The organism is Streptosporangium pseudovulgare (assembly GCF_014648055.1).
Classification (GTDB): Bacteria; Actinomycetota; Actinomycetes; order Streptosporangiales; family Streptosporangiaceae; genus Streptosporangium; species Streptosporangium pseudovulgare.
Genome location: NZ_BMQJ01000002.1, coordinates 573,835 through 655,204, shown reverse-complemented (window position 1 = coordinate 655,204; position 81,370 = coordinate 573,835). Strand labels below are relative to the sequence as shown.

Genomic DNA, 81,370 nt, shown 5'->3' with positions numbered 1-81,370 from the left:
CTGGCCAAGCGCTACACCGGCCGCGGCATGCTGTTCCTGGACCTCATCCAGGAGGGCAACCTCGGCCTGATCCGCGCGGTGGAGAAGTTCGACTACACCAAGGGCTACAAGTTCTCCACGTACGCCACCTGGTGGATCCGGCAGGCGATCACCCGGGCCATGGCCGACCAGGCGCGGACCATCCGCATCCCGGTCCACATGGTCGAAGTGATCAACAAGCTGGCCCGCGTGCAGCGGCAGATGCTGCAGGACCTCGGCCGTGAGCCCACGCCCGAGGAGCTGGCCCGCGAGCTCGACATGACCCCCGAGAAGGTCGTCGAGGTCCAGAAGTACGGCCGCGAGCCGATCTCCCTGCACACCCCCCTGGGTGAGGAGGGCGACAGCGAGTTCGGTGACCTCATCGAGGACTCCGAGGCGATCGTCCCGGCCGACGCGGTCAGCTTCACGCTCCTGCAGGAGCAGCTGCACTCGGTGCTCGACACGCTGTCGGAGCGCGAGGCGGGCGTGGTGTCCATGCGGTTCGGCCTGACCGACGGCCAGCCCAAGACGCTCGACGAGATCGGCAAGGTCTACGGCGTGACGCGCGAGCGCATCCGGCAGATCGAGTCCAAGACCATGTCGAAGCTGCGCCACCCGTCCCGGTCGCAGGTCCTGCGCGACTACCTCGACTGACCCGGCCGGAAGACCGACGCGAGGGGGCCCACGCCGTACGGCGTGGGCCCCCTCGTCGTGTCGGAACCTGCCGGAACCTGCCGGAACCTGCCGGAACCTGCTGGAATCTGTCGGAACGGTCGTCTCGTGGAATGGCCGTACGGCGGACCGGCGCGGGTGTGAGTGCGTCAGGACTCTCGTGCCGCGAGCCTCCTCGCCGTGTCACGGGCCCGTCGTCTCGTGGGACAGCGGACAGCGGACAGCGGACAGCGGACAGCGGATGGCGGATGGCGCGGGTGTGAGTGCGTCAGGCCCCGTCGTGTGCGGCGACGTCGAGGACCCACGGCCGTCCGGCGGCCGGTTCGGGGCCGAGCACCACGTCGTGGCCCATGCCGTCCAGCACCTTCACCAGCTCCTCCGGCGTCCCCGGGTCGTCGCCCGACTCCAGCAGCGAGCGGGCGACCGCGCCCCGGGTGGCCTTCGCCATGTGGCTGATGACCCTGCCGTTCCTGAGCACCCGCACCGCGACCGCCCGGCCACCCGGACGCCAGGCCGGCGCGTAGGTGCCGGAGCGGAGGTCGACGACCAGGCCGGGTTCGGCGTCGAGGAGCGGGGTCACCGGGCGGCGCCACCAGGCCGCGAGGCCGCCGAGCGGCGGCAGTCGCACGCCCATGGACAGCCGGTAGGACGGGATCCGGTCGGCGGGCCGCAGCAGGCCCCACAGGCCGGAGAAGATCACCAGGCTCCGGGCCGCCCGGTCCGCGGCCCCGGGGGACAACGTGGCGAGGCCGAGATTGTCGTAGAGCACGCCGGTGTAGAGCTCGGCGGCCGGCAGCGTGGGCGCGGTCCGCAGCAGGAGATTCTTGCCGATCTCGCCGAGCAGTCCCGGCGACAGACCCAGTACCGCCTGCGCCCGGGGACCCTCGCACAGGGTGACGAGCGCGGACAGGACGGCCTCCCGCGACGGGTTCAGCGACGGGAAGCTCAGCCGGGACGGGTCGAGGGCGGGGCCGTCGGCGGGCTCGGCCTTCCCCTCCGACGGCGGCAGCAGAATCAGCACAGACGCCGAGCGTAGTGGGCCGGACGCCTATGGGTGTGAGGGGTGGGTCACCGTATGGCCGTGACATCACGTGCGTGATGCCACGGCCATGGACGGGTGAGAGCGCGTTCCCCGCCCCGGTGGGGCCGGGGGAGGGCGGCGCGGTGGATATATCGGATCAAGCCAGAGCCGGACGCCTGACCCGGCCGCCGGGCGGGCGGTGGGAGGGCGCCGTGGTGGGGCGATATCACTACCGGCTCCCGTCGGCTTCTAGCGTTCGTCGTCTTTCGCGGTCGCAGAGGTGTCGCTGAGGCGCGCCGACTCGTCCTGGATGTCGGCGCCCTTGTCGCGCAGCACGGCCACGTGCTGACGCCCGTGGTGGGCGCAGAACAGCAGCTCTCCGCCCGCGGGCAGGGTCGCGCGGATGTAGGCCTGTGCGCCGCACCGGTCGCAACGGTCCGCGGCCGTCAGCTGCTTGGTGGGGGCGAGAATTCCAGTCACGTATCGCCTTTCAGGTCATCCCCGAGTGGAGGGATCTGGCGTCAGTCACTTGAGAGAACATCTAACCCGATGCGAACGTTCCCAACCGGCCCCCCGCTACGCCCAGAGCGGAAAGCGCCCCGAGGTAAGAGAGATCACACCGGAGGTAACGCCGGAGCCTTCTCGATGGCAAGCTTGTACCCGGCGCGGCGGGAAGGACGGTAGGCTGCGCACACGTGTTCGAGCGAAGTGGAGTGGGTGTGACCGCGGTCAGTACGGAGACGGCTTATACCGCTCGTCATCTGTCGGTGCTCGAGGGCCTTGAGGCCGTCCGCAAGCGCCCGGGCATGTACATCGGGTCCACCGACAGCCGCGGCCTCATGCACTGTCTCTGGGAGATCGTCGACAACGGCGTGGACGAGGCCCTGGCGGGACACTGCACCCGCATCGAGGTCGAGCTCCACCCCGACGGGTCGATCGAGGTCCGCGACAACGGCCGCGGCATCCCGGTGGACATCGAGCCCAAGACCGGCCTCGCCGGAGTCGAGCTGGTCTACACCAAGCTGCACGCCGGCGGGAAGTTCGGCGGCGGCTCCTACGCCGCGTCGGGCGGTCTGCACGGCGTCGGCGCCTCCGTGGTCAACGCCCTGTCCTCCCGGCTCGACATCGAGGTCGACCGGTACGGCACGACCCACGCGATCAGCTTCCGCCGCGGCGTCCCCGGCGTCTTCGACGGCGACGGGCCCACCGCCAAGTTCAAGAAGAAGTCCGGCCTGCGCGAGACCGGCACGGTCGCCCGCAAGGTCACCGGCACGCGCGTCCGCTTCTGGGCCGACCGCCAGATCTTCCTGCCCGAGGCCGAGGTCTCCCTCGACGAGATCCACGTCCGCCTCCGCCAGACCGCCTTCCTGGTCCCCGGCCTGACCCTGTCCGTGCGCGACAGCCGCGGCGAGGAGCCGGCCGAGGAGGAGTTCCGCTTCGACGGCGGCATCTCGGAGTTCACCGAGTTCCTCGCCCGCGACGAGGCGATCTGCGAGGTGCTGCGGGTTCAGGGCGTCGGCCACTTCCACGAGACCGTGCCGGTCCTCGACGACCTGGGCCACATGACCCCCACCGAGATCCAGCGCGAGCTGACCGTGGACGTGGCGCTGCGCTGGGGCAAGGGCTACGACAACACCGTCCGGTCGTTCGTCAACGTGATCGCCACCCCCAAGGGCGGCACCCACGTCAACGGGTTCGAGCGGGCGCTGGTCCGCACGCTCAACGAGCAGCTCCGCGAGACCCGCCTGCTGAAGAACGGCGACGCACCGGTCACCCGCGAGGACATCATGGAGGGTCTCACCGCCGTGGTGACCGTCCGGGTGCCCGAGCCCCAGTTCGAGGGGCAGACCAAGGAGGTCCTCGGCACCGCCGCGGCCTCCCGGATCGTCGCGCACGTCGTCTCCCGTGAGCTCAAGGAGCTGTTCGGCGACCCGCCGCGCCGCGCCAAGCAGCAGATGCGGGCGGTCCTGGAGAAGATCGTCGCGGCCGCCAAGGCGCGCATCGCCGCCCGCGAGCACCGCGACAACCAGCGGCGCAAGACCGCCCTGGAGAACTCGGCGCTCCCCGCCAAGCTGGTCGACTGCCGCAGTGACGACGTCGACCGCACCGAGCTGTTCATCGTCGAGGGCGACTCGGCGCTGGGCACCGCCCGTGCCGCCCGCGACTCGGAGTTCCAGGCGCTGCTGCCGATCCGCGGCAAGATCCTGAACGTGCAGAAGGCGTCCGTCGCCGACATGCTGAAGAACGCCGAGTGCGCCGCGATCATCCAGGTCATCGGCGCGGGCTCGGGCCGTTCGTTCGACATCGAGGCCGCACGGTACGGCAAGGTCATCCTCATGGCCGACGCCGACGTCGACGGCGCCCACATCCGCTGCCTGCTGCTGACCCTGTTCCACCGCTACATGCGGCCGATGGTCGAGGCCGGCCGGGTCTTCGCGGCCGTCCCGCCGCTGCACCGGATCGAGATCACCAACCCCGGCCGGGGGCAGAGCAAGTACGTCTACTGCTACTCCGACGCCGAGCTGCAGAAGGTCCTGCGCGACCTGGAGCGCCGCGGCAAGCGCTGGAAGGACCCGGTGCAGCGCTACAAGGGCCTCGGTGAGATGGACGCCGACCAGCTCGCCGAGACCACCATGGAGCCCCGCCACCGCACCCTGCGCCGGGTGCGGATCGAGCACGTCGAGGAGGCCGAGCGCATCTTCGCCCTCCTGATGGGCAGCGACGTGGCTCCGCGCCGGGAGTTCATCGTGGGCAGCGCCGCCGAGGTCGACCGCGACCACATCGACGCCTGAGGCGCCTGAGGCGTCTGAGACGCTCCGAACGCTTCGGGCGCCCCGAACGCCCGAAGACGTCAGAGGCGCCCGGGACACGCCCGGGCGTGTCGTTTTTCTTTCCGCCCCGTCGGCCGGAAGGAGCCGCCGCGCGCCGCCACCGGGCCCCATGTCCGGTGCGTGCCGTCATCCGGCTCCGGTACGGCCCGCGGGCCGTACCGGAGCGTCACGGGCCGCTCCGCGCCGACGGCGGCGGCCGCCTCAGGCGGGCGAATCTCCTCAGGGGGTGACGTCCGCGACGGGCGCGAGCTTCCCGGTGCGCACGTCGTAGATGGCGCCCCCGACGGCAAGGTCCGCCGGAAGGAACGGGCTGGTCCTGATCCGGGTCAGGTCGTGGCGCAGGGCGGCGTCCTGGTCGGGGACGGTGTGGAACTCCAGGCTCCTGGTGTCGACGCCCTGCCGGGCGGCGAGCTGGTGCACGTCCTCGTCGGTCGCCTTGGCCATGCCGCAGTCGGTGTGCGGCATGACGAGCACCCGGTTCACCCCGAGCAGGTAGACGGCCAGCACCAGCGTGCGCAGGACGTCGTCGGTGACCCGCGCCCCGGCGTTACGCAGGATCTTGGCGTCACCGGGCTTGAGCCCGAAGACCCCCAGCGGGTCGATACGGGAGTCCATGCAGGTGACCACCGCCAGCCCGCGGGCGGCCCTGCCGGTCAGCTCGGAGTCCGTGAACGTGGCCGAGAACCTCTCGTTGGCCGCCAGTAGATCGTCGAAGACGCCCCCGGAAAACCCGTGCGGCATTGAACCCCCTCTGGTCGTCGGTCGATGAGCCAATGATCCTGCATGTCCTTTTCATCGAAGTTTCCGGGGTGGCGTCCGCGCCGACTTCATGGAGATCCCACAGGCATGGTTGACTGTGCGTGATTGTTCTGTGACATCGCGTGCGGAAGGCTGGAGCTGTTCATGAGCAGGATCGAGTCCCTGGCCGACTATCTGCGTGCCGAGGGCAGGCGGAAACTGGACCGGGTGGAGGTCCGCGACGGGGGGCGTAACGCGCGCTCGGCGCTCGCGCTGCTCGACGCCGCGGTCCACACCCGGTCGCTCGGTGACGACGACCCCCTGATCGCCGTCCTCGTCGGCGCGGGCTGCTTCGGTCCGTCGGGGCGGGAGGAGTTCCGGCCCGGTGAGCGGGTCGCCCGGATCGTGCGCTCCTGGGAGTCGGGCGACCCGCAGGAGCTGCTGACGAGAATCGGTCTGGCCCTGCAGGAGGCACCGGTCTGAGCGGCTCCACGGTCCGCCGCCGCGCCCGGCGGGGTTTGCGCCGTCACCGCGGGGAAGCGGGGGAGGCAGCGGCGGCCGTGCCCCGGGCATCGCGCCCCAGGCCGACATTCCCTGTTAGGAGAGCTCATGGCGATAGCGAGAATGCGGTCGGTGGTCATCGACTGCCCCGACCCGAAGGGTCTCGCCGACTTCTACGGCGCGCTTCTGGACTGGAAGATCACCAATGTGGAGGACGACTGGGTGACGCTCACCGACGGGGAGTCGGGCGGGCGCCTCTGCTTCCAGCTGGCCCCCGACCACCGGCCGCCCAGCTGGCCCGATTCCGAGCTTCCCCAGCAATTCCATCTGGACCTGGCCGTGGACGACCTGGACGAGGCCGAGGCCAGGACGCTCGCGCTGGGCGCGGTCAAGCACTCCCACCAGCCCGACGCCGAGGACGACGACTTCCGGGTGTTCCTCGATCCCGCCGGGCACCCCTTCTGCCTCTGCCTGGTCTGACGCCGCCGTCAGCCCTCCCGCCCGGCGCGGTCGCGCCGCGGGGCCCGGCTGGGCCGTGACGCCCGCCGTACGCCCCGCCGACGACCGCGGCGGTACCTACGGCGGAGCCCTCCTCCCCGGGCGGGGAGGAGGGCTCTACGCGGCATCGGCGTCCCGGACCGGCGGGCGCGGAGTCCTGGGTCCCGCGCCCGGCCGTACGGTGGCCTTCGGGCGGACGTCAGTCCCGCGCGGGCGTCGGCGCGGGGACCTGCCCGGCGCCGGAGGTCCCACCCGGCGGGTCGTCCGGCGTGTCGTCCGGCGCGCCGGACGTGGGGCCGAGCGGTCCGCCCACGGCCGCCACCGTGTGGGTGAGGCGCAGCCCCGAGCCGTCGCGGCGGCCCAGCTCCTCGGGCAGCGGGACGGGCTTGCCGACGGCCGAGGCCGCGCGGACCGGCGCCGGGCCCGCCCAGGCGAGCAGCAGCACGTCCTCGCCCTTCAGGAAGCGCTGCGCCCGGACGCCTCCGGTGGCGCGGCCCTTGGCCGGGTATTCGGCGTAGTCGGAGATCTTGGCGCCGCCGACCTGGGTGCCGGGCAGGGCGGTCGAGGACCCCGCGATCGTCACCACCCTGGACTCGCGCGCGGGGTCGACCACACCGAACCAGATCACCGAGGCGCCGCCGTCCAGCCGGATGCCCGCCATGCCGCCGGCCGGGCGGCCCTGCGGGCGGACGCTGGTCGCCGGGTAGCGCAGCAGCTGCGCGTCGGAGGTGATGAACACCAGGTCGTGGTCCTCGGAGGTCAGCTCCGCGGCGCCCACCACCCGGTCACCCTCCTTGAGCCCGATCACCTCGAACTCGTCGCGGTTGGCCGGATAGTCGGGGACGACCCGCTTGACCACTCCCTGCACGGTGCCCAGCGCCAGGCCGGGGCCGTCGGGGTCGAGCGAGCCGATGCCGACGACCGTCTCCCCGGGGGAGAGGCTGACGTACTCCGAAACCGGGTGGCCGCCGGACAACGAGGGCGGGTCGGCCGTCGGGGGCAGCGTCGGCAGGTCGACGACCTGGACGCGGATCAACCGGCCCTCGCTGGTGACCGCTCCGACCTCGCCCCTGACCGTGCTGCGCACCACCGACACCAGCACGTCGTGCGCCGACCGCTCGCCGCCGGCCGGCAGCGGGGAGGCGTCGGTCGTGCGGGCCAGCAGGCCGGTGGAGGAGAACAGGACCAGGCACGGGTCATCGGCGACCTCCAGGGTCACCGCGGCGTTCCTGGTGACGCCGGAGGACTCCAGCAGGACCGTGCGGCGCGGCGTGCCGAAGGTCTTGGCGACCTGGGCCAGCTCGTCGGAGACGACCTTGCGCAGCCGGGTGTCGGAGGACAGGATCTCGGTCAGCTCGGCGATCTCCGCCTGCAGCGTCTCCTTCTCCCGGTCGAGCTCCAGCTTGTCGTAGCGGGTCAGCCGGCGCAGCGGGGTGTCGAGGATGTAGGCGGCCTGGATCTCCGACAGGTCGAAGATCTCCATCAGCCGGGCGCGGGCCTGGGCCGAGTCGTCGGAGGAACGGATGACCTGGATGACCTCGTCGATGCTGAGCAGCGCGACGATGAGGCCGTCGACGAGGTGCAGGCGCTCCTCGCGCTTGCGGCGGCGGTGGGCCGAGCGGCGGCGGACCACGTCGAGGCGGTGGTCGACGTACACCTGGAGCAGCTCGCGCAGGCCCAGCGTACGCGGCTGGCCGTCGACCAGCGCCACGTTGTTGATGCCGAAGCTCTCCTCCATCGGGGTGAGGCGGTAGAGCTCCTCCAGCACGGCCTCGGGGATGAAGCCGTTCTTGATCTCGATGATCAGCCTCAGGCCCTTGTGGCGGTCGCTGAGGTCCTTCAGGTCGGAGATGCCCTGGAGCTTCTTGGCCGTCACCAGCTCCCGGATCTTGGTGACGACCCGCTCGGGGCCGACGTTGAACGGCAGCTCGGTGACGACGATGCCCTTGCGGCGGGGGCTGACCTGCTCGACGACGCACTTGGCGCGCATCCGGAAGGTGCCGCGCCCGCGGGCGTAGGCGTCGCGGACGCCGTCCAGGCCGATGATGATGCCGCCGGTCGGCAGGTCGGGGCCCGGGACGAACCGCATCAGGTCGTCGAGCGTGGCGTCCGGCTTCTTGATCAGGTGCCGGGCGGCGGCGACGACCTCGACGAGGTTGTGCGGCGCCATGTTGGTCGCCATGCCGACCGCGATGCCGGTGGCGCCGTTGACCAGGAGGTTCGGGAACGCCGACGGCATGACCGTGGGCTCGGTCTCCTGGCCGTCGTAGTTGGGCTTGAAGTCGACGGTGTCCTCGTCGATCGACTGCACCATGGCCATGGCCGCGGAGGCCAGGCGGGCCTCGGTGTAGCGCATCGCGGCGGGCAGGTCGTCGGGGGAGCCGAAGTTGCCGTGCCCGTCGACCAGCGGCAGCCGCATGGAGAACGGCTGCGCCATGCGGACCAGCGCGTCGTAGATGGCCGTGTCGCCGTGCGGGTGCAGCTTGCCCATCACGTCGCCGACGACCCGCGACGACTTGACGTGTCCCCGGTCGGGCCGCAGGCCCATCTCGCTCATCGAGTAGAGGATGCGCCGCTGGACGGGCTTGAGGCCGTCCCTGGCGTCGGGCAGCGCGCGCTGGTAGATGACCGAGTACGCGTATTCGAGGAAGCTGGTGCGCATCTCGGCGGACACGTCGATGTCGACGATCCGCTCCTCGAAATCCTCAGTCGGGGGTGTGGTCGTCCGTCGGGCCATCAGATTCTCCTCGCGCGGGCACCTCGGCCCGGGGGCCGAGAGGGAAGCGCGTCCTCCTTGTCGTCTTCCTCGTCTTCGTGGTGTCACAACCGCCGGCCCCGGCGCGCCCGGGAAGGGCTCGGGCGGTGCGCGGGGCGTGCGGACGGCGCCGGTGGCCGTTCCGCGTCTCGTTACCATACTCACGCCCGGTGACACTTCCGGACGCCCGTGCGCGCCGCCGGGCGCGGCGGGCGCGCCGGTCGCGGCCGGAAACGTCCGGGAGCGGCCCCGGCACCCCGTCCGCGGCCCGGAGCGCCCCGTGGGCCCGCCCTCCCCGTCCAGGGGGCGGCAGGGTCCTACCCGTGCTCCGGGGCGGCCTCCGAGCCTCCGTACGGCCGCGCCCCCGCCCCGGGCCACACGCCGGCCGGCGGGCCGTCGTAGGCGTCCTCCGGGACGTTGACCTTCGTGTCGTAGACCCGGAACCCCCGCGCCTGATAGTTGGGCAGCGCGGCGGAGCCGTCGAGGGAGCAGGTGTGCAGCCACACCCGCCGGGTCGGCGCGAGACTCGGCCTGCGGTCGGCGATGTCCCAGGCGCGGGCCGTGCCGACCTCCAGCAGGCGCCCGCCGGCGCCCCTGCCGATCGCCCACGGCAGCAGGCCGAAGGAGGTGATCTCCACCGCCCCGTCGTCGCAGGGCAGGAGCTCCACGTAGCCCGCCGGGGTGCCGCGGTGGTAGGCCACCCAGGTCTCCACCCCGCCCGCCAGCCAGTCGGCCCACTGCTGCCAGGTCCACGGGAGCCGTTCGCTCCAGTGCCAGTCGCCGCCCACCGCCGTGTACAGGAACCGGCTGAACTCGGGGGAGGGCACCTCGGCGAGTGCGATGTCCAGCCCGATCGCCGGGGGCCGGGCCGGGATCAGGTCGGAGGGGGAGGTCTGTTCGAGGTACCAGGTGGTCACGTCCATGATGCCTGAATCCAACCACGCCGCGGGGGTCGCCGGTCCGCCGCAGGAGGAACCCGGGAGATCCCGGTGATGCGGAAAACAGTCCGCCGGAACTGGTAGCAATGAGCCGTGAGCGAAGAGCAGATGCTGCGCGAAGAGGCCGAGGAACGGCTGCGGGCGCTGGCCGGTGAGCACGCCCGGCTGCGCGAGGACCAGTGGTCGGCCATAAAGACGCTGGTGATGGACCGCGGCCGGGCGCTCGTGGTGCAGCGCACCGGCTGGGGCAAGTCGGCGGTCTACTTCGTCGCCACCGCCCTGCTGCGCGAGCTGGGCGAGGGGCCGACCGTCATCGTCTCGCCGCTGCTGGCCCTGATGCGCAACCAGATCGCCGCCGCCGAGCGCGCCGGGATCCACGCCGTCACCGTCAACTCCGCCAACCCCGAGGAGTGGGAGCAGGTCTACGGCCAGGTCGCCGAGGGCATGGTCGACGTGCTGCTGGTCAGCCCCGAGCGGCTCAACAACCCCGAGTTCCGCGACCAGGTCCTGCCCGAGCTGGCCGAGAGCGCCGGCCTGGTCGTGGTGGACGAGGCGCACTGCATCTCCGACTGGGGACACGACTTCCGCCCCGACTACCGCAGGCTGCGCACGCTGTTCGAGGGGCTGCCGGAGGGCGTGCCGGTCCTGGCCACCACCGCCACCGCCAACGCCCGCGTCACCCGCGACGTCGCCGAGCAGCTCGGCGAGGAGACCCTCGTCCTGCGCGGCCCGCTGGAGCGCGAGAGCCTCCACCTGAGCGTCGTACGGCTGCGCGGCGCCGAGGAGCGCATGGCCTGGCTCGCGCAGACGCTGCACGAGCTGCCGGGCTCGGGCATCGTCTACACCCTCACCGTGGCCGCGGCCCAGGAGATCGCCGCCTACCTCCGCGGGCAGGGCCACGAGGTGATCGCCTACTCCGGGCAGACCGAGCAGGCCGAGCGGCTGGCCGCCGAGCAGGCCCTGCTGGACAACAAGGTCAAGGCGCTGGTCGCCACCTCCGCGCTCGGCATGGGATACGACAAGCCCGACCTCGGCTTCGTCGTCCACGTCGGAGCGCCCCAGTCGCCCGTCGCCTACTACCAGCAGGTCGGCCGGGCCGGCCGCGGGGTCGAGCGGGCCGAGGTGATCCTGCTGCCCGGCCCCGAGGACCGTGAGATCTGGGCCTACTTCGCCTCCCTGGCGTTCCCCCCGGAGCCGGTCGTTCGGGCCGTGCTGGCGGCCCTGGAAGAGGGCGGCGTGCTGTCCACGGCCGCGCTGGAGAACCGCGTCGACCTCAGCCGCAGCCGCCTGGAGACCATGCTCAAGGTCCTCGACGTGGACGGCGCGGTGCGCCGGGTCAGGGGCGGATGGGAGGCCACCGGCGAGCCGTGGCACTACGACGCCGACCGCTACGCCCGGGTGGCCGCGGCCCGCGAGGCCGAGCAGAAGGCCATGCTCGAATACCTCGGCACCACCGAGTGCCGCGAGGTGTTCCTGCGCCGCTGCCTGGACGACGACACCGCCGCGCCCTGCGGCCGCTGCGACAACTGCACCGGCGCGCACCGCTCGCCCGAGGTGGCCGCGGAGGCGGTGGAGCGGGCGGCGGAGACCCTGCACCGGCCCGGCGTGGAGATCGAGCCGCGCAGGCAGTGGCCGACCGGGCTCACCGACCTCAAGGGCCGGATCAAGCCGGAGCTGGGCGCCGGGACCGGCCGGGCGCTGGGCCGGCTGACCGACATCGGCTGGGGCAACCGCCTGCGCGGCATGCTGGCCGAGAACGCCCCCGACGGCCCGGTGCCCGACGACGTCTTCGCCGCGGTGGTGAAGGTGCTGTCGTCGTGGGAGTGGGCCGAGCGGCCGACGGCGGTGGTCGCGATGCCCTCGGCGAGCAGGCCGCTGCTCGTCCGCAGCCTGGCCGAGCGGCTGGCCCAGGTCGGCAGGCTGACCTTCCTGGGCGAGCTGGGCTACCGCTCCGGCCCGCCGGGACGGCAGTTCAACAGCGCCCAGCGGGTCCAGGCGGTCCGCGCCACCCTGGCCATGCCCTCGGCGCTCGGCGCGGCCGTGGCCCAGGCGGGCGGCCCGGTCCTGCTGGTCGACGACCGCGTCGACACGGGCTGGAGCATGACCCTCGGCGCCGCGATGATCCGCCACGCCGGGGCCCCGGCCGTGCTGCCGCTGGCCCTCGCCGTGACGAGCTGACCCCGCCCGCGGCCGGCCCGCGCGTACGGCGGAGCCGGCCGCGGCCGGCGCGAGCCGTACCGGGCCACCGGACCGGGAGCCCGGCCGTACGGGCCGGTCGCGGGGCGGGCCGTGCGGGAAAGGTCAGAGGCGGGGGCGGGCGCCGAGGTGCGAGATCGCCTTGGCGGCCAGCCGGCAGCCGGCGGCGAGCGCCTCCGCCGGAGGCTTCTTGTCCAGCCAGGAGGGCAGGAACCCGGCGACGAAGGCGTCGCCCGCGCCGGTGCCGTCCACCACGCGGTCCACCGTCTCGGCCGGGCACCTCACCGGCTCACCGCGGCCGTTGGCGTACCACAGGGCGCCCTCGTCGGCGAGCTTGACGACGACCTGGGGGAACCACGCGGTGAGCACCTTGGCCGCCGCGGCGGGGTCGTCGCGGCCGGTCAGCACCTTGGCCTGGTCGGCGTTGGCGAACAGCAGCTTGGCGTCCTCGGTCCACTCCAGGAACGGCTCGGCGCCGGTCCGCTCCAGGGGAGCGGAGGAGGAGCAGTCGACCGAGACGGTCATCCCGGCGCGGCCGGCCAGCTTCAGGGCGGCGAGCCCCGCCTCGCGGGAGCCCTCGTTGATCAGGGTGTAACCCGACAGGTGCAGGTGGCCGCCCTGGACGAACAGGTCGCGCGGCAGGTCCTCGGGCGACAGGGCGGCGTTGGCCCCGGGGTCGGACAGCATGGTGCGCTCACCCTTGTGGGTGATGAGCACCACGCACGTGCCGGTCGGCCGCTCGGGGTCCATGACCAGGCGGGCGTCGACGCCGTAGCCCATCAGCTCCATGTCGCGGTTGCGGCCGGTGATGTCGGCCCCGCGGCGCCCGATGAAGGCGACCTCGGCGCCCTCGACGGCGAGCCAGGAGGAGATGTTGGCGCCCGAACCGCCGCCGTGCATGGTGACGATCGCCGGTGTGTCGCTGGCCCGGGCCAGCGGGTAGCGAGCCCGCGCGACGGCGTCGGTCATGAGATCGCCCACCACGACCACCCGCGTCATGATGTCACCACCTTGCTGCCTTCGATACTGAAGTGCCTCTAGCCGCGAAAAACTTAACAGCTTCCGGGCCGCGTATGGGGTCGGGAGCGGAGAGCGGGACGCAGTCGATGCACAAGCGTTGCGGGAATCCGCCCGGCAGGTCCGGCTTGTGTGATTCACGTTTACTCTCGGGACTGTGGAGGCTGCTCAGTACCCCGCCCACTGGGAGGCGGACGTCGTCCTGTCGGACGGCGGGACCGCCCATGTCCGCCCGATCCATCCGGCCGACGCCGACCTGCTGCGCGCGTTCTACTCGCGGCTGTCGGAGGAGTCGATCTACTTCCGCTTCTTCGGCCCCAGACCCCGCCTCTCGGACCGGGAGATCGCCTGGTTCACCAACGTCGACTACACCGACCGGGTGGCGCTGATCGCCACGATCGGCACGGAGATGGTGGCGGTCATCCGCTACGACCGGATCGACCCGGCCGAGGCCGAGGTGGCCTTCCTCGTCGAGGACGCCCACCAGGGCCGCGGGGTCGCCTCGGTGCTGCTGGAGCACCTGGCCGCGACGGCCCTGGAGCGGGGGATCTCCCGGTTCGTCGCCGACGTGCTGCCGGCCAACCAGAAGATGATGGCCGTCCTCAAGCAGGCCGGCTACACCGCGCAGAGCCGCTTCGCCGACGGCGTGGTCCGGATGACCCTCGACCTCACCCCCACCGAGACCTCCCAGGAGGTGACCGCCGCCCGCGAGCACCGGGCCGAGGCGCGCTCGATCGAGCGGCTGCTGTCCCCGGGATCGGTGGCGGTCGTCGGCGCCGGCCGCGAACCCGGCGGGGTCGGGCAGACCGTGCTGCGCAACCTGCTCGCCGCCGACTTCGCCGGACCGGTGTACCCGGTGCACCGCGAGGCCCGGGCGGTCGCCGGGGTGCGGGCCTACCCCAGCGTGACGGCCATCGACGGCGAGGTGGACCTCGCGGTGCTGGCCGTACCCGCCGATGGGGTGATCGAGCTGGTCAAGGAGTGCGCGGAGAAGGGCGTGCGCGGGCTGATCGTGGTCTCCTCCGGGTTCGGCGAGACCGGCCCCGAGGGGCGGGCCAGACAGGACGAGCTGGTCCGCATCGCCCGCGCGTACGGCCTGCGCGTCGTCGGCCCCAACTGCCTCGGCGTCGCCAACACCGATCCGGCGGTCCGGCTGAACGCCACGCTCGCCGCGACCGTCCCCGGCCGGGGACGGGTCGGCTTCTTCAGCCAGTCCGGTGCGCTGGGCACCGCCCTGCTGCAGCGGGTGGCCCAGCGCGGCATGGGCATCTCCTCCTTCGTGTCGGCGGGCAACCGGGCCGACGTCTCGGGCAACGACCTGCTGCAGTACTGGGAGGAGGACCCGGCCACCGACGTGATCCTGCTCTACCTGGAGTCGCTGGGGAACCCCCGCAAGTTCGCCCGCCTCACCCGGCGGATCTCCCGGCGCAAGCCGATCGTGGTGGTCAAGAGCGGCGGCGCCACCCAGAACGTGCCGACCGGCCACGCCGCGCCGGTGCTCGGCCTGCCCGACACCGCGCTCAGCTCGCTGTTCGAGCAGGCGGGGGTGATCCGGGTGGACGACCTGGTCCAGCAGTTCGACGTGGCGCAGTTGCTGGCCCACCAGCCGCTGCCGGCCGGGCCCCGGGTGGGCCTGGTCAGCAACTCCGACGCGATGGCGCTGCTCGCGGCGGACGCCTGCGTGCGGGCCGGGCTGGAGCCCCGGCCGCCGGTCAACCTCGGCGCGGCCGCGGGGGCGGCCGAGTTCGGCGGGGCCCTCGCGTCGGTGCTGCCGGACGTGGACGCGGTCGTCGTGATCTACATGCCGCCGATCCCCGGCCCGGCCGCGGAGGTCGCCGCCGAGTTGCTTCGGGTCTCGCGCGACCAGGGCAAGCCGGTGCTGGCCACGTTCGAGGGCCGGACGGGCATGCCGCCGGAGCTGCGGACGGACCCGGTGCCCGGGTGGGGGTCCATCCCGTCGTACCCGGCGCCGGAGGAGGCGGTCCGCGCGCTGTCCCACGCCGTGCGGTACGCCCGCTGGCGGGAGCGGCCCGCCGGGGTCCCGGAGGAGCCGGACGGCGTGGACACCGCCGCCGCGCGGCGGCTGGTGCGGGCCGGGCTGCGGGGAGAGGCCGCCGAGACCGACGCCGCCGGGCTGCTCGCCTGCTACGGGGTACGGGTGTGGCCGGCCGAGCGGGTGGACTCCGCGGAGCACGCCGTGGCGGCGGCGGAGCGGCTGGGCTGGCCGGTGGCGCTCAAGGCCGCCGACCCCGAGGCGGCCAAGCGCGCCGGGACCGTACGGCTCGGCCTGACCGGCCCCGACGGGGTGCGTGAGGCGTTCGAGGGGCTGTCCCGGCAGCTCGGCCCGGACGCCGCCCTCGCGGTGCAGCGGATGGTCCCGCAGCCCGCGGTGCCGACGGTGATCGGCGTCGTCGAGGACGCCGCGTTCGGCGCGGTCGTGTCGTTCGGGCTGGGCGAGGTCACCGCCCGGCTGCTGCGCGACGAGGCGTACGGGCTCGCCCCGCTCAGCAGGGAGGACGCCGCGGACCTGGTGCGGGCGCCGCGCACGGCGCCCCTGCTGCTGGGCGGGTACGGCTACCCGCCGGTCGCGGTGGAGGCCCTCACGGACCTGCTGGTCCGGGTCGGGCGGCTGGCCGACGACCTGCCCGAGGTGGTCAGGCTCGACCTCGACCCGGTGCTGGTGGGGGAGTCGGAGGCGATCGTCCTGGGGGCGCGCGCCGTACTGCGCGAGCCGCCCGGGCCGCGGATCGACGGCGGCCCGCGCCGCCTGGGCGGGTTCCCGGCGTGAGGTGAAAGCGCTGCCCCGGACAGGGCAGGATGGACCCATGAGGGATACCCGACTCTCGGCAACCGGGCTGCGCGACGCCATCGACCGCAGCGGCTACTACCCCGACCTGGTCACCGACGCGGTCGAATCCGCCCTGGGCAAGGAACAGGTGACGGCGTACGTGGTGCACCACGAGGCCACCTTCGACCCGGCGATGGAGGTGCGCAGGCACGTCACCGTCCTGGTGCTCACTCCCACCCGGCTGCTCGTCTGCCACACCGACGAGCACCCCGCGGTGGAGGGGGTCTCGGCGTCGCACGCCTCCACGACCACCGAGGCGGTGCGTCTCAGCCGGATCCAATCGGTCTCCGTCACCCGGGTGGTCCCCGACCCCGCCTCCTACGTGCCGGGTGTGCCGCCCACGGAGGTGACGCTCACCATCGGCTGGGGGGCCATCTCCCACGTCGACCTGGAGCCCGCCACCTGCGGCGACGAGAACTGCGAGGCCGATCACGGCTACACCGGCGCCGTCACGGCCGACGACCTGTCGCTGCGCGTGAGCGAGGCGGCCGACGGCCCCGAGGCGGTCTCCCACGTGCTGACCTTCGCCAAGGCGCTGTCGGAGGCCACCGCCCGCGCCGCCTCGTAGCCGTCTCCACGGCCCGGGCACGGCGCGCGTGCCCACCGCCCGCGCCGCCTCGTGGCCGTCGCCCCGGATCCCGAACTCCTTGCGAAGGTGAGCACCTGATGAGCCCGCTGATCACCCCGGCCGAGCTGGCGGCCCTGGACGGCCCGGCCGTCCTGGACGTGCGCTGGAAGCTCGGAGGCCCGCCCGGGGCCGACGCCTACCGCGAGGGCCACATTCCCGGCGCGGTCTTCTGCGATCTCAACGCCGACCTCGCGGCGCGGCCCGGACCGGAGGGCCGCCACCCGCTGCCCGCGGCCGGGGCGTTCCAGGAGGCGATGCGCCGCCTGGGCGTGTCCGGCTCCCGCCCGGTCGTCGTCTACGACGAGGCCGACGCCACCGCCGCCGCGCGGGCGTGGTGGACGCTGCGCTACTTCGGCCACCCCGACGTCCGCGTCCTCGACGGCGGCCTGCGCGCCTGGGTCGCCGAGGGGCGGCCCGTCGCGGCGGGTGACGAGTCCGCGCGGCCCGGTGACTTCGTCGCGCGGCCGGGCGGGATGCCCGTCCTCGACGCGGGCCAGGCACTGGAGCTGGCCACCGAAGGGGTGCTGCTGGACGCCCGCGCCGCCGAACGCTACCGGGGCGAGGTCGAGCCGATCGATCCGGTCGCCGGGCACATCCCCGGCGCGGTGAGCGCCCCCACCTTCGAGAACGTCGATCCCGCGGGGCGCTTCCATCGGCCGGAGTTCCTGCGCGAGCGGTTCAACACCCTGGGCGCCCTGCCGGGCGTCGCGGTCGGCGCCTACTGCGGCTCGGGCGTGACGGCGGCGCACCAGGTGCTCGCGCTGGACGTGGCGGGCGTCCCCGCCGCCCTCTACGTCGGCTCCTGGTCCAACTGGGTGGCCGACCCCTCCCGGCCGGTCGCCACCGGCTGACCCGGTCCCGGCAGGCTCCCGGCGGTCGTCCGTCATGGACGGCTCGGGTCCGGCAGGCTCCCGGCGGCCGTCCGTCATGGACGGTTCAGGTCCGGCAGGCTCCCGGCGGTCGTCCGTCATGGACGGTTCGGGTCCGGCCGGCTCCCGGCGGCCGTCCGTCACGGACGGTTCGGGTCCGGCCGGAGCCGGTTCCGGTCCGATGAGGCGGCCGGCGCCCTACGGCCGGGCGGCCGGGACCGGCCGGTCGCCGTACCCGAAGCAGGCGAACCCCGCCACCCCGGTCTTCGCGCTCGCCGCGGCCAGCGCCCGGGCCGGTGGATGCCCGGTGGCCAGCAGCTCGTGGAAGACCTCCATCAGCGCCAGCGCCGGCTCGTCGCGTACCGGCACCAGGCTGGCCACCACGCACCGCGACCCCACCGACAGGAAGGCCCCGGCCAGCCCCAGCGGCGCCCCGTCGGCGGGCACCCGCGCCATGCCCGCGTCGCACGCCGACAGCACCGCCAGCGCGGGCGGCCGGCGCAGCCGCAGCAGGTCGTAGGCCATCAACGGCCCGTCGTCGAGATGGATGCTGGACAACAGCGGGCTGCCCGGGGAGAACACCCCGTGCGCGGCCAGGTGCGCCACCTCGGCGCCCTCCAGCGCCGCCAGCACCTCGGCCCGCCGCGCCGCCACCCGCTCGGTGCCGGGACGGCGGGCGGCGACCATGGCCGCCTCGGCGCCGGCGCAGCGCAGCGCGGGACCGGCGACCGCCACGGTCCTTCCACCCGGTACGGCGGGCGCCCGGTGCCCGGCCAGCCAGGCCGCCGCGGCGGACGCCACGGTGACGGGACGACCGGCGTTCAGCGGCAGCACCGGCCAGGGCAGGGTGTGCAGCGAACCGGTCGGCACGACGACCAGCGGCCGGTCGCCGAGCGACCGGCGCAGTGCGCCGAACAGCAGCCGCTCCAGCAGCGCCGCGTCGCCGTCCAGTCCCGGGATCCGGCCGTCGCGCAGGTGCGACCGGCGCAGGCCGTACCGGAGCCGTACGGTGGCCTCGGCGACGGCGGTGAAGGGGCCGAGCCGGCGCAGCGCGACGCGCTCGGGGGTGACGGCGACGGCCACCAGCCCGTCGCCGTCGCGGACGAACTCCACCAGCGCCGCCTCCCCCAGGGCGGCCCGCAGCTCCTCGACATCGGGCGCCACGGGCCGCCCGGCGCCCCCGGCGACCGCCCGCCACCGTTCGGCCCAGGCGAGGACCGCGCGGCCCCGCCCCGTTTCCAGTGCGAGCGCCAGCCCGAAGCGGGCCAGCGGCTCGCCGGCGCCGACGGCGTACGCCCGGATCGCGGGATCGTCGAGGGCCGACGCGGCGGAGCCCGCCTCGGTCAGCCCGGCGCGGACGGCCGCGAACGCGCCGCGCCGGTCGCCGGACAGCGCCCGGTGCAGCGCGGCGGCCCGGTGGCGCAGCAGCCCCGGGGCGCGGCGGGCGAGGACGGCGAGCTGCTCGCGGGCACCCGCCCGGTCGCCCAGCCGCAGGGCGGTCTCGGCCGCGGCGAACCGCAGCTCACGGGACAGGTCGGGGCGGCCCGCGCCGTCGAGGTCGGCCGCGCACGAGAGCAGCTCGGCGGCCAGTTCCCGGGACGGTGGACCGGACGCCAGGCGGGCCCGCAGCAGCACCTCGGCGGCGAGCGGCACCAGCGCCGTCCTGCCCTGCGCGGCCAGGGCGGCCGCGGCCGGCTCGGCGTGCTCGGCGGCGCGGCGCGGGTCGCCGGTGCGCAGCTCCACCCGGGCGAGCAGCAGCCGGGCGTCGGCCAGCGCCACCTCCGCCCCCGCCGCCGAGAGCTCCGGCACCGCCAGGTCGAGCAGCGCCCGAGCCTCACCCGGCAGGTGGGCGTCGACCAGCGCCTCCGCCAGGTCACAGCGCATCGTCGCAAGCCGCTCCGGAAAACCGAACAGGCTGTTCTCGGCGCGCCGGTAGGCGGTGAACGCGGCGGGCAGGTCGCCGCGCCGGGCGGCCAGGAACGGCAGGTTGCCCTCGGCGAGGGCGAGCACGTGGTCCAGGCCCGCGCCCCGTGCCAGCTCCGCGCAGCGGCGCAGGTCGGCCTCGGCCTCCCCGAAGCACCCCAGGAACACCCTGATCAGCCCTCGGTTCAGCAGGGCCCCGGCGAGATAGTGGGCGTCGCCGTCCAGGGCGCCCACGGCCCGGTCGCACTGGGCGAGGGCCTCGGCGTAGCGGCCCAGGCGGGTCAGCGCCCCGGCTCGGTGTACGGCGAGCCTGGCCGTCTCGGCGGGCGGCAGGCAGGGTTCGGCCGCCGTCGCGACGGCCAGCGCCCGCCGGGGGTGGCCCAGCTCGGTGAGGACGTGCACCAGCGACAGCCGTGCCTGCGCCGCCCGGTACGGCAGGCCCGCCCGCAGCGCCACGCGCACCGCGCGCCGCAGGTGTTCCTCGGCCAGCGGCAGGTCGCCCAGCTCCCGCGCGGCCACCGCCAGCGCCCGGTGGGCGACCGCCGCGGCCTCCGCGGGGAGGGCGGCCCGGATCCCGTCATCGGCGGCAGGGCTTCCGTCGTGGGCGGCAGGGCTTCCGTCGTGGGCGGCGGCCGGAGCCCGGTCCTGCGGGACGGCCACGGCCCCGCCCCGGGAGGCGGCCGTGTCTCCGTCCCAGGTATCCGCGGAGCTCCAAGGGTCCGCGGAGCTGCCGGTAGCCGCGGAGCTCCAAGGGTCCGCGGGACTCCAGGGGGCCGCGGAGCCCTGGGAGTCCGCGGAGCTCCAGGGGCCCACGGAGCGGAGCACGTCGCGCGCCAGCTCCCGTGCGGCGGCCGGGTCGCTGCCGGACAGCTCCAGTGCCCGCTCGGCGGCGGCGAGCGCTTCGTCGGTGGTCACCTACGGGCGGATCCTGGTCCAGCTGGTGACGACGGGGACCTGCCCCGGCCGGTGGCACACCACGCTGAACCAGCCCGGGGGCAGGCCCGTCACGGCGAACTGACCGGTCGCCGACAGCTCCCGCGCCTCGGTGAGGTGCGGGGTGCGGACCTCGACCCGCGTGCCCTCCTCCGGGCAGGGGGAGACCTGCCCGGCCAGATCGACCAGGCCGTCCATCGAGGTGACCTCCAGGTCGACGGTGAGCCCGGCCGTGGTGAAGCGGAGCAGCCGCTCCTCGCCGCCGTCACGGACGTCCCGCGGTGCCGGCGCCGCCACGGGCAGGGCCGTGGCGGCGCCGGGCAGCCGCAGGCCGAAGGCCGCGCGCGCGGTCGCCGGGACGTGGCCGGGCACGGGATCCCGGCCGGCCGCCAGGCGGAGCGCGGCGATCAGGGACTCGTCGTCGATCGCGGCGGGACGTCGGGTCAAGATGCGGCCTCCTGGGCGGTGAGCATGGTGCGTAGTCGGTTCAGGCACCGGCCCCGGGTGGGGCCGTAGCTGCCGCTGGGCATGCCCAGGCGTCCGGCGAGCTGGTGGACGCCCGCGTCGGGCGCCGTCGCCATCAGCCGGAACAGCGATCGGCACGGCTCCTGCATCGCCTCGACGGCCAGCCAGAGACGGCGGCCCTCGTCGGCGCTGAGCACGAGCAGGGCCGGGTCGGGGGCGTCCTCGGCCGGCGACGAGCCGGGGCGGAACCCGCCGGCGTCGGCCGGGTCGGCGACCGGCCGCTCGCCACGGCTTCGCCTGCCGATCAGGGACGCCTCCCGCCGGACCGTGGTGAACAGCCACGAGCCGAGCCGGCCGGGGTCGCGGATGGTGTGCAGGCTCTCCAGCAGTCGCAGCCAGGTGCCCTGCACCGCGTCCGCGGCGTCCGCCGCGCTCAGCCCGTAGGCGCGGGCCACCGACCACAGGGGGCCGGAGAACCGGTTCACCAGCGTGTCCCATGCCGCCTGGTCGCCCGCCAGCGCGGCGTCGATCGTGTGCTGGTCGCTCACCGGCGCCTCCGAAGCCGTCCCGGACACTCTTCGTGTCTCAGTGGTGACTTTGGGTGAGACTTTACCTTGGTCCGGCCACGGCGACGCCGAGATCTGAGATTTTGCGGTTCCGTTCCGGGTCGAGAACGTGCGCGGCGGCCTCGGCGGGTGTCCGCCCCCGGGCCGCGGCGGCGATCGCGCCGCTGACCACGGCGGCGGCGAAGGAGGTGCCGCTCCAGCGCGCGTAACCGTGGAACGCCCCGTGCTCCAGGAAGGAGCTGGTCAGCCACTCGCCGGGGGCGCAGGCGTCGACCCAGGGGCCGTGGGCCGAGAACGGCGCCCGCTCCCGCCCGGCCGCGTCCAGCGCGCCGACGGCGATCACCCCGGGCAGCGCGGCCGGCCAGAACGGCCGGTCGGAGGCCGTGTTGCCCGCGCAGGCCACCGCGACGGTGCCCGGCAGAGCGGCCAGGGCGGCCTCCAGCAGGGGAGAGGGCCGGTCGTCGTAGGTGTGTCCGCCCAGGGAGATGTTGAGCACCTGGGGCGGCTCGTCCCGCAGCAGCGCCAGCGCCCGCAGCAGTCCGGCCTCGTCCCCGACGCCGCGGCCGTCCAGCACCCGCAGCGGGCGCACCCGCGCCTCCGGGGCCGACCGCAGGATCAGCCCGGTGACGAACGTGCCGTGCCCGGCCTGGGCGTCCAGCCGCCCGTCGCCGTCGGCGTCGGGCACCTCGGCGGCCTCGCGCCGCCGTTCGAGGAACCATGGGAGGTCCCGCCACCAGGGGTGCGCGGCCAGGCCGGTGTCGGCTACCGCGACGGTCACCGGCCCGCCCGATCCACCTGGCCCGCCCGGTCCACCCGGCTCGCCCGGGCCGCCCGGCCCGCTGGGCCCGCCGCCCGGGGCATCACCGGGCACCCCGCCGTTCCCGCCGTCTCCGGCATCCCCCGGGCCGCCCGGGGGATGCGGCCCGTCCCCCGGCGCGGCGCCGGGCGGCGGAGGAGGCGGCGCGGGGAAGGGGCGGGAGGCCGGGCCGCCGAAGAAGAGGGGCTGGCCCACCAGGATGTGGTTGGGCGAGGCCGCGTGCCCGCGGTCGCGGACCGCGGCGGCCAGATCGCAGACGTCGACGCCGGGCAGGAGCCGTATCCGGAAGACCCCGTCGGCCTCGGCCGCCGCGGCGGTCCACCGGGCGACGGCCGCCATGCCGGCGGCGTCCGTGAGCAACTGGTCGCGCCTGATCAGAGCCGGTGCTCCCGGGACGGGCTCCACCCGTTCGATGTCGGCGTCCATGTGGCTCTCCGGAGGGTCGGGCGGCGGGTCGCGGGATCGTCCTCCTCCGAGGATGCCCCAGCCGGAGGACGGTCGCACAGCATCTCGGTATGACCCCCCTCTGGTGCGGCGTCACAACCGACGGTAGTCTCTCCTACAGTCACTTGTGATCATCCTGGGCGAGGCCGTTGGGGAAGGCGCACCTCGTACGAAACGGGAGGTCCGGTGTCTGCTCGTGGCGTGCTTTACGTCCACTCGGCTCAGCCTGCGCTGTGCCCGCATATCGAATGGGCGGTCGCGGGTGTCCTTGGCGTGCCCGTTGACCTGAACTGGACCCCGCAACCGGCCGCGCCCGGCCACGTGCGCGCGCAGGCCGAATGGGTCGGCCGCCCGGGGACGGCGGCGGCCATCACCTCGTCCCTGATGGGCTGGCAGCGCATCCGGTTCGAGATCACCGAGGACCCCTCACCGGGTGCCGACGGGTCCCGGCACGCCTACACGCCGTCCCTCGGCGCCTTCACGGCGGTGATCGGCGCCTCGGGTGACATCCTGGTGCCCGAGGACCGCCTGCGTTCGGTCATGCTCATGGCGCGGCAGGGCCGGGTGGTGCTGGAGGAGGAGCTCGACAAGCTGCTCGGCAAGCAGTGGGACGCCGAGCTGGAGTCGTTCCGGTACGCCGGCGAGGGCGCGCCGGTCCGCTGGCTGCACGCCGCCGTCTGACGGCGCGCGGATCCCCCCGTCCCGCGCAGCCGCCCGGCGGCGCGCGGCACAGCCGTCTGACGGCGCGCGCCCCCTCCCTACAGCCGTCCGGCGGCGCCGACCTCCCCGCGCAGCCGCATGACGGCGCGCCGGTTCCTCCCCCGTACACCGCCTGACGGCGCGCGGCCTCTCCTCACGCCGCCGCCCGACGGCGCGCCGATCTCTCCTCCGTACAAGCAGGACGCCCCCGCCGGCATCGGCCGGCGGGGGCGTCGCGTATTACGCGGGTCCTCCGGAACCCGCGGGCCGCGGGTTCCGGAAGGGGGCTAGAGCGGGATGTTGCCGTGGGCGCCGCGCGCCGGGGTGGCCTGGGCGAGGACCTTGGCGATGGCGCCGCGGGTCTCCTCCGGCTTGATCACCTCGTCCACCACGCCGATCTCGACCGCCCGGTCCAGGCCGCCCGCCACGACCTCGTGCTCCTCGGCGAGCCGGGCCTCCAGCGCCGCCCGCTCCGACTCGGGGGCGGCCGCGAGCTCCCTCCGCTTGAGGATGCGCACCGCGGCCACCGAGCCCATCACCGCGATCTGCGTGGTGGGCCAGCCGAACACCTTGGTCGCGCCCAGGGCGCGGGAGTTCATCGCGATGTAGGCGCCGCCGTACGCCTTGCGGGTGACCAGCGTGACGCGCGGCACCGACGCCTCGGCGAAGGCGTGCAGCAGCTTGGCGCCGCGGCGCACCACGCCGTCGTGTTCCTGGCCGACGCCCGGGAGGTAGCCGGGGACGTCCACCACCACGACCAGCGGCACCCCGAAGGCGTCGCACATGCGGACGAACCGCGCCGCCTTCTCGGCGGAGGTCGAGTCCAGGCAGCCGCCCAGCCGCATCGGGTTGTTGGCGATGACCCCGACGGTCCGGCCGTCGAGGCGGCCCAGCGTGGTGACGATGTTCGGCGCCCACTTGGGCTGCAGCTCCACGCCCGGCTCGTCGAGCAGTCCCTTGACCAGCGGCTTGATGTCGTAGGCGCGGCGGGGGTTCTCCGGGAGCAGGCCGGAGAAGTCGACCTCCTCCGCCTCGCCGCGGAAACGGCCCTGGTGGCCGAGCAGCACGGCCAGGCGCCGGGCCTGGACGTACGCCTCGGTCTCGGTCTTGGTCACCACGTGCACCACGCCGCTGCGCTTGCTGTGCGGCTCCGGCCCGCCGAGGGCGGCCATGTCGATCTGCTCACCGGTGACGCTGCGCACCACGTCGGGGCCGGTGACGAAGATGCGTCCCTCGTCGGAGAGGATCACGATGTCGGTCAGCGCCGGGCCGTAGGCGGCGCCGCCGGCCGCGGGGCCCACCACGACCGACAGCTGCGGCACCACGCCGGAGGCCCTGGTCATCGCGGCGAAGACGCGGCCGACCGCGTGCAGCGACTCCACGCCCTCGGCCAGTCGCGCGCCGCCGGAGTGCCACACCCCGATGATCGGGACCCGCTCGCGGACCGCCACGTCGTAGGCGTGCACGATGTGCTCGCATCCCGCCGAGCCCATCGCGCCGCCCTGGACCCGGGCGTCGCTGACGAAGACCACGACCGGCACGCCCTCGACGCGGCCCATGGCCGCCAGGGCGCCGCTGCGGTCGACCGGGGTGATCAGCCGGATCGAGCCCTCGTCGAGCAGCGCCGCCATCCGCACCTGGGGGTCGCGGGGATCGGCCGCCTCCCCGTCGGGGGAGCCGCTCACCACCCTGTTGTCGAGCACGGTCATCTCGGGGCTCCTGTCAGACGCTGGTGAAGGCCACGGCGACGTCGTGGCCGCCGAACCCGAACGAGTTGTTGATCGCGGAGATTCGTCCGCCGGGGAGCTCGCGCGGGTCGCGGCGCACGATGTCCACTTCGACGCCGTCGTCGAGGTCGTCCACGTTGATCGTGGCGGGGACGACCCGCTCCTGCAGGGCGAGGACGGTGAAGACCGACTCGATGCCACCGGCGCCGCCGAGGAGGTGGCCGGTCATCGACTTGGTGGAGGTGACCAGCGGGTGACCGCCGACGACCTCCTTGATCGCCATGGTCTCCACCACGTCTCCGGCGGGGGTGGAGGTGGCGTGCGCGTTCACGTGCCTGATGTCCTCGGGGGCCAGGCGCGCGTCCTGCAGGGCGCGGCGCATGGCGAGCATCACCCCCGCGCCGGTCGGCTCGGGCTGGGCGATGTGGTGGGCGTCGGCGGAGTAGCCGACACCCGCGGCCACCGCGTAGACGTGGGCGCCGCGGGCACGGGCGTGCTCCTCGGACTCCAGGACGACGATGCCCGAGCCCTCGCCGAGCACGAATCCGTCGCGGTTCTTGTCCCACGGCCGGGACGCCCGCTCCGGCTCGTCGTTGCGCAGCGACATCGCGCGCATGGCGGCGAAGGAGCCGATGTTCAGCGGGTGGATGGCCGCCTCGGTGCCGCCGGCCACGACAACGTCGGCGCGGCCGGAGCGGATCATCTCGATGGCGTAGCCGATCGACTCGGCGCCGGTGGCGCAGGCGCTGACCGTGGCGTGCACGCCGGCCCGGGCGCCGACCTCGATGCCGATCCACCCGGCGGCGCCGTTCGGCATCAGCATCGGCACGGTGTACGGCGAGAGCCGCTGCCAGCCCCGCTCCTTGAAGGTGTCGTAGGCGGCGAGGATGGTGGTGATGCCGCCGATGCCGCTGCCCACGACCACGCCGAGCCGCTCGGGGTCGACCTTCTCGATCCCGGAGTCCTTCCAGGCCTCGCGGGCCGCGACCAGCGCGAACTGCTCGGCCCGGTCCAGCCGCCGTGCCTCCGGCCGGGGCAGCACCTCGGTCGGGTCCACGGCGGCGACGGCGGCGAACTTCACCGGGACGGAGTCGACCCAGTCCGTGGTGAGGTCGCGGACCCCGCTCCGACCGGCGAGGAGCGCCGACCAGGTCGAGGCGACGTCTCCGCCGAGGGGCGTCGTCGCGCCGAGCCCGGTGACGACGACACGTACCTGGTCTGTACTCACGTTCTTGCTCCTTGCGAATCGCTGGTCAGGGCCGGGAGGCGTCGGGACGTCTCAGCTCTGGATGAAGTTGATGACGTCCTTGACGGTCTTGAGGTGCTTGAGCTGGTCGTCGGGGATCTCGACGCCGAACTCGTCCTGGGCGGCGACGGCGATCTCGACCATGGACAGCGAGTCGATGTCGAGGTCGTCCACGAAGTTCTTCTCCGGGGTGACCTCGGAGGCCGGCACACCGGTGATCTCGTTGACGATCTTGCCGATGCCGGCGAGGATCTCCTGCTCGGTCATCTGAGCCATGTCGCGTGTTCTCCTTGGGAATCGGGTGTTGTTGCGGTTTTCCGTACGGCGGGGCCGTACAGGCTTTTCAGGGGATCTCGACGACCTGGCCGGCGTAGGTCAGCCCGGCGCCGAAGCCCAGCAGCAGGACGAGCCCGCCCGACTGGACCTCGCCGCGTTCGACCATCCGGGACAGGGCCAGCGGGATCGACGCGGCCGAGGTGTTGCCCGCCAGGACGATGTCCTTGGCGATGACGGCCTTGTCGGCGCCGAGCCGGCGGGCGATCGCCTCGATGATCCGCAGGTTCGCCTGGTGGGGCACGAAGGCCGCGAGGTCGGCCGGGTCCACCCCGGCGCGCTCGCAGATCTCCTTGGCCACCGGGTGGAGCGCGGTGGTCGCCCAGCGGAAGACGGTCTGCCCCTCCTGCCGGAGGAACGAGCCGCGGTCCTTGATCATGATGGCGTCGGCCTTGTCGCCGGCGCTGCCCCACACCACCGGGCCGATTCGCGGGGTGTCGGACGGGCCGACGACCGCGGCGCCCGCGCCGTCGGCGAAGATCACCGCCGTGCTGCGGTCGGTCCAGTCGATCCACTGGGAGAGCTTCTCGGTGCCGATGACCAGCACGTTGACGGCCGAGCCGGCGCGGACGGCGTCGTTGGCCAGGGCGAGGGCGTAGCAGAAGCCGGAGCAGGCGGTGTTGACGTCGAACGCGCCGGGGGCCTCGATGCCGAGGCGGGTGGCGACCCGGGCGGCGGCGTTGGGGATCTGCGCCTCCAGCGTGCAGGTGGCGACGATCACCAGGTCGATGTCACCGGCCGACAGGCCGCTGGCGGCCAGGGCCTTGCCGCCGGCCTGCACGGCCAGGTCGATCTCCGACTCGCCGGCCGTGGCGATCCGCCGCTCCCTGATGCCGACCCGGCTCTGGATCCACTCGTCGTTGGTGTCCATGGTCGCCGACAGATCGGCGTTGGTGACCACCTTGGACGGCTGGTAGTGGCCGAAGGCCAGGATCTTCGCGCCCGGAGCGCCCTGGATCGTCTTCATCTCAGAGAACCTCTCGAGCGGCGTTCAGGTCGTCGGGGGTCTTCAGCGCGACGGTGGTGACCCCGCGCATCCCGCGCCGGGCCAGGCCGGTGAGGGTGCCGCCGGGGACCAGCTCGATCATCGTGGTGACGCCGAGGTCGGTCATGGTGGCCATGCAGGCGTCCCATCGGACCGGGCCGGCGACCTGGGCGACGAGGCGGCCGAGGAACTCGGCGCCGCCGGTGACGGCCGTGCCGTCGGCGTTGGACAGCAGGGTGACCCGCGGGTCGGCGGGGGTGAGGCCGGCCGCGGCCTGGCGCAGGTGCTCCGAGGCCGGGGCCATGTGGACGGTGTGGAAGGCTCCGGCGACCTTCAGCGGGATCAGCCGGGCCCGCGCGGGCGGGTCGGCGGCGAAGGCCGCCAGCTGCTCCAGGGTGCCGCCGGCGACGATCTGGCCGGAGCCGTTCATGTTGGCCGGGGTCAGGCCGTGCCGCTCGATGGCGGCCAGGACCTCGGCCTCGTCTCCGCCGATGACGGCGGTCATGCCGGTGGCGGTGACGGCGGCGGCCTTGGCCATGGCCTGCCCGCGCTCGCGGACCAGCGTCAGGGCCTCCTCGGGGGTGAGCACCCCGGCCAGGGCGGCGGCGGCCAGTTCGCCGACGCTGTGCCCGGCCACGACGTCGGGGGTCACGCCGAGGGCTTCGGCGGCGGCCAGGGAGGCGGCCACCAGCAGCGGCTGGGCGACCGCGGTGTCGCGGATCTCCTCGGCGTCGGCGGTGGTGCCGTAGGCGATCAGGTCGAGGCCGACCAGGTCGGACCAGGCGGACAGCCGGTCCGCCAGGCCCGGGACCTCAAGCCATGGAGTCAGGAAACCTGGGGTCTGGGCGCCTTGGCCCGGAGCGACGATGGCGAGCACGAAATCCAGCCTGCCCTGTAGGGGTTCGATATCCGGGTAAGGATCCGGACGAAGTTCGTCCGTAAAATTTTGTAGGAACCCTACAGTGGGAGTTTCCCGGACGTTAAGTAAAGACAGCTATGTCACGGACGTTTCGGACAGACGCCCGAGGATGAGCCCGACCTGCAGGGTGAAGGCCGACCGCCCCTCCGTGGGTTGGTACCCGGTCAACTCGGTGATCTTACGCAGCCGATAGCGGACCGTGTTGGGGTGGACGAACAACAGCCGGGCCGTCGCCTCCAGGGACGTGCCCTGCTCCAGGTAGGTGGCGAGCGTGTCGAGCAGCGGTGTGCCCGTCAACGGCCGGTAGACGTTCTCGATGAGCTGGGCGCGGGCGTCGGCGTCGCCGTCGATGGCCCGCTCGGCCAGCAGGTCCTCGGCGTGGACCGGCCGGGGGGCGTCCGGCCAGGCGGGCGCGGCGCGCAGACCGGCCATCGCCGCCCGCGCCGAGCTCGCGGCCGCGTGCAGGTCGCCGACCTCCGGGCCGATCACGATCGGGCCCGGGCCGAAGCGCGGCACCACGTGCCGGGCCGCCGCCCCGACGCTGTCGGCCCCGCCGACGATCACGATCAGCCGGTCGCCCTGCACCCCCGCCAGCAGATCCAGCGCGGACCTGCGCCCGCGCTCGCGCAGCCCGTCGACCACCGCCTGCGGATCGTCGTCGGGCGCCTGCCCGGCCAGCACGACGACGGGGGAGGAGGTCCAGCCGAGCGCGGCGGCCCACGAGTGCAGGCCGTCGTCCACCTCGCCGCGGACCAGCGCGTCCACGATCAGCGCCTCCAGCCGCGCGTCCCAGGAACCGCGCGCCTCCGCCTCCCGGGCGTAGACCTGGGCGGCGGCGAAGGCGACGTCACGGGTGTACCGGAGCATCGCCTGCTGCAGCTGCTCCCGCCCGCCCGGCGCGGCCAGCTCCGCGGTCTGCGCCTCGACCACCTCGACCACGGTCCGGACGATGTCCACGGTCTGCTGCAACGAGATCGACCGCTTCAGCTCCCTGGGGGCGGTGCCGAAGAACTCGATGCTCGGGGTCGGCCGGTCCTCGCCGGCGTGCTGGAACCACTCCACGAACGCCGCGATCCCGGCCTGGGCGACCAGCCCGACCCACGAGCGGTCCTCGGCCGACAGCGCGCGGAACCACATGAGCCGGTCGTCCATCCGGGCCATGGCGGCCGTTCCCAGCGCGCCCATGGCCCGCTCCAGCCTGCGGGTGGTGTCCTGCCGTATCCGGTCCTGGTCCGGGCCTCCGTGGTCCGGGTCCAGGTCTTCCCCGTCGATCCTGACGGTGGTCCCACCGGCCCGGCCGTCGCCGCCGGCCTCCTCGATCCGCTCCCTCACGTCACTAAGAGTGCCAGGTCGGACGAGATGCGCCAGCCGCCGTACCCTGTGACGCGCCCGCCGGCCCGTCTCCCGGCGCCGCGGGAACGGGGCCGGAGCGGGCCGTACCGGGCCCGCTCCGCTCAGCTGACGGCGACGGCGGTGATCAGGCCGATCACCAGGTGGGTGATCGCCAGGAGCCGGGCGCTGGGCTGCGGGTCGCTCTCCCTGACCAGGTCGCGTACGGAGATCCCGACGACCTTGTCGAAGACGACCATCGCCACGGTCTGCATGGCGATGCCGACCAGGCCGAACACCAGCGTCATCAGCAGGCCCTCGTGCAGGGCGCCGTCGGAGGACCAGATGGAGGCCGCGACGATGAGCCCGACGGCGGTCAGGCCCGAGCCGGTGAGCAGGGTGGCGTTGGGATTGCGGTCCACCTTGATCAGCCGGCTGAGCTTGCCGGGGATGGCCAGGTCGATCACGAAGAAGCCGATGATCAACAGGATCAGGCCGAGGACGGCGTAGGCGACGATCGCGAGGGCGCCGCGGCCGAGGATCTCGCCGAGCGAGAGCGTCTGGGCGTCGGCCGCGGCCTGGAGCGCGACCGGCAGGGGGCTGGGGCTCATGGGTTTTCTCCGGAATTCGGGAGGATGCTTGTCGGGATCGGACGGGGAGTGCGGATCAGGGCTCGGGTCACGGCTCGATCCGGTGCGGGACGAACGACGAGGTGTCGTCGGTGATCAGCCCCGAGGTCTCGCGGATGCCGGCCCCGGCCGCCTCGTCGTGGACGACCCAGGCGCCGAGCACGGGACGCCAGCCGTCGAAGTCGGGCAGCGCCCGGAACTCCTGGTGGACGTGGCCCTCGGCGCCGTAGCCGCCGCCGGTCTCGACGCCGCCGCCGGGCGTGACGACCCGCATGCCCGCCCCCTCCCGGCCGAGGAGCGGCTTGACGATGTAGGACGTCAGGTCACGCGGTCCGTCGAGATAGGCGGGCAGCAGGTTCGGGTGCCCCGGGTACAGCTCCCACAGCAGCGCCAGCAGCGCCTTGTTGGACAGGAGCATCTTCCACAGCGGCTCGATCCAGGTCATCGACACCTGCTGGGCCACCGCCCGCGACCCGAACGCGTCGGCGACCGCCCACTCCCACGGATACAGCTTGCACAGGGAGCGGATCACCCGCCGTTCCATGTCCACGAACCGCAGGTTGAGGCCGTCCCAGCCGATGTCCTCCATGGCCACCGCGATGGTGTTCAGGCCGGCCTGGGCGGCGGTCTCCTGGAGGTAGGCGAGGGTCATCGCCTCCTCGCCGGTCTCGTCCATCTTCGTCCAGGCGAAGTGCGCGGGCCCCGTGGGCAGCACCTCCGCGAGCCCCCGCCACCGCTCGATCAGCCGCTCATGGATGGAGTTCCACTGGTCGCCGTCCGGGTGGCGGTCCTGCAGCCAGAACCACTGCACGACCGAGCTCTCCAAGAGGCTGGTCGGGGTGTCGGCGTTGTACTCCAGCAGCTTGGCGGGACCGGTGCCGTCGTAGCGCAGGTCGAACCGGCCGAACAGGTGGGGGTCGGCCCGTTCCCAGGACCGGGCGATCTCCGGCCGCACCCACTCGGGGATCGCGAAGTCGGCGTAGCGGTCGTGACGGACGACGTGGTCCACCACGGCCAGGCACATCCGGTGCAGCTCCTCGACCTGCTCCTCCAGGGCGAGGACCTCGTCCATCGAGAAGACGTACTGCACGGACTCGTCCCAGTAGGGACGGCCGAGGCCGCCGGGGTGGGCCGAGCGGTGGAAGGCCAGGCCCTGACCCTCGACGATCTCCTCCCAGCCGTCCCTGGGGACGGAGGTCTCACGTCTCATCCGCCCGCGCTCAGCTTCCGCTCCCACCGCGGAAGCCGAAGCCGCCGCGCTGGATCACGGTGCCCTGGCGGCTGACGATCCTGACGTCGGCCGGGCGCACGGTGGTGCCGTGCATGATGCGGCCGCCCGACCGCATGCCGCCGTAGTACCAGCGGTAGGCGCCGTACGAGCCGTGGTAGTGGGAGCCGCCGCCGTCGTCGTCGCAGTAGTCCTCGTCGACGACGGTGTAGGAGCCGTCGGGCTGCTGGCTGTCGAGGTCGACGCACTCGGCGTTGACCTCGTCGTAGTCGTCCTCCTGGGCGCTGCAGTAGCCGATGAGCAGGAGCGTGACGACGGCGACGCCGCCGAGCACGATGCCCTTGGACGCCTTCGAGCCCTTCAGGCCCTTCCCGGAGGTGGAGGGGGTGGGCGAGCGGTCGGGGTCCATGCCCATGGGGTGGTTCGGTCCTGCTGCCATCGAGCTCCAATGAGATGTGTCGGGACAGATTATCGGCGCCCTTTTGACCATTCAACCGCCGTAACTGGATCGATGCGCGTTTCGGCGGCCGTGGGCCGGCCGGCGCCTGGAGGATGTCGGAACCGGCGCGTAACGTCGCAGGTGTGAACCGCACCGATCGGCTTTGCGTCCTGGTCGAAGAGCTCCGCGCCGCCGCGCCCGGGTTCCTGCGGGTCCGCGAGCTGGCGGACCGGCTCGGGGTGGGGGAGCGCACCGTCGAGCGCGACCTCGCCGCGCTCCGGGAGTCCGGGGTCCCCGTGCGCGCCGAACCCGGCGGGCGGGGCGGCCACGCCCTCGACACATCCGCCGCCCCGTCCCCGGTCGCCTTCACCGCGGAGGAGGCGGCCGCGGTCGCCGTGGCGCTCGTCCGCGCCGCGGACACCCCGCTGGCCGGTCCCGCCCGCGACGCCCTGCGCCGGCTCGCCGCGGCGACGCCGTCTCCCGGAGAGGTCCGGCACGAGGACGCGGCCGGTGGCGGCAGGGGCGGGGGGGCGGAAGGCTCCGCCGGTGACGGCGAGGCCGGGCGGCCGGTCGGCGGCGGGGGGAACGGCGGGGCGGAGCGATCGGCCGGTGGCGGGGAGGGTGACGGGGCCGGGTGGCCGGTCGTCCCCGCGCGTGCCGCGGCCGAGCCCGAGCCCTACCCCCGGGTGGCGGCGGTGATCGAGGGGGCGCTGCTGCGCCGGAGGGTGCTGCGGCTGGGCTACGAGGACCGCAAGGGCCGGTCCACCGTCCGCGAGGTGGAGCCGGCGGTCTTCATGGGCGGGCGCGGCGGCCAGTGGTACCTCATGGGCATGGACCGGCTCCGCCAGGACGTCCGGGTTTTCAAGCTCGACCGCATCGCCTGGGCCGAGGAGACCGCCGAGGCCGCGCCCGAGCAGCCGCCGGAACGATACGCCGCCGGCCTCCCCGGCGTGCTGCGGGAGTCCGCCGGGCAGGAGTGAGCCCCCGCCCTCGGGACCCGGCCGTACGGACCGCCCGGCCGTAGGGAGCCGTGGGGCGGGTCATGCGGAGGGCCCGGCCGCGCGGGCCCGGCCGTACGGCGGGCGCGCCGGGCGGTCAGCTCCCTCCGGAGCCCAGTTCCCGCTGCATCAGGAGGGTGTCGATCCAGCGGCCGTGCTTGTGCCCCACCTTCGCCAGCAGTCCTGCGGCGGAGAAGCCGAACCGGCGGTGCAGGGCGGCGGACGCCTCGCTCCCGGTGCCCGCGATGACCGCGATCATCTGGCGCGCGCCGGCCCGCTCGCTCCGCTCCACCAGCGCCCCCAGCAGCGCGCCGCCCAGCCCCCGGCCGGTGTGGTCCGGGGCGAGATAGATCGAGTCCTCGACGGTGTGCCGGTAGGCCGGCTTCGGCCGCCAGGGCGCGGCGTAGGCGTATCCGGCCACCTCGCCGGCCACCTCGGCCACCAGGAACGGAAGCCCCCGGTCGGTGAGGTCGCCGAGCCTGCTCCGCCAGTCGGAGACCGGCGGCGGCGTCTCCTCGAACGTGGCCACGCTGCCGACCACGTAGTGGGTGTAGATGCCGGCCACAGCCGGCAGGTCCGCCGGCGCGGCCGGGCGGACGATCGTCTCCGGCGTCGGCATGAGCAGCCCCCGTCTCCAGGTCTCCAGGTCTCCACGAGGTGGGTTCTCCCTCGCTGTGCGCCATTCTGGCGGATCCGGGAGGGCACGCGGGGGAGGGGGGTCCGGGAGGAGACGCGGGACACCTCGTGCCTGCCTGACCGGCAGGCACGGGACGCACCGACCCCGCTTTCCACGGCGGCGGCGTTGACCGCGTTCGGGGCCGCCTCCGAAGCCGTCGCCGGGCCGTACGGCTCCGCGGAGAGCGGGACCGCAGGCCCGGCGCGGGAGGCGGGAGGTCAGGAGGCCGCGCAGGTGGTGCCCTTGGCGGGGACCTCCCCTTCGAGCAGATACTTGTCGGTCACCTTCTTGACGCACTGGTCGCCGGAGATGTACGCCCCGTGGCCCTCGCCCTTGTAGGTGACCAGCACCCCCGTGCCGAGCTGCTCGGTCAGCTTCGGCGCCCACTCGTACGGCGTGGCCGGGTCGCCGGTGCCGCCGATCACCACGATCGGCGCGGAACCGGCCGCGTCCACCTTCCTGGCCTGGTTGCTGCCCTTGACCGGCCAGGAGGAGCAGATCAGCCCCATGCCCGCGCTGCCGAACAGCGGGGAGACCTTCAGCGCCTCCCGCTGGGTGCGCTTCAGCTGCGCGAGGTCCGGCCGCTCGGCGGTGTCCGCGCAGCTGATGGCCGGGAAGCTGCTCATGAGGGTCGTGTAGGACCCGTCGGGCAGGCGCCCGTTGTAGTTGTCGGCGAGGCTGAGCAGGAGCCGCCCGTCGTCGCTGAAGGCCATGTTCAGCCCCTGCTCCAGCAGCGGCCACGTCAGCTTCGAGTACAGCGCGGCGGCGACGCCGGTGTTGGCCAGCCCCTGGGTGAGCTCGCGGGAACCGACCTTGAGCGGCTTGTCCTCCACGTCGCCCATGAACTTCTCGACGTTCTTGTTCGCGATGGTCCGGTCGGCGCCGATGTCGCACCGGCCGGGCCCCTTGATGCAGTCCTTCAGGAAGTCGTCGTAGGCGTGCTGGAACCCGGCCGACTGCACCACGGTGCGCCTGTTCATCGAGACGCTCGGGTCCAGCGGGGCGTCCAGCACGAAGCGGCCCACGTTCTTGGGGAACTCGGTGGCGTAGACGGCGCCGAGCTGCGTGCCGTAGGAGATGCCGAAGTAGTTGAGCTTCGGCTCGCCGAGCGCCTCGCGCATCCGGTCCATGTCGCGGGCGGCGTTCACCGTGCCGACGTAGGGCAGGATCTTCCCGGAGGTCCGCTCGCAGGCGGCGGCGAAGTCCTTGATGATGCGTTCCTGCCGGTCCCAGTCCGCCTGGGTGACGGCGATCGTGTTCATCGAGGTGTAGCGGTCCATGACCTGCTCGCCGTCGCACCTGACGCCGGAGCTGCGCTCCACTCCGCGCGGGTCGAAGCTGACCAGGTCGTAGCGGGTGTTGAGGCTGGCGAACGCCTTGGCGGCCTGGGCCATGGTGTCGACGCCGGAGGCGCCGGGGCCGCCGAAGTTGAAGACCAGGGAGCCGATCCGCCGGGCCTGGTCGGTCGCCGGGATGCGGATCATCGCGATGTCCAGCGTCTCGCCGTCCGGCTTGGCGTAGTCGAGCGGCACCCGCAGCGAGCCGCACCGCAGGGTGGCGTCGGGCTTGGCCGGGACCTGCCCGTTCGGTCCCCGGACGTCGGTGCAGGGCCCCCACGCGATGCGCCCGGCCGTCCCGGTCGCGCCCGCCGTCCCGGTCGTCCCCGACGGCGCGGCGGTCCCCCCGGCCGGTGAGGACGGGTCGGCGGGACCGAGTCCGCTGTTAAGGGCCGGGTCGCTGCAGGCGGTCAACAGGCCGGACAGGACGGTGGCCGCGGTCGCCACCGCCAGGACTTTTCGCACGTGATGCTCCCTCGATTCGGACGCCGGGGGAAGCGATCCAACACTAGCCGGGCGGGCCCTTTCAAAAAAAGGACCCGCCCGGCGTCACGTCACAGTCCCATGGACTGGGTGTCGTTGCTCTCGATCCCGCCGGCCTCGGTCACGCCGTTCTTCAGGTGGTACTTCACGATGGCCTCGCGCAGCACCTCCTCGTCCAGCTCGCCCCGCTGGACCAGCTGGGTGAGCACGGCGAGGGTGATGGAGGCGGCGTCCACGTGGAAGTGGCGGCGCAGCGCCGACCGGGTGTCCGACAGGCCGAAGCCGTCGGTGCCGAGGGAGGTCCAGTCACCCGGGACCCACTGGGCGATCTGGTCCTGCACGGCGCGCATGTAGTCGCTGACGCCGACGAACGGGCCCTCGGCCCGCGACAGCGCCTGCGTCACGTACGGCACCCGCCGCTCGGCGTCGGGGTTGAGCAGGTTGTGCTCCTCGGCGGCCAGCGCCTCGCGGCGCAGCTCCGTCCAGGAGGTGGCCGACCACACCTCGGCCGCCACGCCCCAGTCCTCGGCCAGCATGCGCTGGGCCTCCACGGCCCAGGGACCGGCCACGCCGGAGGACAGGATGTTGGCCTTCGGCCCCGCCACGGCGGGCGCCGCGGCGTACCGGTAGAGGCCCTTCAGCAGGCCCTCGACGTCGAGGCCCTCGGGCTCGGCCGGCTGGGGGTAGGGCTCGTTGTAGACGGTCAGGTAGTAGAAGATGTTCTCGGGGTCCTCCCCGTACATCCTCCGCAGGCCGTCCTTGACGATGTGCGCCACCTCGAAGGCCCACGACGGGTCGTAGGACACCGCCGCCGGGTTGGTGGAGGCGGTCAGCGGGGTGTGGCCGTCCTCGTGCTGCAGGCCCTCGCCGTTCAGCGTGGTGCGGCCGGCCGTGGCGCCGAGCAGGAAGCCCCGGCCCATCTGGTCGGCGAGCTGCCACATCTGGTCGGCGGTGCGCTGCCAGCCGAACATCGAGTAGAAGATGTAGACCGGGATCATGTGCTCGCCGTGCGTGGCGTACGCCGTGCCCGCCGCGATCGCCGAGGCCATGGAGCCGGACTCGCTGATGCCCTCGTGCAGGATCTGACCCTCGGTCGACTCCTTGTACGACAGCAGCAGCTCGCGGTCGACGGCCTCGTAGGTCTGGCCGTGCGGCGAGTAGATCTTCGCGGTCGGGAAGATCGCGTCGAGACCGAAGGTGCGGGCCTCGTCGGGGATGATCGGCACGAACCGGTGGCCGATCTCCTTGTCGCGGATGAGGTCCTTGAGCAGGCGGACGAACGCCATGGTGGTGGCGACGTTCTGCTTGCCGGAGCCCTTCTTCAGCTGCGCGTAGGCGGCGTCGCCGGGCAGCTTGACCGGCTTGGCGCGGACCACGCGCTTGGGCAGGACTCCGCCCAGGGCCGCGCGGCGCTCCTTCATGTACTCGATCTCGGGGTCGTTCTCGCCCGGGTGGAAGTAGGGCGGCAGGTCGGCCTCGAGGGCGGAGTCGGGGATCGGCAGGTAGAGCCGGTCCCGGAACTCCTTGAGCTCGGCCTTGGTCATCTTCTTCATCTGGTGCGTCGCGTTGCGCGCCTCGAAGTCCTTGCCCAGGGTCCAGCCCTTGATGGTCTGGGCGAGGATGACCGTCGGCTGGCCGACGTGCTCGCGGGCCGCCTTGTAGGCCGCGTAGACCTTGCGGTAGTCGTGACCGCCGCGCGAGAGCTTGCGGATGTCCTCGTCCGACAGGTGCTCGACCATCTTGCGCAGCCGCGGGTCGTCGCCGAAGAAGCTCTCGCGGATGTAGGAGCCGGACTCGACGGAGTAGGTCTGGAACTGGCCGTCGGGCACGGTGTTCATCTTGTTGACCAGGACGCCGTCGACGTCGGCCGCCAGCAGCGGGTCCCAGTCGCGGCCCCAGACGACCTTGATGACGTTCCAGCCGGCGCCGCGGAAGTAGGACTCCAGCTCCTGGATGATCTTTCCGTTGCCGCGGACCGGGCCGTCGAGGCGCTGCAGGTTGCAGTTGATGACGAACGTGAGGTTGTCGAGCTCCTCGCGGGCGGCCACGCCGATCGCGCCGAGCGACTCGGGCTCGTCCATCTCGCCGTCGCCGAGGAAGCACCAGACGTGGCTGCGACTGGTGTCCTTGATCTTCCGGTTCAGCAGGTAGCGGTTGAACCGCGCCTGGTAGATGGCCGAGATCGGGCCCAGGCCCATGGAGACCGTGGGGAACTCCCAGAAGTCGGGCATCAGCCGCGGGTGCGGGTAGGACGGCAGGCCCCGGATGCCGTGCGACAGCTCCTGCCGGAAGGCGTCGAGCTGGGTCTCGTTGAGACGGCCCTCCAGGAAGGCGCGGGCGTAGATGCCGGGCGCGGCGTGGCCCTGGATGAAGACCTGGTCGCCCGACTCGCCGTGGTCCTTGCCGCGGAAGAAGTGGTTGAAGCCCACCTCGTAGAGAGAGGCGGCCGAGGCGTAGGTCGCGATGTGGCCGCCGACGTTGGTGCGGGCGTTGGCCCGGGTGACCATGACCGCCGCGTTCCACCGGATGTAGGCGCGGATCCGCCGCTCGACGTACTCGTCGCCGGGGAACCAGGGCTCGCGCTCCGGCGGGATCGTGTTGATGTAGTCGGTGCTGCGCAGGCCGGGGACGCCGACCTGGTGCTCCCGGGCCCGCTCCAGCAGGCGGAGCATCAAATAACGGGCCCGGGTCCGTCCCTCCGTCTTGACGACGTTGTCGAGGGACTCGAGCCACTCCTGGGTCTCGCTGGGGTCGACATCAGGAAGCTGGCTGGGTAGGCCGTCACTGATGATCGAGAAACGCTGGCGTCCGGAAGCCACTGGGTCTCGCCTTCCGAGGATGGACTTTTGTCTGGTGTAGGTCGTCTTCCATCCTGGTCGCTTACCCCGGAAAGTGCATCTCTACTGACCGGTAACCAGGAGGTCCCCGCTGGCAGGGGCGTGAAAATGGCCTAGACCACCGATGGTAGGACGAATTTCCCCCACAGGGTACACGCTGCCCGGCCCTTTTCCATGGGCGGGGCGGATCCGCCCCCGCCGTACGAATCTAGCCGGGCCCGGGCCCTGGGGCGTCCGGGCGGTGCCGCGCGGACCGGGCCGCGTCCGGCGAACCCCCCGGTCCGGCGGCCCGTGACGGCCGGGCCGCGGGACCGGACCGTGAGGCCGGGCCGGGATCGCCGCATTCCCCGGGGATTCCACGGCGGGCCGTTCACGAGAATGCGAAAGATCTTTGTGGGATCGTGACGATAATGATGCGCGAAGCCGGGGTGAAGCGGTTTGAGCGGCGAATTTCCCGCCACGACCGCCCCCCGCCGCCCCGGTGAATGGGGCGGGGTCGTCGTCCCAGCTCAGCGCGGATCGTAGGATCGAGTATGTGAGATCTCAGACGATCGAGGTGGTGACCGGTTCCCGTGAGCGGATCCATGACATCACCTCCGAGTGCGAGAGCTTCGTCCGCTCATGCGGGGGAGACGGGCTGTTGCACGTCTTCGTCCCCCACGCCACCGCGGGGATCGCGCTGATCGAGCTCGGCTCGGGCAGTGACGACGACCTGCTCGCGGCGTTGGAGGACCTTCTGCCGGCCGACGACCGGTGGAAGCATGCACACGGATCCAGGGGGCATGGGCGCTCGCATGTCATGCCGGCTCTCATCCCTCCCTACGCGACCGTCCCGGTCCTGTCCGGACGGCTCGCGCTGGGCACCTGGCAGTCCATCGCCCTGGTGGATCTCAACGTCGACAATCCGGAACGCCAGGTCCGTTTGTCATTTTTGTCGGACTAATTCATACGTAGCCCACTCGTTGCCGTGGCGACCGTTGACGACCGAGGGTCACAGCGTGTGGACTGTGCCGAAGCATTCTGAGCACCGTGCGATTGCGGTGACATTCAAGCAGGAGGGACAAACGTGAGCGCGACCGCGGGTCAGGCTCGGGGCGAACGCGGCCTGGCCGAAAGACTCGGCCTCAAGCCGGGTCAGGTGGTGCAGGAAGTCGGCTGGGATGAGGACGCCGACGACGATCTGCGCGACTCCATCGAGGAGCTGACCGGCAACGAGCTGGTCGACGAAGACTACGAGGACGTCGTCGACGTCGTGCTGCTGTGGTGGCGTGACGGTGACGGCGATCTGTTCGACGCCCTCAGCGGGGTGCTGACCAACCTGAGTGCAGGCGGCCAGATCTGGCTGCTCACTCCCAAGGCCGGCCGCGAAGGCCACGTTGAGCCCAGCGACATCGGAGAGGACGCCACGACCGCCGGTCTCTCGCAGACCAGCAGCATCAGCGCCGCTCCTGACTGGTCGGGCACCCGACTGGCTCCTCCGCGGACCCGCCGGTAGGGGTCCGCCCTGCCGTACGGCTCATGCGAGTCGTACGGCAGGATGATGGTGTCGCCCATCATCCGACGAAAGGACCTTTCGACATGGCGGTCGAGGTAGGTTCCCCGGCTCCGGACTTCGAGCTGAAGGATCAGCACGGGACCCCGGTCAAGCTCTCCGACCACCGGGGCAAGAAGGTCGTGCTGATCTTCTATCCCCTCGCGTTCAGCGGCATCTGCCACGGCGAGCTCTGCGCGCTGCGCGACGAGTTCATCGCCACCGCGCCCGAGGACGTCCAGGTGCTGACGGTCTCGGTGGACTCGGTGTTCACCCACCGCGCCTGGGCCGACCAGGAGGGCTACACCTTCCCCCTGCTCTCCGACTTCTGGCCGCACGGTCAGGTCGCACAGGCGTACGGTGTGTTCGACGAGGAGAAGGGCCTCGCCACCCGGGGCACCTTCATCATCGACGGTGACGGCATCGTCCGGTGGAGCGTGGTGAACCCGATTCCGGAGGCGCGCGACATCGCCGAGTACCGGAAGGTCCTCGCCGAGCTCTGAGCTCCCCAGCGGTGATCCGGCGGACGTCCGGGGGGCGTCCGCCGCTCTCGACCCCCCGGAGGCGATCATGCCCTGCTTCTCCTGCGGGGCCAGGCAGACCGACCCGGTCCGTGGCGTCAGCCCGTGGAAGCGCGGGGTGCGCCGGGAGACCCAGGTGCTCATCTGCCCGGACTGCCAGCGCGCCCACGACCTCGACCTCGACACGTGCGCCACGTGCGGGTCCGTCGCCCTCATCTGCCGGCTCGGCGAGGTCGAGTGCCGTTCCTGCGGAGCCGTGCGGCTCGCCCGGGCCGGACGGCCCGCCCCCGCCGGGAACACCGCCGTCCCCGGCGGATCGGGCGCTCCCGGTCTGGCCGACGAGGTCCAGGCCGCCCTGGAACGGGTCCTCGGCCGCACCCGCTGACTTCTCTTCGGGGACGTTCACCCGCATCCGGGACGTAACAGGTCATCGGCCATGCGCTAGGGTCGGCCTCGGCCTCGCCCCTTCGACCCGGTGGATGCGTGCATGAGCTCGTTCGTTGTGGCCCTTGACGTCGGCGGTACCTCGATGAAGGGCGGGCTCGTCACGAGCGCCGGTGAGATCCTCCTCACCGACCGCCGGGCCACCCCGCGCGAGCAGGGCCCCGAGGCCGTCGTCGAGACCATCAGGTCCTTCATCGGCGACCTCGCCGCCCGGGGCGACGGCGTCCCCGCCGGGGTCGGCCTCGCCGTACCCGGCCTGGTCACCGCCGACGCCGCGCTGTACTCGGCCAACATCGGCTGGCGCGACGTCCCCGCCGCCGCCTTCGTCCCGCTGGACGTCCCGGTCATGCTCGGCCACGACGTGCGCACCGGCGGGCTCGCCGAGAGCGTGCTCGGCGCCGGCCGTACGGCCTCCGACTTCCTCTTCCTGCCCATCGGCACCGGCATCGCGGGCGCGATGATCGTGAACGGCGAGCCGTACGGCGGAGCCTCCGGATGGGGCGGCGAGATCGGCCACATCCCCGTCTTCCCCGACGGCGAGACGTGCGCCTGCGGGCAGGTCGGCTGCCTGGAGACCTACGCCTCCGCCTCGGCCGTCGCCCGCCGCTACGCGGCCCGCGTCGCCTCCCTCGCCGCGCCCGCCCCCTCCGGCCTGCCCCTCCCGGCCGCTCCGGCGGCCGTCGACGGAGCCGGCACGCCGGTCACGGCCGAGCAGGTCGCGGCGCTGACCGCGGCGGGCGACCCGGTGGCCACGCAGATCTGGGGCGAGGCCGTCGAGGCGCTCGCCCTCTCCCTGGCCACCTACACCCTCCTCCTCGACCCCTCGGTGATCGTCCTGGGCGGCGGCCTGGCCGAGTCGGGCCCCCTGCTGTCGGACCCGCTGTCCGGTCGCCTGCGCGAGCTCCTGACCTTCCGCGAGGCTCCGCCGATCCGCCGGGCCGCCCTCGGCGTCAACGCCGGCATGCTGGGCGCCGCCCTCCTGGGCTGGCGGGCGGCCGGAGAGCCCGGCGCGGGCGCCACCTGGCGGCTTGATGTGCCCAAATCCCCCGGCGTGGCGTAAGGTGTTATCCCGTCCCACGGACGGGACGACCCGGGGCGCTTAGCTCAGCGGTAGAGCGCTCGCCTTACAAGCGAGATGTCACTGGTTCGAACCCAGTAGTGCCCACCGAAAGGCCCCTGATCTGGGAAGACAGGTCAGGGGTTCCGTGTTTTCAGAGGCGGCGTCGCGCCTTCGTCGTCCAGTGAGCGCTCGCCGTGTCGGCGAGTCGCCTGGACCGGGCCGATCTTCCTGCTCATCGTCGGTGGCAGAGGGCTCCGAGGGAACTCCTGTCCGTGTCCTGGCCTGGCCTGGCCTGGCGCAAGCTCTACGCTGGCGTCCCCCGGGTGCACGAGTCGTTGACCCGATATCCAAGCGTTCAAACGGGTCATGCGCTTTATCTAAGTCTTGCCCGGGCCTGGGACGCCACGTCGGGATGGGGATCGTCAGCGAGAATCCGCACGATGGGTTCCGGCGTCGTGGGCCATGTGGCCAGCCACCAACGCACATCGGCAGATCGATCGTGAGCAAGGCGCTGCAACTCGTCATAGGGGAGTTTTCCTGACCGCACTGCGGCTGTACGGACGGCCGTGGACCTGTCGTTGGCGAGAAGGCGATGTCGCTCTGTTGCGATGCGCGGGTTCTGAGCGACACCGACGCGGACCTTGGGATCGGGGTCGGCTGTCAGGGTGGCGAGGAGGTCCGGATCGTCGGTGTGCGCTGCCAAGCCTGCTCGGACAGCTGGAGAAGGATCCGCGGCAAGCGCCGCGTTCGTCTCCTTGTCCAGCCCGCTTCTCTCGGCGAGCAGTCGACGCAGATCCTCATCGACGGATCGGCGGATGGCGCGGCGGACTTCGATATCGGTGCCCGGATGGTCCGGCAGTGACCACCGGACCGGCCCGTGAGGGTCATCCACCAGGATGATCAGTACGTCAGGTGGGCATGCCGGGTTCTCGACAAGCGCCTGGCGGGTCTTCAGATCCGGGTCCCGGGCGAGCTCACGCAGCAGCTCGCCGGGTGCGTCGGTTCGGGCCGCCAGGGCGCGCCTGACCGCGCGGGAAGGATCTGCCGCCATGGCCTGGAGGATCTCTGGAGGCGTGGCGGGATCGCTCACCACGGTCAGCCGGATACGGACCCGCTTGTCACGAGCACGCGCGGTCAGGTGAGCCGTGTCCGTACCGCCGTTCGTTCCTGAAGCCCCTGGTTCCTGCTGCATTTGTCAGTCCTTTATCGATCATCTGCATAGCATGATCACAGCCGCCACCGACGAAAGAAGTCCGGACACCCGGCCGGAGAAGATCCTTGCCTGTGGGGGTCGTTTTCCGGGTGACCAACCGGGTGACGACGACCGTGAACAAGGCCGGCCGCCGGTGGAGGGCCAGGGACCACAGTCGCAGGTCGAACCTGGTCGGGGACCTGCCCGGATCGTCTCACAAGCGAGATGTCACTGGTTCGAACCCGGTGGTGCCCACCATCAAGGCTCTGATCTGGAATGACAGGTCAGAGCCTTCTGCGTTCTCGAATGAGACGCCGGGCCTCGTCACTCGGCAGGTGCCCGCTCTGCCGGCGGATCACTCCGGAGGGGCGGCCTTGCAAGCTCGCCCTCACCCGGCTCGAGCGACGTCCCGTCAAGCACGGGGCCGGGTCATCGGTCACCGGGCCGCGGAAAGCCCACCGGCGTACTACGATCATGCCTCACTGTGCGCCCAAACCGTTTGGCGGCTTCCGCCTGCCTGGCCATCACCCTCGGTTCGGTCTCCCTCAGCCTGGTCATCGGCACCGCGACACCCGCGTGGCTGGTCACCATGTGGTACCCGCCCGACGAGGTCATCGAGGGACCTCCTCTGGTGCCGGTGCTGGGTGGGTTGCTGCTGCTCGGGCTGGTGAACTCGTGGATGCTGTGGGAGGTCCTGCGGGGACCCGCGCCCGCGGCCGCGCCGATGCGCCGGGCGGCCACCTGGCTACGGCTGCTGCTGTACGCCGATGTGGTGTGGCTGCTGATCCCCTCGTTCCTCCCAGGGCTGGTCGAGACGGTCATCGGGCTGGCGCTCTGGGTGCCCGCGCTCGTGCTGTTCACGGTGGTGCTCACCGGATCAGGCCGGCCCTACCGGCTGGCTCTGCTCCTGCTCGGGCTGGTGGAACCGGTCACATCGCTCGTGGACTGCCTGACGGACGATTCACCACTCCAGATCTTCGTGAGCCCGGCCTACAAGGCGACCGTCATGGCCGTGGGAATGACCGCGTCCGTCGTCACGGTGATGCTCCTGCTCGCTCAGCGGCGTGACGGACGCTGGAGCCGGGTGACGCTCCTCATCGGCCTGGGCACGTTCGCGAGCGCGTTCCTGGTGGAACTCGTGGACGGTCTGACGAGAGGCGGCGCGATCGAGTCGATCGCCGAGGCGATGGATGTGCTCTACATCGTCTGGCTGGCGCGCACGGCGCACGAGCTGAACCGCGAGCCGAGGCGGAAGGCGCCTCTGCGGGTCCCCGCGCCGGTCGCGGCCGTGGCCGCGGTCCTCCCGCTGATGGTCGTCGGACCCGAGGGCCGCCCACATCTCACCTACACCTGGCGGAGCGATGACCTCATGGAATGCTGGACGTGGTCGGAACCGCCACGTGTCGCGGACATCCCGGCCCACAAGCGCGAGCGGGCCTACATGTGCAGCGTGAACAAGAGTTCTCAGCAGGTCTCGGATCAGGCACTGCTCGGCAGGGGCCGGGACGCCTGCGCCAGGTTCGCCGCCGGGGAGCCGGTCCGGGCCCGGCCCGCGCTGCTCGCGCTGCTCTGCCCGGAGGTGATCGGACGGAGACATCCGGATCTGCTGGTGTCGTCCGCTCAGATCGCCCGTCAGGAGGCGGAAAAAGAGCGCATCGAACGCGAACGGTCGGCGCGCAAGGCGCGCCGCGAGGCACGCAAGGAGGACGCCCTGTGCCGCGACCCGTGGCCCGCGCTGCGTACCCGGTTCCAGGCGACCGCGTCCTATTACGACTGGGACGCCCGACCCTACGGCATCTACGACGCGGAAGCGGACACCGAAGAAGGCTACGAGGCGATCTGGGACAGGGAATCGATCGGCACCCTGGCGACCAGCGGTCCACTGGCTCTGATCTTCACACCCAGCCAGGACTGGGCGACCTGCGTCACGGCGAAGGCGCTGCGCTCGGCCCCGCCGCCCCTGCGGCACAAAGGCTGGGACGAGGTGGTCGAGGCGGACATCGTCAGCGAATCAGGCCGCCTGGTGATGCAGACGCTGTCGGCGAGCAAGGTGCGCTTCCCCAACCTCGCGCGCGGCGGTCCCGGCCGCTACCGGCTGCGCCTGTACACACGTCCGGGTGTGGATCTCGTTCTCGTCTATCCGGTGAGGAGGGCGGCGTGGTGACGGGCCGGCCGGTCGCGCCGGTCGCCACCCGGTGAATGCGGAGCCCGTTGACGGACGGTCTCCGCGTGGACTCGCCGATCAGTCCTCAAGGGGTTCCGCGCCGAAGAACCGCAGTTCCAGCATCTCCGGGGAGAAGGGGAGACCAGTGATCTTTCCCGCCAGGGCGAACGAGCGCCCGATCGGGGCGTCGATGCGCGAGTCATCGTCGATGTCGTGTTCGGGGTCCAGCCCGACTTCGCGCATCTCCTTGACGAAACGGTCCGGATCGTTGCCTGACCGCGCGTCCGGAAGCATCGGGTCGAAGCAGACGACCGGCTCACCGTCGACGATGTAGGCGAAGCTGTCGGAGGCGTAATCATGGCGGCAGACCGACACGACCTCGGTTCCCCGTGAGACCGGACCGTATGTGTCGGGGTCAACGGAGATCTTCCATCCCCCCGGTTCGATGACGAGGGTCCAGTCGCCGATCTTCGCGGCGCCGATGTAACCGGCCGCGTCGTCGCTCATGCTCTCCACCGAGCGCTCGTCCAGTTCCTCGGACGTCACCCCTTCCTCCATGGTGCTCTCGTCCACGCCGAACCGGCGGAGGACCTCGTCAGGGGAGAGTCCCCGGACGAAGGACACGCAGTAGATCTCGCCCAGTTCCTCGCGGCCGGAGAGCCACCGGAACTCCTCGGGGCACTCTGTCATCGTCACTCCTTTGATCACGTTGACGGCATGATCACAGCTGCCGCCGACAGAAAGGGGTCCGAAGGCTCGGACCCCGCCGGACAAGACCTGATGGTGCCGAGGAAAACATGAGGGCCCTACATATTTTCGGTGGGCCGGATTACACTCGGGGCGTCCTGAAGTGGATCACACGGAGGTGTCCATGAGGAAGATGACCGTCCGTCGCAAGAGCGCGGTGCGCCTGCTGTCCGGCGCCCGTCGGCTCTGGATCGAGTGGTGCTGGTAGCTACCGAGACGGCGGGCGCTCCCGGGCGCCCGCCCCTGCGGAGATCGGCCCTGTCATGACCGGCGAGCCGGGCGGCTACGACTGCCATCGCGACCACGGACCGTACGCGGGCGTCGCGGCCTTTCTCGGCCGGATCGCCGCCGACCGCCCCCGCCTGGCGTCCCGCCACCAGGTCGAACTGCACGCCATCGCACCCTGGCTCGACCGCGCGGCACGACCGGCCGCCGAGGAGGAGCCGATCCGGTTCCACCCCGCCCGGCGCACCGCCTTCCTGGCCTATGGCGCGGCGGAGTTCGTGGCGGCCTGGGCGGATACGCTTCGGCACCCGGTCACGGTGCGGTTCGACCACGTCGGCGATGCCGACGAGACCACCCGCGAGCTGCTGGACGCGCTGACCCGCCGGCTCGGGTCGTCCCCGGTGCGCCTGGACCTGCGTGACGGCGGCGCCCGCGAGCCGACGGCGGCCGACCCGGCGCCGGAGGCGACGCGCGCGGTCCTGGGCGACAGCCTGGCCCGCGGCTTCTACCACCACGCGGCCCGAATCGCCCGGCGTGGGCGCGCCATGGTGACCCCGGACGGCGATCTGCGGCACTGGTGGGCGTTCACCACGGGACTGGCCACCGCCCTGGCGGCGCTGGATCGCGCCGCCGAAGCGCTCGACCTCTACCACGAGGCGCGCGCCGCCACCGACGACCCGAAGATCACCATGTCGGCCGCGTACGCCACCGCCATGCTGTACACCAGGCACCTGCCGACGGCGGACCAGGACCCGGCGCAGGCGCGGCACTGGCTGGAACGGGCGCTCCACCTCGCCGCCGGACTGAACGACCCGCGGCAGCGGACGTTGTCCACCGTCTTCTACGAGCAGGGCCTGGCGCTGCTGGACGCCAAGGCCGGCGAGCCCGCCCGCGCGCTGCGGCTGATCGACGACGGACTGGCCCGGCTGACGGCGGTGCTCGCCCCCGGCGAGCGCCCGCAGGACCTGGCCCGGTTACGCCACAACCGGGCGCAGGTGCACCTGGCCCTGGGCGATCCGGCGCGGGCCCTGGCCGACCTCGACACCGTGATCGCACACGACCCCGGCAACTGCGAGTACTACGTCGACCGGGCGGCCCTGCACCGTGCGGCGGGCCGGTCCCAGGCCGCGATCAGGGACTACGGCACCGCGATCCGCCTGGGACCGCACCTGCCCGAGGCGTACTACAACCGGGCCGTGCTCCAGCAGGAGCGGGGCCGCTCCGAGCGGGCGCGCGGCGACCTGGAGTGCGCGCTCGCCATCGACCCCGGGCACCTCGACGCCCGGATCGCCCTGGTCAACCTGCAGGTGGAGCACGGCGCGCTCGACGAGGCCGAGGCGGGCGCGCGGGCCGGGCTGGCGCTGGCACCGCAGGAGCCCTCGCTGCTGTGCACCCTCGGGCTGATCCGCTCGGAGCGCGGCGGCCTCGCCGAGGCCGACGAGTTGCTCACCCGCGCCCTGGCCGGGGATCCGGAACTGGTCGAGGCATGGACGAACCGAGCCGCCGTCCGGTTCGAACGCGGCGACGTGACAGCCGCCGTGGCCGACCTGGACCGGGCGGTGGCGCTGTCGGCGGCGCCGGTGCCCCACTACAACCGCGGTACGGCGCTGATGCGGCTGGGGCGCTGGGACGAGGCCGCCCGCGACTTCGCCCACGCGCTCGCCCAGCCGGGCCTGGACCGGGGGCTGCGACGCGATCTGCGCGCGGAACTGGCCCGCTGCCGTCGCGCCATGGCCGGACGACGGCCGGACGTCGGCTGAGAGCTCCCCGCGCCGCCGTCTCCCGCTTCACACGGGTCCGGCTCCCATCGCGGACCTTGAGGACGATTCTGCATCGGATCCTCACATTCTCTGCGACCGGCCGCCACGGGATTCTGTTTTGATCGCACCGTGACCGAGGAAAGCGCCCCGAGAGCAGATGACGTGCTCTGGGTGACGGGCTGCGGAATGCTGGCGGTCGTCGCGCTGGCCTCCGCGACGTTCGGGACGTTTCTCGACATCTTCCTGGTGGCTCGGGCGCAGAGCCACTGTCTCGGTGACCTGAGCGCCGGGGAGAGATTCGCCGGGTTCATCTGGGCGACGGGCCGGCTCGTCGTGTTCCCGGTCGTCGCGGCCGGCTCGGCCCTGGCATCCGCACCGATCAGCCTGATCACCCGCCTGCCGTGGCTTGCGAGGTACGGCTGGCTGAAGGCCGTCCTGGCGATCGTCGCCGTCCTCGCCGCGGCGGCCGGTCCGACGGCGATGATCCTCTACGATGTCGCCACCGAGGGCACCCCGGGTGATTGCGCCCCACCGTGGTGGCCCTCCTGGCTTCCTCTTCAGCCGGGACCGGATGAGATCGTCGCAGTCCCGGTGGAGGGCGCGTCACGGTGGTGAAGGAACGACCCGTGAGAGGGCCGGCCGGGTGGCGGTCGTGTTCCCGGAGGCCGGGAGCGGACAGTCGCGGGCCGGGGCGGGCTCCCGGGATTATCGTGCGGGGCATGAGCCCCTGGACTGTGCACGACATCTGCGACGCCTACGTCGACGACTACGCACGGTTGAACCCCGTCGCCGCCACCGAGGCCGGCATCGGCGGCCACGACGACCGGCTTCCCGACCTCTCCCCGGACGGGCACGACGCCCGGGCGGAACTCGCCCGGAGCGCGTCGGCCCGCGTCTCGGCCGCACATCCGGCCGACGAGAGCGAACGCGTCGCGCGGGCGGTGTTCGCCGAACGGATCGGCCTGGAGGTGGAGACGCACGAGGCGTGGCTGCCGCAGGCGGCGCTCAACGTGGTCGCCAGCCCCGTCCAGAGCATCCGGTGGGTGTTCGACCTGATGCCCACGGCGACCGCGGAGGACTGGGCGGTCATCGCCGGGCGGCTGGGAGCGGTGCCGCACGCGCTCGCCGGATACCGGGCCTCGCTGTCGGCCGCGGCCGGCAGGGGCCGGGTGGCGGCGGCGCGGCAGGTGCGGCGGGTCATCGCGCAGTGCGAGACCTGGTCGGCCCCGGACGGCTTCTTCGCCGGCCTCGTCCGGCCGGCCGACGTGGGGGACGCGTTGCGCGCCGATCTGCGGGCGGGGGCGCACGCGGCGGCCGGCGCCTACGCCGAGCTGGCCGCCTTCCTCCGGGACGAGCTCGGGCCGAGGTCCGCGGTCGAGGACGCGGTCGGCGAGGAGACGTACGAGCTGTGGTCGCGGACGTTCCTCGGCGCGAGGCTGGACCCCCGTGAGGCGTACGCCTGGGGCTGGGAGGAGTTCCGCCGTGTCGAGGCGGAGATGGCCCGGATCGCCGGGCGGATCCGGCCCGGGGCCGGTCCCGCCGAGGCCGCGGCGGTGCTGGACGCCGACCCCCGCCACCGCGTGCGCGGGGAGGACGGGTTCCGGGCGTGGATGCGGGAGCTGTCCGACCGGGCGCTGGCCGACCTGCGAGGCAGGCACTTCGACATCCCGGACGAGCTGATGCGGCTGGACTGCCGGATCGCGCCGCCGGGCGGCGGGGCGGGCGCCTACTACACCAACCCGGCCGAGGACTTCAGCCGGCCGGGCACGATCTGGTGGTCGCTGCCGCCGGGCAGGGAGGAGTTCCATACCTGGCGTGAGGCCAGCACTCTCTACCACGAGGGCGTGCCCGGACACCACCTGCAGATCGGTACGGCGGTGGCGACGCCCGGCCTCAACCGGTTCCAGCGGCTGCTGTGCTTCATCGACGGCCACGGTGAGGGCTGGGCGCTCTACGCCGAGCGGCTGATGCGCGAGTTCGGCCACCTCGACGACGGCGCCCTGCTCGGCATGCTGAACAAGAGCCTGTTCCGGGCCGCCCGCGTGGTGCTCGACGCCGGCATGCACCTGAGGCTGGAGATCCCGGCGGGTACCGGCTTCCACGAGGGGGAGCGGTGGACGCCCGAGCTGGGAGCCGAGTTCCTGCGCACCAGGACGCTGACGGACCCGGCTCGCGCGGCCGACGAGATCGACCGCTATCTCGGCTGGCCGGGGCAGGCGTCCGCGTACAAGCTCGGGGAGCGGCTCTGGCTCGATCTGCGTGAGGAGGCCAGGGCCGGGCGCGGCGCGGAGTTCGACCTGAAGGACTTTCACACCCGCGCCCTGCGCAGCGGCCCGGCCGGGCTGGACATCATGCGGGAGCTCCTGACCGACTCCTGACCGGCTGTTTTCTTTTCGGTCATGAATATTTGTAAATACCATCTCTCGCAATGAATGATGTCACTGTGTGAATAATTACGGGAATCTCTTGCGATATCTCCTGGGCGTGTTTATGGTGGGCAACTGTTGCAGGGTGGCCGATGTCGTCAGGCCGGGCCGCCTGAGCGGGGACAGTGGTCAACCATCTGGTCTGGAGAGTGAAGACTGAGTCCTAGCTAGCACCAGCCTGCTCGCGGCGAGCCCTCCCGTCGCCGTTCTTCCGGGGTCGCAGGCCTTTCGTCGTGCCGGTGGCCGTGCGGGAGGTGTCATGCGCCCGCGCGTTCCGCGCCGTGTCGCCGGGTGATCCGCTTTTTCGGGCGGCATCGTGCTGTCCGGAATCAATCTGGAATTCGCCCGGTGTTCGCATCACCGTCATTCCCATTTCCCTTTCAAGGGGGTTGCTGTGCGCAAAGAGGCTGTCAGCAGAACGGAACGACCCTCCCGGGCCGACGTCGTCATCGTCGGCAATGGCGCCCTCGGCCTGTTCCTGGCCGACGAACTGGTCGAGCGCCGCATCGGCTCCGTCGTCGTGGTCGGCCCGAGCGGCCGCGAGGGCGGCGCGAGCCAGGCCGCGGGCGCCATGCTCGGCTGCTTCGGCGAGGCCACCACGGAGTCGCTGCGCACCGACGCCTCGCGTACGAGGTTCGAGCTCGGCGTCGCCGCCCACGACCGCTGGCCCGACGTGCTCGACCGGCTGGAGGGGTACTCGTCGACCGGCTCGCCGCTGCTGGTCGCCCCCGACTCCCACGTGGTGCTGAACTCCATCGGCGCCGACCTGGACACGGTCAACTTCACGGCCATGATCGAGGCCCTGGAGGAGTACGGCAAGCCGTGGGAGGAGATCGATCCCAGAGAGATCCCCGGCTTCCGGCCCCGGCTGGACACCCGTGCCCTGCGCGCGGTCCACCTGCCCGCCGAGGGCGCCGTGGACGCGCGCGGCGTGCTGGACGCGCTGGACGCCCGGCTGCGCGAGACCGACACGATCATGATCGACCAGACGGTGCGCACACTGGTCAGGGACGACGGGGCGGTGACCGGCGTCGAGCTGGACGACGGCCACGTCATCGAGGCGGGCACCGTGGTCGTCGCGGTGGGCGCGCGCAGCGAGGCGCTGGTGCGGACCGCCCTGGACGACCTCGACATGGTGCCGACCTTCCCCGGGCTGGGCTTCGCGATGCTGGCCCGCCGTACCGGGGGCGAGCCGTTCCGCAGCGTGGTCCGCACGCCGAACCGCGGCTTCGCCTGCGGGCTGCACGTCGTGCCCGGCCCCGGCGACCTGGAGTACTACGGCGCCACCAACCGCCTGGTGGACCAGGTCTCCAGCGTGACCTGGATGGCCGACGTCCGCTTCCTGGCCCAGTACTCGATGCAGCAGCTCGACGAGCGGGTCGCCTCGCACGAGGTCACCGGGTGGCTGGCCGGGAACCGCCCGGTGACGCTCGACGGCTTCCCGCTGATCGGGTGGCTGCCGCTGTCCGGCCTGTACCTGCTGACCGGGACCTACCGCGACGGGTTCCACTGCGCGCCGCTGCTGGCCGAGCACGTCGCCAACGAACTGCAGGGCAAGCCGGGGACCATCGACCCGATGTTCAGGCCGACCCGCGCGCCGATCGAGACCAGGACGATCGAGTGGTCCGTCAACGAGTACGTCGAGCACAACCTCGCCGCCTGGTTCGAGACGGGCGCGGAGGCCGCGCCGCAGATGACCACGGCGCAGATCGCCGACTACTACCGGGCCATGGCCATGAAGTTCTACGACACGATGGACATCGACTACGCGCTCGGCCCCGACATCCTCTGGTACGCGCAGGGCAGCCTGCTCGGCGCGCGCCGGGTCGCCCGCTACTTCCACCGCCTGTCCGGCCGGAGCGGTTCGCGGCCGGTGGGCGCGGGGACGGGGGAGGCGCGGCGATGATCGTCTCCCAGGAACCGGTGGTGGAGATCGTCCGGCGGATCGTCGACAAGCAGCTCAACCTGTCCGCCCACGGATACGAGCTCGACGCCGACGACGACCTGTGGAACATGGGCATGACGTCGCTGACCTGCATGGGACTCATGCTCACCGTCGAGGACACCTTCCAGATCGAGCTGCCCGAGGAGGCGCTGCGGGAGGGCACCTTCCGCACCGTCGGCACGATCACGGCGGCCGTCGAGGCCGCCAGGTCGGCGCACGAGAAGCCCGAGAGGAGGGTGTAGGCGCAGATGCCGAGGATCGAGCCGCGCCCGACGAATCCGTTCCCCCTGCTCCACGACCCCGCGGAACACCGCTTCCCGCTGTCTGCGGGGCAGGAGCGCCTGTGGTGGCTGCGTCAGCTGGACTCGTCGCACGACCAGTACCACATCACCGGAGGCTGGCGGTTCCCCGCGGGGCTCGATCTCCCGGCGCTCACCGCCGCGCTCACCGGCCTGACACGCCGCCACGACATCCTGCGCACCCGCTTCGTCCTGCGGTCCGACGGGACGACCGCGCAGGAGGTCGCCGGCGAGGTGGAGGTGCCCGTCATCCGGGCGGGACGCGAGTGGCGGGCGGCCGTCGAACGGGCCGCGTCCGAGCCGTTCGACCTGTCACGGCCACCGCTGCTGCGGGTGGTCGCGGCGGAGCTGGAGGACGGACACGGCCTGTTCACGGCACTGCACCACATCGTCACCGACCGGTGGTCGATGGACGTGCTGGCCCGCGACCTCTTCGAGCTCTACGACGCGGCGCTGGCAGGGCGGGCGCCGAGCCTGCCCGCCCTGCCGGTCCAGTACGGCGACTACGCCCGCTGGCAGCGGCGCCTGCTGACGGACGACCTGCTCCGGCCGGGGCTCGCGCACTGGGAGCGGACGCTGGCCGGCTACGAGCGGCTGGAGCCGCCCACCGATCGGCCGCGCACCGCGCGGGACGACGCGACGGGCGCGAGCCTCGTGGTGGAGCTGCCGGAGGAGGACACCGCGGCGATGACGGCGGTCGCCTGGCGGGCCAGGGCGAGCCCCGGCGTGGTGGTGACGGCCGCGCTGGTCGCGGCGCTGAGCGCGTTCGCCGGGCAGGACGACGTCGTCATCGGGGCGACCATCTCCGACCGCCCCCGCCCGGAGCTGCAGGACCTGATCGGCTTCTTCGTCAACACCGTGGTCCTGCGGGTGGACGTGTCCGGCCGGGGGACGACCTTCCGCGAGCTGGTGACCCGTACCCGCGACGCGTGGCTGGCGGCCGACGCGCACCAGGACGTGCCCTTCGAGCGGATCGTCGGAGCGGTGCGGGCCGGGTCGGAGGAGCGCCGCAACCCGATCTTCGACGTCGTGGTGAACCACGCGGGGGACCGTACCGCGCTGGCGGAGGCTCCCGGCGCGCCGGAGTGGTGGTATCCGGAGCTGCCGGTGACCGCCCGGTTCGACCTGTCGCTCACCACGCAGACGGTGGGCGGACGGCTGCGCGCCACCTTCGTCTACCGGCCCGCCCTGTTCGACGAGACGACGATCGCCGCGCTGGCGGAGCGTTACGTCCGGCTGCTCGCCCGGGGGACGGCGGACCCCGACCGGCCGCTGCGCGAGCTGGACCTGGCCGGGAGGCCCGCGGCGGCGCCGGCCGCCGCCGACCCGGCGCCGCGGGCCACGGTCGTGGAGCTGGTCGAGGCGCAGGCCGCCCGCCGCCCGCGGGAGACGGCGGTGACCGGCACGGCGGGGGAACTCGCGGGGGAGGAGCTCTCCTACGGCGAGCTGAACCGGCTGGCGAACCGGCTGGCCCGGCACCTCGTGGCCCGCGGCGTGGGACGGGGGCGGGTCGTGGCCGTCTGCCTGGAGCAGACCACGGACCGGTTCGCCGTGCTGCTCGCCATCGCCAAGTGCGGCGCCGCCTACTTCCCGATCGACCCGGGCTTCCCACCCGGCAGGCTGCGGTTCATGCTCGCCGACGCGGGGACGGCCCTCACGATCGTCAGCCCGTCGCTGGCCCACCGCGTCCCCGCCGACGCCGCGCCGCTGCTGGTGCTCGGCGATCCCGACCTGGCCGGCTACGACACGGGGAACCCGCCGCCGGCCGCGCGTCCGGGCGACCTGGCCTACCTGATCTCCACCTCCGGCTCGACCGGCGCCCCCAAGTCGGTCGCCGTCCCGCACGGCGCGCTCAGCAGGCTCGTCGCCGGAGCCCCGCGCTACCTCGACATCGGCCCCGGCGCGACGTTCATGCAGGCCGGGCCGCTCACCTTCGACGTTTCGGTCCTGGAGTGGACCCCGCTCGCGCACGGCGGGCGCGTGGTGGTGACCGGCACCGGCGCCCTCCTGGAGGACCTGGAGGCCGTCGTCCGCGACCACGGCGTGACCACGCTCAAACTGGTCTCCCCGCAGCTCGACCTCCTCGCCGAGCGGGACCTGCGGAAGCTGTCCGGCCTGCGTCAGCTCGTCGTCGGCGGTGACGTGGTCAACCCCAGGAGCTTCCTGGCCGCCCGCGAGCTGCTGCCCGGCTGCCGGGTCACGGCCTCCTACGGACCCACCGAGTGCACCGTGCTGGCCACCGTCTTCGACGGGGGGTTCCGGGACGGCCGCGTGCCGATCGGCCACCCCATCCCGTACACCCGCCTGTACCTCCTGGACCGCGACCTCCGCCCCGTCCAGGACGGCATGCGCGGTGAGATCTACCTCGCCGGCGACGGCCTGGCCCGCGGCTACCACGGCCGCCCGGGGCTGACCGCGCAGGCGTTCCTCCCCGACCCCTACGGCCCGCCGGGATCCCGGATGTACCGCACCGGGGACGTGGGCCGGCGGCTGCCCGGCGGCGCCGTCGACTTCCTCGGCCGCGCCGACCGCCAGGTGAAGATCCGCGGCTACCGGATCGAGACGAGCGAGGTCGAGCACGCCCTGCTGCGCCACGGGGCCACCTCGGCCGTCGTGGTCCGCGCCGAGCTGGACACCGGCCCGGCCCTGGTCGCCTACGTCGTGACGGACGGGTCCGGGGACGTCGCGGCGCTGCGCGACCGGCTGCGCGCGACGCTGCCCGCCTACATGATCCCCGACCACCTCGTCCGGATCCCGCGCGTCCCGCTGACCCCCAACAACAAGGTGGACCGCGCGAGCCTGCCGCCGGTCGTCCCGACCCGCCCCGGCGCGGCCGCGCCATCGGGAGAGGGGTCCGGGACGGCCGCGCCACCGGGGGACGAGGGTACGGCCGCGCCGCCGGGCAACGGCCTGGAGGCGAACGTCGCGGAGGCCTGGTCGCGGGTGCTGGGCCGGCCCCTGGCGGCCGGCGAGGACTTCTTCGACCACGGCGGCCACTCGCTGCTGGTGCCGCGGGCGACCGCGGCGGTCCGGCGGCTGCTCGGCCGGGAGGTGCCGCTTCGCCTCATGACGCGCCACCGCACGCCCGCCGCCTACGCCGCGGCGCTCCTGGCCGAGAGCCTGCCGGGAATCGACGCCGGCCTCGACGCCGACCTCCGCCTGGAACGGCGGACCTGGCACAGCCGGACCCTGGGCGGCGACCGGCGGGTGGACCTGTTCGTCCCGGACGGGGCGGCCGAGGTGACGAGGACCCTGGTCGTCCTCGACGGTTCGGACTTCGCAGACGTCATGCGCCTCCCGGCGGTCCTGGGCCGGCTCGCCGGCGACCGCCGCGTCCCCGAGACCGCGGCGGTCTTCCTCAGCCCCGCAGACTGGTCGTCCCGCCGCCGGGAGCTGCTCGACGACGCCTACCCGGACCTGCTCGCCGACGAGCTGCTCCCCGTCCTGCGGGACCGGCTGGGAGACCGGTGGCGGCCGGGCCGGGCGGTCGCGGTCGGCGCGAGCCTCGGCGCGGTCGCGGCGGTTCGTGCCGCGCTGCGCCGCCCCGACGCCTTCGAGGGGGCGGTCGCGCTGTCCGGCCCGCTGAGCGAGCACCGGCTCGGCCCGGCGGCCTCCGCCCCGGCCCGGCTGTTCCTGTACGCGAGCCGGGAGGAGGCGGACATCATGCTCGACGACGGCCTCGACCTGGTCGAGGCCGTCAAGCGCACCGGGGAGGAACTGGCCGCCGACGGACACGTGGTGCGGTGCGAGTACGGCGACGGCGGCCACACCTACGCCGCCTGGGAGTCGGTGCTCCCGGAGGCGATCTCATGGGCGTTGAGAGAGGACCGGGCACGAGATGTTCGATGACGGCGAGTTCCACGTCGTGGTCAACGACGAGGAGCAGTACTCGATCTGGCCGGCCGGCCGCGACCTGCCGGCGGGCTGGCGGCCCGTGGGGAGCGCGGCGCCGAAGGCGGAGTGCCTGGCCCGCATCGACGCGAACTGGACCGACATGCGGCCGCGGAGCCTGCGGGAGGACACGTGACGCCGACCGTGTGCGACCTGTTCGAACGGCAGGTGCGGGAACGGCCGGACGCCACGGCGGTCAGGACCTCCGGCCGGTCGTGGACCTACGCGGAGTTCGGCGGGACCACGGCCCGGCTCGCCGCCCGGCTGCGGCGCGGCGGCGCCGGGCCCGGCGGGATCGTCGGGCTGGTCGCGCCCCGCGGACCGCAGGCGCTGACCGGCATCGTCGCCATCCTGCGATCCGGCGCCGCCTGCCTGCCGCTGGACCCCGACGACCCGCCGCTGCGCAACCGGGAGATCCTCGACGGCACCGGATGCCGCCAGGTGCTCGCCGCCGCCCCCGTCGAGTGGCTGCCCGGCGCCCAGCTCATCGACGACCCCACGCTGGAGGACGAGGAGGAGGCCCCGCCGGCCGCGCCGGACCCGCTCGATCTGGCCTACGCCATCACCACCTCCGGCTCGACCGGGCGCCCGAAGGTCGTGGGCGTGCCGCACGAGGGCCTCTCCAACCTGGTGGCGGCCTCCATCGAGGACCTCGACCTGGTCAGGCCGGACGACGTGATGCTGTGGACGCTCGCGGTCACCGTGGACAGCACGATGCACGACGTGCTGATGCCGCTGTGCTGCGGCGGCTGCGTCGCCGTCCCCGACCCCGGCGAGCTGCCCGCGGCCGGGATGCTGCGCGCCGTACGGGCACTGGGGGCGACCGTGCTGGAGATCCCGGCCGCGGTGCTCGGCCCCTACGGCGGGTCGCTGCTGCCGCGGCTGGCCGAGGCCGGGGTGCGGCTGGTGATCACCGGGGGCTCGCAACTCGACGGGCCCGGCCTCGCCGACGCGGACCCGCTGGTCGTCTGCAACGGCTACGGGCCCACCGAGACCTCGGTCGCGCCCCTGTGGTACCGCTGCGACAAGTCCACGCCGCGCTGGGTGCCGATCGGCAGGCCGATCCGGGGCGTCCGGGCCTACGTCCTCGACGAGGAGCTGAACCCCGTCCCCGACGGAGCCGCGGGCCAGCTGTACATCGCCGGAGCCGGCCTGGCCAGGGGATACCTCGGGCTGCCCGGCCGTACGGCGGCGGCCTTCCTGCCGGACCCGTTCTCCGACACTCCCGGCCGGCGCATGTACGCCACCGGGGACCGCGTGCGGCGGCAGCCCGACGGGGAGTACGTCTTCCTCGGCCGCACCGACGACCAGATCAAGATCAGCGGGTTCCGCGTCGAGATCGGGGAGGTGGAACACGCGCTGCGCGGCTGCCCGGGAGTGGCCGACGCGGCGGTGCTGCTGCGCCGGGACGCCCCCGGCGGCGCGGCCCTCGTCGCCTTCCTGGCCGGCACGCCGCTGTCCGACGAGGAGATCTCCGGCCGGCTCCGCGACCGCCTGCCGCGGCACATGGTGCCGCGTTTCCACGTGTGGCTGGACCGCCTTCCCCTCAACCGACCTGGGAAGATCGATCGTGCGGCGCTGGCGGAGATGCCCTTCGCCGACGCGCGGGCCGACCGGAGGAGGACCGACGATGTCACATGAGACCGGCCACGCGATGTCACACGGGACCGGCGACGGGACGGGGCGGCCGACGATAGCCCTGATCGGCGGCCGGCCCAAGCTCGTGCGAAAAGCTCACGAGCTCGGCATGGGCGTCGTCTACATCCAGCATCCCGGCCAGTACGACCGGGCCCACTGGCCCTACGTCGACCAGGCGCTGCTCGTCGACTACACCGACACCGAACGGCTGCTGCCGCTGGTGCGGGCGCTCCACCAGGCGTATCCGTTCGACGGCGTGGTGTCGCTGTACGAGCTCGGCGTCCGGCCCGCCGCGGAGATCGACCGGATGCTCGGGCTGGGCTGGCACTCCCTGGAGACGGTGGACCTGCTGCTGGACAAGTGGCGGATGCGGCGGCGGCTCAACGGGCTGGGCGTCAGCCCGGTCGCCGCCGCCGTGGGGGAGACCGAGCGGGACCTGCGGGACTTCGCCGCGGCGCACGGGCTGCCGATCTTCGTGAAACCGGTCTGCGAGGCGGGCAGCATCGGCGTGTTCGCCATCCACGACGAGGCGGACCTCGCGGCCGTCCCGGCGCGCTTCCGCGAGCTCGAAGCGCGGTTCGACCGATCCGACCTGGCCGGACCCCTCGACCGGTTCCTCATGGAGGAGTTCCTCGACGGGCCGGAGATCAGCGTGGAGACGCTGAGCTTCGACGGGCGCCACGTCCTCGTCGGGGTGACCGACAAGGTGCTCGGCGGGCCGGGTTTCGTGGAGGTCGGCCACTCCTGCCCCAGCCGGCACCCCGAGCCGCTGCTGCGCGAGGTCGAACGGCTGGTCATGGCCTTCCTCGACGCGGTCGGCCTGCGGAACGGCCCCGGCCACACCGAGGTCAAGCTGACCGGCCGCGGCCCGCGGATCGTCGAGTCGCACACCCGCATCGGCGGCGACCGGATCAACGAGCTGACCGAGATCGCCTACGGCGTCGACATGGACCGCCACGCGCTCGGCTCGCGGCTCGGACTGGTCGAGCCGCTGATCCGGTCGCCCCTGCCGCGGGCCGGCGCCGCGATCCGCTTCCTCACCCCGCCCCCGGGAAGGGTGACCGAGGTGACCGGCGTCGAGGACGTCCTCGCCGACCCCGCGCTGGTGGAGCTGGAGATCTCCGTCCGCCCCGGGGACGAGGTGCCCCCGCTCACCTGGAGCGAGGAGCGGGTCGGGCACGTCCTGGCGCGGGGCGAGACGGCCGAGCAGGCCGCCGCCGCCTGCGAGCGGCTGGCGGCGATGGTCGCCATCCGCACCGAGGCGGTTTCGTGAGCGTACGCGCGCCGCAGTCGGACGACAGCGGTCCCCGGTTCCGCGACACCGTACGGCGGCTGCCCGCGCCGGTGTGGATCCTCGGCTTCGGCATGCTGGTCGTCCGGATCGGCAACTTCCTGCCGGTCTTCATGGTCCTCTACCTCACCAGCCGGGACATCCCGCCCGCGGCGGCCGGGCTGGTGCTCGGCGGCGCCGGGCTGGGCAACGTCCTCGGCAACACGGTCGGCGGCTACCTCGCCGACCGGCTCGGGCGCCGCTGGACCATCGTGCTGTCCATGCTGGCGACGGCGGGGCCGACGGCCGCCATCCCGATGTCGGACTCGCTGCCCGTGCTGATCACGCTGGCCTTCCTGGCCGGGACGGCCTCCCAGGTCTACCGCCCCGCGTCGGCCGCGCTGCTCATGGACGCCACGACGACCACCCAGCAGCGGCTGGCCGCCTTCGCCGTACACCGTTTCGCGATGAACGTCGGCGCTGCGGCCGGCGGCGTGCTCGGCGGGTTCCTGGCCACGGTGTCGTACCTGGCGCTGTTCGTCGGGAACGCCGTGGCCTGCCTGCTGTTCGCCGCCATAGCGGCGGTCCTGCTGCGGGACGTGGCCCGCGTCCCGGACGACCGGGAGCCGGACCCCGGCGCCGGGGCACCGCAGCCGAGCTACCGCCGGGCCCTCGCCGACCGCCGCCTGCGGCGCTTCCTGGTCATGACGCTGATCGCCGAGTTCGTCTACATCCAGTCCACCGTCGGCCTGCCGCTGCACGTCGACGCGCACCACCTGTCCGCGGCCGACTTCGGCCTGCTGATGGGCCTCAACGGCGTACTGGTCCTGCTGCTCGAACTGCCGATCACCGGCATGGTCTCCCGCCGCGTCCCCGGCTACGTCCTCGCCCTGAGCAACGTCCTGACCGGCGTCGGGCTGGCCCTGACCGGCCTGGCGGGCGGCATGGGCTGGCTGGCGGCCACCGTCCTGCTGTGGACGCTCGGGGAGATGCTGTACGCCTCGATGGCCAGCGCCTACCTGAGCGACCTGGCCCCGCCCACCATGGGCGGGCGCTACCAGGGCCTGTACGGCGCCGCCATCACGGCGGGCACCGGCGTCGGCCCGATCATCGGCGGCGCGGTGTACGCCCTGAACGAGTGGGCGCTGTGGGTGGTCTGCGCGGCCGGCGGCCTGGTCTCGGCCTGGCTCTGCCTGCCGGGCCGGGAAGACCGCGGCCTGAGCGCCGGGAAGGGATCCACCGGGCTCGCCTGAACGGCGAAGATCTGAACGCCGGAGAGGGACTCACCGGGCTCGCCTGAGCGGCGAAGGCATGAGCGCCGGGGAAGGACGCACCGGGTTCGCCTGAGCGGCGGGCCCGGTTCGTCGTGTCTCCGGCTCCCCGCGTTCCCACGGTGACCTCCCCGCGTTCCCACGGTGACGCGCCGGACGCGGCGGCCGGCCGGGAAGAAGATTCGGGCCTGCGGCGAAGGATGGGTGATCGCAACCGAAATCCGGAAGGAAGGCTCATGTCGGAGAAGAGAACTTGATCGCGGCAGTGAGCGAACCGGGAATCGACGCCGAACTCGTCGCTCGGTACCGGCGTGACCCCGAGCTGTTCACAGAGGTGCACGACCGCTACTACCGCGACATCTACCGGTACGTGGCCGGCCGGCTGGACACGCAGATCGCCGAGGACATCACCGCCGAGACGTTCCTGCTGGCCTTCGACCAGCGCGACCGGTTCGACCCGGAACTCGGGGGCCTGCGGCCCTGGCTGTTCGGCTTCGCCACCAACCTCATCGCCAGGCACCGGCGCAAGGAGACCCGCCGCTACCGGGCGCTGGCCCGGTTGGAGCCGGAACCCGTCGTGGAAGGCCACGAGAACCGGGTCGTGACCTCCGTCACCGCCCAGCGCATGCAGCCGCATCTGGCCAAGGCACTCGCCGCGCTCTCCGGGGGCGAGCGCGACGTCCTGCTCCTCGTGGCGCTGGGCCAGCTCGGTTACGACGAGATCGCCCAGGCGCTCGGCATCGCCGTCGGCACCGTGGGCTCCAGGCTCAGCCGGGCCCGCGCGAAGATGCTCGCCCTCATCGACAAGGAGATGATCCGTGGATGACGACCTGACCCCGATCGCCACCCTGCTGGCCAGGCCCGAACCACCCGCCGAGGCGATCACCCGCAGCAGGGGGCGGCTCCAGGCCAGGATGCGCGGCCGCGCGCCCCGGCGGACCGGGTGGCTCAAGCCGGGGTTCGGCCTGGCCACGGTCGCCGCCGCCGCGGCGGCCGTCGCCGTGCTCGCCACCGGCGTGACCACGCCCGCCGACACACCGGCCACGGGCCGGGAGATCCTGCTCATGGCGGCGGTCAGCGCGGAACACGCGCCGCAGGACTCCGGGACCTACTGGCATGTCACACGTAAGTGGCCGTGGCCGGATATCCCGCCGGAGGAGAGCTGGACCACCCGGGACGGCAGGCGCTGGTCCAAGGGCGAGCCGGGTGATCCTCCGGGCGCCGTCGTGCCGGACTCGACCTCGTTCATGCTCAAGGGCGCGAAGGTGAGCTTCGAGGATCTGGAAAGGCTGCCGGCGGATCCGGAGGCGCTGAAGACACGGCTCGCCGAACTTCCGGGGCGCGACGACGACATGGCCCTCTCCGAACAACGGGGCGACCCCACCCGTCCCCTGATCACGCTGATCTCGGAACTGCCGACGCCGCCGGAGGTCCGCTCCGCGGCGTTCCGCGCCCTCGCCGCCACGCCGGGGGTCCGGGACGCGGGAGCGATGGAGGACGGACGGAAACTGCTGATCCCCGATCCCGACGGCGAAAAGGAGATCACGCTGGTCGTCGACCCCGAGACCGCCCGGGTGACCCGCACCGACCAACTCATGGGCGACAACGGAAGCGTGGGGTGGGCCGAAGGACTCATCTCACTGACCACCGGCTGGACGGACGAGCTTCCGCAGGTGGACGGCGGCAGGTCATGATTCCAGGAAAAGCGCTTCTCGCCGCCGCCGTCGTGGCGGCGACGATCGCGGGCACCGCACCCGCACCCACCCCCGCGTCCACGTCGGCGCCGCAGGCTTCCTCTCCCCGGCCGAACGGGGTGACCCTGATCACCGGCGACCGGGTCGTGATGACCGGCCGCGGGCACCGTGTGGAGCCCGGCCCCGGTCGGCAGGACGTCGGCTTCAGGAGCCAGATGCTCAAGGGACACCTGTACGTGGTTCCGTCCGACGCCCAGCCCCTGCTCACCCAGGGGACGCTCGACCGGCGGCTGTTCGACGTCACCCAGTTGCTGGAGTGGCGGTATGGGGACGCCGACAGGGGCGACATCCCGCTGATCACGCAGTCGGACGCCGGCCAGGTTCCTGCCCTCAGGAGCGCGCAGGGCGTCAAGGGGTTCGCCGGTCTCGGCATGACCACGCTCAGCCTGCCGAAGAGCGGCGCGGCCCAGGCGTGGAAGGACATGGCGGGCGGCGCCCGTACGCTGGCCGCGGGCACGGCGAAGATCTGGCTGGACGGCCGCCTGTCCTACACCCTCGACCGGAGCACCGAGCAGATCGGCGCCACCGAGGCGTGGAGGCAGGGAATGACCGGCGAGGGCGTCACGGTCGCCGTCCTCGACTCCGGCTACGACCCCGACCATCCGGATCTGAAGGGCGTGGTCACGCAGACGCGCAACTTCAGCGACGAGCCCGATATCCGCGACGACCTCGGCCACGGCACCCACGTCGCCTCGACCGTCGCGGGCAACGGTGAGAAGTACCGGGGCGTCGCCCCCGGAGCGCGGCTGGCCGTCGGAAAGGTGGGCGGGGTGGGCGGCGCCTCCGAGTCCGCCGTTGTGGCGGGCATGGAGTGGGCCGCCCTGGAGATCAAGGCCAAGATCGTCAATTTCAGCATGGCGGCCCCCGACGAGCCCGGGATCGACCCTGTGGAACAGGCGGTGAACACGCTCTCGGCGAAGGCGGGCACACTGTTCGTCGTCGGCGCGGGCAACAGCGGAAGAGCACCGGTTGGCAGTCCTGCCAGCGCCGACGCCGCCCTCGCGGTCGGCGCCGTCGACGGGCGGGACCGGATGGCGGACTTCTCCAGCACCGGCCCCCGTGCGGGCGACCACGCCGTCAAACCGGACATCACCGCGCCGGGTGTCGGCATCGTCGCGGCGGAGGCCGGCACCGACGGCGGGCACGTGGCGATGTCCGGAACCTCGATGGCGACGCCGCACGTGGCGGGGGCCGCGGCGATCCTCGCCCAGCGTCACCCCGACTGGACGGGGCAGCGGATCAAGGCCGCGCTGACCGGCGGCGCCGCCCCCTCGGCCGGGGCCACGCCGTACCAGCAGGGCACCGGGCGGGTGGACGTGGTCCGCGCCCTGAAGCAGCAGGTCACGGCTCAGACGACGGACGCCTGGGCGGCCTTCCCCTGGGGCGGTCCGAAGGAGCGCCACAGGACCGGGACCATCACCTACACCAACTCCGGCGACACGCCGGTGAGCCTCGACCTGACCGGTGGAGGAGAGGTGCTCGAACTCGGCGTCCAGAGGCTCGACGTGCCCGCCGGGGGGCAGGCGTCGGTCACGCTCACCATCGACGCGACCGGCAAGGCTCCGGGCGACTACGCCGGTACGGTCATCGCCACCGCGGGTGACACGGTGATCCGCACCGTGGCCGGCGCCTATGTCGAGCCCGAGTCCTACGACGTCACCATCACCGTCGTCGGCAGGCAGGGGCAGCCGGCCGACCCCTGGATGGCGCAGATCTACGACCCGGCGACCGGGACCGTCATCGAGCCGGTGTTCCACGGCGGCACGGCCACGGTACGGCTCCCCAAGGGCGACTGGAACGTCTACACCGAGACCGTCGAGAAGATCGACGGAAAGTGGGCCGACACCGCCGCCGACTCCCCGCTCAGGGTCGACGGCGACGGCGTCCGGCTGACGGTGGACGCGCGTCAGGGCAGGGCGACCGGGGTCACGCTCGACGACCCGAGCGCCGAGATGCGCCGCGGTTTCGAGTTCGGGCTGGCCCACGGCGCGTGGAGCTTCTCCATGTTCACCGGCCTGAACCCCAACGCCGGGTTCTTCGTCGTCCCCGTCCGCCGGTCCGGCCTGACCTACACGCTGAGGACCATGTGGCTGAGCAGGGACGTCTCTCCCAGCCCCTACGTCTACGACCTCGTCGACCGCCGCACCGACGGCATCCCCGACGATCCCACCTACCGCGCCAGGCGGAAGGAACTGGCGAAGATCTCCACGACCTACCGGGCCTCGGGCGTCGCGGCCACGGGGACGCCGATGGCCGGGCTGCCCTCCCCCGGTTTCCCGGGCATGTCCCTGATGCCGCTGGTCTACGACCTCCCCCTGCCCGGCACGCTCGTCCAGTACCGCACCCCCGGGGTGACCTACGAGAGCGGCCTCCAGGTCGGCACCTCCCTGACCTTCGACGGCGGTCGGCTCGCGAAGCGCGGGGAGAGCGGGGAGGTCTGGAACGCGGCGGTCACCGGCCCGTCGTTCCTGCTTCCGGGTGGCAGCCGCACCGGCGACGAGTTGACCTTCTCGGGGGTCGGCCTGTTGGCCGACGGGCGCCCGGGCAGGACGGGCTCGGACGCCGCCGCCACCGGCACCGCCACCCTCACCCGGGACGGGAAGACGCTGGCCCGCGCCGACCTCGCCGGCTGTGAGATCTACCGGCCGGAAGGATGCGAGCTCCGCGCCGATCTCCCCGCCGGGCCCGGCGCCTACACGCTCACCGCCTCGATGCGCAGGCAGGTGCCGCACTCGGCGCTCTCCACCGGGGTGGAGTCCGTGTGGACGTTCCGGTCCGCGACCACGGAGAAGCCGCAGCCGCTGCCGCTGACCGCGGTCCGCTACGGCCCCGACGGCCTGGACGAGTCGAACCGCGCCAAGCCGGGCGGCGTGACCCGCATGCCCGTGTGGATCGAGCGCAACCCCGGAGCCGCCGCGGCGGAGACGAGGTCGATCCGCCTGGAGATGTCCACCGACGACGGGACGAGCTGGCGCCGCGTCCCGCTCGTCCGCACCGGCTCCGGTTGGACCGCCGTGCTGCGGAACCCGTCCGCGGCCGGGTTCGTCTCCCTCCGCGCGGCCGTGACCGACACGGCGGGCACCGGCCTGACCCAGACGATCACCCGCGCCTACGCCGTCGGCTGACCGTCGGGCGGAAGCTCGGGCGGCCGCCCGAGCCGATCGTCCGGATCTCCCGCGTCCCCGGTCCCGCCGTCGGCCGGACCCTCCTCCACGCCTAGAACGCGGACCGTCACGTACGGCCACGCCCGGCCGGGATGACGGTACGCGGCGACCGGCTCGGATCACCTCCGGGCCGTGTCCCGCCCGGTGGCCGATCGTTGAGTTGATCGTGATGACGTCCGCGGGCCGGCCTGCCTCCGGCGGGCCGCGCACGGGGGATCCGGCGGCATGGGAACGCCGGGCCGTTCACGTCGTTCCTACGATCGGGAAAGCGGTGTGGTGGACCTTCTGAAGCTCGTACCGAAGATCTTCCTGTCCGGGATGCTCAGGGGCGTCTGCGGGCTGCTGATCACACTGCCGCTCTATCACTACAAGGTATGGCCCTTCACCGAGCCTCTGTCCTGGGGATGGGCGATCACGTTTCCCTTTGTGATCGGGATGAGCGGGGCGGTGGGGGAGACCATTACCTCCATCCGGGAGCGAAGGGGGAAAGGGCGAAGGCCGGCGGGGGAGCCTGGGGAGCCGTGACCCCGGGTCGCGGCTCTCCCCGTACGGCGGCTGCGGGAAGAGGTCGCCGACCGGAAGACGTACGCGGGCGGGACATGACCGTGCGGCGTGTGTCGCGGGGTGACCCACCCGGGCGGGACGGCCCCCGCCGCACGGTCACCGCGCGGTCAAAGGTCGCCGAACTTCGGGATCAGCTCGGTCAGCACCCACAGGGCCAGGCCGAGGGCGATGAGGTTGACCCGGGGGCCGCCGATGTTGAACGCGGCCAGCACGAAGCAGGCGAGAGCGAGGATCAGCAGGAGAAGGGTGAGCATGGGGGGCTCCTTTCGTCTCGTTCGGGCCAGCCGCGACTACCCATGATCAATGCCCTTATGCGCACCGCCCGTTCCAGGCCGGTACGGTGCCCCTCCCGGGGTCCGGCCCGCGGGTTTCGCCGTGGCGCGGCTCCACGGAACGGGCCGCGGCCACCGGAATGCGGACCGGTGCTCCGGCCTTCAGGCCGGGGAGCGCGTCAACGGACCCGCCACAGACCCTCGTCCACGCGGAGCCCCGGCAGGCCGGGGATCGGCGCGGTGGCCGTGTACAGGGTGAACCGGTCGCCGTCCTCCTCCAGCGCGGCGCGGAGCAGGCCGCCGTCCGGCAGGACCACCGTCCACAGGCCCGGCGGTTCGGCGTCGCCGTACAGCACGTGGGCGCCGAAGCGCGCGGCGAACCTCCCGGCGAACTCCTCGCGGCCCACCCGGTCGGCGAGACGTCCCTCGACGCCGACGTCGAAGCGCATCGCGAAGTGGCCGCCGACCTCCTCATAGGCGCAGAACGCGGCGAACACCGTGTCCGGCGGGACGTCCCGCAGGTCCTCGTCCAGCCGGTCGGCGTGACCGACGAACAGCTCGTGCCCGGCGATCCCGAAGCAGCCGAGCAGGAACTCCCGCAGCTCGGCCTCGGGGATGAGACGGGACGACAGGCCGTCGTAGCCCGTGGCGGGTGTCGTCGTCACACGGGCACCCTACGCGCCCGTCCGGCGGCACCCGGACCGTGGCGGACCGTCGCCGGGTGACGGACTCGGCGTACCGCGCGGGGAAATGTCGGGGCGCTCTGGTAGGTGTCTGGGCCATGGGTGTGAGCGTTGAGGAGTTCCTGGGGATGCTGGACAGACTGCCGGAGGTCGAGCAGACCCCCGGCGGTGACTGGATCTCGCTGAAGGTGCGGGGCAGCGGGTTCGGTTACCTGTGGGAGAGGACCGAGACCGTCGGGCTGAAGGCGACGATCGAGGAGCAGATCGCGCTGGTGGCCGAGCGGCCGGAGGTCTTCGAGGTCCAGTTCACCGCGGGGCGGTTCGGCTGGGTCGTGGTGCACCTGGCCGGGATCGACGCCGACGAGCTGTTCGAGCTGGTCACCGAGGCGTGGTGCCTGACGGCGCCCAAGCAGTTGATCGCCGCGCACGGGGTGGGGCCGGACGAAGGCGAGGCGGGGCCGTACGCGCGTGAGGCGGAACGGTCCGCGGAGCGGGCCGGGCGGTAGCGGTACGGCCCGCCCGCCCGGAGGTCACTTCCCGTCGCGGGCGGCGACGATGGCGGCCAGGACGGCGACGACGTCCGCCTCCACCGCGGCCTTGCCGACGCCGAGCCCGGAGAGCGGGCCGGTGCCGTTCTCCAGCTCCAGCAGCCCGAGCAGGATGTGCTCGGTCCCGATGTAGTTGTGGCCCAGCCGCAGGGCCTCCCGGTACGTCAGCTCCAGGGCCTTGCGGGTCCGCGCGCCGTACGGGACGGGGTCGGGCGCCTGGCCGGCCGCCGGGGGCAGTGCCGCGGTGGCGGCCCGCCGTACGGCGTCCGGCGGCGCGCCGTGCTTGGCGAGCACCTTGGCGGCGATGGCCTCCGGCTCGCTCAGCAACCCGAGTGTCAGGTGCTCGGGGCGGACCTCGTCGTTGCCGGCCGCGTGGGCCTCCCGCCGGGCGGCCGCCACGACGTTGCGCGCCCGGTCGGTGAACCGGCTCATCCCCTGGGCGGGGTCGAGGTCGAACGACTCATCGGAGACCTTCGGGACGAAGCGTTTCTGGGCCGCCTGCTTGGTGACGCCCATGCTCCTGCCGATGTCGGTCCAGGACGCGCCCGACCGGCGTGCCTGGTCCACGAAGTGGCCGATGAGGTGGTCGGCCACGTCGCCGAGGTGCTCGGCGGCGATGACCGCGTCGGAGAGCTGGTCGAGCGCGTCGGGGTGCGCCCTTTTGATGGCCTCGATCATGTCGTCGAGCCGGACCGGGTTCGTGGGGTTGATCGGATTCTCCATATCGTCAACCATAGGTTGACGATATGGAGGCGTCAACCATGAGTTGACGTCTGGGGCCGCCGGGGATGGTCGTCGCATCCCGGTGACACCTGCCGGCGGGGCCGGGTCGGCGCCGGCGCCGACCCGGCCGAACTTCGACCGGTCGAACTTCGATCCCGTCGGGAACCCTCCGGGTCCGCCGCGGGTCCGGTCAGGCGAACCGGCCGTCACGCGCCGGGAGGCCGTGACCGAGCCCGTGCGTGCGATCGTGAGGTCGCCGGCTCCGCACCCGTCAGGCGCCGCCGAAGCCCCGGGACACGGCGGCGCTCCGGGTGAGGAACCGGCGGCCGTCTCCGGCGGTCGCGGAGCGGGTGGAACGGCTAGCATTCCCGCCATGGTGGAGATCGGGACGAGACCACCCGTTCCGGATGCCTCCGGTCTCCGGAGGGCCGGTCACCGGGCCGGACGGCCGCCGCGGGCGGGGCGATAGCCGTGGACGGGTTCGATGAGCGCCTGGCGGAGCACCGGCGGGAGCTGCACGTGCACTGCTACCGGATGCTCGGCTCCTTCGACGAGGCCGAGGACCTGGTGCAGGAGACGTTCCTGCGGGCCTGGCGCCGCCGCGACACGCTGCGCGACGCCGACGGTCTGCGGGCCTGGCTGTACCGGATCGCCACCAACGCCTGCCTGGACCATCTGCGGGCCCGTCCGCGCCGTCCCGAGCCGCGACCGGCTCCGGCCGCGGCCGACCCCGGGATCGACCCGCCGTCCTGGGACGCGGTCCCGTGGCTGCAGCCGTACCCCGACACGCTGCTGGACGCGGCAGAGACGGTCATCGAGCGCGAGACGATCGAGCTGGCCTTCCTGGTCGCGATCCAGCACCTGCCGCCCCGGCAGCGCGCGGTGCTGATCCTGCGCGACGTGCTCGGCTGGCCGGCGCAGGAGGCCGCCGAGGCGCTGAACCTGACCGTCGCGGCGGTGAAGAGCGCCCTGCAGCGGGCCCGGCCGACGGTCCGCAGGCACCTGCCCGCGCGGCGGCTGGAGTGGACCCCGTCCGCCGAGCCCACCGCGCGGGAACGCGCCGTCCTGCGGCGCTACATCGACGCCATCGAGCACTCCGACCCCGCCGTCCTGCTGGAGGTGCTGCGCGAGGACGTCCTGCAGACGATGCCGCCGCAGCCCATCTGGCTGCTGGGCCGCGAGACCTTCGTCGCGGCCTGGATCTCGGCCATGGTCGGCCCGGAGGCGTGGGGGGACTGGCGGGTCCTGCCCGTCCGGGCGAACCGCCAGCCCGCGGCCGCCGCGTACCTGCGCCGGGCCGGCGAGCCGGACTTCCGCCCCTCCTGGCTCGGCGTGCTGCGGATCGAGGACGGTCTGGTGACCCAGGTGACCACGTACGGGGAAGAGGTCTTCGGCCGGTTCGGCCTGCCGCCCGCGCTGTGAGCCGCCCGGCCCCGGGACGTCCGTGCGGCGGGACCGTCGGCCTTGGACGTCCGTACGGCGGGACCGTGCGGACGCCGGGACCTCTGTGCGGCGGGACCGTCGGCCTTGGACGTCCGTACGGCGGGACCGTGCGGACGCCGGGTGACCGGTCGCGGAGAACCGTGCCGCGGCGGCCGATTCCTTTTCCGCGCTCCTCTCGTCTCATGAGTGGGTGACCCCGGAACAAGAGACTTCGAGAGAGGAACCACCATGACCGATCTCCAGCGTGACCTGCGGGCGGCCGTCGACGAGCTCGTCGGCTCCGGAGCGGAGCGCGGCGTGCAGGTGGCCGTCTACCGGCGGGGCGAGCTCGTGGCCGACGTGGCGGCGGGCGTCGCCGACCCGGAGACGGGCCGCCCCCTCACCGCCGGCACCCCCGTCTACGCCACCTCGACGGGCAAGGGCGTGACCGCGGCCGTGGTCCACGTGCTGGCCGAGCGCGGAGCCCTCGACTACGACATGCCGATCGCCGACGTGTGGCCGGAGTTCGCCGCGCACGGCAAGGAGAAGGCGACCGTACGGCACGCGCTGACCCACTCCACCGGGGTGCCCGGGGTACCGGTCGGCACGACGCCCGAGGACCTGTGCGACTGGGACCGGATGTGCGCCGCGATCGCCGCCGCCGCGCCGTGGTGGGAGCCGGGCACCCGGTTCGGCTACCACGCCCAGACCTACGGCTACATCCTCGGTGAGGTCGTGCGCCGGGTGACCGGCAGGCGCATCTCCCAGGTGCTCCGGGACGAGGTCGCCGAGCCGCTCGGCGTGGCCGGGGAGCTGTTCTTCGGCGTCCCGGAGCCCGACCTCGGCCGGCTCGCCCGGCTGGAGGACGCCGCGCCCGCGATGGAGATGCCCGCCGAGATGCTGGCGGGGATCCCGTTCTTCCGGGTGGTCGGCGGGTATACGGCCGCGCCCATGGCGGCGATGCCGGACGCCGCGTTCGGCAACCGCGCCGACGTGCTGACCTCCGACATCCCGGCGGGCGGCACGATGACCGCCCGCGCGGTGGCGCGGATGTACGACGCGCTGCTGGGCGGGAGGCTCGTGTCACCCCGGCGGCTGCGCGAGCTGTCGTCGGTGGCGGTGGAGGGCGTCGACGAGGTCGCCGGCAACCACGCGAAGATGGGGCTCGGCTACTCGGTCGGCCTGTTCGATCTCGGGCCGACCGTGTTCGGGATGGGTGGCAGTGGGGGCACCGCCGCCTTCGCGGACACCGCCACCGGGACCAGCGTCGGCGTGATGAAGAACCTCGTCTCGGCCGGTGACTTCGGCACCGCCGAGCGGATCGCGCGGATCGCCCTCGGGAAGGGCTGACCGCCGCCCCGGGGCCGCGCGGGCGAAGGAGGCGGGCGGCACGGACGCCTCCGCCCGGGCCCTCCGCGTCTCTGACCGCGTGCCGCCGCGCCCATCGGACGCGGCGGCACGCGGTCAGAGTGATCGCTGGTCACGCCGGAGAGGGTGGTCGGCGGGGATCTCCACGAGGACGATGGGCGTCCCGTCGGGGTCCTCGATCCACATCTCGACGAGCCCCCACGGCTCCTGGCGCGGTTCCCGCAGCACGCGGACCCCGCGGGCGGCCAGCCGTTCGTGCTCGGCCTGGACGTCACGGACCTGGAGCCAGATCCCGGCCGTCCTCTCCGGCCGGTCGGCACCCGCCTGCCCGCCCGTTCCGCCGTCCGCCCGTCCGCCCGTGCCTCCGGAGTGCCCGGAGACCTCCAGGAACCCCTGACCGAGGAAGAACACCACGCCGGGGTCGGAGGGCGGGCCGAACTCGCGGTAGACCGCGAGACCGAGTACGTCGCGGTAGAAACGGCGGCTGCCCTCCGGGTCGGAGGGGCGTATCAGCATCCGGCTGCTCAGCACTTCCATGATGTGGTCGTGCCCGCCGCGCGGGCCGTCGTCCCGCCGTGAGCGTGAGATCGGATGGCCGGATGGGGACGGACGCGGGTGGTGTTCCGCGGGAGGTGCGCGGGGCCTCGTAGAATGACGCGATGTCTTCGCCTGAGAGCGGTCCCGAGCCGAGTCCCGAGCCGAGCCCCGAATCGGGCTTCGAATCAGGCTTCGAGGTGGGGCGAGGCTCCGAGTCGCGCCCGGACGCGACCTCCGGGACGCGTCGGCCGGCCCCCGAGCCGTACTCCGGCCCGGACCCCGAGCCGAACCCCGTACCGGACTCCGAGCCGTACCCCGGCCCGGACCCCGAGGTGAGCGACGCGGCGCGGGTGCTGCAGCGCGTCTTCGGCTACCCCTCGTTCCGGGAGGGCCAGCAGGAGATCATCGACCACGTCGTCGCGGGCGGCGACGCGCTGGTGCTGATGCCGACCGGCGGCGGCAAGTCCCTGTGCTACCAGATCCCGGCCCTCGTCCGCCCGGGCACCGGCGTGGTGGTCTCGCCGCTCATCGCGCTGATGCAGGACCAGGTCGACGCGCTGACCGCGCTCGGGGTGCGCGCCGGGTTCCTCAACTCCACCCAGGAGCCCGACGAGCGCGCCCGGATGGAGGAGGCGTTCGTCGCCGGGGAGCTCGACCTGCTATACCTCGCGCCGGAGCGGCTGCGGTCCGAGCAGACGCTGCGGCTGCTCGGCAACGGCAAGATCTCGCTGTTCGCCATCGACGAGGCGCACTGCGTGGCCCAGTGGGGCCACGACTTCCGGCCCGACTACCTCGCGCTGTCCACCCTGCACGAGCGCTGGCCCGACGTCCCGCGGATCGCGCTCACCGCGACCGCGACCCCGGCCACCCACGCCGAGATCGCCGCCCGGCTCAACCTCGGGGAGGCCCGTCACTTCGTGGCGAGCTTCGACCGCCCGAACATCCAGTACCGCATCGTCCCGAAGAACGAGCCGAGACGGCAGTTGCTGGAGCTGCTGCGCACCGAGCACCCCGGCGACTCCGGCATCGTCTACTGCCTGTCGCGGGCCTCGGTGGAGAAGACCGCCGAGTTCCTGGTGCAGCAGGGCTTCACCGCGCTGCCCTACCACGCGGGGCTCGACGCGCCCACCCGCGCCGCCAACCAGGCGCGCTTCCTGCGGGAGGACGGCGTCGTCATGGTCGCCACCATCGCGTTCGGCATGGGCATCGACAAGCCCGACGTGCGGTTCGTCGCCCACCTCGACCTGCCCAAGTCCATCGAGGGCTACTACCAGGAGACCGGCCGCGCCGGGCGCGACGGCCTGCCCTCGACCGCCTGGCTGGCCTACGGCCTGCAGGACGTCGTGCAGCAGCGCAGGATGATCGACACCTCCGAGGGCGACGACGCCCACCGCCGCCGCCTGGCCGCCCACCTCGACGCCATGCTGGCGCTCTGCGAGACGGTCGAGTGCCGCCGGACCGGGCTGCTCGCCTACTTCGGCCAGCGGGGCGACGCCTGCGGCAACTGCGACACCTGCCTCACGCCGCCGGAGGCGTGGGACGGCACGATCGCCGCCCAGAAGCTCCTGTCGGCGGTGTTCCGGCTCCAGCGTGAGCGGCGCCAGAAGTTCGGCGCCGGGCAGATCATCGACATCCTCCTCGGCCGGAACACCCCCAAGGTCCTCCAGCACGGCCACGACTCCCTGACGGTCTTCGGGATCGGCACCGAGCTGAGCGAAGGCGAGTGGCGCGCCGTGGTGCGCCAGCTCCTGGCACAGGGCCTGCTGACCGTCGAGGGCGACTACGGCACGCTCGTGCTCACCGAGGCGAGCGGGGAGGTGCTGGGCCGGAGGCGGCAGGTCCCGCTGCGGCGCGACCCCGCGCGGGCGGCGCGGGCCGCCAAGCCCGCCAAGGCCGCCAGAACGCGCTCCGCCGTGCCCGACGAGCTGCCGGAGGAGGCCCTGCCGGTGTTCGAGCGGCTGCGCGCCTGGCGCGCGGCCACCGCCAAGGAGCAGGGCGTGCCCGCCTACGTGGTCTTCCACGACGCCACGCTGCGCGAGATCGCCACCCGCTCCCCGTCCTCGCTGCCCGAACTCGGCGAGGTGAGCGGCGTCGGCGAGAACAAGCTGGCGAAGTACGGCGAGCGGATCCTGGAGGTCCTCGCCGGCTGAGGCGGACCGGGCATCGGCCGTTCTCCCGCGCCGCTCACCGTGTTCCCGCGCCGGTCATCCCGCCGCGCGCCCGAGCCGCGCCCGGCCGTACGGCCGGGCGGCGCCGCCCGGCCGCCGGGAACGTCACGGGATGTCACCACAGTCACTGGAATGAGTATCCGTTTCACGCGAAACACGGCGAACATTCTGGAATGATCTGGAGATCTCCTGTCGGACCCCCAGACTGACGGACCGCAACTGATGCCTCCCATCGATCAGATCACCACCTTCACCTCGGATCAACCGGTCCTGACGGCCGTCATCTGCGTGCTCGCCCTGGCCGTCCTGGCCCTTCTCTGCTTCGCGCTCCGCGCCGCTCTGCGCGCGACCGGCCGTTTCCTCCGCACCCACGTGGCGCCCCGTCCCGCCGAGGACATCCTCACCATCGTCGCGGCCAGCATCGCCACCGGCGTGTCCGCCCAGGGCATGTGGCGCTTCTCCGGCGACGTCCTGGGCTTCGACGGGCCGCTGCGGCTGCTGCTGTTCGCGTTCATCGAAGTCGCGGTGGTCACCAGCGCCGTGCGCGCCCGCCGCAACATGAGGGAGAACTTCTCCGCGGGCATCGACGGCATCGCCGTGTGGGCGCTCACCTGCCTGACCGCCGTCCTGTCGAGCATGGACGCCCGCAGCCCCGCCGAGGCCGTCTTCCGGCTCTCCGCCCCGCTGGTGGCCGCCTGGCTGTGGGAGCGCGGCATGGCGATCGAACGGCACCGCATCACCGGCCGCTCCCGCATCAACTGGCGGATCACCCCCGAGCGCGTGCTCGTCCGGGTCGGGCTGGCCGAGGTCAGCGACCGCACCGCCAGCGAGGTGGACGCCCACCGGAGGCTGACCCGGGTCGCCCTGGCGGCCAAGCGCGCCCGCGCGCTCCGCGCGGCCGGGGCGTCCGACCGCAAGATGCGCGCCGCGCTCGCCAAGCTGGACCGCGCGATGGACCAGGCGGTGGAGCACACCGGCCTGGCGGCCGACCCGGCCCGCCAGGAGGCGCTGCTGTCCCAGATCGGGGCACTGTTCAACACCTCGGCGCTGATCGACCTGCGGCCGCCCGTCCCGTGGGCTCCCGAGCCGCAGGGGTCACCCGCCGCCCAGGGGTCACCGGCCGTCCAGGGGGCGCTGCCCGCTGCCGCGCCGGCCCCGGCGGCGCTGCTGGACGATGACGACGACGAGGACATCAAGACCGCCGACGGCGCGGCGCCGGATACCGCCCCGGTCGTCGACACGGCGCAGCGCGCGGCCCTGATCCGGGCGGCGCGGGAGTACTGGGACCGGCAGATCGACCGGAAGTTCGTCCCCCGCGCGGCCGACATCGCCCACGAGACGGGCATCTCGCCGGCCGCCGCCCGGGAGCTCCGCGCCCTGTGGAAGCTGGAGCCCCGTGCCCACGCCCTCATCGAGGCCGCCTACCGGGAGCACGGGATCATCGACACCGGGACGTTCCCCGCCATCGAGACGTCCGAGCGGATCCTCACGGTGAACGGCTCGTCCCCGTCCGCGTCCGCCTGAACCGCCGGTCCGGGCTACGGCTCGATCTCGGCGCTGCCGTTGACGCGGAGCTTGCGGCGGGCGCGCTCGTAGAAGCTGGAGCCGCCGAGCCGTACGACCCAGGCGGCGGCGCGCACCGCGGTGACCGTGATCCGGTCGCCGGCCGTCAGGTGGGTGCCCACCGCGCCGTCCACCTCCAGGGCGAGCTGCCCGCTCGTCGGCAGCACCTCAAGGGTGAGCTTCTCGTCGGCGGAGAGCATCAGCGCACGGTTGAAGGCCGAGTGCGCGGCGGACGGCACGACCAGGAACCCCTCGACCATCGGCGAGACGATCGGCCCGCCCGCCGAGAAGCTGTAGGCGGTCGATCCGGTGGAGGTCGCCACGATCACGGCGTCGGCCGCGTAGCGGACGAACGGGTGGTCCTCCACGGACACCGCCACCGCGGCCAGCCCGCAGCCGGGGATGCGGACCATGGCGACGTCGTTGAACGCCGTCACCGTCTCCCCGTCGGGCAGGGTCGCCCGGATGGCCATGCGGGGCTCGGCCATGTAGTGGTAGTCCTCGATCGCCTGCAGCGCCGAGGTCAGCTCGTCGACGTCGATCTCCGCCAGGAAGCCCAGCTTGCCGAGGTTCACGCCGAGGATCGGGGTGGGCCGTCCGGCGATGAGCCGCATGGTGCGCAGCATGGTGCCGTCGCCGCCCAGGCTGACCAGCAGGTCGCAGCGTTCCACCAGCTCCTGGGTGTTGACCGGTACGGCGCTGCAGTGGATCCGCCCGACCTCGTCGGTGAGGCCGAACACCGTGACACCCCGCGCGCTCGCCCATTTGACGATCGTGTCGATGGCCTCCTTGGAGTCGCGCCTCGGGTGCAGGACCAGCCCCACCGTTTCGACTACGCTCATGCGGCCCACTGTACGGCGCACGGATCCGGGGTACGGCGAGCGCCTTCCCCGGTTCGCGCGGCGGGGCCCCACCGCGCGGGCACCGCCCCGGTCCGGGATGTCGTGCCAGGTCGGGGCCGGTGGTCCGGACGGCCGGCCGCCCGTACGGGCCTCACCCGCCGGAGCGGGGGTCCGGGGTGCGGCGCCGCTCCCGCAGCCGCGCCTCGTGGATGTGCCGGCGACCGCCGGCGAGCCGTTCCCTGATCCGCCGCTCCAGGTCGGTGAAGAGGCGGTAGTAGGAGTCGTCGTAGCCCTCCACGATCTGGAACGTCCAGTGGCCGGGCAGCACGTCGCGGCCGATCAGCTCCTTGGACACGGTGTCGGCCGACTCGGCGTGCCCCGCCGCGCGCAGCAGTTTCACGGCCTCGTCGAGCTGGAAGTCGGCGTGGCCGGTGAGCTGGTGGAAGGAGTAGAGGTGCCCGCGGGCGCGCTCGGTCGTCTCCAGGGCCTCCGAGAGCTTCCCGAGCGCCTCCGCGGTCACGTCGTCGACGTCCGGGGCGGTGCGGTCCCCGGAGGGCTCCGAGGGGGCCCGGCTCCCGGCGGGGCCGGTGGGCCGTTCGTCGTGGGTCACCTGTTCTCCTCACGGTCGGTCGGGTGTCTTCCGGACGCGGCGGCGCCGTGCCGTACGGCGGGGGGCCGGCGGACGGCGCGGGAGGACGCCGTGGCGGGGCGGTGAGAGCCGTCCCGCCCGGGGCGTCCGTGCCGCGGCGAGGGGCCCCTACCCGCCGCGCGGGACCGGACACCCCGTTTCCGGAAGGTTCGCCGGTGCGGCTCCGGGAAAACCTCCCGGGCCGCGGTCGGGCACATCCGGTGGGTTTTCTGCGGGCGGTGCCGTTTTTTTCGGATTATTTCCATGATGATGATCCCAGCTGGGATGGAAGAGTCTTTTTCCCATGGTTTCGCGGGCCGCCGCTCCGGGGGCGGAAGAGGAGAATTCGGTTTCCGGGGAGCCCGGCCCCGGCGCCGGGCGCGTCGGAGCCGGGCCGGTGGGGAACCGGTGAGGGCCGCTGAGGGGCGATGGGGAGCCGGTGGGATCGAGGCGGGGGCTGACACGGACCGCGGGAGATCGGCGCGGAGCCGGTGAAAGGGCGGCGTGCAGGCGGGCGCGGCCCTGGCGCGGTTGCGATCCGCGGCCGGCTCGGGGCCGACCGGGGGGTGGGTGCGAGACCGCCGGGAGGCCGGCGAGGCCGCCGGGCGGGACCCGGCCCGGCGCTCCCCGGACTCCGAAGGTATCCGTATAAATCCCGCCTTCTTCCTTATGGCCGATTTGAGAAAATGGCACCTTTTATAATTTGCCAAGCGATATCCGGAGCTTGACAGGTCATTTAAGGGGAACCCAAAATTGAGCCCGTCCGTGACGCCGGTCGGTATGATCGGCCGTTACGGGCGCTGGAAGTCTCGCTGATTCGACCGCCGGCGACCTGTCGATTCCGCATTTTCCGATCCATGTTTCATCCCTCCCCTTAGATACGAGTGCGGATAGGTGGTGTGTGTTGTGACGGAGTCCGACGCGGGCCTGGGGCGGCTCAGCCTGAGCACGGCGGCGGCGCGCAATCTCGCGACGACGACCAAGACGGTCCCGCAGATGCAGGAGATCTCCTCGCGGTGGCTGCTGAAGATGCTTCCGTGGGTGCAGGTCTCGGGCGGCACGTACCGGGTCAACCGCCGGCTCACCTACACCGTGGGGGACGGGCGGGTCAGCTTCGTCACCACGGGGTCGCAGATCAGCGTCGTCCCGGCGGAGCTGTGCGAGCTGCCGCTGCTGCGGGCCTTCGACGACTCGGCGACGCTGGAGGCGCTGGCCGCCCGGTTCGAGCAGCGCGAGTTCGCGCCCGGAGACGTCCTGGTGCAGGCCGGGCAGCCGGCCGACCAGATCGTCATCATCGCCCACGGCAAGGTCAACAAGATCGGCACGGGTCCCTACGGCGACGAGGTCGTTCTCGGGGGGCTGGCCGGCGGCGACCACTTCGGCGACGAGACGCTGACCGACCCGCACGACGAGTGGCAGTTCACCGCCAAGGCCGTCACCTCGGGAACCGCGATGATCCTGCCGCTGGCGGCCTTCCAGGAGGTCACCGAGCGCTCCGAGCCGCTGCAGGCGCACCTGCGCCTGCTGGCCGAGCCCGGGGGCCCGCGCAACAGGTACGGCGAGGCCGCCGTCGAGGTGGCCGCCGGGCACAGCGGGGAGCCCGCCCTGCCCGGCACGTTCGTCGACTACGAACTCGCGCCCCGCGAGTACGACCTCAGCGTGGCGCAGACCGTGCTGCGCGTGCACAGCAGGGTGGCGGACCTGTACAACGACCCGATGAACCAGGTGGAGGAGCAGCTCCGGCTGACGATCGAGGTGCTGCGCGAGCGCCAGGAGCACGAGCTGGTCAACAACCCCGAGTTCGGCCTCCTGCACAACGCCGACCTCAAGCAGCGGATCCACACCCGCAGCGGCCCGCCCACGCCGGACGACCTGGACGAGCTGATCAGCCGCCGCAGGAGCACCCACTTCATCCTCGCCCACCCCACGGCCATCGCGGCCTTCGGCCGGGAGTGCAGCAGGCGGGGGCTCTACCCCCTGGGCATCGACCTCGGCGGGAACACGGTGCCCGCCTGGCGCGGCATTCCGATCTTCTCCTGCAACAAGATCCCCATCACGGAGAACCGGACGACGTCGATCCTCGCCCTCAGGGTGGGGGAGGAGCACCAGGGGGTCGTCGGCCTGCACCAGACCGGCATCCCCGACGAGTACCAGCCGAGCCTGTCGGTGCGCTTCATGGGGATAGACGAGAAGGCGATCATCTCCTACCTGGTCAGCGCCTACTACTCGGCCGCCGTCCTGGTCCCCGACGCGCTCGGCGTGCTGGAGGACGTCGAGCTCGGCCACTACTGACCGTCCCGCGGGGTGGCCGCGGGCAAGAGCGAGGTCCCCCGCGGGGGTGGGGGACACACTGGAGGGAAAAGATGACCGCTGTCGAGCTGACGGCCGAGGGGCGATCGGCGGCCGAGGTGCTGACCTGGAGCCGCCGGATGGTCGAGTCCGTCATACGACCGGCGGCCGGCGGGCTGCCCCCGTCGATGCGGCACATCGCCGGCTACCACTTCGGCTGGTGGGACGAGCACGGCGGTCCCGTCGAGGCGGACGGCGGCAAGGCGATCCGGCCCGCGCTGGCGCTGCTGGCGGCCGAGGCGGTGGGGGGCGCCGCCGCGGCGGCGCTGCCCGCAGCGGCCGCCGTCGAGCTGGCGCACAACTTCTCCCTCCTGCACGACGACGTGATGGACGGCGACCGGACCCGCCGCCACCGTCCCACGGCGTGGGCCGTCTTCGGGGTGAGCCCGGCGATCCTGGCCGGCGACGCCCTGCTGACCCTGGCCTTCGACGTGCTCGTGGCGGGGGGACCGGCGGCTCCGGAGGCGGCGCGGATCTTCGGCGCCGCGGTCCAGGAGTTGCTGGAGGGCCAGCACGCCGACGTCGCCTTCGAAAGGCGCGGCCACGTCGAACTGGACGAGTGCCTGGACATGGTGGCGGGCAAGACCGGCGCGCTGCTGGCCGCCGCGTGCGCGCTCGGCGCGCTGTTCGGCGGCGCGGACCCCGAGCGCGTCGAGGGCCTGCGGGCCTTCGGCGCGGATCTGGGGCTGGCGTTCCAGTTCGTGGACGACCTGCTGGGCATCTGGGGGGACCCCGCGGTGACCGGCAAACCCGTCCACTCCGACCTGCGGAGCAGGAAGAAGTCGCTGCCGGTGGTGGCGGCGCTCGCCTCCGGCACCGCGGCGGGGCGGGAGCTGGCCGGCCTCTACACCAGGGAGGAGCCCCTGACGGAGGCCGATCTGGCCCGCGCCGCGGACCTCGTCGAGGCCGCGGGCGCCCGCGCCTGGAGCCGGGAGCGGGCCGACGAGCTGCTGGGCCGGGCGCTGGGCCACCTGGAGGCGGCGGGCTCGGTGCGGCGGCCCGTCGCCGAACTGGCCACACTCGCCCGCCTGGCCACCCGGCGCGACCGCTGACCGCCGTACGGCCCGGTGCGGGGAGGCGGGGTCGCTAACGGAGGACGGCCTCGCGCAGGGTCTCGGCGAGGTCGAGCAGGTGGGCGGGGTCGCGCGCGGTGAGCTGGAGGTCGACGAAGATCTCGTGCACGCCGGTCTCGGCGATGGCCCGCAGCCGCCCGCCGATCTCCTCCACGGTCGCGCCGGCCGTACCGCTGACGACCGGGTTGGCCCGCACGACGACGCGCACCCCGTCCGGGTCGCGCCCGGCCCGCTCGGCGGCCCGCCGTATCGTGTCCCGCATGTCCGCGAGGAGCGGCACCGGCATGGCCGCCGCGAGCCAGCCGTCGGCGCGGCGGCCGACGCGCTCCAGAGCCGCGGGGGAGAAGCCCGCCAGCAGGAGGGGCGGGTGAGGACGCTGGACGGGCTTCGGACCGATGTGGCTCGGCGGGACGCTCCAGCCGGGGGCGGAGACGGCCACCGGGTCGTCGCGCCAGACCGCCTCCAGTGTGTCGATCGCGGCGTCGAGCCGCGCGGCGCGTCCCTTCCAGGGCACCCCGGTGGCGGCGTACTCGTCCCTCGACCAGCCGAGGCCCAGCCCGGCGTCGAGGCGGCCGCCGCTGAGCACGTCGAGCGTGGTGAGCGAGCGGGCCAGCAGCACCGGGGGATACCAGTTGGCGTTCAGCGTGCTGGTCCCCAGACGGATCCGGGAGGTGACGGCCGCGGCGGTGGTGAGGACCGCGAGCGGGTCCAGGAACGTGCGGTGCTCCGGCGGGATGGTGCCGTCGCCGCCGGGATAGCGGTCCCGGGGGGAGAGCGGGGTCAGC

General features: G+C 73.0%; 68 protein-coding genes and 1 tRNA gene (1 of these 69 cut by a window edge). 38 read left to right on the top strand and 31 right to left on the bottom strand.

Annotated features, from left to right (window positions below):
- On the top strand, positions 1 to 672 hold a 672-nt coding region (locus IEZ10_RS06630), incomplete at its 5' end, for an RNA polymerase sigma factor (protein WP_189245542.1).
- Between the two features lie 286 nt (positions 673 to 958).
- Here the strand turns inward: IEZ10_RS06630 and IEZ10_RS06625 are convergent.
- Positions 959 to 1,711 (bottom strand): YaaA family protein, encoded by a 753-nt coding sequence (locus tag IEZ10_RS06625; protein ID WP_189245541.1) that lies wholly within the window; start codon positions 1,709 to 1,711, stop codon positions 959 to 961.
- A gap of 249 nt (positions 1,712 to 1,960) precedes the next feature.
- Complete coding sequence (locus IEZ10_RS06620) at positions 1,961 to 2,191, bottom strand: DUF7455 domain-containing protein (protein WP_189245540.1); 231 nt, start codon at positions 2,189 to 2,191, stop codon at positions 1,961 to 1,963.
- A gap of 239 nt (positions 2,192 to 2,430) precedes the next feature.
- Between IEZ10_RS06620 and IEZ10_RS06615 the strand changes: the two genes are divergently transcribed.
- Entirely contained in the window at positions 2,431 to 4,503 is a 2,073-nt protein-coding gene (locus tag IEZ10_RS06615) for a DNA gyrase/topoisomerase IV subunit B (protein ID WP_189245539.1), read from the top strand.
- A 258-nt stretch (positions 4,504 to 4,761) separates the two neighbouring features.
- Here IEZ10_RS06615 and IEZ10_RS06610 read toward each other — a convergent pair whose 3' ends face one another.
- Positions 4,762 to 5,283, bottom strand: coding sequence for a beta-class carbonic anhydrase (locus tag IEZ10_RS06610; RefSeq protein ID WP_189245538.1), 522 nt, complete (start codon positions 5,281 to 5,283; stop codon positions 4,762 to 4,764).
- A 162-nt stretch (positions 5,284 to 5,445) separates the two neighbouring features.
- Here IEZ10_RS06610 and IEZ10_RS06605 point away from each other — a divergent pair, with 162 nt between their 5' ends.
- Entirely contained in the window at positions 5,446 to 5,763 is a 318-nt protein-coding gene (locus IEZ10_RS06605) for a hypothetical protein (RefSeq protein ID WP_189245537.1), read from the top strand.
- Between the two features lie 126 nt (positions 5,764 to 5,889).
- On the top strand, positions 5,890 to 6,261 hold the full coding sequence (locus IEZ10_RS06600) for a VOC family protein (protein WP_189245536.1): 372 nt from the start codon (positions 5,890 to 5,892) through the stop codon (positions 6,259 to 6,261).
- 217 nt (positions 6,262 to 6,478) lie between these two features.
- Here the strand turns inward: IEZ10_RS06600 and IEZ10_RS06595 are convergent, their stop codons facing one another.
- Both IEZ10_RS06595 and IEZ10_RS06590 read right to left on the bottom strand, forming a co-directional pair.
- Positions 6,479 to 9,016, bottom strand: coding sequence for a DNA gyrase/topoisomerase IV subunit A (locus tag IEZ10_RS06595; protein ID WP_189245535.1), 2,538 nt, complete (start codon positions 9,014 to 9,016; stop codon positions 6,479 to 6,481).
- A 335-nt stretch (positions 9,017 to 9,351) separates the two neighbouring features.
- Positions 9,352 to 9,957, bottom strand: a complete 606-nt coding sequence (locus IEZ10_RS06590; protein ID WP_189245534.1) for a GNAT family N-acetyltransferase — start codon at positions 9,955 to 9,957, stop codon at positions 9,352 to 9,354.
- A 123-nt stretch (positions 9,958 to 10,080) separates the two neighbouring features.
- Here IEZ10_RS06590 and IEZ10_RS06585 point away from each other — a divergent pair, with 123 nt between their 5' ends.
- Positions 10,081 to 12,150: a RecQ family ATP-dependent DNA helicase gene (locus IEZ10_RS06585; RefSeq protein WP_189245730.1), complete on the top strand. Its 2,070-nt coding sequence runs from the start codon at positions 10,081 to 10,083 to the stop codon at positions 12,148 to 12,150.
- Between the two features lie 123 nt (positions 12,151 to 12,273).
- On the opposite strand, the gene IEZ10_RS06580 is transcribed toward IEZ10_RS06585, so the two are convergent.
- The gene (locus IEZ10_RS06580; RefSeq protein WP_189245533.1) at positions 12,274 to 13,167 is read right to left on the bottom strand and encodes a carbohydrate kinase family protein; all 894 of its coding nucleotides are present in this window, start codon (positions 13,165 to 13,167) and stop codon (positions 12,274 to 12,276) included.
- 175 nt (positions 13,168 to 13,342) lie between these two features.
- Between IEZ10_RS06580 and IEZ10_RS06575 the strand changes: the two genes are divergently transcribed.
- From IEZ10_RS06575 to IEZ10_RS06565, 3 genes are all read left to right on the top strand, one after another.
- Complete coding sequence (locus IEZ10_RS06575; RefSeq protein WP_189245532.1) at positions 13,343 to 15,973, top strand: bifunctional acetate--CoA ligase family protein/GNAT family N-acetyltransferase; 2,631 nt, start codon at positions 13,343 to 13,345, stop codon at positions 15,971 to 15,973.
- A 37-nt stretch (positions 15,974 to 16,010) separates the two neighbouring features.
- Positions 16,011 to 16,601: a DUF5998 family protein gene (locus tag IEZ10_RS06570; RefSeq protein ID WP_189245531.1), complete on the top strand. Its 591-nt coding sequence runs from the start codon at positions 16,011 to 16,013 to the stop codon at positions 16,599 to 16,601.
- Positions 16,602 to 16,699: 98 nt separating this feature from the next.
- Positions 16,700 to 17,512, top strand: a complete 813-nt coding sequence (locus IEZ10_RS06565) for a sulfurtransferase (RefSeq protein WP_189245530.1) — start codon at positions 16,700 to 16,702, stop codon at positions 17,510 to 17,512.
- A 216-nt stretch (positions 17,513 to 17,728) separates the two neighbouring features.
- Here the strand turns inward: IEZ10_RS06565 and IEZ10_RS06560 are convergent, their stop codons facing one another.
- The 4 genes from IEZ10_RS06560 to IEZ10_RS38755 all read right to left on the bottom strand — a co-directional run bounded on the left by IEZ10_RS06560 (position 17,729) and on the right by IEZ10_RS38755 (position 22,660).
- Complete coding sequence (locus tag IEZ10_RS06560; RefSeq protein ID WP_189245529.1) at positions 17,729 to 20,368, bottom strand: CHAT domain-containing protein; 2,640 nt, start codon at positions 20,366 to 20,368, stop codon at positions 17,729 to 17,731.
- Positions 20,369 to 20,833: a hypothetical protein gene (locus tag IEZ10_RS06555; protein ID WP_189245528.1), complete on the bottom strand. Its 465-nt coding sequence runs from the start codon at positions 20,831 to 20,833 to the stop codon at positions 20,369 to 20,371.
- Complete coding sequence (locus IEZ10_RS06550) at positions 20,830 to 21,399, bottom strand: RNA polymerase sigma factor (RefSeq protein WP_189245527.1); 570 nt, start codon at positions 21,397 to 21,399, stop codon at positions 20,830 to 20,832. Before IEZ10_RS06550 ends, IEZ10_RS06555 begins: the two co-directional genes overlap by 4 nt.
- A gap of 61 nt (positions 21,400 to 21,460) precedes the next feature.
- Positions 21,461 to 22,660, bottom strand: a complete 1,200-nt coding sequence (locus tag IEZ10_RS38755; protein WP_229811006.1) for a S8 family peptidase — start codon at positions 22,658 to 22,660, stop codon at positions 21,461 to 21,463.
- A 204-nt stretch (positions 22,661 to 22,864) separates the two neighbouring features.
- Between IEZ10_RS38755 and IEZ10_RS06540 the strand changes: the two genes are divergently transcribed.
- Positions 22,865 to 23,359 carry a DUF3145 domain-containing protein gene (locus IEZ10_RS06540; RefSeq protein WP_189245526.1) on the top strand — a complete coding sequence of 165 codons (495 nt, stop codon included), beginning with the start codon at positions 22,865 to 22,867 and terminating at the stop codon, positions 23,357 to 23,359.
- 305 nt (positions 23,360 to 23,664) lie between these two features.
- Here IEZ10_RS06540 and IEZ10_RS06535 read toward each other — a convergent pair whose 3' ends face one another.
- From IEZ10_RS06535 to IEZ10_RS06495, 9 genes are all read right to left on the bottom strand, one after another.
- Positions 23,665 to 25,086, bottom strand: a complete 1,422-nt coding sequence (locus tag IEZ10_RS06535; protein ID WP_189245525.1) for an acyl-CoA carboxylase subunit beta — start codon at positions 25,084 to 25,086, stop codon at positions 23,665 to 23,667.
- A gap of 13 nt (positions 25,087 to 25,099) precedes the next feature.
- The gene (fabF, locus tag IEZ10_RS06530) at positions 25,100 to 26,332 is read right to left on the bottom strand and encodes a beta-ketoacyl-ACP synthase II (RefSeq protein ID WP_189245524.1); all 1,233 of its coding nucleotides are present in this window, start codon (positions 26,330 to 26,332) and stop codon (positions 25,100 to 25,102) included.
- A 51-nt stretch (positions 26,333 to 26,383) separates the two neighbouring features.
- On the bottom strand, positions 26,384 to 26,626 hold the full coding sequence (locus IEZ10_RS06525) for an acyl carrier protein (protein ID WP_179826710.1): 243 nt from the start codon (positions 26,624 to 26,626) through the stop codon (positions 26,384 to 26,386).
- Positions 26,627 to 26,693: 67 nt separating this feature from the next.
- Positions 26,694 to 27,650, bottom strand: a complete 957-nt coding sequence (locus IEZ10_RS06520; RefSeq protein WP_189245523.1) for a beta-ketoacyl-ACP synthase III — start codon at positions 27,648 to 27,650, stop codon at positions 26,694 to 26,696.
- Between the two features lies 1 nt (position 27,651).
- Positions 27,652 to 28,545: an ACP S-malonyltransferase gene (locus tag IEZ10_RS06515; RefSeq protein WP_189245522.1), complete on the bottom strand. Its 894-nt coding sequence runs from the start codon at positions 28,543 to 28,545 to the stop codon at positions 27,652 to 27,654.
- A gap of 117 nt (positions 28,546 to 28,662) precedes the next feature.
- Complete coding sequence (locus IEZ10_RS06510; protein WP_179828713.1) at positions 28,663 to 29,772, bottom strand: PucR family transcriptional regulator; 1,110 nt, start codon at positions 29,770 to 29,772, stop codon at positions 28,663 to 28,665.
- Between the two features lie 269 nt (positions 29,773 to 30,041).
- Positions 30,042 to 30,527, bottom strand: a complete 486-nt coding sequence (locus tag IEZ10_RS06505; protein ID WP_189245521.1) for a DUF350 domain-containing protein — start codon at positions 30,525 to 30,527, stop codon at positions 30,042 to 30,044.
- Positions 30,528 to 30,594: 67 nt separating this feature from the next.
- Positions 30,595 to 31,755 carry a glutathionylspermidine synthase family protein gene (locus tag IEZ10_RS06500; RefSeq protein WP_189245520.1) on the bottom strand — a complete coding sequence of 387 codons (1,161 nt, stop codon included), beginning with the start codon at positions 31,753 to 31,755 and terminating at the stop codon, positions 30,595 to 30,597.
- A 10-nt stretch (positions 31,756 to 31,765) separates the two neighbouring features.
- Positions 31,766 to 32,212, bottom strand: a complete 447-nt coding sequence (locus tag IEZ10_RS06495) for a hypothetical protein (protein WP_229811005.1) — start codon at positions 32,210 to 32,212, stop codon at positions 31,766 to 31,768.
- A 143-nt stretch (positions 32,213 to 32,355) separates the two neighbouring features.
- Here IEZ10_RS06495 and IEZ10_RS06490 point away from each other — a divergent pair, with 143 nt between their 5' ends.
- Positions 32,356 to 33,192: a helix-turn-helix transcriptional regulator gene (locus IEZ10_RS06490; protein WP_229811004.1), complete on the top strand. Its 837-nt coding sequence runs from the start codon at positions 32,356 to 32,358 to the stop codon at positions 33,190 to 33,192.
- A gap of 115 nt (positions 33,193 to 33,307) precedes the next feature.
- Here the strand turns inward: IEZ10_RS06490 and IEZ10_RS06485 are convergent, their stop codons facing one another.
- From IEZ10_RS06485 to aceE, 3 genes are all read right to left on the bottom strand, one after another.
- The gene (locus IEZ10_RS06485; protein ID WP_189245519.1) at positions 33,308 to 33,829 is read right to left on the bottom strand and encodes a GNAT family N-acetyltransferase; all 522 of its coding nucleotides are present in this window, start codon (positions 33,827 to 33,829) and stop codon (positions 33,308 to 33,310) included.
- 275 nt (positions 33,830 to 34,104) lie between these two features.
- Positions 34,105 to 35,688, bottom strand: coding sequence for an alpha/beta hydrolase (locus IEZ10_RS06480; RefSeq protein WP_189245518.1), 1,584 nt, complete (start codon positions 35,686 to 35,688; stop codon positions 34,105 to 34,107).
- Between the two features lie 89 nt (positions 35,689 to 35,777).
- Positions 35,778 to 38,525, bottom strand: coding sequence for a pyruvate dehydrogenase (acetyl-transferring), homodimeric type (aceE, locus tag IEZ10_RS06475; RefSeq protein ID WP_189245517.1), 2,748 nt, complete (start codon positions 38,523 to 38,525; stop codon positions 35,778 to 35,780).
- 553 nt (positions 38,526 to 39,078) lie between these two features.
- Between aceE and IEZ10_RS06470 the strand changes: the two genes are divergently transcribed.
- From IEZ10_RS06470 to IEZ10_RS06445, 6 genes are all read left to right on the top strand, one after another.
- Positions 39,079 to 39,486, top strand: a complete 408-nt coding sequence (locus tag IEZ10_RS06470; RefSeq protein ID WP_189245516.1) for a secondary thiamine-phosphate synthase enzyme YjbQ — start codon at positions 39,079 to 39,081, stop codon at positions 39,484 to 39,486.
- Positions 39,487 to 39,609: 123 nt separating this feature from the next.
- Positions 39,610 to 40,038, top strand: coding sequence for a DUF3052 domain-containing protein (locus IEZ10_RS06465; RefSeq protein ID WP_179826728.1), 429 nt, complete (start codon positions 39,610 to 39,612; stop codon positions 40,036 to 40,038).
- An 83-nt stretch (positions 40,039 to 40,121) separates the two neighbouring features.
- A complete protein-coding gene (locus IEZ10_RS06460) occupies positions 40,122 to 40,577 on the top strand; it encodes a peroxiredoxin (RefSeq protein ID WP_189245515.1) in 456 nt (151 codons plus the stop codon).
- A gap of 67 nt (positions 40,578 to 40,644) precedes the next feature.
- Positions 40,645 to 40,980, top strand: coding sequence for a hypothetical protein (locus IEZ10_RS06455; RefSeq protein ID WP_189245514.1), 336 nt, complete (start codon positions 40,645 to 40,647; stop codon positions 40,978 to 40,980).
- Positions 40,981 to 41,082: 102 nt separating this feature from the next.
- On the top strand, positions 41,083 to 42,099 hold the full coding sequence (locus IEZ10_RS06450; protein ID WP_189245513.1) for an ROK family protein: 1,017 nt from the start codon (positions 41,083 to 41,085) through the stop codon (positions 42,097 to 42,099).
- A 33-nt stretch (positions 42,100 to 42,132) separates the two neighbouring features.
- Positions 42,133 to 42,204: transfer RNA gene (locus IEZ10_RS06445), tRNA-Val, on the top strand.
- Between the two features lie 268 nt (positions 42,205 to 42,472).
- On the opposite strand, the gene IEZ10_RS06440 is transcribed toward IEZ10_RS06445, so the two are convergent.
- Positions 42,473 to 43,291, bottom strand: a complete 819-nt coding sequence (locus IEZ10_RS06440; RefSeq protein WP_189245512.1) for an alkaline phosphatase family protein — start codon at positions 43,289 to 43,291, stop codon at positions 42,473 to 42,475.
- Positions 43,292 to 43,775: 484 nt separating this feature from the next.
- Between IEZ10_RS06440 and IEZ10_RS06435 the strand changes: the two genes are divergently transcribed.
- A complete protein-coding gene (locus tag IEZ10_RS06435) occupies positions 43,776 to 45,455 on the top strand; it encodes a hypothetical protein (protein ID WP_229811003.1) in 1,680 nt (559 codons plus the stop codon).
- Between the two features lie 78 nt (positions 45,456 to 45,533).
- On the opposite strand, the gene IEZ10_RS06430 is transcribed toward IEZ10_RS06435, so the two are convergent.
- Entirely contained in the window at positions 45,534 to 46,145 is a 612-nt protein-coding gene (locus tag IEZ10_RS06430) for a DUF6461 domain-containing protein (RefSeq protein ID WP_189245510.1), read from the bottom strand.
- 320 nt (positions 46,146 to 46,465) lie between these two features.
- Between IEZ10_RS06430 and IEZ10_RS06425 the strand changes: the two genes are divergently transcribed.
- From IEZ10_RS06425 to IEZ10_RS06360, 14 genes are all read left to right on the top strand, one after another.
- A complete protein-coding gene (locus tag IEZ10_RS06425; RefSeq protein ID WP_189245509.1) occupies positions 46,466 to 48,187 on the top strand; it encodes a tetratricopeptide repeat protein in 1,722 nt (573 codons plus the stop codon).
- Positions 48,188 to 48,316: 129 nt separating this feature from the next.
- Positions 48,317 to 48,802, top strand: a complete 486-nt coding sequence (locus IEZ10_RS06420; RefSeq protein WP_189245508.1) for a hypothetical protein — start codon at positions 48,317 to 48,319, stop codon at positions 48,800 to 48,802.
- A gap of 104 nt (positions 48,803 to 48,906) precedes the next feature.
- Positions 48,907 to 50,565 carry a DUF885 domain-containing protein gene (locus IEZ10_RS06415; RefSeq protein WP_189245507.1) on the top strand — a complete coding sequence of 553 codons (1,659 nt, stop codon included), beginning with the start codon at positions 48,907 to 48,909 and terminating at the stop codon, positions 50,563 to 50,565.
- Between the two features lie 442 nt (positions 50,566 to 51,007).
- A complete protein-coding gene (locus IEZ10_RS06410) occupies positions 51,008 to 52,519 on the top strand; it encodes an NAD(P)/FAD-dependent oxidoreductase (RefSeq protein WP_189245506.1) in 1,512 nt (503 codons plus the stop codon).
- Entirely contained in the window at positions 52,516 to 52,800 is a 285-nt protein-coding gene (locus IEZ10_RS06405) for a phosphopantetheine-binding protein (protein ID WP_189245505.1), read from the top strand. Before IEZ10_RS06410 ends, IEZ10_RS06405 begins: the two co-directional genes overlap by 4 nt.
- 6 nt (positions 52,801 to 52,806) lie before the next feature.
- Complete coding sequence (locus tag IEZ10_RS06400) at positions 52,807 to 56,706, top strand: non-ribosomal peptide synthetase (protein ID WP_189245504.1); 3,900 nt, start codon at positions 52,807 to 52,809, stop codon at positions 56,704 to 56,706.
- Positions 56,696 to 56,884, top strand: a complete 189-nt coding sequence (locus IEZ10_RS06395; RefSeq protein WP_189245503.1) for an MbtH family protein — start codon at positions 56,696 to 56,698, stop codon at positions 56,882 to 56,884. Before IEZ10_RS06400 ends, IEZ10_RS06395 begins: the two co-directional genes overlap by 11 nt.
- Positions 56,881 to 58,389 (top strand): amino acid adenylation domain-containing protein, encoded by a 1,509-nt coding sequence (locus IEZ10_RS06390; RefSeq protein ID WP_189245502.1) that lies wholly within the window; start codon positions 56,881 to 56,883, stop codon positions 58,387 to 58,389. Before IEZ10_RS06395 ends, IEZ10_RS06390 begins: the two co-directional genes overlap by 4 nt.
- Positions 58,379 to 59,659 (top strand): ATP-grasp domain-containing protein, encoded by a 1,281-nt coding sequence (locus tag IEZ10_RS06385; RefSeq protein WP_229811002.1) that lies wholly within the window; start codon positions 58,379 to 58,381, stop codon positions 59,657 to 59,659. Before IEZ10_RS06390 ends, IEZ10_RS06385 begins: the two co-directional genes overlap by 11 nt.
- Positions 59,656 to 60,909, top strand: coding sequence for an MFS transporter (locus tag IEZ10_RS06380; RefSeq protein WP_229811001.1), 1,254 nt, complete (start codon positions 59,656 to 59,658; stop codon positions 60,907 to 60,909). The genes IEZ10_RS06385 and IEZ10_RS06380 overlap by 4 nt, the downstream gene beginning before the upstream one ends.
- Before the next feature lie 283 nt (positions 60,910 to 61,192).
- On the top strand, positions 61,193 to 61,753 hold the full coding sequence (locus IEZ10_RS06375; protein WP_229811000.1) for an RNA polymerase sigma factor: 561 nt from the start codon (positions 61,193 to 61,195) through the stop codon (positions 61,751 to 61,753).
- A complete protein-coding gene (locus IEZ10_RS06370; RefSeq protein WP_229810999.1) occupies positions 61,746 to 62,621 on the top strand; it encodes a CU044_5270 family protein in 876 nt (291 codons plus the stop codon). Before IEZ10_RS06375 ends, IEZ10_RS06370 begins: the two co-directional genes overlap by 8 nt.
- On the top strand, positions 62,618 to 65,806 hold the full coding sequence (locus IEZ10_RS06365; protein ID WP_189245500.1) for a S8 family serine peptidase: 3,189 nt from the start codon (positions 62,618 to 62,620) through the stop codon (positions 65,804 to 65,806). Before IEZ10_RS06370 ends, IEZ10_RS06365 begins: the two co-directional genes overlap by 4 nt.
- A 264-nt stretch (positions 65,807 to 66,070) precedes the next feature.
- The gene (locus IEZ10_RS06360) at positions 66,071 to 66,370 is read left to right on the top strand and encodes a hypothetical protein (RefSeq protein WP_229810998.1); all 300 of its coding nucleotides are present in this window, start codon (positions 66,071 to 66,073) and stop codon (positions 66,368 to 66,370) included.
- 146 nt (positions 66,371 to 66,516) lie between these two features.
- On the opposite strand, the gene IEZ10_RS06355 is transcribed toward IEZ10_RS06360, so the two are convergent.
- Entirely contained in the window at positions 66,517 to 66,663 is a 147-nt protein-coding gene (locus IEZ10_RS06355) for a hypothetical protein (protein WP_189245498.1), read from the bottom strand.
- A gap of 197 nt (positions 66,664 to 66,860) precedes the next feature.
- Positions 66,861 to 67,346, bottom strand: coding sequence for a hypothetical protein (locus IEZ10_RS06350; RefSeq protein ID WP_189245497.1), 486 nt, complete (start codon positions 67,344 to 67,346; stop codon positions 66,861 to 66,863).
- Between the two features lie 116 nt (positions 67,347 to 67,462).
- Here IEZ10_RS06350 and IEZ10_RS06345 point away from each other — a divergent pair, with 116 nt between their 5' ends.
- Positions 67,463 to 67,870, top strand: coding sequence for an MmcQ/YjbR family DNA-binding protein (locus tag IEZ10_RS06345; RefSeq protein WP_189245496.1), 408 nt, complete (start codon positions 67,463 to 67,465; stop codon positions 67,868 to 67,870).
- Positions 67,871 to 67,894: 24 nt separating this feature from the next.
- Here the strand turns inward: IEZ10_RS06345 and IEZ10_RS06340 are convergent, their stop codons facing one another.
- Positions 67,895 to 68,635 carry a Clp protease N-terminal domain-containing protein gene (locus IEZ10_RS06340; RefSeq protein ID WP_189245495.1) on the bottom strand — a complete coding sequence of 247 codons (741 nt, stop codon included), beginning with the start codon at positions 68,633 to 68,635 and terminating at the stop codon, positions 67,895 to 67,897.
- 471 nt (positions 68,636 to 69,106) lie between these two features.
- Here IEZ10_RS06340 and IEZ10_RS06335 point away from each other — a divergent pair, with 471 nt between their 5' ends.
- Together IEZ10_RS06335 and IEZ10_RS06330 are read left to right on the top strand one after the other, a co-directional pair.
- Positions 69,107 to 70,057, top strand: coding sequence for an RNA polymerase subunit sigma-70 (locus IEZ10_RS06335; RefSeq protein ID WP_229810997.1), 951 nt, complete (start codon positions 69,107 to 69,109; stop codon positions 70,055 to 70,057).
- 249 nt (positions 70,058 to 70,306) lie between these two features.
- Positions 70,307 to 71,407, top strand: coding sequence for a serine hydrolase domain-containing protein (locus IEZ10_RS06330; protein ID WP_189245494.1), 1,101 nt, complete (start codon positions 70,307 to 70,309; stop codon positions 71,405 to 71,407).
- Between the two features lie 114 nt (positions 71,408 to 71,521).
- Here IEZ10_RS06330 and IEZ10_RS06325 read toward each other — a convergent pair whose 3' ends face one another.
- A complete protein-coding gene (locus IEZ10_RS06325; protein ID WP_189245493.1) occupies positions 71,522 to 71,962 on the bottom strand; it encodes a VOC family protein in 441 nt (146 codons plus the stop codon).
- 122 nt (positions 71,963 to 72,084) lie between these two features.
- On the opposite strand from IEZ10_RS06325, the gene recQ reads away from it, so the two are divergent.
- Complete coding sequence (recQ, locus tag IEZ10_RS06320; RefSeq protein ID WP_229810996.1) at positions 72,085 to 74,112, top strand: DNA helicase RecQ; 2,028 nt, start codon at positions 72,085 to 72,087, stop codon at positions 74,110 to 74,112.
- Between the two features lie 240 nt (positions 74,113 to 74,352).
- Positions 74,353 to 75,654, top strand: coding sequence for a hypothetical protein (locus IEZ10_RS06315; RefSeq protein ID WP_189245492.1), 1,302 nt, complete (start codon positions 74,353 to 74,355; stop codon positions 75,652 to 75,654).
- 14 nt (positions 75,655 to 75,668) lie between these two features.
- On the opposite strand, the gene IEZ10_RS06310 is transcribed toward IEZ10_RS06315, so the two are convergent.
- Both IEZ10_RS06310 and IEZ10_RS06305 read right to left on the bottom strand, forming a co-directional pair.
- Positions 75,669 to 76,535: an NAD(+)/NADH kinase gene (locus IEZ10_RS06310; protein WP_179826772.1), complete on the bottom strand. Its 867-nt coding sequence runs from the start codon at positions 76,533 to 76,535 to the stop codon at positions 75,669 to 75,671.
- 151 nt (positions 76,536 to 76,686) lie between these two features.
- Positions 76,687 to 77,145, bottom strand: a complete 459-nt coding sequence (locus IEZ10_RS06305; protein WP_229810995.1) for a hypothetical protein — start codon at positions 77,143 to 77,145, stop codon at positions 76,687 to 76,689.
- Between the two features lie 924 nt (positions 77,146 to 78,069).
- On the opposite strand from IEZ10_RS06305, the gene IEZ10_RS06300 reads away from it, so the two are divergent.
- Positions 78,070 to 79,455, top strand: a complete 1,386-nt coding sequence (locus tag IEZ10_RS06300; RefSeq protein WP_189245491.1) for a family 2B encapsulin nanocompartment shell protein — start codon at positions 78,070 to 78,072, stop codon at positions 79,453 to 79,455.
- A gap of 71 nt (positions 79,456 to 79,526) precedes the next feature.
- Positions 79,527 to 80,564: a family 2 encapsulin nanocompartment cargo protein polyprenyl transferase gene (locus IEZ10_RS06295; RefSeq protein ID WP_189245490.1), complete on the top strand. Its 1,038-nt coding sequence runs from the start codon at positions 79,527 to 79,529 to the stop codon at positions 80,562 to 80,564.
- A 34-nt stretch (positions 80,565 to 80,598) separates the two neighbouring features.
- Here the strand turns inward: IEZ10_RS06295 and IEZ10_RS06290 are convergent, their stop codons facing one another.
- Positions 80,599 to 81,370, bottom strand: partial view of a TIGR03619 family F420-dependent LLM class oxidoreductase gene (locus tag IEZ10_RS06290; protein WP_189245489.1) — the 3' portion only. The gene runs 125 nt beyond the window's last position; the window shows 772 of its 897 coding nt (coding positions 126-897); its start codon lies beyond the right edge, outside the window — the gene reads right to left on this strand; the stop codon is at positions 80,599 to 80,601.

Excerpts from the sequence above, each read along its gene's own strand:
- IEZ10_RS06395 (WP_189245503.1), top strand. The coding sequence starts at position 56,696 with ATGTTCGATGACGGCGAGTTCCACGTCGTGGTCAACGACGAGGAGCAG.
- IEZ10_RS06505 (WP_189245521.1), bottom strand. The coding sequence starts at position 30,527 with ATGAGCCCCAGCCCCCTGCCGGTCGCGCTCCAGGCCGCGGCCGACGCC.
- IEZ10_RS06360 (WP_229810998.1), top strand. The coding sequence starts at position 66,071 with ATGGGAACGCCGGGCCGTTCACGTCGTTCCTACGATCGGGAAAGCGGT.
- IEZ10_RS06365 (WP_189245500.1), top strand. The coding sequence starts at position 62,618 with ATGATTCCAGGAAAAGCGCTTCTCGCCGCCGCCGTCGTGGCGGCGACG.
- IEZ10_RS06495 (WP_229811005.1), bottom strand. The coding sequence starts at position 32,212 with ATGGCAGCAGGACCGAACCACCCCATGGGCATGGACCCCGACCGCTCG.
- IEZ10_RS06605 (WP_189245537.1), top strand. The coding sequence starts at position 5,446 with ATGAGCAGGATCGAGTCCCTGGCCGACTATCTGCGTGCCGAGGGCAGG.
- IEZ10_RS06600 (WP_189245536.1), top strand. The coding sequence starts at position 5,890 with ATGGCGATAGCGAGAATGCGGTCGGTGGTCATCGACTGCCCCGACCCG.
- IEZ10_RS06425 (WP_189245509.1), top strand. The coding sequence starts at position 46,466 with ATGACCGGCGAGCCGGGCGGCTACGACTGCCATCGCGACCACGGACCG.
- IEZ10_RS06310 (WP_179826772.1), bottom strand. The coding sequence starts at position 76,535 with ATGAGCGTAGTCGAAACGGTGGGGCTGGTCCTGCACCCGAGGCGCGAC.
- IEZ10_RS06510 (WP_179828713.1), bottom strand. The coding sequence starts at position 29,772 with ATGGGCGCGCTGGGAACGGCCGCCATGGCCCGGATGGACGACCGGCTC.
- IEZ10_RS06430 (WP_189245510.1), bottom strand. The coding sequence starts at position 46,145 with ATGACAGAGTGCCCCGAGGAGTTCCGGTGGCTCTCCGGCCGCGAGGAA.
- IEZ10_RS06565 (WP_189245530.1), top strand. The coding sequence starts at position 16,700 with ATGAGCCCGCTGATCACCCCGGCCGAGCTGGCGGCCCTGGACGGCCCG.
- IEZ10_RS06570 (WP_189245531.1), top strand. The coding sequence starts at position 16,011 with ATGAGGGATACCCGACTCTCGGCAACCGGGCTGCGCGACGCCATCGAC.
- IEZ10_RS06340 (WP_189245495.1), bottom strand. The coding sequence starts at position 68,635 with ATGGAGAATCCGATCAACCCCACGAACCCGGTCCGGCTCGACGACATG.
- IEZ10_RS06415 (WP_189245507.1), top strand. The coding sequence starts at position 48,907 with ATGAGCCCCTGGACTGTGCACGACATCTGCGACGCCTACGTCGACGAC.
- IEZ10_RS06330 (WP_189245494.1), top strand. The coding sequence starts at position 70,307 with ATGACCGATCTCCAGCGTGACCTGCGGGCGGCCGTCGACGAGCTCGTC.
- IEZ10_RS06405 (WP_189245505.1), top strand. The coding sequence starts at position 52,516 with ATGATCGTCTCCCAGGAACCGGTGGTGGAGATCGTCCGGCGGATCGTC.
- IEZ10_RS06585 (WP_189245730.1), top strand. The coding sequence starts at position 10,081 with ATGCTGCGCGAAGAGGCCGAGGAACGGCTGCGGGCGCTGGCCGGTGAG.
- IEZ10_RS06460 (WP_189245515.1), top strand. The coding sequence starts at position 40,122 with ATGGCGGTCGAGGTAGGTTCCCCGGCTCCGGACTTCGAGCTGAAGGAT.
- IEZ10_RS06525 (WP_179826710.1), bottom strand. The coding sequence starts at position 26,626 with ATGGCTCAGATGACCGAGCAGGAGATCCTCGCCGGCATCGGCAAGATC.
- IEZ10_RS06345 (WP_189245496.1), top strand. The coding sequence starts at position 67,463 with ATGGGTGTGAGCGTTGAGGAGTTCCTGGGGATGCTGGACAGACTGCCG.
- IEZ10_RS06590 (WP_189245534.1), bottom strand. The coding sequence starts at position 9,957 with ATGGACGTGACCACCTGGTACCTCGAACAGACCTCCCCCTCCGACCTG.
- IEZ10_RS06455 (WP_189245514.1), top strand. The coding sequence starts at position 40,645 with ATGCCCTGCTTCTCCTGCGGGGCCAGGCAGACCGACCCGGTCCGTGGC.
- IEZ10_RS06385 (WP_229811002.1), top strand. The coding sequence starts at position 58,379 with ATGTCACATGAGACCGGCCACGCGATGTCACACGGGACCGGCGACGGG.
- IEZ10_RS06520 (WP_189245523.1), bottom strand. The coding sequence starts at position 27,650 with ATGAAGACGATCCAGGGCGCTCCGGGCGCGAAGATCCTGGCCTTCGGC.
- IEZ10_RS06485 (WP_189245519.1), bottom strand. The coding sequence starts at position 33,829 with ATGCCGACGCCGGAGACGATCGTCCGCCCGGCCGCGCCGGCGGACCTG.
- IEZ10_RS06325 (WP_189245493.1), bottom strand. The coding sequence starts at position 71,962 with ATGGAAGTGCTGAGCAGCCGGATGCTGATACGCCCCTCCGACCCGGAG.
- IEZ10_RS06450 (WP_189245513.1), top strand. The coding sequence starts at position 41,083 with ATGAGCTCGTTCGTTGTGGCCCTTGACGTCGGCGGTACCTCGATGAAG.
- IEZ10_RS06295 (WP_189245490.1), top strand. The coding sequence starts at position 79,527 with ATGACCGCTGTCGAGCTGACGGCCGAGGGGCGATCGGCGGCCGAGGTG.
- IEZ10_RS06595 (WP_189245535.1), bottom strand. The coding sequence starts at position 9,016 with ATGGCCCGACGGACGACCACACCCCCGACTGAGGATTTCGAGGAGCGG.
- IEZ10_RS06315 (WP_189245492.1), top strand. The coding sequence starts at position 74,353 with ATGCCTCCCATCGATCAGATCACCACCTTCACCTCGGATCAACCGGTC.
- IEZ10_RS06535 (WP_189245525.1), bottom strand. The coding sequence starts at position 25,086 with ATGACCGTGCTCGACAACAGGGTGGTGAGCGGCTCCCCCGACGGGGAG.
- IEZ10_RS06500 (WP_189245520.1), bottom strand. The coding sequence starts at position 31,755 with ATGAGACGTGAGACCTCCGTCCCCAGGGACGGCTGGGAGGAGATCGTC.
- recQ (WP_229810996.1), top strand. The coding sequence starts at position 72,085 with ATGTCTTCGCCTGAGAGCGGTCCCGAGCCGAGTCCCGAGCCGAGCCCC.
- IEZ10_RS06440 (WP_189245512.1), bottom strand. The coding sequence starts at position 43,291 with ATGCAGCAGGAACCAGGGGCTTCAGGAACGAACGGCGGTACGGACACG.
- IEZ10_RS06355 (WP_189245498.1), bottom strand. The coding sequence starts at position 66,663 with ATGCTCACCCTTCTCCTGCTGATCCTCGCTCTCGCCTGCTTCGTGCTG.
- IEZ10_RS06400 (WP_189245504.1), top strand. The coding sequence starts at position 52,807 with ATGCCGAGGATCGAGCCGCGCCCGACGAATCCGTTCCCCCTGCTCCAC.
- IEZ10_RS06610 (WP_189245538.1), bottom strand. The coding sequence starts at position 5,283 with ATGCCGCACGGGTTTTCCGGGGGCGTCTTCGACGATCTACTGGCGGCC.
- IEZ10_RS06580 (WP_189245533.1), bottom strand. The coding sequence starts at position 13,167 with ATGACGCGGGTGGTCGTGGTGGGCGATCTCATGACCGACGCCGTCGCG.
- IEZ10_RS38755 (WP_229811006.1), bottom strand. The coding sequence starts at position 22,660 with ATGGACGCCGACATCGAACGGGTGGAGCCCGTCCCGGGAGCACCGGCT.